Origin of the sequence: Ensifer sp. ZNC0028 (assembly GCF_000799055.1) — a bacterium.
GTDB lineage: Bacteria > Pseudomonadota > Alphaproteobacteria > Rhizobiales > Rhizobiaceae > Ensifer.
Map to the genome: position 1 here is coordinate 1 of NZ_JTLA01000071.1, position 84,107 is coordinate 84,107.

Annotated in this window: 75 protein-coding genes; 33 read left to right on the forward strand and 42 right to left on the reverse strand. The window is 63.6% G+C overall.

Annotation, left to right across the window (positions count from 1 at the left end):
• Window positions 1–238: 238 nt before the first annotated feature.
• The 4 genes from L981_RS16705 to L981_RS16720 all read right to left on the reverse strand — a co-directional run bounded on the left by L981_RS16705 (window position 239) and on the right by L981_RS16720 (window position 3,308).
• Window positions 239–646 carry a GFA family protein gene (locus L981_RS16705; protein ID WP_043618442.1) on the reverse strand — a complete coding sequence of 136 codons (408 nt, stop codon included), beginning with the start codon at window positions 644–646 and terminating at the stop codon, window positions 239–241.
• Between the two features lie 108 nt (window positions 647–754).
• Window positions 755–1,531: a MetQ/NlpA family ABC transporter substrate-binding protein gene (locus L981_RS16710; protein ID WP_043618444.1), complete on the reverse strand. Its 777-nt coding sequence runs from the start codon at window positions 1,529–1,531 to the stop codon at window positions 755–757.
• A gap of 39 nt (window positions 1,532–1,570) precedes the next feature.
• Window positions 1,571–2,236, reverse strand: coding sequence for a methionine ABC transporter permease (locus L981_RS16715; protein ID WP_043618446.1), 666 nt, complete (start codon window positions 2,234–2,236; stop codon window positions 1,571–1,573).
• Window positions 2,226–3,308 (reverse strand): methionine ABC transporter ATP-binding protein, encoded by a 1,083-nt coding sequence (locus L981_RS16720; RefSeq protein WP_043618448.1) that lies wholly within the window; start codon window positions 3,306–3,308, stop codon window positions 2,226–2,228. Before L981_RS16720 ends, L981_RS16715 begins: the two co-directional genes overlap by 11 nt.
• A gap of 414 nt (window positions 3,309–3,722) precedes the next feature.
• Here L981_RS16720 and L981_RS16725 point away from each other — a divergent pair, with 414 nt between their 5' ends.
• On the forward strand, window positions 3,723–4,595 hold the full coding sequence (locus L981_RS16725; RefSeq protein WP_043618451.1) for an NAD(P)-dependent oxidoreductase: 873 nt from the start codon (window positions 3,723–3,725) through the stop codon (window positions 4,593–4,595).
• Window positions 4,596–4,648: 53 nt separating this feature from the next.
• On the opposite strand, the gene L981_RS16730 is transcribed toward L981_RS16725, so the two are convergent.
• From L981_RS16730 to xylA, 5 genes are all read right to left on the reverse strand, one after another.
• Entirely contained in the window at window positions 4,649–6,016 is a 1,368-nt protein-coding gene (locus L981_RS16730) for a GH1 family beta-glucosidase (protein ID WP_043618454.1), read from the reverse strand.
• Between the two features lie 146 nt (window positions 6,017–6,162).
• Window positions 6,163–7,344 carry a Gfo/Idh/MocA family protein gene (locus L981_RS16735; protein WP_043618457.1) on the reverse strand — a complete coding sequence of 394 codons (1,182 nt, stop codon included), beginning with the start codon at window positions 7,342–7,344 and terminating at the stop codon, window positions 6,163–6,165.
• Window positions 7,345–7,626: 282 nt separating this feature from the next.
• Window positions 7,627–8,679, reverse strand: a complete 1,053-nt coding sequence (locus L981_RS16740) for a sugar phosphate isomerase/epimerase (protein WP_043618460.1) — start codon at window positions 8,677–8,679, stop codon at window positions 7,627–7,629.
• A 337-nt stretch (window positions 8,680–9,016) separates the two neighbouring features.
• Window positions 9,017–10,528, reverse strand: coding sequence for a globin-coupled sensor protein (locus L981_RS16745; RefSeq protein ID WP_052201834.1), 1,512 nt, complete (start codon window positions 10,526–10,528; stop codon window positions 9,017–9,019).
• Between the two features lie 379 nt (window positions 10,529–10,907).
• A complete protein-coding gene (xylA, locus tag L981_RS16750) occupies window positions 10,908–12,218 on the reverse strand; it encodes a xylose isomerase (protein WP_043618463.1) in 1,311 nt (436 codons plus the stop codon).
• Between the two features lie 142 nt (window positions 12,219–12,360).
• Here xylA and L981_RS16755 point away from each other — a divergent pair, with 142 nt between their 5' ends.
• Window positions 12,361–12,723: a nuclear transport factor 2 family protein gene (locus L981_RS16755; RefSeq protein WP_043618614.1), complete on the forward strand. Its 363-nt coding sequence runs from the start codon at window positions 12,361–12,363 to the stop codon at window positions 12,721–12,723.
• A gap of 35 nt (window positions 12,724–12,758) precedes the next feature.
• Here L981_RS16755 and xylB read toward each other — a convergent pair whose 3' ends face one another.
• The 5 genes from xylB to L981_RS16780 form a co-directional block, all read right to left on the reverse strand.
• Window positions 12,759–14,213 (reverse strand): xylulokinase, encoded by a 1,455-nt coding sequence (gene xylB / locus L981_RS16760; RefSeq protein WP_043618466.1) that lies wholly within the window; start codon window positions 14,211–14,213, stop codon window positions 12,759–12,761.
• Window positions 14,214–14,263: 50 nt separating this feature from the next.
• Entirely contained in the window at window positions 14,264–15,301 is a 1,038-nt protein-coding gene (locus L981_RS16765) for a LacI family DNA-binding transcriptional regulator (RefSeq protein ID WP_043618469.1), read from the reverse strand.
• Window positions 15,302–15,446: 145 nt separating this feature from the next.
• Window positions 15,447–16,562 (reverse strand): metallophosphoesterase, encoded by a 1,116-nt coding sequence (locus L981_RS16770; RefSeq protein ID WP_043618470.1) that lies wholly within the window; start codon window positions 16,560–16,562, stop codon window positions 15,447–15,449.
• An 84-nt stretch (window positions 16,563–16,646) separates the two neighbouring features.
• Window positions 16,647–18,236 (reverse strand): DHA2 family efflux MFS transporter permease subunit, encoded by a 1,590-nt coding sequence (locus tag L981_RS16775; RefSeq protein WP_156134123.1) that lies wholly within the window; start codon window positions 18,234–18,236, stop codon window positions 16,647–16,649.
• 151 nt (window positions 18,237–18,387) lie between these two features.
• Window positions 18,388–19,599, reverse strand: a complete 1,212-nt coding sequence (locus tag L981_RS16780; protein ID WP_043618475.1) for an HlyD family secretion protein — start codon at window positions 19,597–19,599, stop codon at window positions 18,388–18,390.
• A gap of 191 nt (window positions 19,600–19,790) precedes the next feature.
• On the opposite strand from L981_RS16780, the gene L981_RS16785 reads away from it, so the two are divergent.
• From L981_RS16785 to L981_RS16795, 3 genes are all read left to right on the forward strand, one after another.
• Window positions 19,791–20,471: a TetR/AcrR family transcriptional regulator gene (locus L981_RS16785; protein ID WP_245281652.1), complete on the forward strand. Its 681-nt coding sequence runs from the start codon at window positions 19,791–19,793 to the stop codon at window positions 20,469–20,471.
• A 95-nt stretch (window positions 20,472–20,566) separates the two neighbouring features.
• On the forward strand, window positions 20,567–21,406 hold the full coding sequence (locus L981_RS16790; RefSeq protein WP_043618617.1) for an AraC family transcriptional regulator: 840 nt from the start codon (window positions 20,567–20,569) through the stop codon (window positions 21,404–21,406).
• Window positions 21,407–21,577: 171 nt separating this feature from the next.
• Window positions 21,578–22,327 (forward strand): TerC family protein, encoded by a 750-nt coding sequence (locus tag L981_RS16795; RefSeq protein WP_043618480.1) that lies wholly within the window; start codon window positions 21,578–21,580, stop codon window positions 22,325–22,327.
• 237 nt (window positions 22,328–22,564) lie between these two features.
• On the opposite strand, the gene L981_RS16800 is transcribed toward L981_RS16795, so the two are convergent.
• Window positions 22,565–22,945 (reverse strand): VOC family protein, encoded by a 381-nt coding sequence (locus L981_RS16800; protein ID WP_043618485.1) that lies wholly within the window; start codon window positions 22,943–22,945, stop codon window positions 22,565–22,567.
• A 224-nt stretch (window positions 22,946–23,169) separates the two neighbouring features.
• Window positions 23,170–23,517 (reverse strand): helix-turn-helix transcriptional regulator, encoded by a 348-nt coding sequence (locus L981_RS16805; RefSeq protein ID WP_043618487.1) that lies wholly within the window; start codon window positions 23,515–23,517, stop codon window positions 23,170–23,172.
• Window positions 23,518–23,774: 257 nt separating this feature from the next.
• On the opposite strand from L981_RS16805, the gene gltX reads away from it, so the two are divergent.
• Complete coding sequence (gene gltX, locus L981_RS16810; protein ID WP_043618490.1) at window positions 23,775–25,232, forward strand: glutamate--tRNA ligase; 1,458 nt, start codon at window positions 23,775–23,777, stop codon at window positions 25,230–25,232.
• Between the two features lie 10 nt (window positions 25,233–25,242).
• Window positions 25,243–26,739 (forward strand): lysine--tRNA ligase, encoded by a 1,497-nt coding sequence (gene lysS / locus L981_RS16815; protein WP_043618493.1) that lies wholly within the window; start codon window positions 25,243–25,245, stop codon window positions 26,737–26,739.
• A 95-nt stretch (window positions 26,740–26,834) separates the two neighbouring features.
• On the opposite strand, the gene L981_RS16820 is transcribed toward lysS, so the two are convergent.
• Together L981_RS16820 and L981_RS16825 are read right to left on the reverse strand one after the other, a co-directional pair.
• Window positions 26,835–27,494, reverse strand: a complete 660-nt coding sequence (locus tag L981_RS16820) for a hypothetical protein (RefSeq protein WP_043618619.1) — start codon at window positions 27,492–27,494, stop codon at window positions 26,835–26,837.
• A gap of 198 nt (window positions 27,495–27,692) precedes the next feature.
• Window positions 27,693–28,016 carry a hypothetical protein gene (locus L981_RS16825; RefSeq protein ID WP_043618495.1) on the reverse strand — a complete coding sequence of 108 codons (324 nt, stop codon included), beginning with the start codon at window positions 28,014–28,016 and terminating at the stop codon, window positions 27,693–27,695.
• Window positions 28,017–28,221: 205 nt separating this feature from the next.
• Between L981_RS16825 and L981_RS16830 the strand changes: the two genes are divergently transcribed.
• The 11 genes from L981_RS16830 to mnhG all read left to right on the forward strand — a co-directional run bounded on the left by L981_RS16830 (window position 28,222) and on the right by mnhG (window position 41,240).
• Window positions 28,222–29,175 carry a nucleoside hydrolase gene (locus tag L981_RS16830; RefSeq protein ID WP_043618497.1) on the forward strand — a complete coding sequence of 318 codons (954 nt, stop codon included), beginning with the start codon at window positions 28,222–28,224 and terminating at the stop codon, window positions 29,173–29,175.
• Window positions 29,176–29,263: 88 nt separating this feature from the next.
• The gene (locus L981_RS16835; protein ID WP_043618500.1) at window positions 29,264–30,274 is read left to right on the forward strand and encodes a ligase-associated DNA damage response exonuclease; all 1,011 of its coding nucleotides are present in this window, start codon (window positions 29,264–29,266) and stop codon (window positions 30,272–30,274) included.
• Window positions 30,275–30,277: 3 nt separating this feature from the next.
• A complete protein-coding gene (locus tag L981_RS16840; protein ID WP_043618503.1) occupies window positions 30,278–31,897 on the forward strand; it encodes a cisplatin damage response ATP-dependent DNA ligase in 1,620 nt (539 codons plus the stop codon).
• A 63-nt stretch (window positions 31,898–31,960) separates the two neighbouring features.
• Window positions 31,961–32,146: a DUF3008 family protein gene (locus tag L981_RS16845; RefSeq protein WP_043618506.1), complete on the forward strand. Its 186-nt coding sequence runs from the start codon at window positions 31,961–31,963 to the stop codon at window positions 32,144–32,146.
• Between the two features lie 132 nt (window positions 32,147–32,278).
• Window positions 32,279–34,918: an EAL domain-containing protein gene (locus tag L981_RS16850; protein WP_043618509.1), complete on the forward strand. Its 2,640-nt coding sequence runs from the start codon at window positions 32,279–32,281 to the stop codon at window positions 34,916–34,918.
• A 285-nt stretch (window positions 34,919–35,203) separates the two neighbouring features.
• Complete coding sequence (locus L981_RS16855; protein ID WP_082006059.1) at window positions 35,204–38,149, forward strand: monovalent cation/H+ antiporter subunit A; 2,946 nt, start codon at window positions 35,204–35,206, stop codon at window positions 38,147–38,149.
• Entirely contained in the window at window positions 38,149–38,496 is a 348-nt protein-coding gene (locus L981_RS16860; protein ID WP_034787081.1) for a Na+/H+ antiporter subunit C, read from the forward strand. Before L981_RS16855 ends, L981_RS16860 begins: the two co-directional genes overlap by 1 nt.
• On the forward strand, window positions 38,489–40,105 hold the full coding sequence (locus tag L981_RS16865; RefSeq protein ID WP_043618513.1) for a monovalent cation/H+ antiporter subunit D: 1,617 nt from the start codon (window positions 38,489–38,491) through the stop codon (window positions 40,103–40,105). The genes L981_RS16860 and L981_RS16865 overlap by 8 nt, the downstream gene beginning before the upstream one ends.
• A gap of 3 nt (window positions 40,106–40,108) precedes the next feature.
• A complete protein-coding gene (locus L981_RS16870; protein ID WP_043618515.1) occupies window positions 40,109–40,594 on the forward strand; it encodes a Na+/H+ antiporter subunit E in 486 nt (161 codons plus the stop codon).
• Window positions 40,591–40,872 carry a K+/H+ antiporter subunit F gene (locus tag L981_RS16875; protein ID WP_034787089.1) on the forward strand — a complete coding sequence of 94 codons (282 nt, stop codon included), beginning with the start codon at window positions 40,591–40,593 and terminating at the stop codon, window positions 40,870–40,872. The genes L981_RS16870 and L981_RS16875 overlap by 4 nt, the downstream gene beginning before the upstream one ends.
• A complete protein-coding gene (gene mnhG / locus L981_RS16880; RefSeq protein WP_043618517.1) occupies window positions 40,869–41,240 on the forward strand; it encodes a monovalent cation/H(+) antiporter subunit G in 372 nt (123 codons plus the stop codon). Before L981_RS16875 ends, mnhG begins: the two co-directional genes overlap by 4 nt.
• 53 nt (window positions 41,241–41,293) lie before the next feature.
• On the opposite strand, the gene cobM is transcribed toward mnhG, so the two are convergent.
• Both cobM and L981_RS16890 read right to left on the reverse strand, forming a co-directional pair.
• Window positions 41,294–42,055 carry a precorrin-4 C(11)-methyltransferase gene (cobM, locus tag L981_RS16885; protein WP_043618520.1) on the reverse strand — a complete coding sequence of 254 codons (762 nt, stop codon included), beginning with the start codon at window positions 42,053–42,055 and terminating at the stop codon, window positions 41,294–41,296.
• 63 nt (window positions 42,056–42,118) lie between these two features.
• Window positions 42,119–43,360, reverse strand: a complete 1,242-nt coding sequence (locus tag L981_RS16890; protein WP_043618522.1) for a bifunctional cobalt-precorrin-7 (C(5))-methyltransferase/cobalt-precorrin-6B (C(15))-methyltransferase — start codon at window positions 43,358–43,360, stop codon at window positions 42,119–42,121.
• Between L981_RS16890 and L981_RS16895 the strand changes: the two genes are divergently transcribed.
• A complete protein-coding gene (locus L981_RS16895) occupies window positions 43,329–44,114 on the forward strand; it encodes a cobalt-precorrin-6A reductase (protein WP_043618625.1) in 786 nt (261 codons plus the stop codon). The genes L981_RS16890 and L981_RS16895 overlap by 32 nt on opposite strands.
• Here L981_RS16895 and L981_RS16900 read toward each other — a convergent pair.
• The 6 genes from L981_RS16900 to ung form a co-directional block, all read right to left on the reverse strand.
• The gene (locus L981_RS16900; protein WP_043618525.1) at window positions 44,093–44,857 is read right to left on the reverse strand and encodes a precorrin-3B C(17)-methyltransferase; all 765 of its coding nucleotides are present in this window, start codon (window positions 44,855–44,857) and stop codon (window positions 44,093–44,095) included. The genes L981_RS16895 and L981_RS16900 overlap by 22 nt on opposite strands.
• A complete protein-coding gene (locus L981_RS16905) occupies window positions 44,854–45,591 on the reverse strand; it encodes a precorrin-2 C(20)-methyltransferase (protein WP_043618528.1) in 738 nt (245 codons plus the stop codon). Before L981_RS16905 ends, L981_RS16900 begins: the two co-directional genes overlap by 4 nt.
• On the reverse strand, window positions 45,588–46,220 hold the full coding sequence (locus L981_RS16910) for a precorrin-8X methylmutase (RefSeq protein ID WP_043618531.1): 633 nt from the start codon (window positions 46,218–46,220) through the stop codon (window positions 45,588–45,590). The genes L981_RS16905 and L981_RS16910 overlap by 4 nt, the downstream gene beginning before the upstream one ends.
• Window positions 46,221–46,222: 2 nt before the next feature.
• Window positions 46,223–47,590, reverse strand: coding sequence for a precorrin-3B synthase (gene cobG / locus L981_RS16915; protein ID WP_043618627.1), 1,368 nt, complete (start codon window positions 47,588–47,590; stop codon window positions 46,223–46,225).
• A 110-nt stretch (window positions 47,591–47,700) separates the two neighbouring features.
• Complete coding sequence (gene cobF / locus L981_RS16920; RefSeq protein ID WP_043618630.1) at window positions 47,701–48,471, reverse strand: precorrin-6A synthase (deacetylating); 771 nt, start codon at window positions 48,469–48,471, stop codon at window positions 47,701–47,703.
• A gap of 97 nt (window positions 48,472–48,568) precedes the next feature.
• Window positions 48,569–49,273, reverse strand: a complete 705-nt coding sequence (gene ung, locus L981_RS16925; protein ID WP_043618534.1) for a uracil-DNA glycosylase — start codon at window positions 49,271–49,273, stop codon at window positions 48,569–48,571.
• A 235-nt stretch (window positions 49,274–49,508) separates the two neighbouring features.
• On the opposite strand from ung, the gene modA reads away from it, so the two are divergent.
• The 3 genes from modA to modC all read left to right on the forward strand — a co-directional run bounded on the left by modA (window position 49,509) and on the right by modC (window position 52,239).
• Window positions 49,509–50,300, forward strand: coding sequence for a molybdate ABC transporter substrate-binding protein (gene modA / locus L981_RS16930; RefSeq protein ID WP_043618537.1), 792 nt, complete (start codon window positions 49,509–49,511; stop codon window positions 50,298–50,300).
• Between the two features lie 167 nt (window positions 50,301–50,467).
• Complete coding sequence (modB, locus tag L981_RS16935) at window positions 50,468–51,169, forward strand: molybdate ABC transporter permease subunit (RefSeq protein ID WP_043618540.1); 702 nt, start codon at window positions 50,468–50,470, stop codon at window positions 51,167–51,169.
• Window positions 51,166–52,239, forward strand: a complete 1,074-nt coding sequence (modC, locus tag L981_RS16940) for a molybdenum ABC transporter ATP-binding protein (RefSeq protein ID WP_043618543.1) — start codon at window positions 51,166–51,168, stop codon at window positions 52,237–52,239. Before modB ends, modC begins: the two co-directional genes overlap by 4 nt.
• 36 nt (window positions 52,240–52,275) lie before the next feature.
• Here modC and L981_RS16945 read toward each other — a convergent pair whose 3' ends face one another.
• The gene (locus L981_RS16945) at window positions 52,276–52,677 is read right to left on the reverse strand and encodes a winged helix-turn-helix domain-containing protein (RefSeq protein WP_043618632.1); all 402 of its coding nucleotides are present in this window, start codon (window positions 52,675–52,677) and stop codon (window positions 52,276–52,278) included.
• Between the two features lie 185 nt (window positions 52,678–52,862).
• On the opposite strand from L981_RS16945, the gene L981_RS16950 reads away from it, so the two are divergent.
• The 6 genes from L981_RS16950 to L981_RS16975 all read left to right on the forward strand — a co-directional run bounded on the left by L981_RS16950 (window position 52,863) and on the right by L981_RS16975 (window position 60,877).
• Window positions 52,863–54,194, forward strand: a complete 1,332-nt coding sequence (locus L981_RS16950; RefSeq protein ID WP_043618546.1) for an FAD-binding oxidoreductase — start codon at window positions 52,863–52,865, stop codon at window positions 54,192–54,194.
• Window positions 54,195–54,614: 420 nt separating this feature from the next.
• Window positions 54,615–55,847: a 3-methyl-2-oxobutanoate dehydrogenase (2-methylpropanoyl-transferring) subunit alpha gene (locus L981_RS16955; protein WP_043618549.1), complete on the forward strand. Its 1,233-nt coding sequence runs from the start codon at window positions 54,615–54,617 to the stop codon at window positions 55,845–55,847.
• A 1-nt stretch (window position 55,848) separates the two neighbouring features.
• Window positions 55,849–56,862 carry an alpha-ketoacid dehydrogenase subunit beta gene (locus L981_RS16960; RefSeq protein WP_043618552.1) on the forward strand — a complete coding sequence of 338 codons (1,014 nt, stop codon included), beginning with the start codon at window positions 55,849–55,851 and terminating at the stop codon, window positions 56,860–56,862.
• A 1-nt stretch (window position 56,863) separates the two neighbouring features.
• Window positions 56,864–58,162 carry a dihydrolipoamide acetyltransferase family protein gene (locus L981_RS16965; protein ID WP_043618555.1) on the forward strand — a complete coding sequence of 433 codons (1,299 nt, stop codon included), beginning with the start codon at window positions 56,864–56,866 and terminating at the stop codon, window positions 58,160–58,162.
• Between the two features lie 7 nt (window positions 58,163–58,169).
• The gene (gene lpdA / locus L981_RS16970) at window positions 58,170–59,564 is read left to right on the forward strand and encodes a dihydrolipoyl dehydrogenase (RefSeq protein WP_043618558.1); all 1,395 of its coding nucleotides are present in this window, start codon (window positions 58,170–58,172) and stop codon (window positions 59,562–59,564) included.
• 131 nt (window positions 59,565–59,695) lie between these two features.
• Window positions 59,696–60,877 carry an acetyl-CoA C-acyltransferase gene (locus L981_RS16975; RefSeq protein WP_043618561.1) on the forward strand — a complete coding sequence of 394 codons (1,182 nt, stop codon included), beginning with the start codon at window positions 59,696–59,698 and terminating at the stop codon, window positions 60,875–60,877.
• Window positions 60,878–60,978: 101 nt separating this feature from the next.
• Here the strand turns inward: L981_RS16975 and purU are convergent, their stop codons facing one another.
• The 5 genes from purU to hmgA all read right to left on the reverse strand — a co-directional run bounded on the left by purU (window position 60,979) and on the right by hmgA (window position 66,033).
• Window positions 60,979–61,863: a formyltetrahydrofolate deformylase gene (purU, locus tag L981_RS16980; RefSeq protein ID WP_043618564.1), complete on the reverse strand. Its 885-nt coding sequence runs from the start codon at window positions 61,861–61,863 to the stop codon at window positions 60,979–60,981.
• 195 nt (window positions 61,864–62,058) lie between these two features.
• Complete coding sequence (gene maiA / locus L981_RS16985) at window positions 62,059–62,697, reverse strand: maleylacetoacetate isomerase (RefSeq protein ID WP_043618567.1); 639 nt, start codon at window positions 62,695–62,697, stop codon at window positions 62,059–62,061.
• 30 nt (window positions 62,698–62,727) lie between these two features.
• The gene (locus L981_RS16990) at window positions 62,728–63,744 is read right to left on the reverse strand and encodes a fumarylacetoacetate hydrolase family protein (protein ID WP_043618570.1); all 1,017 of its coding nucleotides are present in this window, start codon (window positions 63,742–63,744) and stop codon (window positions 62,728–62,730) included.
• Between the two features lie 55 nt (window positions 63,745–63,799).
• The gene (locus L981_RS16995) at window positions 63,800–64,669 is read right to left on the reverse strand and encodes an MBL fold metallo-hydrolase (RefSeq protein WP_043618573.1); all 870 of its coding nucleotides are present in this window, start codon (window positions 64,667–64,669) and stop codon (window positions 63,800–63,802) included.
• Entirely contained in the window at window positions 64,666–66,033 is a 1,368-nt protein-coding gene (gene hmgA / locus L981_RS17000) for a homogentisate 1,2-dioxygenase (protein ID WP_043618576.1), read from the reverse strand. Before hmgA ends, L981_RS16995 begins: the two co-directional genes overlap by 4 nt.
• A 174-nt stretch (window positions 66,034–66,207) precedes the next feature.
• Between hmgA and L981_RS17005 the strand changes: the two genes are divergently transcribed.
• Complete coding sequence (locus L981_RS17005) at window positions 66,208–66,672, forward strand: MarR family winged helix-turn-helix transcriptional regulator (RefSeq protein ID WP_043618579.1); 465 nt, start codon at window positions 66,208–66,210, stop codon at window positions 66,670–66,672.
• Window positions 66,673–66,676: 4 nt separating this feature from the next.
• Here L981_RS17005 and L981_RS17010 read toward each other — a convergent pair whose 3' ends face one another.
• Complete coding sequence (locus L981_RS17010) at window positions 66,677–67,156, reverse strand: Lrp/AsnC family transcriptional regulator (protein WP_034787199.1); 480 nt, start codon at window positions 67,154–67,156, stop codon at window positions 66,677–66,679.
• Window positions 67,157–67,287: 131 nt separating this feature from the next.
• Here L981_RS17010 and hppD point away from each other — a divergent pair, with 131 nt between their 5' ends.
• Window positions 67,288–68,400 (forward strand): 4-hydroxyphenylpyruvate dioxygenase, encoded by a 1,113-nt coding sequence (hppD, locus tag L981_RS17015; RefSeq protein ID WP_043618583.1) that lies wholly within the window; start codon window positions 67,288–67,290, stop codon window positions 68,398–68,400.
• Between the two features lie 171 nt (window positions 68,401–68,571).
• Here the strand turns inward: hppD and L981_RS17020 are convergent, their stop codons facing one another.
• The 7 genes from L981_RS17020 to L981_RS17050 form a co-directional block, all read right to left on the reverse strand.
• Entirely contained in the window at window positions 68,572–69,528 is a 957-nt protein-coding gene (locus L981_RS17020) for a glycoside hydrolase family 26 protein (RefSeq protein ID WP_043618586.1), read from the reverse strand.
• A 23-nt stretch (window positions 69,529–69,551) separates the two neighbouring features.
• Window positions 69,552–70,055 (reverse strand): DUF995 domain-containing protein, encoded by a 504-nt coding sequence (locus L981_RS17025; protein WP_245281651.1) that lies wholly within the window; start codon window positions 70,053–70,055, stop codon window positions 69,552–69,554.
• Between the two features lie 62 nt (window positions 70,056–70,117).
• Window positions 70,118–72,082, reverse strand: a complete 1,965-nt coding sequence (locus tag L981_RS17030) for a glycosyltransferase (protein WP_082006060.1) — start codon at window positions 72,080–72,082, stop codon at window positions 70,118–70,120.
• Complete coding sequence (gene galE, locus L981_RS17035) at window positions 72,079–73,062, reverse strand: UDP-glucose 4-epimerase GalE (RefSeq protein WP_043618596.1); 984 nt, start codon at window positions 73,060–73,062, stop codon at window positions 72,079–72,081. The genes L981_RS17030 and galE overlap by 4 nt, the downstream gene beginning before the upstream one ends.
• A 1-nt stretch (window position 73,063) precedes the next feature.
• Complete coding sequence (locus L981_RS17040; RefSeq protein WP_082006061.1) at window positions 73,064–74,104, reverse strand: UDP-glucuronic acid decarboxylase family protein; 1,041 nt, start codon at window positions 74,102–74,104, stop codon at window positions 73,064–73,066.
• Window positions 74,105–74,641: 537 nt separating this feature from the next.
• Entirely contained in the window at window positions 74,642–75,442 is an 801-nt protein-coding gene (locus tag L981_RS17045) for a response regulator transcription factor (protein ID WP_052201835.1), read from the reverse strand.
• Window positions 75,443–76,539: 1,097 nt separating this feature from the next.
• Window positions 76,540–77,469 (reverse strand): siderophore ABC transporter substrate-binding protein, encoded by a 930-nt coding sequence (locus tag L981_RS17050; RefSeq protein WP_052201836.1) that lies wholly within the window; start codon window positions 77,467–77,469, stop codon window positions 76,540–76,542.
• Window positions 77,470–77,722: 253 nt separating this feature from the next.
• On the opposite strand from L981_RS17050, the gene L981_RS17055 reads away from it, so the two are divergent.
• The 3 genes from L981_RS17055 to L981_RS17065 are packed head-to-tail and all read left to right on the forward strand — an operon-like array spanning window position 77,723 to window position 80,380.
• The gene (locus tag L981_RS17055; RefSeq protein WP_043618645.1) at window positions 77,723–78,667 is read left to right on the forward strand and encodes an ABC transporter permease; all 945 of its coding nucleotides are present in this window, start codon (window positions 77,723–77,725) and stop codon (window positions 78,665–78,667) included.
• Window positions 78,657–79,625 (forward strand): iron chelate uptake ABC transporter family permease subunit, encoded by a 969-nt coding sequence (locus tag L981_RS17060; protein ID WP_052201837.1) that lies wholly within the window; start codon window positions 78,657–78,659, stop codon window positions 79,623–79,625. The genes L981_RS17055 and L981_RS17060 overlap by 11 nt, the downstream gene beginning before the upstream one ends.
• On the forward strand, window positions 79,622–80,380 hold the full coding sequence (locus L981_RS17065; RefSeq protein WP_043618598.1) for an ABC transporter ATP-binding protein: 759 nt from the start codon (window positions 79,622–79,624) through the stop codon (window positions 80,378–80,380). Before L981_RS17060 ends, L981_RS17065 begins: the two co-directional genes overlap by 4 nt.
• 98 nt (window positions 80,381–80,478) lie before the next feature.
• Here L981_RS17065 and L981_RS17070 read toward each other — a convergent pair whose 3' ends face one another.
• Together L981_RS17070 and L981_RS17075 are read right to left on the reverse strand one after the other, a co-directional pair.
• Complete coding sequence (locus L981_RS17070; RefSeq protein WP_043618605.1) at window positions 80,479–83,577, reverse strand: efflux RND transporter permease subunit; 3,099 nt, start codon at window positions 83,575–83,577, stop codon at window positions 80,479–80,481.
• The coding region (locus L981_RS17075; protein WP_043618608.1) for an efflux RND transporter periplasmic adaptor subunit at window positions 83,574–84,107 on the reverse strand (534 nt) is incomplete at its 5' end. The genes L981_RS17075 and L981_RS17070, both read right to left, overlap by 4 nt.

The following is an 84,107-nucleotide window of genomic DNA, read 5'->3' on the forward strand; positions in this document are numbered from 1 at the left end:
TCATCCGCCTGCCGGCACCTTCTCCCCGCAAGCGGGGCGAAGGGACTTGCGGCACCGCCCCTGCTCACAAAGCTAACCCCAGCTTTCGGCTGCGACTTGCAGGCGGTCCCCGGGGTTCCCGGGTACAGAGAGCTCCGTGGCGCCCCAGCGCGGCACGTCCCCTCGCCCCGCTTGCGGGGAGAGGGTTAGTCCTCGGGTTTAACCCGAGGAGAGGGGCAGTTTCACTTAGCGAACGCAGTTAGCCCGGCAACGCCTCGCACTCCCCAAGCACCAGCGCGCTCCGGTCCCATTCATGCCGGCTGCGCGTGAAGATCGCATCGGTCGGCTGAAACACCGAGGGGTCATCGAGCGTGCCGGCATAGATCGACACACGCGGATCATCCGGCGGACCTGAGCCGTGCACCTGGCTACCGCAGGTCTCGCAGAAATAGCGAACGGATGGATTGCCGTTTTCGGCGCGCGTCTCATAACCGCGGCCCGCGCCCGACATCGACACATCGGCGCGGTCGAAGATCATATAGCAGCAATGGCCGGTTCCGGTCGTACGCTGGCAATCGCGGCAATGGCAGAAGCCGGAAAAGAGAGGCTGAGCCTTCAGCTCATACCGGATCGCACCGCAGAGACATCCGCCCGTCATCGCATCCATGTCCTACCCTCCTCAAGGCAGGCGGAGGATAACGCTGCGCGCGGTCCGGTCAAAGAAAAACCGCGCGCCAGGGTGCGGCGCGCGGTCGATAGCTCGCTTGGGCAGAGCTTACCAGCTTGGGATCAACGCGCCCTTGAAGGTGTCGTTGATGAAGGCACGCACCTTTTCGTCGTGGTAGGATTCGACCAGCGTCTTCACCCACGGCGCGTCCTTGTCGGCCTTGCGAACGGCAATGACGTTGGCGTAGGGCGACTTTTCGCCTTCAATCGCGATTGCGTCCTTCTTCGGATGCAGGCCGGCTTCCATCGCGTAGTTGGTGTTGATGACGGCCGCGTCAACGTCCTGCAGCGAGCGCGGCAGCTGGGCAGCGTCGAGCTCGGCAAAGGTGATGTTCTTCGGGTTCTCGGTGATGTCGGCCGGCGTGACCTTGAGGCCAGCCTCTTCCTTGACCTTGATCAGACCCTTGGACGCAAGAACGAGCAGCGCGCGGCCGCCATTGGTCGGGTCGTTCGGGATGGCGATCGTTGCGCCGTCCGTGAGTTCATCGAGGCTCTTCACCTTCTGCGAATAAACGCCCATCGGGGTGGTGATGGTGGTGCCGACGCTGACGATGTCGAAGCCGCGATCAGCGATCTGGTTGTCGAGATAGGGCTGGTGCTGGAACGAGTTGGCGTTGAGGTCGCCGTCAGCCAGAGCCTGGTTCGGAACGACGTAGTCGGAGAATTCGAGGATCTCGATGTCGAGGCCCTTGGGGGCTGCGACTTCCTTCACCTTCTCCATGATCTGGGCATGTTCGCCCGGCGTGACGCCGACCTTGATGGTCTCGGCAAGCGCCGTTCCGGCGGTGAGAGCGGCAATCGCTGCCGCGATGATGAGCTTCTTCATGGTCGTCTCCTTGTTCACGTTTAAGTCTTGGGAGGAAAATCAGGTCTTGCGGTTCTTCTTGTCGAAGCGCCGCGCGAGGCCATCGCCGGCGGTCTGGACGAGCTGCACCAGCACGATCAGCACGATGACGACGACGAGCATCACGTCGGGCATGAAGCGCTGGTAGCCGTAGCGGATGCCGAGGTCGCCGAGCCCGCCGCCGCCGACGGCGCCGACCATCGCCGAATAGCCGATAAGGCTGACGGCCGTCATGGTGAGCGCCAGCGTCAGCGCCGGCCGCGCTTCGGCAAGTAGCACCTTGAAGACGATCTGCATCGGGGTCGCCCCCATGGCACGCGCCGCCTCGATCAGCCCCTTGTCGATTTCACGGATCGCCGCCTCGACCAGACGCGCGACGAAGGGGATGGTGGCGATCGTCAGCGGTACGATCGCCGCCTTCGTACCGATGGAGGTGCCGGTGAGCAGTCGGGTAAACGGAATGATGGCGACGACGAGTATGATGAACGGCGTCGAGCGCGTGGCGTTCACAATCAGCCCGATGATCCGGTTGAGCGTCGGCGCCGGAAAGAGCTCGCCCTTACCGCTGGTGGCGAGGAAGATACCGATCGGCCCACCGATCAGCGAGCCGATGAGGCCGGCAATGGCGACCATGTAGATCGTGTCGACGGTGGCGCCGCCGATGCGCAGGAGAATATCAGGCGACATAACCGAGCACCTCCGTGACCAGACCGTTTTCGACAAAGAAGCGTTCGGCGCGGCCGGACGTCTCGGCATCCGCGCCATAGGCGACGACCAGCGAGCCATAGGGCGCGCCGCCAATTTCATCGATGGTGCCGGCAATGATGTTGACCTCGGCGCCGACGGACTTGATCAGCTGCGAGATCAGCGGCTTTTCGGCCGCAGCCCCGAAGAAGGTGAGCCGCACGACGGCGCGATCACCGGCCGCAGGCTCAGGCTTCAGGGCGCGGGCGACCGCGTCTGGAAGCTTTGAGCCTGGGAGGCCCGAAAGCAGCGCCCGCGTCGTCTCGTGCTTCGGATGAGTGAAGACATCGAAGGTGTGGCCACGCTCGACGATGCGGCCGTGATCGATGACGGCAACATCCGAAGTTACCGCCTTCACCACTTCCATCTCGTGGGTGATGAGCAGCACCGTCAGGCCGAGATCGGCATTGATGCGCTTCAACAACTCCAGGATCGACTGGGTCGTCTCCGGATCGAGCGCCGAGGTCGCCTCATCGGAAAGCAGGAGCTTCGGCTCGGTCGCAAGCGCCCGGGCAATGCCGATGCGCTGCTTCTGGCCACCCGAAAGCTCGGCCGGATAGCGCCCGTGCTTGTCGGCAAGGCCGACGAGATCGAGCAGCGGCAGCACGCGCTGTTCGATCGCGCGCTTGTCCATGCCCGCGATTTCAAGCGGCAGCGCGACGTTTCCGAACACGGTGCGCGAGGAGAGCAGGTTGAAGTGCTGGAAGATCATGCCGACGGAGCGGCGCAGGCTGCGCAGCGCCGCCTCGTCGAGCCCGCCGACATCGACGCCGTCGACCAGCACCTTGCCACCCGTCGGTTTTTCGAGCCCGTTGACCAGCCGGATCAGCGTCGACTTGCCGGCACCGGAACGGCCGATGATGCCAGTGATCGAGCCACGATCGACGGTCAACGAGACCTTGTCGAGCGCAGTGAAGGCGCCGCTGGTGCCGGACGCGGGGAAATGCTTGGAAACGCCGTCGAAGACGACGGCCGCGTCAGCCGATGGCGCGGTGTTTTGGGCGGAAACGCTCATCGTTCGGAAATCCCCGAATGAGGCGCAGTCGGAATGTGCGGGTACATAAGTGCTCTCGGATGTTCAAAACTCATGATCCCGGGCCTGGCCGGGATGGAACGCGCGTCTGGTCAGGCCGACATTCGACAACGCATTCGGAACAGGGAGCACTTCTCTAACATCAAGCAACCAGTCAGTTCAACTTTGGCGCCGCATGGCCCGCACGCGACATAATCTACGGCTCTTATGGAGAATTGCCACGCCCTTTCACAGGCATGATTTTCCTGATTATGGCAAACAGCGGCAAAACCATGCTCTTTTGCGTGGCAGGGCACCGTCATCCCGCAAATCGCCATCTTGGATATCCTTGTTCGGGCGGACTGTGCCCGACCGCATTTCATGCTAACGGGCAGGGACAGGATTACGAGGTGAGAAATGCGCATCGTCTTGACCGGAAGTTCCGGCCGCATCGGCAGAGCCATCTATAACGCACTCGCCGCTGACGACCATGACGTCATCGGCATCGACCGTGCCCCGTTCGGCACCACGGCCATCGTCGGCGACTTCGTCGATGGCGAGCTGCTCGAGCGCGCGATGGAAGGGGCGGACGCCGTGATCCATACGGCTGCCCTGCACGCGCCGCATGTGGATGCGGTCGCCGACCAGGAGTTCGAGCGCGTCAACGTGATGGGCACGCATCTGGTGATTGCCGCAGCCCAGGCCGCCGGCGTCGGCCGCATCGTCTTTACCAGCACGACGGCACTCTACGGCCATGCGGTCACGGAAGGCGGCTGCGCCTGGATCACCGAGGAGACGCCACCGAAGCCGCACACCATCTACCACCACACCAAGCTTGCGGCCGAAGCCCTGCTCGAAAACGCCGCCGATCGCGCTTTGCATGTGCGCGTGCTGCGCATGTCGCGCTGTTTCCCCGAGGCCGCCGATCGTATCGCAAGCTACCGCCTGCACCGCGGCATCGATGCGCGCGACGTGGCTGCCGCGCATGTGGCAGCACTCGACAATGGCGGCCCGGCCTTTCAGCGTTACATCATCTCGGGCGAAACGCCCTTCCTTCCAACGGATTGCCGCCGGCTGGCGGAGGACGCGACGGGACTCTTGCGCGAACGTGCGCCAAAACTGAGCCAAGCCTTTTCCGATCGCGACTGGTCGCTGCCCGCGACCATCGACAGGGTCTACGACCCGAGTGCTGCGATCGAAAAGCTCGACTGGAAGCCGCGTTACGGCTTCAAGGAAGTGCTGGCCCAGCTCGACCGGCAGAGCCTGGAAGTCCTGCCGGTCCGGCGGTGAAGTGACCGAGCCGCACGGAAACACCACGGGCGGGTGGGCCGCCCGCTTGAGCGTCAGACGTGGTTGCCCTTGGGAAACTGTTCGGCGAGCGCCTGGTACCACTGACCGCTCTTCTTGATGGTGCGGACCTGGTTGTCGTAGTCGACATGCACGATGCCGAAGCGCATCTTGTAGCCCTCGGCCCACTCGAAATTGTCCATCAGGCTCCAGGCGAAATAGCCGCGCATCGGATAACCCTCGGAGATCAGGTCCGCCGTCACCGACAGATGGTCGGCGATGTAGTCGAGCCGCGGCTGGTCGTCGACGATGCCGTTCTCGACGCCCATGTTGTAGCAGGCGCCGTTCTCGGTGATGTAGCAGGCGGGCAGCTGGTAGGTCGCGTTCAGCGTCTTGACCAAGCTGCCAAGCGCCGGGGCATAGACTTCCCAGCCGATATCCGTCTTTGTCTCGCTCACCGGCTTGGCATTGATGGTTGCCGGGTATTCTGCGCCATAGGCCGGATCGTCGCTCACCCGCATCGGCGTGTAGTAGTTCAGCCCCCACCAGTCGAGCGGCCGGGAGATCGTCTCCATGTCACCGTCTTCGATCGCAGGCATACGGTCACCGAGCGCACTCATGAAACTCTCGGGGTATTCTCCCTTGAAGATCGGGCCGAAGAAGACGCCGTTGTGGAAGTCGAAGGCACGGTCGGCGGCTTTCTTGTCGGCCGCGCTGTCGCTGCCCGGATAGACCGAATGCGCGTTGATGACGATGCCCGTGGGGAGGTTCGGCCGCTCGGAGCGGATGGCGTCGACGCCGAGCCCGTGCGCCAGATTGGTGAAGTGCAGCGCATGCAGGGCTGCATCCATGTTGCGCTCGCCCGGCGCATGGATGCCGTAGAGATGGCTGAGCCACACCGAGCACCAGGGCTCGTTGAAGGTCGCGACCGCATCGAGCCGGTCGCCGAGGCGAGCAATCACCGTCTTGGCGTAGCGCTGGAAGGCATAGGCCGTCGTGCGCGCCGTCCAGCCGCCATCGCCCATCAGCGCCAGCGGCAGGTCCCAATGGTAAAGTGTGGCGAAGGCCTTGATGTTGCGGGCCTTGAGGCCGTCGACGAGACGGTCGTAGAAATCGAGCCCCTTCTCGTTGATCGGACCGGTACCCTCAGGAATGATCCGCGGCCAGGCAACGGAAAACCGATAGGCATCGACGCCGAGACTCTTGATCAGGTCCAGATCTTCTTCCAGGCGATTGTAGTGGTCGCAGGCGACATCGCCGTTGTGACGCCCGAAGACACGGCCCGGCATATTCGAAAAGGCATCCCAGATCGACGGCTTGCGTCCATCGGCCTTGGTCGCGCCTTCGATCTGGAAGGAGGCGGTCGCCACCCCGAATACGAAATCGCCCGGAAAGCGCTCTGCCAGGATCTTGGGATCGGTCATCTCTTTGTCTCGTCTCGTTCCGCCCCCGCCGCCAGCGGGACCTTGTTTTTCGGTTTGTAGAGGGCCGACCTAAAACGATGCCGGCAAATGTCAACTCGCGAAAAAGGGCGGGAAAGCCCCGCCCCTGCGCCGGTATTAGCCTGTGGCTATACCTTTACCCACGCCCCATTTCGTTTGGATGACTGGACGCAGGCATCGACGAAGACCATGCCCTTCATGCCGTCGTCGATGGTCGGATAGGTGACGGCCGGATCGATCTTCTCGCCCTTGCGCTTGGCAAATATGGCGCGCGCCGCCTCGGTGTAGATGTTGGCGAAACCTTCGAGATAGCCTTCCGGATGGCCCGACGGAATGCGGCTGACGCGGTTTGCGGCCGCACCCGCGCCGGCGCCGGCGCGCGTGAGCAGGCGCTTCGGCTCGCCGAACGGCGTGTACCAGAGATAGTTCGGGTCCTTCTGCGTCCATTCGAGCCCGCCCTTGGTGCCGTAGACGCGCACCATCAGACCGTTCTCGTGGCCGGGCGCCACCTGGCTGCACCAGAGCAGACCCTTGGCGCGCTCGCCGTCCTTCGCCTTGAAGCGCATCATCACATGGGCATTGTCGTCGAGCTGGCGGCCGCCAACGAAGCTGTCGAGATCGGCAGCGAGTTCTTCCAGCTCGAGGCCGGAAACGAAGGCACCGAGATTATAGGCGTGCGTGCCGATATCACCGGTCGACCCGCCGGCGCCGGAGCGCGCCGGATCCGTGCGCCAGGCCGCCTGCTTCTGACCGGACTGTTCGATGTTTTCCGTCAGCCAGTCCTGCGGATACTCCATCTGCACCAACCGCACCGCACCGATCTCGCCATTGGCGACCATCTCGCGCGCCTGTCGCACCATCGGATAGCCGGTGTAGTTGTGCGTCAGCACGAACAGCGCATCGCTTTCGTCCGCCGCCTTCTTCAGCTTCTTCGCGTCGCCAAGCGTCGAGGTCAGCGGCTTGTCGCAGATCACGTGGATGCCGCGCTTCAGGAATTCCTTGGCCGCGGCATAGTGCACGTGGTTCGGGGTGACGATCGCCACCGCCTCGATGCCGTCCTTCAGCTTCGCCTCGCGGATCGCCATCTGCTTGAAGTCGGAATAGACGCGCGACGGATCGAGCCCAAGCTCGCGGCCGGAGCTTTCGGCCTTTTCCGGCGTCGACGACAGCGCGCCGGCCACCAGTTCATAGTGATCGTCGAGCCGGGCTGCGATGCGGTGCACCGCGCCGATGAAGGCGCCGGAGCCGCCCCCCACCATGCCGAGCCGGATGCGGCGCTCGCGCTTCTCGCTCGTACCTTCGATTGCCATAGTCTTCTCCCCTGTTTCCGTGTCGTACGTTTGTTCGTTTGTTTCGTGGGCTTTGGCCCTCATCCCGCGGCGAGGGTTCGCCCCTCATCCGCCTGCCGGCACCTTCTCCCCGCTCGCGGGGAGAAGGGAACTGCCGCACCCGCTCGCCACGAAAACCTCGGCAACGTGTCCGGAAGGGGCGACGGCCAACGGTCGTGCACGTCCCCTCTCCCCGCCCGCGGGGAGAGGGTTAGGGTGAGGGGCCACGGCGGCCCCTTGTGGGCGGCCGGGTCCGCAGCCGCCTCAGATCCCCAGCATCCGCCGGTTGGCCGCCTCGTCCGTGCCGCCATCGGCAAAGTCATCGAATGCCTTCTCGGTGACGCGGATGATGTGGTGCTTGACGAAATCGGCACCCTCGCGCGCGCCATCCTCCGGATGCTTCAGCGCGCATTCCCATTCGACCACGGCCCAGCCGGAAAAATCATTGGCCGCCATCTTCGAGAACACCGCGCCGAAATCCACCTGGCCGTCGCCGAGCGAACGGAAGCGGCCGGCCCGGTTGACCCAGCCTTGGTAACCCCCATAGACGCCCTGGCGTCCGGTCGGATTGAACTCCGCATCCTTGACGTGGAACATCCGGATGCGGTCCTTGTAGATGTCGATATTGTCGAGATAGTCGAGGCACTGCAGCACGTAGTGCGACGGGTCATAGAGCATGCAGGCGCGGGCATGGTTGCCGGTGCGCTCCAGGAACATCTCGTAGGTAATGCCGTCATGCAGGTCTTCGCCCGGATGGATCTCGTAGCAGACGTCGACGCCACAATCTTCGGCGTGGTCGAGGATCGGCTTCCAGCGCTTCGCCAGTTCATCGAAGGCGGTCTCGACGAGGCCGGCCGGCCGCTGCGGCCAGGGATAGACGAAGGGCCAGGCAAGCGCGCCGGAGAAACTGGCCATCGCGTTTAGCCCGAGGTTCTTCGAGGCCGTCAGCGCCAGCTTGACCTGCTCCACCGCCCAGGCCTGCCGCGCCTTCGGGTTGCCGCGCACTTCGGGTGCTGCAAAGCCCTCGAAAGCTTCGTCATAGGCCGGATGCACGGCGACGAGCTGGCCCTGCAGATGGGTCGAAAGCTCCGTTACCTCGACGCCGTTGTCGCGCGCCGTGCCGGCAAACTCGTCGCAATAGGCTTTCGAGGTCGCGGCCTTTTTCAGATCGATCAGCCGTGCGTCCCAGCTTGGCACCTGCACGCCCTTGTAGCCGCAATCGGCCGCCCATTTGGTGATCGCATCCCAGGAATTGAACGGCGCGGCATCGCCTGCGAATTGCGCAAGAAAGAGCCCTGGCCCCTTGATGGTCTTCATGCTGATTTTCCTCCCGATGGCACGGCCGAAGATCGCTCGATCCGTCCGAGCAATTGCCGGACGACGGCGCAAAGCTCGTCGCTTTTCCGGTACAAATGACAGGCCTGAAACGTTGCAGGCGCTGCACGCTACCAGATTTTTCCAAGGGGGCAACCGGCGAAGGCACAGATTCCCCGAACTTTTGTAATCGATTTCATTTCTTATGCCCGACAGGCCGCCGAACCGCGTTGCAAATGGAGCATCAGCGCTTGCGGTGCACGTCCGGCAGTCGGCCCGCAAAGAGAAAGGGCGCCATCATGGCGCCCCTTCCCCCTCGTCCGCCGCTCTCCTCAGACGATCATCCGTACCGCCGGTTGGCAGTTGCAGGCGTAGGCCTGCCTTGCCGCCCGGAGGATACGGTGAACTGATCGACCAGCCCCTTGAGCGTGGTGCTGACCTGCATGAGTGTGTGGGTCGCAGCGCTGGTCTCTTCCACCATCGCCGCATTCTGCTGGGTCATCTGGTCCATATTGGTGACGGCCGTATTGATCTCGGCCATGCCGGCCGACTGCTCGCGGGCGGAGCCTGCGATCGCATCGATATGGCCGTTGATGTGGATCACCTGGTCGCCGATGTGATGCAGCGCCTCGCCCGTCTTGTTGACCAGCGACACACCCATCAGCACGTCCTCCGCCGACTTGTCGATCAGCTCCTTGATCTCGCGTGCCGCTTCGGCCGATTTCTGCGCCAGCTCACGCACTTCCTGTGCGACGACGGCAAAACCCTTGCCGGCCTCGCCGGCACGCGCCGCCTCCACGCCTGCATTGAGAGCCAGAAGGTTGGTCTGGAAGGAAATCTGGTCGATGACACCGATGATCTGGGTGATCTTGCGCGAGGATTCCTCGATCGCGCTCATCGCCGCGACCGCCTGTTCGACGATCGCGCCGGATTTGCGCGCCTCTTCGGTCGCGTTTCCGACGACCCGCCGCGCCTCCTCGGCGCGTGATGCCGCCTCCTTGGAAATCGTGGTAATCTCTTCGAGCGCAGCGGCCGTCTCCTCGAGCGAAGCTGCCTGCTGCTCCGTGCGCCGCGCCATGTCGTCCGTCGCCGACACCAGTTCGCCGGCATTGTTGGCCGTCTCTTCGGAAGCCCCCACGATCGCGCCAAAAGTCTGGTCGAGCTTGCCGAGGGCCGCATTGAAGTTGGACCTGAGGCTTGCGAATTGCGGCGCGAGTTCATGGGCGATGACGGCGGTCAAATCGCCATCGGCTAGGCGCTTCAGACAGTTTTCGAGCGCGGAAAGCGCGTCTTCCTGCTGGCCGTTCAAGACCTCTCGCTCGGCTTCGGAGCGCTCGCGCTCTTCCTGAAGCGCTTCGAGATAGACCGAGATGGCATAGTCCATGTCGACCATCGCCGCCTTGACGACGGCGGCCACATCCGTTCCGATCTCCTTTGCCTTGTTGCGGTGAAGGAAGCCCGTCAGGTGGCTCTCGATGACGCTCTTGAGGATGGATTCGATGATCAGCGCATAACCGCCGATGTACCAGCGCGGCTCCAGGCCGAGGCGCGCATGGGTTTTGCCAATCGTGGTGACGGCATCGACATATTGCGCGTCGAACCGGGCCGATGCGATCAGTTCCCAGTGTTTTGCCTGTCGCGCCTTCGCCCCCTGCACATGCGCGTCGCTGGCAAAGAAGCGCGCCGTCTCGGGATTAGCCCGCGCCTTGGCGTAGAATTTGTTCAGCGCCGTATCCAGCGAGGCGGAAATGACGGGCAGCGAGCGCGCGAGCGCCGTCCGTTGCACCTCGTCGAGATCGACGAACTGAAGCCGCTCGGTCAGCAGTTTTGTTTTTGAATCGAAGCTGGTCATGCGAAAAGTTCCCCCGGAGCCGCGGCAGGACGCATGACAAGTCGCCGCTGCAGCTGAAGGTCCGGCGTACCCTGCACCCGACGTTTACCATATTATAAAGTAGAAATAACTGTAAATTGTATATGACAAATACTGCTATCATTGATTGAATATTGATAGCACGAAGCCCGCCTCCGCTGAAAGCACGAAGCTATCGACGGTTGCGCATGAACATAAGTATTTGCTGAATAAGATTTCCATGAAATCCGCGCTCCAGCAACAACCAGAAAGCGTCATGGATTTCCTGCTGTGAAAAAACACAAATCCAGAGTGGCAAATATGACAAAAATCAAAAGCGGCCGGAAAGATCCGGCCGCCCGTTGCATGTACCGCTCGCCGCTCAGACGTAGCGGTTGACGACGTTTTCCAGCAACTCCTGCTTGCCGGACTTCGGCTGCGGGTTGAGGTCGGATTTCAGCACCCAGGCCTCGATCTCCTCCAGCGAGAAGCCGCCGTCGAGCATCTTCTTGGCTTCCGGCACCTGCCAGCCGGCATAACGCTGGTCGAGCGGCTGCGAGAGCGCCTTGTCCTCGATCATCTTCGCCGCTGCCTTCAGGCCGCGGGCACAGCAATCCATGCCGCCGATATGGCCAATCAGCAGGTCTTCCGGGTCGATCGACTGGCGGCGCAGCTTGGCGTCGAAGTTCGTACCGCCGGTCGCAAAGCCGCCGCCGGCCAGAACCTGGTAATAGGCGAGCGCCATTTCCGGCACGTTGTTGGGGAACTGGTCGGTATCCCAGCCGGACTGATAGTCGTTCCGGTTCATGTCGATCGAGCCGAAGATGCCGAGCGCGTTGGCGAGTGCCAGTTCGTGCTCGAAGGAGTGGCCGGCAAGGATCGCATGGCCCTGCTCGATGTTGACCTTCACCTCGTTTTCCAGGCCGTAGTTCTTAAGGAAGCCGTAGACCGTCGCGACGTCGTAGTCGTACTGGTGCTTGGTCGGTTCCTGCGGCTTCGGCTCGATCAGGATCGCGCCCTTGAAGCCGATCTTGTGCTTGTACTCGACGACGAGGTTGACGAAGCGGCCGAGCTGATCGAGCTCGCGTTTCATGTCGGTGTTGAGCAGCGTCTCGTAGCCTTCGCGTCCGCCCCACAGCACGTAGTTCTGGCCGCCGAGACGCTTGGTGGCGTCAAGGCAGGTTTTCACCGTCGCTGCGGCAAAGGCAAAGACATCCGGGTCCGGATTGGTTGCCGCACCCGACATATAGCGGCGGTTGGAGAAGAGGTTGGCCGTGCCCCAGAGCAGGTTGACGCCGGTCTCGGCCTGCTTCTTTTCGAAGTAGTCGACGATCTCGTTGAGGTTCTTCGTGTTCTCGACGAAGCTTTTGCCTTCCGGGCGCACGTCAGCGTCGTGGAAGCAGTAGAAGGGCACGCCGAGCAGATCGAAGAATTCGAAGGCGACATCGGCCTTCAGCTTGGCCGCCGCCATGTCGTCCTTGAACCAGGGGCGCTCGAAGGTCTGTCCGCCGAAGGGGTCGCCGCCCGGCCAGACGAAGGTGTGCCAGTAGGCAACCGCGAAGCGCAGGTGGTCTTCCATGCGCTTGCCGAGCACGACCTCGTCCTTGTTGTAGTGACGGAAGGCGAGCGGATTGGTGCTCTCCGGCCCCTCATATTTGATCTTGGCGATATCGCCGAAAAAGCCAGTGCTCACGGGTCTTGCTCCTCTTTCAAGAGTGGTGTCGGCCGGCATCGCCATTGCGATAGGCGCGGCCATTACGTGGAAGGTAATTGGTTTCATTCCCTCGGCCGGCGATACCGGAAGCATCGAAACGCCAAACGAAAGGAACACTTCGATGCACGACTTCAACGCCATCGCTAGAACCTACATCACCGCCTGGAACGCCACCGACGCTGCTGAGCGCGCGGCCCTGATCGAGAAGACGTTCGCCGCCGACGTCGCCTACCGTGATCCGATCATGCAGGGCGACAGTCATGCCGGCATCGACGCGCTCATTGCCGGTGTGCAGGGGCAATTTCCCGGCTTCCGCTTCACGCTGAAGGGTGACGCCGACGGTTATGCCGACACGATCCGCTTTTCCTGGGCACTCGGTCCGGAGGGCGTTCCCTCTGTCATCGAAGGCACCGATGTCTGCCAGATCGAAGATGGCCGCCTGAAGACGGTCACCGGTTTCCTCGACAAGGTTCCGGCCCGCTGAGCACGCGGCAGCGGATCGAGACATAGGGCGCCGTATCACGACACGGCGCCCTTGATCGCCGGATAGAGCCGGCGGTAGCGCTGGTAGCTCTCCTCATAGGCCGAAACCAGCGACGCCTCCGGTGCGATGGTCTCGGCCGTGCGCGGCGCATAGCAGGTGGAGACCGGATCGGCGCCGGTCGCGGCAATGAGGCCGAGGCGGGCCGCCCCGAAGGCAGCACCGAAATCGCCGTCGGCGGGCAGATCGACCGGCAGGTTGAGCGCCGTCGCGATCGATTTCAGCCAGTAGCGTGAGCGCGAACCGCCACCGATCGCCGTCACCCGCGCGAGCGTCGTGCCGGCGGCACGCAAAGCTTCGAGGCTGTCGCGAATGGCGAAGGACACGCCCTCCATCACCGCCTGGGTCAGCACCACCCGGCTGCTCTCATGACCAAGCCCGACAAAGGCGCCGCGGATCGCCGCGTCGTTGTGCGGCGTGCGCTCGCCCGAGAGATAGGGGAGGAAGGTGACGCCCGAGGGCGCCTTCAGATTATCGCCAAGCTCGGCGCTCAGGTCGGCAGCACTGCGGCCGGCGATGCCGGAGTACCAGTTGAGCGCATCGGTCGCCGACAGGATCACGCCCATCTGGTGCCAGGTGTTCGGCAGCGCATGGCAGAAGGCATGCACGGCGCTTTCCGGGTTGGGCAGATAGCTGGCATTGGCCGCAAAGAGCACGCCCGAGGTTCCGAGCGAGACGAAGGCGTTGCCCTCGCCGACCGTGCCCATGCCGCAGGCCGAGGCCGCATTGTCGCCGGCGCCGCCGGCAACCACGACGTCACCGGAAATCCCCCAACGCGCCGCCAGTTCCGAACGCAGCTTCCCGGCTGCATCGGTTCCCTCGACCAGGCTCGGCATCTGCTTTTCGTCCATGCCGGTAGCGGCAAGCAGGCTTCCCGACCATTGCCTCTTGCCGGTGTCGAGCCAGGCGGTGCCGGCGCTGTCGGACATTTCCGACATGTGCTCGCCGGTCAGCCACAGGCGCAGATAATCCTTCGGCAGCAGCACCCAGCGCACCTTGGCGAAGATGTCTGGCTCGTTGGCCCGCACCCAGGCGAGCTTCGGCGCGGTGAAACCCGGGAAAACGATGTTGCCGGTGATCGCGCGGAACTGCGGGTCCGCGTCGAGCGCTGCCGCCTCGCGGAAGCTGCGGGTATCGTTCCAGAGGATGCAGGGCCGAAGCACGCGGTCGTCGGCGTCGAGCAGCGTCGCGCCGTGCATCTGGCCGGAGAGCCCGATACCGCGCACCGCCGCAAGCTCCGCCGGGTGTGCCGCCTTCAGCCCTGATATCGCCTCTTCGGTGGCTCGCACCCAATCGGCCGGATCCTGTTCCGACCAGCCGGGATGCGGCCGCGAAACGTCGAGCGCGCCGGAGGCGGAACCGACGATGCGCTGGTCACCATCGATCAACATTGCCTTGACGCCCGAGGTGCCGAGATCCAGTCCGAGATACATGCTTGCCTCCATTGTGCAATTCCTCGAAGGAACTGCGTAAATTCAAAGCACTACGCCGGATCGACCGGCAGGTTGTCCTTCAGGAAAATCTCGATGCGGATGCGCTCCTGCGCGCCGATCACCGCAAGCCCGTCGGCACGGGCCTTCAGCACCCGGATGGCGCTGCGCACCTCATGGCCGGCGTCCTGATTGAGGAGCGCGTCGAGCGTGCCGGAAAGAAGTGCCGCACGGCTATGCGGCGTCAGTTCATGGGCGATGGCGCAAACGGCCTTCTCCCGACCCGCCTTTTCCAATGCCGCGATCAGGCCGCGGTTGCCGGCGCCGAGACTGTAGATGCCGGCAAGCTCGGGGTGATCGGAGAGCAGGCTGGAAACGAGGCGATCGACCTCGGCCGGATCGTCGTGGCCCTCGACGACGGGCAGAAGCCGGCGACCGGGCGCGCTCTCCGCCATGGCTGCGCCAAAACCTTCGAGACGGTCGCGATGGTCGCGCACCAGCATCGAGCCGGCGACGATCGCGACCGGGCCGTTTCGGCCACCGAGGAAACGCCCCATCAGGGTGCCGGCGGTCCGGCCGGCTGCGACGTTGTCGACACCGGCAAAGTGATCTCGCGCAGATCCCGGCAGGTCGGACACCAGCGTCACGACGGCGATGCCGTCCTCACGCAGCGCGTCCACCGCGCTCACGACTTCGGGCGCATCGATCGCGACGACCGCAACGCCGGCCGGGTCAAGCGCCCGCGCTTTATGAAGTGCTTCAGCCAACGCTGCCGGGTCGAAGGCAGGCACGGACAAGACCGTGATCGCCGTGCGCTCGACGGCGGAGCGGACTTTCGCCGCCTCCACCTCGGCCGCAAGGCCGCGCATGAAGGTGTTGTCGCCCTCCGGCAGGATGAAGACCAGCGGATAGGTCCGGCTCTTGGCGAGGTTGGCGGCCGCCACATCGCGCACATAGCCGAGCGCTTCGATGGCGCGCTCGACCTTGTCGCGGGTGACGCTGCGCACGCCCGGGCGGTTGTTCAAGACCCGGTCGACGGTCGCGAGGCTGACCCCGGCTTTGGCAGCGATATCGTGAACTGTCGGGCGCATGTTTTCCTCCGGGTTCTGCCTTTAGAGGAATTTCTGATGTACGTAAATCAAAAATCCGCAAGACGTAGAAAGCGGAGCGCCGTGCCGCTGTCCGAAGAAGACGGAACAGACGCCTTAACGATTTGATTCAGCTCGTTTTTTCGATCTAGGAAAGACGTTTGCTGAAGGCATCGGTAAAGACGACCTCGCCATGGCTCTGTCCGGCCTCCGCCAGCGCCACGTCCATGAAACCATCGGTAACACGCACGAGGGCAAAGCCCCCCATGTAAGCGGCCTTCGGCTTGACGAGATCGAGCCCGCCCTGGCGGTAGATCATCGCCGTTTCGTGCTGGTGGCCGTGGAACAGGCCGATGACGTTGCTGCCCTTGACGGTCTCGAGCAGCGCCTGGCGCTGAGGCACGTTCCACCAATGCGCAGCGCCGTCGCCGTCGTCGTCGAAGGTTTTCGCCTTGGCATCCCAGACCTCGGTCGAAAAGGCGTCCCAGCCATAGTGCTGGAAGAGGATCACCGGCCGGCCATCGCCGGCATAGCTCGCAAGATCCTGTTTCAACCAGGGCAGCCCATTGGCGGCACCCTTGGTCTCGTCGCCACCGAAGCGCTGCAATTGCACCAGATGCAGCCCGCCCCAGTCCCAGGAGTAGCAATCCGAAAGCGGATCGTAATTGGTGACCGGCACCGGCGGCTTGTAGAACACCGACTGGCGGTGGTTGAGTTCGACATAGTCGCGCAGTTCGCGGCGATACCAGTCGACATGCGGCGGCGGCCCGTCCTGGTCGAGGTCGTGGTTGCCGAGGCCGACATAGACGGGCATGTGGACGTGGTCCGGCCCTGCCCCTTCCTGGTAGCGGCTTGAAAATTGCTGCAGCTGCCGGCCCTCGCGCGGCTGGCGCACCTGGCCGCCGCCGTCATCGGTGAGATCACCGCCAAGCACCAGGCCGAGCGGCTTGCCGATCTCCCGCCCGGCGCTTGCAAGTCCGCTCGGCTTGCCGGCAACCGTCTCCGGCCAGCGCATGGCGTGCACGGCGTTCAGCGCTGCCACATGGCGCAGCAGATTGGCGTCCGTCTTGCCTTCGGCCGCGCAGTTGGGAGCAAGCCCTTCGATCGAAACGAGGCAGGCATGGATGTCGTTGGAAAACAGGAACGTCGCGTCGATGGCCGGGACGGCAGCGCGGCTCCGGGAGGCCGCAAGCGCCGCCCCGAGACCGGCAAGGCCGGTCAGGAAAGACCGTCTTGAAAAAGACGCCAGAGCCGATCCGCGCATGCTTCCACCCCTCCGCTATCCGTGGAGAGGAGTGTGCCGCACGTCTTCGCTCGCGTAAACCGTGCGGGCAGCGTTATGCCGGTGTCAGTGACCGCCGCCGCTGGGGCCGACGCCCTCGGGCTTCTTGATCATCATCACACCGAGGATCAGCGACAGGAACAGCACCGTCAAAAGCATGAAGATATCGCCGAAGGACAGGATGATCGCCTGCTTCTGCGCCATGCCGGCAAGCTGCTTGATGGCGATCGTCGTGCCGTCGAGGCCATGGGCGTTGAAGTTGGCGGCCATGTTGTTGAACCGCTCCATCGCCTCCGGATTGCCCCACTGGATATGCTCGGCAAGCCGCGCATAGTGGAAGTCCTGGCGCTGCGTCAGGATCGTGTTGATCACCGCAAGCCCGACTGCACCGCCGAGGTTTCGGGTCAGGTTGAACAGGCCCGAGGCGCCGCGCATGCGCGCCGGCGGCATGGTGCCGAGCGCGATGTTGTTGATCGGCACCATGCACAGCATCAGCCCGACGCCGCGCAGGATCTGTGGGATGAACAGCTCGTAAAAGTCCCAGTCGGCCGTCAGGTGGCCCATGATCCAGGTGCCGCTGGCAAAGCTGGTGAAGCCGATCGTCATCAGCACGCGCGGGTCGAGCTTGCCCGAGAGAATGCCCGCGACCGGCGCCGTGAAGAACATGGCAAGGCCCGAGACGAACATGGTCTCGCCGATCATCAGCGAATCGTAGCCGCGGATACGGCCGAGATAGAGCGGATAGAGATAGGTGAGGCCGTAAAGGCCGATGCCCATGACGAAGGAGAACATCGAGCCGAAGGCGAAGTTTCGGTTGGCAAAAGCCCTGAGGTCGACGACTGGAAACTCCACCTTGAAGGCGCGGTAGAAGAACACGATGGCGGCAATCGCCGAAGCGACCGCACCCATGACGATGTGCTCGTCGTTGAACCAGTCGTTGGTATTGCCCTCTTCCAGCACGTATTCGAGCGCGCCGAGGAAGACCGCCATCGAGGCCAGGCCCCACCAGTCGAACTTCTTGAACAGGCTGAGCTCCGGCTTGTCGAAGTCGATGAAGGTCCAGGTAAGCGTCGCGACGATGATGCCGGGAATGACGTTGACGAGGAACAGCCAGTGCCAGGAGAAGGCGTGGCTGAGATAGCCGCCGACCGTCGGGCCGATCGTCGGCGCCAAGGTCGCGATCAGGCCGATGATCGGCGAGACGATGTTGCGCTTCGACGGCGGGAAGATGGTGAAGGCGGCCGCAAAGACCGACGGGATCATGCCGCCGCCGATGAAGCCCTGGATCGCACGGTAGACGATCATCTGGTCGATGTTCGTCGCGGTCGCCGCAAGCGCGCTTGCGGCGGTGAAGCCGGCCGCCGAGACAGAGAACAGCACACGCGTCGAGACGATGCGCGCAAGCGTGCCCGAGAGCGGGATCATGATGACTTCGGCAATGAGGTAGGAGGTCTGCACCCAGCCGATCTCGTCCGAACCGGCGGAAAGGCCGGCCTGGATTTCAGCAAGGGAGGCCGAGACGATCTGGATGTCGAGGATGGCCATGAACATGCCGACGACCATGGCGAAGAAGGCGATCAGCCTCTTCGGGTCCATGTGCTCCTCGACCTTCGGTGCGGCGGCCGCCACCGAGCCTGCAGTTGCCGTTGCGGCCATCTCAGCCACTCCTTGCATGGGCGCTCATGGGCGCCGGCGTTCTGGACATGCGCGTGTTTCGCCGCGCCGACGTTCCGGACTTCACCCGCGCTCCGTGGCGCCGGGGTCTCGGCAAAAGGCGCACCCAAGGGCGCGCCGGCATTGCGTCCGCTTACTTGGTCGCGGCAACCTTGGTCTGGTCCGGCGCCGTGCGCGTGTCGACATCGACGACGACGCTCAAGCCCGCGCGCAGGTGCCCTTCGGCCAGCACGTCAGCCGGCAGGGTGATGCGCACCGGCACGCGCTGGATCACCTTTGTGAAGTTGCCGGTGGCGTTTTCCGCCGGCAGCAGTGAGAAGACCGAACCGGAAGCCGGCGAGATCGAGGCGACCGTGCCTTCGATCGCGTGGTCCTCATAGGCGTCGACATGCACCTTCACCTTGGAGCCCGGCACCAGATGGGCGATCTGGGTCTCCTTGAAGTTGGCGTCGATATAGAGCTGATCGACCGGAACAAGGGCGGCAAGCCGCTGGCCGGCCGACACGAGATCGCCCACCTGCACCGCGACGTTGCCGACGATGCCGTCATAGGGCGCCTTCAGCACGGTGAAGCCGAGGTCGCGGTTGGCCTTGTCGCGCGCAAGCTCCAGCGAACGGATCTCGCTTTCGGCTTCCGTACGCTGCGCTTCGAGAACAGTGATGCTGGCATTGGCAGCGGCAATGTTGGCGTCCGCTCCGGCAAGGTTTGCCCGTGCCTGGTCGAGCGCTACATCGGCGTTGTCGAGCGAAGCGACGGTGCCAACGGCCTTGGACTGGAGGTCGCTCGCGCGCTTCTGCGCGAGTTCGGCGCCGCGCACCGTCGCTTCGAGAGCCTTCTTCTGCGCTTCGGTCTGGGCAAGGCTCGCCTTGGCGCCGGCAATCTGCGCATCGAAGCGGCTGAGCGCCAGCTTCTGGGTGGCGATCTTCGCCTCTGCCTGCTCGGCCGCGATGCGGTAGTCGCCGTCGTCGAGCGTCACCAGCGGATCGCCCGCCTTCACCTTCTGGTTGGCGACAGCGTCGACCTTGGCGACATAGCCGGAAACCTTCGGCGAGATCGTCGCGATGTCGCCTTCGATATAGGCGTCGTCGGTGGAGATCATGAAGCGGCCATTGGTCCACCAGTCGTAGCCATACCAGCCGCCGGCAGCCAGGAGCGCCAGGCCGAGCACCGGAAGGATGGGCTTGCGCGCCTTCTTCTGCGGCGCGGCGGCTTCCTTTGCCGGAGCCGGCGCGACCGCCTGCTCTGCAGCGGGGGCCTTCGCCTCGAGCGCGGTTTCCTGCTGCACTTCGAAAGTCTCGTCGACGGGACGGACGCGGGCAGCGCTGGACGTGTTGGATGCGGACATTGGGCACCGGCCTGGTTAAAGATTGCTGAACGAACTGAACCGTTCGGTTCGATTGGAACTTGACATAAGCCCTTTCTGGTCGCATATCAAGAGGAAATCGAACCGCGCGGTTCGATGACTAAAATTTAATATGAGCAGGACGGAAACAAGCGACCATCATGAGCGGGGCAAAGAGCGGAACCCAGGACATCATGCAGCCGGCAGTCGGCATGGATGAGGATCTCTGTTCGGGCGGCGGCCGACACGCTGCCGGCGAGGATCCGGCCAAGCGTGAGCAGATCCTCGAAGGCGCGCGACGCGCATTCCTGAGCCAGGGCTTCGACGCCGCCAGCATGAACGACATCACCCGCGAGGCCGGCGTCTCCAAGGGCACGCTCTACGTTTATTTTGAGAACAAGGAAGACCTTTTCAAGGCGCTGATCGTCAAGGGCAAGACCCGGGTGGTCCAGACCGCCAAACACGCGCTCAACGATCACGACGACGTGGAAGAGTCGCTCTACGATTTCGGTGTGACGCTGACGACCAGCATGACGGCGGAAGAGACGATCCGCTCCATGCGCATGGTGATCGGCGTGATCGACCGCATGCCGCATCTGGCCGAACGCTTCTTCAGCGAGGCGCCGGAAAACGGCTACACCGTTCTCAAATCCTATCTCGACCGCCAGATTTCCGCCGGCACCCTCGACATCGAAAATACCGAGATGGCCGCCCGGCAGTTCATCGAAATGGCGCAAGCCGGGCTCTTCAAGCATCGGCTGTTCGGCGGCATGTGCTCGGCACCGCCGAAGGAACAGATCGAGGCGACGGTCACCGCGGCTGTCCGCGTCTTCATGTCCGCCTACGGACCGAAGAAACAGGCCGAGCAAGGCTGAACTCTTCCGGCAGCCCGGCGTTACAATCCAGCAATTGCGATCAAGCGCGCCTTGCGGCAACACCCTATCACCGGGGCGTTGCCAAGGGAGTGATGATGAGTGCCATCGGACGGGCGGTCTGGTTCATCGAAAGCCATTTCGCCAAGGACATATCGCTGGAGGAAATCGCCGGAGCCGCAGGGCTCTCGCGCTACCACCTGTCGCGCGTCTTCGGGCTGGTCACCGGCCGCTCGATCAGCGCCTATATCCGCGGCCGGCGGCTGAGCGATGCCGCCCGGGCGCTTTCCGACGGTTCCATCAGCATTCTCTCGGTGGCGCTCGATGCGGGCTACGGTTCGCACGAGGCTTTCACCCGTGCCTTTCGCGATCAGTTCGGCGTCACACCCGAAACGGTGCGCAAGCAGAGGCACATTCGAAACATCGAACTGATGGAGCCTTTAAGGATGGACGATAACCGCCTCTTGAAAATCGACCCGCCGCGCTTCGAAGACAGCCCGCCGCTGCTCTTGGCCGGTCTTTCGGAAACCTACGCCTACGGCCGCACCGAGGGCATCCCGTCGCTCTGGCAGCGGTTCAATCGCCATTTTGGCGACATTCCCGGCCAGAAGGGCACCATCGCCTATGGCGTGTGCAGCGACAGCAACGGCGAGGCCGGCACCTTCCGCTACATGGCGGCGGCCGAAATCAGCGACGCCGACGACCTGGCCGAGGGCTTTTCGACAGTGAGGTTGCCGAAACAGCGCTACGCGGTCTTTCTGCATCGTGGCCACATCTCCGCGATCGCCAAAACCGCCGACTACGTCTTCGGAACATGGCTGCCGGAATCCGGGCTGCAGCACGGAGAAACACCTGACCTCATCGAACGCTATGACGAGCGCTTTGACCCGCATTCGGGCATGGGCGTCGTCGAAATGTGGATTCCGGTCAAATCGTAAACGGTAAAGCGCCGCCACAATAAGGCGGCGGCGCTTGTCTCTTCCGCAATGTTTCTTAAATACTTTCGGCGATTCTTGCGCGACGACGCGCCACCACTCGCAGCGCCGCACGTCCATCGGACGCGCTAGGCCGCTGCGAAACTTTGAAGTGCTGAAAGAGAAAGATCGCCGATGCAGGACCTCCTGTTGCTTGCCCAAGACCCCGCCGCCTGGGTCGCCCTCATCACCCTCGTCGTCATGGAGGTGGTTCTCGGCATCGACAACCTGATCTTCATCTCGATCCTCACCAACAAGCTGCCGCCCGAACACCGGGAAAAGGCCCGCCGCATCGGCATCGGCCTTGCGCTCGTCATGCGCCTGGCGCTGCTTGGCACCGTCGCCTGGATCGTCAAGCTGACGACGCCTGTGTTCGAGGCCTTCGGCCACGGCTTCTCCTGGAAGGACATGATCCTGATCGCCGGCGGCCTGTTCCTCGTCTGGAAGGCGACCAAGGAGATCCACCACAACGTCGATCCGAGCGATCACGGCGAGGACTTCATCGCCTCCTCGGCGATCAACAGCTTCGGCGCGGCGATCGGCCAGATCCTTCTGCTCGACCTCGTCTTCTCCGTCGACAGCATCATCACCGCGGTCGGCATGACCCCGCACCTGCCGATCATGGTCATTGCCGTGGTTGCCGCCGTCACCGTCATGCTCGTTGCCGCCAACCCGCTTGCCAACTTCATCGAGAAGAACCCGACGATCGTCATGCTGGCGCTCGCCTTCCTCCTGATGATCGGCACGACGCTGATCGCCGAAGGCATGGGCCTGCATGTGCCGAAGGGCTACATTTACGCCGCCATGGCCTTCTCGGCGCTGGTCGAAATCCTCAACATGGTGGCGCGCAATGCGCGCCTGAGGAAGGCCGGAAAGCTCGACTGACGAGCCGGCTGAAAAACAATCCCGTCATGAGAAAGGCCCGCATCCTAGATGCGGGCCTTCTGCTTGCGGGAGTTCTGGAAGACGCGGAGCCCGAAACCGGCCGTCAACCGCGAGCCATCGGCGGCAAGACAAACGGGGTCGTTTCCCCTTGCCGTCGAGCCTGCCGGGGCCGGTCTCCACGCCTTCTGGTTGGACAACGCATCTCTTCAGGAAACGTTCCGATCCGGTTTCAACCCGTCAAACATCCGGACGATGGCCGACCTCGACCAGGATGTTGCCAGGGATCGTTGCGTAAAAGACGTATGCGCCGTGCCGGTCGGCAGGCGGGATCACCTGGACACCGGCTTCGCGCACCCGCTGGTAGACGTCGTCGACCTCGGCCCGCACCGGCAGCAGAAAGCCGATGTGGTAGGTCTGGGCCCCGAGGCTGACCTGGTCGCCGCCGCCGAGCGCGGTGATCGGCGGGCTGACGACAAGCACCAGGCCGGAACCGTCCGTCAGGCGATAGAAGGCATCCTTGCCGCGTTTTTCGACCAGCGTCAGGCCGAAATGATCGATGAGGAAGGACGCCGTTTCGGCAACGACAGGGCTATGGAGGTCGATATGGTTCAGTCGCATGTTACAGTCTCCGTGTTCGAGAAACGCGGCGGACTGCGTCGATTGCATACACCCCGCCGCGGACCGATGCGATTGCATCGGAACCACGTCGTGGGTTCGAACGGGACGTTCGAGCAGAGCTTCGTTTAGAGAACCGAAGGGACCGGGCTTACCTTATCCGGTCCTGCCTTTTTCGACGTCCCCTGCTTAGCGCAGAATGGCCAGAGACGGAAGACGGGCGGCGATCAGTTCTTGCCGGCGCCGGGGTCGATGTGCTGGAGTTCCTGCAGATAGGCGTCGAGACGGTCGAACTTCTGCTCCCAGAAGCGGCGGTAGCCGTCGAGCCAGCTGTTGACGTCCTTCAGCGGAGCGGCTTCAAGCTTGCATGGCCGCCACTGCGCTTCGCGGCCGCGGCTGATCAGCCCGGCGCGCTCGAGAACCTTGAGATGCTTGGAGACTGCCGGCAGGCTCATTTCGAAGGGCTCCGCCAGCTCGCCGACCGAGGCCTCGCCAAGCGCGAGGCGGGCGAGAATGGCCCTTCGCGTTGGATCGGCCAGGGCTGAGAGCGTCGTCGACAAGCGATCTTCCGGCATTTTCTAAAAAACCTTTCAGTTAAATAACCTTTTGGTTCATTAACGCCCGCAGGCGGCAGTGTCAACAAAAACCGGCGTGATCGGGTTTCCGTTGACATGATCGGCGTTCTATGGTCTCACGCGAGCCTATTGGAATAGCCTGCCGATACCGTTGTTGCGGCACCCTTGCGGGCCTTTCCTTCCCATAAAATGCGCGCCCCCGGCGGCCGGTTTCTTCTCCGGCAAGGGGCGAAAAGCACGTCAGACGGGCAAAGACCATGGCAAATTCAGCAGTCCGGGTACGCATCGCACCCTCCCCCACCGGCGAGCCGCATGTCGGCACCGCCTACATCGCTCTGTTCAACTACCTCTTCGCAAAAAAGCATGGTGGCGAGTTCATCCTGCGCATCGAGGACACCGATGCCACCCGCTCGACGCCGGAGTTCGAACAGAAGGTGCTGGACGCGCTGAAATGGTGCGGGCTCGAATGGTCGGAAGGTCCTGATGTCGGTGGCCCTTACGGTCCCTACCGCCAGAGCGACCGCAAGGACATGTACCGCCCCTACGTCGAAAAGATCGTCGAGAACGGTCACGGCTTCCGTTGCTTCTGCACGCCCGAGCGGCTCGAGCAGATGCGCGAGAGCCAGCGCGCCGCCGGCAAGCCGTCGAAGTATGACGGCCTGTGTCTCCACCTGTCCGCCGAGGAAGTGACGTCGCGCGTTGCCGCCGGCGAACCGCACGTCGTGCGCATGAAGATCCCGACCGAGGGCTCGTGCAAGTTTACCGACGGCGTCTATGGCGACGTGGAAATTCCGTGGGATGCCGTCGACATGCAGGTCCTGCTCAAGGCCGACGGCATGCCGACCTACCACATGGCCAACGTCGTCGACGACCACCTGATGAAGATCACCCACGTCGCCCGTGGCGAGGAGTGGCTGGCCTCCGTGCCGAAGCACATCCTGATCTACCGCTATCTCGGCCTCGAACCGCCGGTCTTCATGCACCTGTCGCTGATGCGCAATGCCGACAAGTCGAAGCTGTCGAAGCGCAAGAACCCGACGTCGATCTCCTACTACACGGCGCTTGGCTACCTGCCGGAAGCGCTGATGAACTTCCTCGGCCTGTTCTTCATCCAGATCGCCGAAGGCGAGGAACTGCTGACGATCGAGGAACTGGCTGCAAAGTTCGACTCGGAGAACCTCTCCAAGGCCGGCGCGATCTTCGACATCCAGAAGCTCGACTGGCTGAACGCCCGCTGGATCCGCGAGAAGCTTTCGGAAGAAGAATTCGCCGCCCGCGTCCTTGCCTGGGCGATGGAAAACGACCGCCTGAAACAGGGCCTGAAGCTCAGCCAGTCGCGCATCTCGAAGCTCGGCGAGTTGCCCGATCTCGCAGGCTTCCTTCTGAAGTCGGACCTTGGCCTCAAGCCCGAAGCCTTCGCCGGCGTCAAGTCGACGCCCGAAGAGCTGCTCGAGATCCTCAACACGGTTCAGCCGGATCTGGAAAAGATCCTCGAATGGAACAAGGAATCGATCGAGGCCGAACTGCGTGCGATCGCCGAGCGCATGGGCAAGAAGTTGAAGGTGATCTTGGCGCCGCTATTCGTGTCCGTGTCCGGCTCGCAGCGCTCGCTGCCGCTGTTCGACAGCATGGAAATCCTCGGCCGCGCCGTGGTCCGCCAACGCCTCAAGGTCGCGTCCCAGGTGGTCGCCTCCATGGTCGGCAGCGGAAAGTAAGGAGAGCACGATGAACGACAAGACCGAGACCACTGGCCTCTCCTCCGACGCCACGGAAGTGCGCGCACAGAAGCTGAAGCTTTTGCGCGAGCAGATCGGCGACGTCTATCCGGCGCATTTCCACCGGACGATGAGCAATGCCGAGCTGACCGCCAAGTACGAGAGCCTGGAGCCGGATACCGAGACGCAGGATGTCGTGACCGTCGCCGGCCGCGTCTACTCCTCGCGCAACTCCGGCATGTTCATGGACATCCATGACGCGTCGGGCAAGATCCAGATCTTCAGCCACAAGGACGTGACGAGCGACGAAGCCCGCGGGGTGCTGCCGATGATCGACATCGGCGACATCATCGGCGTGACCGGCGTCGTGCGCCGCACCAAGCGTGGCGAGCTGACGATCAACGCGCAGGCGATCACGATGCTGACGAAGTCGCTGCTGCCGATGCCCGAGAAGTGGCACGGTCTCTCCGACATCGAGATCCGCTACCGCAAGCGCCACCTCGACATCATGACCAACGAGGAATCGAAGCTGCGCTTCCAGCAGCGCAGCAAGATCGTCTCGGGCATCCGTCGCTTCATGGAAAACGACGGCTTCATGGAAGTCGAGACGCCGATGCTGCATTCGGTCTATGGCGGCGCCACCGCCGAGCCGTTCAAGACGCATCACAACACGCTGAAGCTCGACATGTTCCTGCGCATCGCGCCGGAACTTTACCTGAAGCGCACGCTGGTCTCGGGTCTGACCGACAAGGTCTTCGAGATCAACCGCAACTTCCGCAACGAAGGCGTCTCCACCCGGCACAATCCGGAATTCACCATGATGGAGTGCTACTGGGCCTATGCCGACTACGAGGACATCATGGACCTCGTCGAGCGGCTGTTCGGTGAGCTTGCGATGGCGATCCACGGTTCGACCGAGTTTGCCTATGGCGACAAGGAAATCTCCTTCAAGGGTCCGTTCCGTCGCGTACCGATGCCTGACGCCGTCAAGGAAGCGACCGGTATCGACTTCCTGGCGATGAAGACCGACGAGGAAGCCCGCGCTGCCGCCAAGGCTGCCGGCTTCGAGGTCGAGAAGGACTGGACCTGGGGCGAGTGCCTCGCCTTCATCTTCGAAGAGAAGGTCGAAGGCACGCTGATCCAGCCGGCCCACGTCACGCATTTCCCGAAGGACATCTCGCCCTTTGCCAAGGAAGTGCCGGGCGAGCCGCGCCTCGTCGAGCGTTTCGAGACCTATTGCAACGCCTGGGAACTGGGCAACGCCTTCTCCGAACTGAACGACCCGGAAGAGCAGCGCGCCCGCATGGTCGAGCAGCTGGAGCAGGCGCATGCGCGCGGCGAAAAGGCCAAGCAGCTCGACGACGAATTCCTTGACGCGATCGACCAGGGCATGCCACCGGCCGGTGGCCTCGGCATCGGCGTCGACCGCCTGATCATGCTTTTGACCAACGCACCGTCGATCCGCGACGTCATCCTCTTCCCGGCCCGCCGGCAGAAGGCTGACTGATCAAGGTCGCATCGCCACGAACACGAAGGCCCGCCGCTCACGCGCCGGGCCTTTTTCAGTTTCAGAGGGATCGCATAGCCGGACGTGACCCGGGCCTAGTGGCCTGCGGGCGCCTCGGCGGTCTCGGCCGGCTTGGCCTCGTGTTCACCGGCGCCGCCCTCGGCGGTCGCGCCATCGGCCGGTGCGGCCGATGGATCGATGCATGGCGAATGGTCGTCCATGGCCGCCATCATCGTGCGGATGTCGTCCATCGAAAGGTCGATGGTCTTGCCATGGAAGACACCGACAGAATTGGCCGTGCCGTCATTGTAGAACGCTCGAAACGTCTCGCTCATGCCCGGAACGCTCTGCGGACCGGGAGCGAAGAGCACCTCCGCACCAATCGCGGCACCGCGCACATCGGCCCGGTTTTCAGGGCCGGCGGAATCGAGCACGACGACCTGATAGAGATCTGCCCGTTCGGCCTTGGCCAGGGCGCCGACGACGCGCAACGCCGTGCGCATGCGCGCCTGGCCGTCGGCGCGGTCGGTCTTGACGTGCATGCGGATCCAGCGTTGGCCGTTGTGGCTGAGCTTCAGCGTGCGAATGGTCGTGCATTCGAGGCCCGATACCTTCGGTTTGGAAAGTTCCGCCATCAGCGCGTCGCGGCTGACATAGACGGCAGCGCCGCCCGAAGCGGCGGAAACACCGAAGGCCGCCGTGAGAATGACGAGCAGTCTCTTCGATGGCCTGATCTTGCCGAGGATAGCCTTCACGAGGGTGGACTCCGCCGTCATATCCAGAAATTGCAAAAAGCCCGGAACGGGCAGCACAACATTAGGCGCGCGACCTTTCGGAAAGTTTAAATTGCGGTAGCGATCTGCCGGCAACCCGCAGGAGACCGGCGGCAGGGGATCAACAAAAAGGAAGGCGGGCGATTGCGCGCCCGCCTCCCTCTCAAAGCTCTACGTCGATCAGTCCACGGCGATATCGATGCGGTCGCGGCACTCGCGGTAAGGCGAAAAATGCGCCTTGCCCGAGGCGTCGACCCATCGGCGGTTTTCGACGCAATAGGCACCCGACTTCGTCAGGATGACCTTGGGGCGCCGCCGGTTGTAGCTGTCGTTGGAATGGGTGAAGGAACCGATGCCGGCATACCAGTCGCTGCTGTCGGAAGAACCGTTGCCGCCACCACCGCCGCCACGGCCCTTGCCGCCAGCGCTTTGGGCAAAGGAGGGAGCGGCAAACGACGTTGCCGCGGTGACGACGATCATGGAAACAAGAACCAGCCTATGCATGACATTACCTCCCGGTTGACTGGATGAGCCGTTCCCATCCACACGCGGAGCTTGCCATGCTCACCCGGTTGGCGATGTTCCCATGGAAACCGGCCAGGGCGCGGCCGGTCGCCCGCCAAAGCCTCCGGGAGGGTGATTGACATTCGTGGCCATCTTGCCTCCATTGCGAGCCGTCAAACACAAGAACAAGAAAAGAAGAACGAGAATGCATAAAGTTATCTTTGATACGGATCCGGGCATCGACGATGCAATGGCGCTGCTCTTCCTGCACCGTCACCCGGCCATCGACCTGATCGGCATCACCACCGTTTTCGGCAATGCCTCGGTCGAAACCACGACGCGCAACGCGCTGTTCCTGAAGCGTGAGTGGGGCATCGACGCGCCCGTGGCCAAGGGCCTCGACAAGACCTTCAATCCTGAGCGCCCGCATGTCGGCTGGCCGACCTTCATCCACGGTGACGACGGCCTCGGCAATATCGACGTGCCGGAGACGATCGACCTGCCGGTCGACCCGCGCCCGGCGCACCGCTTCATCATCGACACCGTTCGCGCCCATCCCGGCGAAGTGACGCTGATCGCCGTTGGCCGCATGACCAACCTGGCGCTGGCGCTGCGCGAGGATCCCGAGTTCGCAGCGCTCGTGCGCGAAGTCGTCATCATGGGCGGCGCCTTCGACGTCAACGGCAACATCACGCCGGCTGCCGAAGCCAATATCCACGGCGACCCGGAAGCCGCCGACGTTGTCATGACCGCGCCCTGGCCGGTCACCGTCGTCGGTCTCGACGTCACCACCCAGACCGTGATGACCAAGGCGATGATCGCCGATGTCGCCGAACGCGGCGGCGACGCCGGCAAGCTGCTCGCCGACATCTCGAAGTTCTACGTCACCTTCTACGAGCAGCACGTGCCCGATGGCATGGTCGTGCACGACAGCTGCGCCTGCGCCTATGTCGTGGCGCCTGACCTGTTCACCGTCAGAAGCGGCGCGATCCGCGTCGTCTGCGGCGGCATTGCCGATGGCCAGACGATCCAGAGCCCCGACACCAGGCTGTTCCCGCCGAGCCCCTGGGACGATCTGCCGAGCCAGAAGGCCTGCATCGACATCGATGCCGCCCGCACGCTGAAGCTGATCATCGACACGCTGGTTCTGCCGGGTTGAAGCTGAACGAGGCGCAGCAAATGTTGCGCCTCGAAAAACTTGAACAACACGGCTGGCGAATGTGCATTCGCCGGCTATCTTTCAGTCCATGAAACCGGACGCCCTGCTCTACCCCGCCCCCAAAGGCCTCTATTGCCCGATCGGTGACTTCTACATCGACCCGGTTCAACCGGTCGAAAGGGCGCTGATCACCCATGGTCATTCCGACCATGCCCGCGCCGGCCATGGCCAGGTGCTCGCCACCCGCGAGACCCTGGACATCATGCGCATCCGCTACGGCGACGACTTCTGCGGCACGAGCCAGCCGATCGCCCTTGGCGAAACGCTCACCGTCAATGGCGTCGAGGTGGGCTTTTATCCTGCCGGCCACGTGCTCGGCTCGGCGCAGATCTCCGTTCGCACAGACGGTACACGCATCGTCGTCTCAGGCGATTACAAGCGACGGCGGGACCCGACCTGCGCCGGCTTCGAGCCGGTCGCCTGCGATGTCTTCATCACCGAAGCGACCTTCGGCCTGCCAGTCTTCCACCACCCGGACGACCGCGCGGAAACGCGCAAATTACTGACGTCGCTCGCGCAATTCCCCGAGCGCACCCACGTGGTCGGCGCCTATGCGCTCGGCAAGGCGCAGCGGGTGATCGCGCTGCTGCGCGAAGAGGGGTATCACCAGCCGATCTTCATCCATGGCGCCCTGCAACGGCTGTGCGACTACTACCAGAGCCAGGGCATCGACCTTGGCGACCTGCACCCGGCAACGCTTGCAGCCGACGACAAGCAGGATTTCAGGGGCACGATCGTGATCGGCCCGCCCGCCGCCTTCGCCGATCGCTGGTCGCGGCGCTTCTCCGACCCGATCGCCAGCTTCGCTTCCGGCTGGATGCTGATCCGGCAAAGGGCGAAACAGCGCGGCGTCGAGCTGCCCTTGATCATCTCCGACCATTGCGATTGGGCCGAACTGACGGCGACGATCACCGAGATCGCACCGGCCGAAGTCTGGGTCACGCACGGGCGGGAGGAGGCACTGGTGCGCTGGTGCGAACTCAAGGGCATCGTCGCCCGTCCGCTGCATCTCGTCGGCTACGACGACGAGGGAGAGTGACGGATGCGCGCCTTCGCCGAACTGCTCGACCGTCTCGTCCTCAGCCCGCAGCGCAACGCCAAGATCCGCCTGCTTGTCGATTACTTCCGCACCGCGCCGGACCCCGATCGCGGCTATGCGCTTGCCGCGATCGCCGGCACGCTGTCGCTCAACACGGTCAAGCCGGCAATGATCCGCGACCTCCTGCTCGAACGCATGGACGCGGTGCTCTTCCAGTATTCCTACGATTATGTCGGCGACCTCGCCGAAACGGTTTCGCTCGTCTGGGAGCCGCCTGCCGGCACCGTGGAGGCGGACATTCCGCTTGGCGAGGCCATCGAGCGCCTGCAAAGGACCGGACGCGCCGATGTGCGCGGCGTCGTTCGCGACATGCTCGACCGATTGGATACCTCGGCGCGCTTCGCCTTCCTAAAACTTGTGACGGGCGGCCTTCGCATCGGCGTATCGGCGAAGCTCGCCAAGCAGGCGCTCGCGGACATGGGCGGCAAGGACGTCGCCGAAATCGAGACCCTCTGGCACGGCCTGTCGCCTCCTTACCTGCCGCTCTTCCGCTGGCTTTCGGGAGAGGCGGAAAAGCCCGCGCTTTCGACGCCGGCCGTCTTCCATTCGGTCATGCTCGCCAACCCCGTCGGCGACGGCGATCTCGACGGGCTCGACCCAAAGGATTTCGCCGCCGAATGGAAGTGGGACGGCATCCGCGTTCAGCTTGCCAACATCGGCGGTGTGCGCCGGCTCTATTCCCGCAGCGGCGACGAGATTTCCGGCGCCTTTCCCGATGTACTTGAAGCCGCCGACTTTACCGGAGTGATCGACGGCGAACTGCTCGTCGGCGGCACCGCGCGCACCAACCGCGCTACCCGAACTTTCGCCGACCTGCAGCAACGGTTGAACCGCAAAGCGGTCAGCCCTAAGCTCATCGAAACCTATCCGGCCTTCGTCCGCGCCTATGACATTCTCTTCTCAGGCGAAGAGGACGTTCGCCCACTGGGCTTCGTCGAACGACGCGCGCTGCTCGCCGACATCGTCGAGCGCGCCTCGCCGCAGCATTTCGACCTCTCGCCGCTGGTGCCCTTCTCGTCTTGGGAAGAACTCGACCGGCTGCGCGCCGATCCGCCGGATCCCGTCATCGAAGGCATCATGCTGAAACGGCTGGATTCGCCCTATACGCCGGGCCGCGCCAAAGGCCCGTGGTTCAAGTGGAAGCGCGCGCCCTTCAATATCGACGCGGTGCTGATGTATGCCCAGCGCGGCCACGGTAAGCGCTCGAGCTATTACTCCGACTACACCTTCGGCGTCTGGACCGACATCGAGGGCAAGGAAACGCTGGTGCCCGTCGGCAAGGCCTACTTCGGCTTCACCGATGCGGAACTCGAAATCCTCGACCGCTTCGTCCGGGACAACACGACCGAACGCTTCGGCCCGGTGCGGGCAGTCAGGGCGGAACCCGATTTCGGTTTCGTCGTCGAGGTCGCCTTCGAGGGCATCAACCGCTCGAGCCGGCACAAGTCGGGCGTCGCCATGCGTTTCCCGCGCATCGCGCGCCTGAGACAGGACAAGCTGCCGCGCGACGCCGACCGGCTGGAGACGCTGCAGGCGATGATCGAAGCGCGGGAGAATACCTAGCTTCGCGGAACATCCGTCGCTGCCTCGCGTTGGCCAGAGCAACCAACCGAAAGGCGATGTGCCATGCCAGCCAAATCGAAAGCCCAGCAGCGTGCAGCCGGCGCTGCCCTTGCCGCCAAGCGCGGCGACGTCAAGAAATCCAGCCTTAAGGGCGCGTCGCGCGAAATGGAAAAATCCATGAGCGAAGGTGAACTCGAAGAGCTTGCAGAAACCAAGCACAAGAAGCTGCCCGAGCGCAAAGGTGACTGAGACGCGAAGGAATAAAAGCGGCACCTAAAACAAGGTTTATTAAGACCCTTTTGGGATTATCCGGCTCAAGACATAGCCATTCGCGTGCCGCCGGGGTGTTTCGTGCCTGCCAGACATGCTTTCAACCTCGGAATGAAGAAGCTCTCCAGGGTTTTGACGCCGAGCTATCTTCCGGCGATCATCGCCGCCTTCGTGGTTCTGGTCGCCGGCATCCTTGCGGACAACCAGAACCAGGTGGTCGACGAGGCGCGCCAGCGCGCCCGCGTCGCCGAGGAACTCAACCCCATCCGCTCCAAGCTCGAGGCCAACGTCAATGGCAACATCCAGCTCGTTCGCGGGCTGATCGGCACCCTGGTCACCGAGCCGGCGATGGACCAGCAGCGTTTCGCCGCTCTGGCGCGCAGTGTCTTCACCGAGCGCTCACAATTGCGCAGCATCGCCGCTGCGCCCAATCTGATCGTCTCGCTCGTCTATCCGCTCGAACAAAATCGCCGCGCCCTCGGCCTCGACTATCGCAAGAACGAGGCGCAGCGCGCCGCCGTCATGCGCGTAAAGGACACCGGCCAGATGGTGCTTGCCGGGCCTGTCGATCTCGTCCAGGGCGGCAAGGGCCTGATCGGCCGCTTCCCCGTGTCGATCGATGCGGGCGGCGGCAGCAACCGCTTCTGGGGCATCGTCTCGGCCATCATCGACGTGGACCGGCTCTATCGCGACAGCGGCCTTTCTTCCGACGAACTCGGCATCGACGTCGCCATTGCCGGTCGGGACGGCACGGGCGCGCAGGGTCCGGTCTTTTACGGCGACGCGAACATTTTCCGCGATGCACCGGTCGAAATGACCGTGCTTCTGCCCGGCGGCTCCTGGCATATCGCCGCCGTTCCGAAGGGCGGCTGGCCGACGACGGCTGGCAATGCCTGGCTCATTCGCGGCCTCATCGTCATTGGCGGCCTGATGATTATCCTGCCGATGGTGTTGACCGGGCGCCTCCTGACCGAGCGGCAAGGCAACATTCGTGCCCTCAGGCACAGCAAGGCGCAGCTCCAGGAGCTCTCCCATCGGCTGAAGATCGCGCTCGACTCCTCCCAGATCGGCATCTGGGAACTCGACGTCGCCAGCAGGAAGCTGCTCTGGGACGATCGGACCAAGGAGCTCTATGGACGGACGGCATCGTTGCGCCAGGCCTATGACGACTGGAAGGACACGCTGCACCCGGACGATCTCGACCGCGCCGAACGGGAATTTGCCGAGGCGCTGGAATCCGGGCTCGCCTACAATTCCGATTTCCGCGTCCGCCTGCCCGACGGCGGCACGCGCCACATCCGGGCCAACGGTTCTTTCTACATCGGCGCCGACGGCCACCGGAAGATCGTCGGGGTCAACTGGGACGTGACCGCCGACTTCGAGACCCGCGAAACGCTTTTCGAAGCCAAACGCACGGCCGAGGCGCACAGCGTCGAACTCGAAGCGGCGCGTCATCGCATGGAGTTCAACGCGCTGCACGATCCGCTGACCGGCCTGCCGAACCGCCGCTTCCTCGACCAGGTCCTGGCTGAGCGCGACCGGCATTTCGCGCGCGAGGCGAAGCTCAGCATCTTCCACATGGATCTCGACCGGTTCAAGCAGATCAACGATACGCTCGGCCACGCGGCCGGCGACGAGATCCTCAGGCATGCCGCCGAATTGCTGCGCGGCAATGCCGACGAAAAGGACTTCGTCGCCCGCATCGGCGGCGACGAATTCGTCCTCGTCCGCCAGGATGGCGGCATGGAGCCGGACGCCCGGCTGGCGTCGCGCATCATCGAGGCGATGAGCGTGCCCGTCCGCTACAAGGACCAGGAGTGCCGCATCGGCGTCAGCATCGGCATCGCCGCCCAGAGCCAGGCGAACGAAGAGCTGTCGCACGTGCTCGTCAATGCCGACATCGCGCTCTATGAGGCCAAGCGCCGCGGCCGCAACCGGCACGAGATCTTCACCGGCGAACTGAAGACGGCAGTCTTCAAGACCAAGCAGACCGCCGACGAGATCCTGCGCGGGCTCGAGCACAACGAGTTCATCGCGCATTTCCAGCCGCAGTTCTGTCCGCGCTCGCTGGACATCATCGGTGTCGAGGCGCTGGCGCGCTGGGATCATCCGACCAAGGGCCTGCTTGGTCCGCACACGTTCCTGAAGACGGCCGAAGACATCAACGTCGTGGCCTCGATCGACCAGGCGATCCTGGAGCAGGCGCTGTTCCAGATCTACCGCTGGGAAGCGAGCGGCATTCATATCCCCAAGGTCTCGGTCAATCTCTCCTATGCGCGGCTTCACGACGAAAATCTGATCGAGCGCCTGGAGCAGCTGCAGATCCCGGCGGGCCGCCTGTCGTTCGAACTGTTGGAATCGATCTCCTTCGACGAGAGCGACGTGACGGTTCTGTCGAACATCCGTCGGATCAAGGAACTCGGCATCGACATCGAGATCGACGATTTCGGCACCGGCTATGCATCCATCGTCAGCCTCTTGAAGCTGACGCCGCGGCGCTTGAAGATCGACCGCCAGCTCGTCCTGCCGATCCTGAAGTCGCCGGCCGAAAAACGCCTGGTCGAGTCCATCATCGATATCGGCACATCGCTCGGCATCGAGGTGATCGCCGAAGGCGTCGAGACCCTCGAACACGCTGCTATCCTGAAGGAACTCGGCTGCCACGGGCTGCAGGGTTATGCCTTCGCGCGGCCCATGAGCGCCAACGACCTTGCGACCTTCGCCTTCGAGCGCCGGTGGCTGGCAGCCTGAGATAGGCTTCGGCGCCTGTTAAAAACGCAGGTGCGTGCATTTTTCGCAGGCTTGAGGCTTGGCAGCCCTGCCGCGAATCGCCATAAAAACAATTGCCTGCCTCCGCTTCATGGGAATGGCGGCATCACCTGCGGCAGTCGCTGATGCGACCGCCCTTTCGGGCCTCTAGAGTGTCCCGCTTCAAGTGGAACCACTGAAAGCGGAAAAGATGCTCTAGAATCAAAATCCTGGTGCGTTTCCTGTGCATTCTTTTCGGAAAGCACGGCGCTCGGGTGCCCGCTCTCCATGAACCCGAACGAAGGGAACGGTACGATCGAATACGCGGGAAAATTGCTTTCTGTCTTCATTCTCGCCCCATTTGCGGGAAGCCTTCTTGCAATCTTCTTTCCGCCCGATCAGCGCGGTGCGACGGCCTGGTTTGCAGGAGCGATTGCGCTCCTGTGTTTCCTCGTCGCCGCCGGTCTCTATCCCTTCGTCACTTCCGGCGGCGTCCTGCGCTACGACATCGCCTGGCTTCCGGAACTCGGCCTCAACTTCACGCTCCGGATGGACGGCTTCGCCTGGCTCTTCACGGTTCTGGTGACTGCGATCGGCGTGCTCGTGGTGCTTTACGCCCGCTACTACATGGCGGCGGAAGATCCCGTTCCACGCTTCCTGTCGCTGTTCCTTGCCTTCATGGGCTCGATGCTCGGTGTCGTGCTATCTGGCAATCTCATCCTGCTCGCCGTCTTCTGGGAACTGACGAGCATCGTCTCCTTCCTATTGATCGGCTACTGGCACCACAATGCGCACGCCCGTGACGGCGCACGCATGGCGCTAACGGTGACCGGCACCGGCGGCCTCTGCATGCTCGTCGGCCTGCTTCTGATGGGCCGCATCGTCGGCAGCTACGATCTCGACGTCGTGCTCGCCTCCGGCGACCTCATCCGCAACTCGCCGCTCTACATACCGGTCTTGATCCTGGTGCTGCTCGGTGCGTTGACGAAGAGCGCGCAGTTCCCGTTCCATTTCTGGCTGCCGCACGCCATGTCGGCGCCGACGCCGGTCTCGGCCTACCTGCACTCGGCAACCATGGTGAAGGCCGGCGTCTTCCTGCTGGCGCGCCTCTGGCCGGTGATGGCCGGCACCGAGGCCTGGTTCTGGATCGTCGGCCTCGCCGGTCTTTCGACGCTGCTGCTCGGCGCCTATTTCGCCATCTTCCAGCAGGACCTCAAAGGCCTGCTCGCCTATTCCACCATCAGCCATCTCGGCCTGATCACCGTGCTCCTGAGCCTCGGCAGCCCGCTGGCCGCGGTCGCCGCGGTGTTCCACATCGTCAACCACGCGACCTTCAAGGCGTCGCTGTTCATGGCGGCCGGCATCATCGACCACGAGACCGGAACGCGCGACATGCGCAAGCTCGGAGGGCTGATCAGGTATATGCCTGGAACGGCGGTGCTCGCCATGGTCGCGAGCGCGGCCATGGCCGGCGTGCCGCTCTTGAACGGCTTCATCTCCAAGGAAATGTTCTTCGCCGAAGCGATCGAAACGCACCAGGCCAACATTCTCGACACGATGACGCCCTATGTCGCGACGCTCGCCGGCATGTTCGCGGTCACCTATTCGCTGCGCTTCATCCACAGCGTCTTCTTCGGCAAGACGCCGGAGGACCTGCCGAAGGTGCCGCACGAGCCGCCGCGCTGGATGCGCGTGCCGATCGAGTTCCTGGTGCTTGCCTGCCTCGTCGTCGGCATCATCCCGGCGATCACCATCGGCCCGTTCCTGCACACGGCGGTCGTCTCCATTCTCGGCGCCAACACGCCCTATTACAGTCTTTCCGTCTGGCACGGCTGGAACCTGCCGCTGATCATGAGCTTCGTGGCGCTTCTCGGCGGCATTGGCCTCTACTTCCTGATGCGCAACTATCTCGCCACCAGCGTCGAAGGGCCGCCGGTCTTCCGCCTGCTGCATGGCCAGCGCATCTTCGAGCGCGTGCTGGTAACGCTCTCCTGGAAATGGGCGCGCTTTCTCGAGCAACGCCTCGGCACGCGGCGGCTGCAGCCGCAGATGCGCTTCCTCGTCTTCATCGCGATCGCCGCCGGCGCGCTGCCACTGCTTCTCAATCATTTCGAGCTGCCGCCGCTTCTCGTGCGCAGCATCGATCCGGCCTTCGCCCTGCTCTGGGCGATCGGCATCGCCTGCGCCATCGGTGCGGCGATCCTGGCAAAGTTCCACCGGCTGGCAGCGCTCGTGCTGCTCGGCGGCGCCGGGCTCACCACCTGCCTGACCTTCGTCTGGCTTTCCGCGCCCGATCTGGCGGTAACGCAGCTCCTCGTCGAGATCGTCACGACGGTGCTGATCCTGCTCGGCTTGCGGTGGCTGCCGAAGCGCATCGAGGACACCGAGGAAACCGAACTGTTGTCGCTGAAGGTCCGCTTCCGGCGCTTGCGTGACTTCCTGCTGGCGGTCGTCGCCGGCGGCGGTGTGGCGCTGATCGCCTATACGATGATGACCCGGCCCATGCCCGACACGATCGCAAGCTACTTCCTCGAGCGCGCCTACAAGGAAGGCGGCGGCACCAATGTCGTCAACGTCATCCTCGTCGACTTCCGCGGCTTCGATACGCTCGGCGAGATCGCGGTGTTGGCGATCGTCGCGCTCACCGTCTTCGCCTTGCTGCTGCGCTTCCGCCCGCAGGCCGACAGCCTGGAGGCGCCGGAACAGCAGCGCGTCCAGAACGCCTTCGACGACGATCATCCAGACCGCAACAAGGGTGACAGCGTCGCCGAATACCTGTTCGTGCCGTCGGTGATCATGCGCTGGATGTTCCCGGTCATCGGCATGCTCGCAGCCTACCTCTTCCTGCGTGGCCATGACCTGCCGGGCGGCGGCTTTGCTGCCGGCATCGCCATGTCGATCGGCTTCATCCTGCAATACATGTCCGGCGGAACCCGCTGGGTCGAGGAACGGCTGCGCATCCATCCGCTGCGCTGGATGAGCATCGGCCTTCTGGTGGCGGCCGCAACCGGCATCGGTTCCTGGTTCTTCGGCTATCCGTTCCTGACGTCCCATGCGCAATACGTGACGCTGCCGATCATCGGCAAGTTCCCGCTGGCGAGCGCCCTGTTCTTCGATCTCGGCGTGTTCTCGCTGGTGCTCGGCGCAACCGTGCTGATCCTGATCGCGCTTGCCCACCAGTCGATCCGCGCGCCGCGTGCCCATGCGCGCGCCATGCGAAAGGAGGCACGCTGATGGAGATCATTCTCTCTGCCGCAATCGGCGTCCTCACAGCTTCCGGCGTTTACCTGCTGCTGCGTCCGCGCACCTATCAGGTGATCATCGGCCTCTCGCTGCTCTCCTACGCCGTCAACCTCTTCATCTTCGGCATGGGGCGCCTTCGCGTGAACGCGCCACCGGTGCTGGAACCGGGTGGCGTCGGCGATCTCAGCCGTTTCACCGATCCGGTGCCGCAGGCCCTCGTCCTGACAGCCATCGTCATCGGCTTTGCCATGACCGCGCTCTTCCTCGTCGTGCTACTCGCCTCGCGCGGCTTCACCGGCACCGACCATGTCGACGGCAGGGAGCAGCGCCATGACTAACTGGATGCACCACCTGCTGATCCTGCCGATCCTGCTGCCGCTGATGGTCGGCGCAGCAATGATCCCGATCGACGAGCGCAACCGCTCGCTCAAGGGCGTGATGAGCTTCGTCTCGACGCTCGCGCTCTTCATCCTCTCGATCGTGCTGATGCGGATCGCCTCGATGGACGGAGCGCCCGCGGGCAATGGCGTCTATCAGCTCGGCAACTGGCCCGCCCCCTTCGGCATCGTGCTCGTTCTCGACCGTCTGTCGGCGCTGATGCTGTGCCTGACGAGCGGACTGGCGCTAGCCGCCCAGGCCTATTCGATCGCGCGCTGGCACACCGCCGGCCACCACTTCCATTCGCTGTTCCAGTTGCTGATCGCCGGCCTCAACGGCTCGTTCCTAACCGGCGACCTCTTCAACCTCTTCGTCTTCTTCGAGATCATGCTGGCGGCGTCCTACGGGCTGCTGCTGCACGGCTCCGGGCCGCTGCGCGTCAAGGCGGGACTGCACTATGTCGCGATCAACCTTGCGGCGTCGTCGCTGTTCCTGATCGGCGTCAGCCTGATCTACGGCGCGACCGGCACGCTCAACATGGCCGATCTCTCGATGAAGCTGGCAACGCTCTCGCCGGAGGATCGCCAGATGGTCGAGGTCGGCGCCGGCGTGCTCGGTGTCGCCTTCCTGGTGAAGGCCGGCATGTGGCCCTTGAGCTTCTGGCTGCCGACGGCCTATTCGGCCGCGACGCCGCCGGTCGCCGCGGTCTTTGCGATCCTCACCAAGGTCGGCATCTATGTCATTCTCAGGTTTTCCCTGCTGGTCTTCGGTGCGAGCGCCGGCGCGTCTGCCGGTTTCGGCCAGCCGGTCCTGCTTGCAGGCGGCCTGCTGACGATCGCGTTTGGTGCCATCGGCGTGCTCGCGTCGCAGGCCATGGGGCGCCTCGCCGCCTATTCGGTGCTGGTCTCCTCCGGCACGCTGCTCGGCGCCATCGGCCTCGGCCATCCGAGCATGATCGCCGGTGCGCTCTTCTATCTTGTCAGCTCGACGCTGACGATCGCCGCTTTCTTCCTGCTGATTGAACTGGTCGAGCGCGGCCGTGACGCCGGCGCCGACGTTCTGGCGGTGACGATGGAAGCCTATGGCGACGCCGACGAGGACGAAGAGGAAGAAGAAGTCGGAGCCGCGATTCCCGGCACAATGGCGATCCTCGGCCTTTGCTTCTGCCTTTGCGCCCTCCTGCTTGCGGGCCTGCCGCCGCTCTCCGGCTTTGTCGCCAAGTTCGCCATCCTCGGCGGTCTCTTCGGCCTGTCGGGAGCAGAAGCCGCGCCGACGATTTCCGCCGCCGACTGGACCTATGTCACGCTGCTGATCCTTTCCGGTCTCGCCGCGATGATCGCGATGAACCGCGTCGGCATCCGTACCTTCTGGGCCTCGATCGAAAACACCGTGCCACGCGTCGTCGTCATCGAGATCACCCCCGTGGTCGTGCTGCTCGCGGCCTGCATCTTCTTGAGCGTGCAGGCCGGGCCGGCCATGCGCTACATGCAGGCAACGGCGGATTCGCTGTTCGATCCCACGGGTTACACGGAACGGGTGCTCACGGCGCCCCGGGCGGGAGGGCAGTAGACGATGCGCACCTGGCTCCCCTATCCGCTTCTCTCCGTCGGGCTGCTCGTCATCTGGCTCCTGCTCAATCAGTCGGTCGCACCCGGCACCTTCCTCATGGGGACGATATTGGCAACCGGTCTCGGCTGGGTGACGCTGAAGCTCGGCCTCATGCGATCGCATCCGCGTCGGATCCTGTTGATCGTGCGCTTCGGCTTTGCCGTCGCCCTCGATGTGATCCGCTCGAACATCGCGGTCATCGCCGTCATCCTGCGTGGCCAGCGCCGCCCACCGAACTCGGGCTTCCTGACCATCGATCTCGATCTGGAAGACGAAAACGCCCTGGCGCTGCTTGCCTGTGTCATGACCGCGACGCCGGGAACGGCCTGGCTCGAATACGATCGCGGCCGCAAGTCGCTGCTCTTCCACGTGCTCGACATGGAAAACGAGGACATCTGGCTCGATACGGTCAGGCGCTACGAGACCGCCCTGAAGGAGATATTCGGATGATGGAACTTTCAATCATCTGGTCGATCCTGATTGCCCAGATCATGCTCGGCCTGGCGATGGCCTTTGCCTTCTATCGCATGGTGCGAGGACCGCGCGCCCAGGACCGCATCCTCGGCCTCGACACGCTCTACATCAACGCCATGCTCATGCTCTTGACCTTCGGCATCCGCACGGCCAACTCGCTCTATTTCGAGTCCGCACTGATCGTGGCTTTGATCGGCTTCGTCTCGTCGATCGCCTTCGGCAAGTTCCTGATGCGCGGGGAGATCATCGAATGAGCCACCTCACCGATCTTCCCGTCTGGGCCGCCGTGCTCGTCTGCGGGCTGACCGTTCTCGGCGCCGCGGTGGCGCTGATCGGCTCCGTCGGCCTGCTCCGGTTTACGAGCTTCTACGAGCGCCTGCACGCGCCGACGCTCGCGACCAGCGGCGGCGTGCTGATGATCTGCACCGCCTCGATCATCTGCTTTGCCGTGCTGCAGAGCCGCTGGGTGTTCCACGAGATCCTGATCATCGTCTTCGTCGTCGTTACCACGCCGGTGACGCTGATGCTGCTCGGCCAGGCGGCGCTCTACCGCGACCGCGTCGAGGAAAAGCGCGGCGTCCCGCTCAAGCAGCGACCGCCCCGCGAAGAACCGGCAGAATAGATTTCAAGACGCGTTCAGGCTGGAAGCTTGGGTTGCTCCCATGGGAGCGTGGCCTATTCGCCACGCCCTCTGAAACGCCGCTGATAAGCGGGATCGTAGAGCGAGCTTTCGCGGAAATCGGAGGCTTCTAGCCCCGGACCAACGAAGATCAGCGCCGTGCGCTCGATCGGCTCTTCCGCCACCTTGGCGGCGATATCACCGAGCTTGCCGCGCACCACCCGCTCGTCCGGCCAGGAGGCCTTGACGACGATGGCGACCGGGCAGTCGGCACCGTAGAGCGGTGTCAATTCCTCGACCACCTGCTGCAGCGCATGGATCGCAAGGTGGATCGCCAACGTCGAGCCGGTGGCACCGAAGGCGGCAAGCGTTTCGCTGTTCGGCATCGGTGAAGCGCGGCCGGAAACGCGGGTCAGCACCAGGCTCTGGGCCACCGCCGGAATGGTCAGTTCACGCCCAAGCGCTGCGGCAGCCGCGGCAAAAGAGGGAACTCCCGGCGTCATCGTATAGCCGATGCCGTGCTTTTCCAGCCGGCGGATCTGCTCGGCCACCGCGCTCCAGACCGAGAGGTCGCCGGAATGCAGACGGGCCACGTCCAGACCATCAGCTTCGGCTCTGAGATACTCCGCCTCGATTTCGTCGAGCGACATTGGTGCCGTATCGATTATGCGCGCGCCCGGCGGGCAATATTGCAGCAGTTCCGGCGAGACGATCGAGCCGGCATAGAGGCAGACCGGGCAGCGCCCGATCAGATCGCGACCGCGCACCGTGATCAGGTCTGCAGCTCCCGGGCCGGCGCCGATGAAATGTACCGTCATAGGTTGCTCTTTCTTTTTCTTACGCAGTCCTGACGCAAGACCGCGTCATGCTTTTTCTGGGCTTTAGCCCTTCGTCCAAGACCACTGGGTGACCGGCATGGCCGGCTTCCAGCCGATCATGGCACCGATCGGTCCCGCCCGTGCGATGTCGATACGGATCAGCGAACCGCCGAGCCGCGCATGATGTTCGAGCAGCACCGCCTCCATGTCCGTCGTCACCGCATTGGCAACCAGCCGTCCGCCTGACTTGAGCGCGTCGATCGCCGCTTCCATCACGCCGTCTTCGCTGCCACCGCCACCGATGAAGATCGCGTCCGGCTGCGGCAGGCCGGCAAGCGCCGCCGGCGCCTCGCCTTCGACCACGGTCAGCCCGGGCACGCCGAACATCGTCGCGTTGCGGCCGATACGCGCTGCCCGCTCCGGCTCCACCTCGATGGTGATCGCCTGCATGGTCGGGTCGGCCAGCATCCATTCGATACCGATCGACCCGGAGCCGCCGCCGATATCCCAGAGCAACTCGCCCTTGCGCGGCGCAAGCGCCGAGAGCGTCAGCGCCCGCACTTCCCGCTTGGTGATCTGCCCGTCATGTTCGAACAGCGCGTCGTCGCGGCCAGCGGCAAGCGGCAAGACGCGCGCGCCCTCGTCGGCCGTCACCTCGATGGCGCAAACGTTCAAAGGATGCACGAGGCCGAGCATGAAGCGCGAGGCAATCTGCGTCGTCACCCGTTCGCCGGCGCCACCAAGCGCCTCCAGAACCGTCAGCCGCGACTGACCGAAGCCGCTTGAAACCAGCAGTTCGGCCAGGTCCCTCGGACCCGCACCGTCCGACGTCAGCGTCAACACCTTGGCGCCGGGATGCAGGTGCGGCCGCACCAGATCGAGCGGTCGGCCATGCACGGAAACGAGCGTCGCATCCTGCAGCGCCCAGCCGAGGCGCGAGGCGGCAAGGCTGATCGAGGAAGGGGCCGGCAGCGTGCGGATTTCGGCGGACGCGATCCGGCGCGCCAGCGTCACGCCGACGCCGAAGAAGAACGGGTCGCCCGAGGCGAGTACCACCACCGGGCTGCCGCGGCGCGCGACGATCTCGACGACCGAGCGCTCCAGCGGGCTTTGCCAATTGTGCGCTTCGCCGGCGATGAGGGAGGCCGCAAGTTCCAGATGGCGGTGGCCGCCGTAGACAACCGGTGCCTCGGCGATCAGCCGCTTGGCCTCGTCGCCGAGACCCGCTACACCATCCTCACCGATACCGATGACGGTCAGCCAGGGGGAGACGATGGCGGATTCGCTGTTCGACACGTCAGCCATGGAAAAACCTCGTATTCTGATATTGGGTGGCACCACCGAGGCACGCGAACTCGCACGCCGTCTGGCCGAAGATATCCGTTTTGATACCGCCATCTCGCTCGCCGGCCGCACCGCGGACCCGCGGCCGCAACCGGTCAGGACCCGCATCGGCGGCTTCGGCGGCGCCGAAGGGCTGGCGCATTTCCTGCACGACAAGAAGATCGCGCTGCTGGTCGATGCGACGCACCCCTTTGCCGCGCGCATTTCGCACAATGCCGCCGAGGCGGCGCAAAGAACGGGCGTGCCGCTGCTCGCCCTCCGCCGACCGGAATGGTTGCCCCTGCCCGGCGATCGCTGGACCCTGGTCGATAGCGTTGTCGAGGCGGTCAGTGCGCTTGGCGATCGAAGGCGCCGCGTCTTCCTCGCCATCGGCCGGCAGGAAGCCTTCCATTTCGAAGTCGCGCCTCAGCACAACTACGTCATCCGCAGCGTCGATCCGGTCACGCCGCCGCTCGATCTTCCCGACCAGGAGGCGATTCTTGCAACCGGTCCTTTCAAGGAAGCCGACGAAGCCGAGCTGCTCAAGAGCCGGAAGATCGACGTTATCGTCGCCAAGAACAGCGGCGGCAGCGCCACCTACGGCAAGATCGCCGCAGCGCGCCGGCTCGGCATCGAGGTGATCATGGTCGAGCGGCGCAAGCCCGCGGACGTGCCGACGGTGGGCAATTGCGACGAGGCGCTCGACCGCATCGCTCACTGGCTCGCCCCTGCATAGAAGCGCGGCGTGTAGACGAGGTCCGGCTGGCCGTCGCGCTCGACGATGCGCGTCTCGGGCGAACCGATGATGACGCAGGTCGCCATGTCGGCGCGGTTGGCATCGGCCTCGCCGAGCGGCATCACGGCGATCCGCTCGTCCGGCCGCCCGGCCGCGCGGCCGAAGATCACCGGAACCGTTGCCGGCAAGACGCCGCGCAGAAGCTCGAAGGCTTCGCCCAGTTGCCACGGCCGCGCCTTGCTGATCGGATTGTAGAGCGCAATGACGAAGCCCGCTTCCGCCGCCAGCCTGAGCCGCCTTGTGATGACTTCCCAGGGCTTCAGATTGTCGGAAAGCGAGATCGCGCAGAAATCATGGCCGAGCGGCGCCCCGATACGGGCGGCAACGGCAAGCATCGCTGTGACGCCGGGCGTGATTACCAGTTCGACCGACTTCCATTCCTCTGGGCCCTTGTCGATCGCCTCGCAAACGGCCGCCGCCATCGCAAAGACGCCGGGATCGCCACCGGAGACCATACAGACCTTCACGCCTGCCGCCGCCCGCGTCAGCGCGACCTGCGCCCGATCGAGTTCCTCACGGTTGTCGGAGGCGACGCGCACCTGATCGGGTCGGAGGTTCAGCCGGTCGAGATAGGGAAAGTAGCCGTAGAACTCCTGAGCGGCGGCAACGGCTTCCGCCGTTTCCGGCGTCATCTGCTTGGCGCTGCCCGGTCCGGTGCCGACGACATAGAGCGTGCCGGTCATGGCCGGTCCTTCCAGCCGGGAACGAGCACCAGCGAGAAATAGGGCGCATCGTCGTCTGCCTTCTCGGCGAGCGCCGTCATCGCCGCGTTCTTCATCGTGCCGCGCTCGACATAGACGGCCTGGGCGAGGCGGCCGGAGGCGGCAAGCGCGCGGCGGATCTTCGGCAGGTTGCGCCCCACCTTCATGATCACGGCCGCTTCGGTATCCTTCAGCCTGCGGCCAAGCTCGGCTTCGGCCATGGTGCCCGGAAGCACGGAGAGCACGTCATCGCCCTGTACCAGCGGCAGGCCGGCAAGCGACCAGCAACCGGACATGGCGGTAATGCCGGGGATCACCTCGACCGGGAACCGGTTTGCGAGCCGCACATGCAGGTGCATGTAGGAGCCATAAAACAGCGGATCGCCTTCGCTGAGCACGGCGACCGTACGACCGGCGAGAAGATGTGCCGCCACGGCTTCGGCCGACGCATTGTAGAAATCGGTGATCTGGCTCTTGTAGGCGCCGTCGTCCTTGTCGATCTCGGTCGTCACCGGATAGTAGAGCGGCAGTTCCACGAGATCCGGCTTCAGCAGTCCCTCGACCACGGCGCGACCGTTGCCGCTGCGCCCGGCCTTGGCGAAATAGGCAAGCACATCGGCTTGCCCCAGCGCTTTGACCGCCTTGACCGTCAGAAGCTCCGGATCGCCGGGGCCGGTTCCAACGCCGATCAGGCGTCCCACACCTGCGCCGCTCACAGGCCCGGCCTCGCGAGGGAGTTGAGCGCCGCTGCCGTCATGGCGCTGCCACCGAGGCGGCCGCGCACGATGGCGAAGGGAACGCCGTACGAATTCTCGGCGAGCGCATCCTTCGATTCCGCCGCACCGACGAAACCGACGGGCATGCCGAGGATCGCTGCCGGCTTCGGCGCGCCGTCACGCAGCATTTCCAAGAGGAAGAACAGCGCCGTCGGTGCGTTGCCGATGGCGACCACCGAACCGGCAAGACGCTCGCTCCAGAGCTTCAGGGCTGCGGCGGAGCGCGTGTTGCCGATCTCGGCGGCGATCTCGGGCGTGCGCGGATCGCGCAGCGTGCAGATCACCTCGTTGCCGGCCGGAAGACGTGCGCGGGTCACACCATGCGCAACCATCTCGGCATCGCAGAGGATCGGCGCACCGGCCTTCAACGCGGTACGGGCGGAGCTTACGAAATCGGGAGAAAACACGAACTGCCTGGTCGCCTCGACGGAGCCGCAGGCATGCACCATGCGCACCGCCAGATCCGCTTCGTCCTCGGAGAAGCGCGAAAGATCGGCCTCGGCGCGAATGATGGCGAAGGAACGCTCGTAGATGGCGTTGCCATCGCGAATGTAATCATACTCAGGCATGTCTATCCCTGTTCGAACGCTGCCGAGACGCGCGCAGCTCCGAGCCGTGTAAGACAGGACTGCGCCGATTCGCCAGCGTCTTTGTTTTGCCGCACCAGCCGGCCGAGCCGGGCAAGTGCGGATCCCATTCCATTCTCATCGGTGTAGGCGCTTGGCAAGCCATTGGCAGCCCCATTTACGACAAGCCCGTATCCTGATGGCGCACCGACGAACGTCAGTTCGGACGGCTTCGGCCGGGCGCAGCCCTTGGCGCAGCCGGAGAGATGCACGGTCAGCGACCCGTCGAGCAGCTCCGGCGCCGCCTCGACGAGCCGCTCAGCCATGCCCTTGGTCTCCATCCGCGCCGACGCGCAACCCTTGCTGCCGGCGCAGGTGGCGATCGCGTTGCGCGGATCCTCTTCGGCAATGCGAAAACCGTGTGCCTTCGCCAGGCTCTGCGCCATCGTCGCCGCCTCGGGGCGAAGGCCGAGCACGAAGAAGGCGTGCCCCGGCGCAAGCCGGATCGCGCACGCACCAAGGTCCTGGACCTGCTGGAGGTAGGATGCCAGCGCGGCGGCCTCCACTTGAGCAAAGGCCAGACCGAGGCCAAGAACGGTGCCGGCGCTACCCAGCGTGTGAATGCCGGGTATGGCGGCCGAACGCGGAACGACCGGGCGTACGCTCGATGTTTCACAACGACAGAGCGCGCGAATGTCCGCCGGGTCCAGATCACGCCCGCGCGCCGCCGTGCCCAGGCTCGCCAGTTTCTCGAGAACGGTGAGCAGCGCCGGTACGACCGCGTCGCCGGCAAACGTCCCGACGATCGATGCCTTCGCCGCCGTGCCGCCAAGCGACAGAACCCAGGCTGCACCCTCGACAGTCGAAACCGCCTGAAGGCGAATGTCGGCAACCACGGCGCCAAGACCGAAGCGGCCGCCACTATCGATGACGACGGATAGTTTGGGCGCAAGCTTCAACGGCACCTGGCGCGCGAGAAGCGCGTCACGAAGCTCGCAGGCAATCGTCTGGGGGTCGGCGATCTCGTCCGGGTCGATGCCGGCGAGAGGCGGCACCTCGATCGCGAGGCCCTCGGCTATCGTGATCTCCGCATCGCCGATCGCCTGCGCCAGCATCGGCACCGAAGCCGCGCTCAAGCCGCGAAGCTGCAGGTTTCCGCGCGCGGTGATCTCGATGATGCCGTTGCCGAAGCGCTCGGCAGCAGCGGCAAGTGCAATGACCTTCGGCAGTGTCAGACTGTCGTCCGTCGGCCTCAGCCTGACAAGCAGGCCGTCGCCGGTCTGCATCGGCTCTGCCAAAGACGGGCAGGCACCGCGGCGCATCGAAGCGGCGGTACCGGCATCTCCGGTCGATGGAAGGGCGCAGCTGGTCATCAAATCCGTCATCACGTGAGGCTCTCCTCCCTGAAGAAGCCTCTTAAGACGCTATAACACAGCCGCAAACCTTGAGTGAGATCAAACACGACGCGGATCGGTCCTTGCCGTCACTCGTCGAAGTCGGCGCCCTTGCGCAGGAGATAGATGTCCATGATCCATCCCATCTTCGCGCGCGCCGCGGCCCGCGTTTCAAGGATCCGGTCCTTCACCGCAGCCACGCGGCCGGAAATGACGATCTCATCTGGCGTGCCGAGATAGGCGCCCCAGAAGATCTCAGCGTCCGGATCGTCGATCCGTTGGAACGCCTGTTCGCCATCGAGCATGACGACCGAGGTCTGGCTCTTCTGCGGAAAACTCTCGTGCAGCCGGCGCCCGGTGGTGATCTCCACCGGCTTGCCGACGAGGTTCAGCGGAATGCGGTGGCTGGCGCACAGCGCCTGCAGGCTGGTGATCCCGGGAATGACGTCGTAATCGAAGGCGACCTGCCCCCGCGCCTTGACCCGCTCGACGATGCGAATGGTGCTGTCATAGAGCATCGGGTCGCCCCAGACGAGAAACGCGCCGGTTCCCTCGTCGCCCAATTCCTTTGACAGAAGCCCTTCATAGATCGCGGCGATCTGGGCGTGCCAGTCGTCGACGCTGCCGTCGTAACTGACGCCCTCGGTGCGCCGCACCGGCACCGCGAACTCGACGGTGCGGCTGTCCTTGCGCGTGACGTAGCGGGCGCAGATGTCGCGGCGTACCTCGGCAAGCTCGGTTTTCTTGGCGCCCTTGGTCGGGATGAAGAGCACGTCGGCCCGGTTCAGCGCATTGATCGCCTGCACGGTCATATGTTCCGGATTTCCCGAACCGATGCCGATGATCAGAATTTTGCGCATGCCCGCCTCCGCCATTTCGTTCGGGCGTCTTAGGCGGATCGCCGCCGCCATGGCAAGACCTCAGGGCGACGACGAAGCCGTCAATCACGCCAAGCCGTCAGTTGATGTCCGCAGCCGGATTCTCGGGCAGCCGCCAGTCGATCGGATCGAAGCCCTTGCTTTCAAGGAAGGCATTGGCCTGGGAAAAATGGCGGCAGCCAAGAAAGCCGGAATGGGCCGAAAGCGGCGACGGATGCGGCGCCCTCAAGACCAGATGGCGTGAGCGGTCGACGAAGGCCGCCTTCTTCTGCGCATAGGAGCCCCAGAGCATGAAGACGACGGGATGCTCGGCCTCGTTGACCGCGCGGATGATCGCATCCGTGAACTTTTCCCAGCCGCGACCCTGGTGCGACGCCGCATTGCCGCGCTCCACCGTCAGCACGCTGTTCAAAAGCAGCACGCCCTGTTTCGCCCAGCTTTCGAGAAAACCGTGACGCGCCGGCGGAATGCCGAGATCGGAATTCAGTTCCTTGTAGATGTTGACCAGCGACGGCGGCGTCCGGACACCGGGGCGAACGCTGAAGCAGAGCCCGTGCGCCTGGCCGTCCCCGTGATAGGGATCCTGGCCGAGGATGACGACACGGACCTTGTCGAGCGGCGTCAGGTCGAGCGCGCGAAAATACTCAGGTCCCCGAGGGAAAATCTGCCGGCCCTCGTTCTTCTGGGCCACGAGGAACTGCTTGAGGTCGGCCATATAGGTGCTGGCGAACTCCGGTGCCAACGCTTCCTTCCAGCTTTCTTCAAGCTTCACTGCCGTTTCCATTGCACGTCCGCTCCATGTCAGGGGATCGAGGCCGCAATTTAGGCCGCCCGGACATCACCGCAAGCCCAATCGCGCCCACCGCAGGAATGCTGCACCGGTTTTGCCGGGCGGCCACAAGCTCACGGGTATTACGCTAGCCCTTTTGAGGAGCATTGTATTTCAACAGATACAACGGTAATCAGGAGGCGATATCGTTGTATCCTAAGAGATATCACGCATCGTTGGAGGGAAATCGATGATCAAGAGAAGAGACTGGCTGAAGGGCCTGGTGCTGACGCTCGGCCTCGCCTGGGTCGGCGCAAACGTTCTGCCGGCGTCCGCGCAGGCCGAAGAGAAGGTGACGGTCTTTGCGGCTGCGAGCCTGAAGAACGCGCTCGATGCGATCAATGCCGAGTGGCAGAAGGAAAGCGGCAAGGAAACGACCGTTTCCTACGCGGCAAGCTCCGCGCTTGCCAAGCAGGTGGAACAGGGCGCGCCCGCCGACGTCTTCATCTCTGCCGACCTCGCCTGGATGGACTATCTCACTGAAAAGAAGCTGATCAAGGACGACACCCGCGCAAACCTGCTCGGCAACCGCATCGTGCTCGTGTCCGGCAAAAAGGACGCTGGCCCGGTCGAGATCAAGCAAGGATTCGATCTCGCCGCCATTCTCGGTGACGGTCGCCTGGCCATGGGTGCGGTCGATTCCGTTCCGGCCGGCAAGTACGGCAAGGCAGCACTCGAAAAGCTCGACGCCTGGAAGGCCGTAGAGCCGAAGGTCGCCGGCGCCGAAAGCGTGCGTGCCGCCCTCCTGCTCGTCTCGCGCGGCGAAGCACCCTACGGCATCGTCTACCAGACCGACGCCGCAGCAGACCCAGGCGTCAAGGTCGTCGGCACCTTCCCGGAAGACAGCCATCCGCCGATCATCTACCCGATCGCCATCACGGCCGAGAGCAAGAGCCCCGATGCCGCTGCCTATGTCGACTTCGTCAAGTCGGCCAAGGCTGCAGAACTCTTCGAGAAGCAGGGCTTCACGGTCCTGAAGTAACCGACCTGAAATCGCGTCGGATCTCGGCTGTCCAGAGGCAGGCGAAGCATCTATCGTGACACGTCGCCCGCGCCCAAACGCGGGCGACGTTATCGTGTTTGAGAGGCAGCGGCGGCCTGAAGCGTAAAGCTAAGTCTGACCGGCCTGGCATCGGGGAGCGACATCTGTTGGACTGGCTTGCAGTGAGCGAAGCGGAGTGGACGGCGATCCTCTTGAGCCTGCGCGTCGCAACCGTCGCGATGATCTGCAGCCTGCCTTTCGCCCTCGCTGTCGCCATGCTGCTTGCCCGCGGCCGCTTCTGGGGCAAGACGCTGCTGAACGGCCTTGTCCATCTGCCGCTGATCCTGCCGCCTGTCGTCACCGGCTTCCTGCTGCTTCTGCTCTTCGGCCGCCGTGGCCCGCTCGGCGCCTTCTTCGCCGAGTATTTCGGCTTGGTCTTTTCCTTCCGCTGGACCGGCGCGGCGCTCGCCTGCGCCGTCATGGCCTTTCCGCTGATGGTGCGCAGCATCCGCCTGTCGATCGAGGCGGTCGACCGCAAGCTCGAGGACGCGGCCACGACACTCGGCGCGAGCCCGCTCTGGGTCTTTGCCACCATCACCCTGCCGCTGATCATCCCCGGCATCATCGCTGGCATGATCATCGCCTTTGCCAAGGCGATGGGCGAATTCGGTGCAACGATCACCTTCGTCTCCAACATTCCCGGCGAGACGCAGACGCTCTCGGCCGCCATCTACACCTTCACCCAGGTGCCGGGTGGTGACGCCGGCGCCATGCGGCTGACGATCATTTCGGTGATCATTTCCATGGCCGCGCTGATCTTCTCCGAACTGCTGGCGACCTTCGCCGCGCGCCGGGTGGCGGCCCAATGAGCCTCACCGTCGAAGCCCGCCACCAGCTCGGCAATTTCGCGCTCGATGCCGCCTTTACTTCGGATGGCGGCGTGACCGCATTGTTCGGCCGGTCCGGCTCGGGCAAGACCTCGCTGATCAACATCATCGCCGGGCTCTTGAAGCCGGAAAGCGGCCGCGTGTTGCTTGACGGCGACGTCATCGCCGACAGCGAGAACAGGATCTTCACGCCCGTCCATCGCCGCCGCTTCGGCTATGTCTTCCAGGAGGCGCGGCTCTTCCCGCACTTGAGCGTGCGCCGCAACCTCGCCTATGGCCGCTGGTTTGCGGGCAAAGGCGGCTCAGGCGGAGATTTCACCCGCATCGTCGAGATGCTTGGCATCGGCCATCTGCTCGAACGCAACCCCTCGGCCCTATCCGGCGGCGAAAGGCAGCGCGTGGCGATCGGCCGGGCCTTGCTTGCCGCCCCGCGGCTGCTGCTGATGGACGAACCGCTCGCCGCCCTCGACGAGGCGCGCAAGGCCGAGATCCTGCCCTATCTCGAACGGCTGCGCGATGATGCCGGCATCCCGATCGTCTATGTCAGCCACTCCGTTGGCGAAGTCGCGCGCCTGGCAAGGCGTGTCGTCGTGCTTGAAAATGGACAGGTGACGGCATCCGGTGCGGCGGCCGAAGTGCTGAGCGCCCCCGCCACCACGCTAGCCACCGGCCGGCGTGAGGCCGGCGTCCTCTTGGAGGGCGAGGTCGAGGGAACCGATCCGGCCCACGAGCTGACGACGGTGCGCGTCGGACGGGAACGGCTGCGCATCGCCGGTGTCAGCGCCACGCCGGGAGGCAGGCTCCGCCTGCACATCGCCGCCCGCGACGTCATGCTGGCGACGTCGAGACCAGTGGAGATCAGCGCGCTCAATGTGCTCGAAGGACGCATTCTGACGCTGACATCGGAGGACGATGGCAGCGTCGATGTCCGGGTGACTTGCGGCGATGCGACCATTGCCGCCCGCATCACCCGCTTTTCGCGGGACGTGCTGCAGCTTGTTCCCGGCAAGACCGTCTATGCCGTCATCAAGTCAGTGGCGATCGATCACTAGAGCGTGGTGCGTTCATGGGAACGCACGAAAAACGCCCTAGGCTTTTTGGGAAACAACAGGTGCCGTATTGGACGGTGGTGTATCGCTGCTCCGAACACTGTCGAGCCAGGCGAGATCATCGGCAATCACCGCCTGCGCCTTCTCTTCCATTTCGCGGTAGCGACGGATGAGCTCTTCGCCGAACGGCGTCAGCGCCGCCCCGCCACCTTGCTTGCCGCCTCGCTGCGATTCCACCGAAGGCTCGCGGAACATCCGGTTCAAGGCATCGACCAGCAGCCAGGCGCGACGGTACGACATGTCCATCGCCCGCCCGGCAGCGGAGATGGAGCCGGTCTCGCGGATCAGTTCGAGCAACAGGATCTTGCCGCGGCCGAGCCGGTCGGCGGGCGGAAAATCGATGCGCAGGACGGTGCGAAGATCGGGGCGGCTCTCACTCATGCGGGCGAGCATAGAAGCTCCAGGCGGAAACCGGAAGTCCACCCGGTGGCGAGGCGAACCGGCTTTCCCAAACAAAGTGAGCCGGCAAACCACGCGCTTCGATCATTAGCCAGATCGCAGGTCTTGATCTCGCGACGACGGCATGCACCGATGACCACGATACCTCTCTGCCCGAAAGTACCCCCATGCCTGGTCCGACGCTCGATCCCATTGCCGCCGATACCACCCTCCCCGCCAAGGCCGACGTCGTCATCGTCGGTGGCGGCATCATCGGCGTCAGCACCGCCCTATTCCTTGCCGAGCGCGGCATCGATGTCGTGCTCTGCGAGAAAGGCACGCCCGGTGCCGAGCAGTCCAGTCGCAACTGGGGCTGGGTGCGGGTGATGGGGCGCGACGAGCGCGAAATCCCGCTGGCGATCGAGGCGCTGAAGATCTGGGATACGCTCGACGCCCGCATCAGCGGCGAGACCGGCTTTCGCCGCAGCGGCATTCTTTACATCTCCGAGAACGAGCGCGACGTCGCCAACCGAGACGCCTGGCTTGCCATGGCAAGGCCCTACGGTGTCGATAGCGTGCAACTTAGCTCCGACACGACAGAAGCGATGATGCCGGGTGCAGCGATCCGCTACCCAGGCGGGCTCTTCACGCCGAGCGACGGCCGGGCCGAACCGCAAAAGGCCGTGCCCGCCATCGTCGCTGGCGCCCGCCGCGCCGGTGCCAAAGTTCTTACCGGCTGCGCGGTGCGCGGCGTCGAGAAGTCGGCCGGGCGGATTTCCGCCGTCGTGACCGAGAGGGGCCGCATCAAGACGTCGACCGTCATCGTCGCCGGTGGCGCCTGGTCCAGGCTGTTCCTCAAAGGCCTCGGCATAAGATTGCCGCAGCTGAAAGTTCGCAACACGGTGTTGAGAACCGGCCCGGTCTCAGGCGGTCCGGAAGGGGCCGGCGCAACCGCGACCTATGCCTATCGCAAGCGCCTCGACGGCGGCTACACGATTGCCGATGGCGCCGCCAATCTGCACGCGATCGTGCCCGACAGCTTTGCCTTCTTCCGCGATTTCCAGCCGGCACGAAAAGCCGAGGGCGACGCCGTGCAGGTGGGCCTGAGCGCCCAGAGCTGGAACGAACTGTTCGAGATCGGCGCCGTGCCCCTCGACCGGCCCGGCGCCTTCGAGCGTCACCGCGTGCTCGATCCCAATCCGGATTCGCGCCGCGCCCTGCATGCGCTCGATGCGGCCGCCAGGGCCTTGCCCTTGCTGCGCGAAACCAAGGTGCAGCAGATCTGGGCCGGCCTGATCGACGTGACGCCCGATGCCGTGCCCGTCATCTCGCCCGTCGAAACCGTTCCGGGCCTCATCATCGCGACGGGTTTTTCCGGCCACGGCTTTGGCATTGGCCCCGGCGCCGGCCACCTCGTCGCCGACCTCGTGACCGGAGCAAAACCGATCGTTGATCCGACGCCGTTCCGGCTCTCGCGCTTCCTCGACGGCACGCCGATCACCATCGCCCCGCCGGTCTGACCGCCGTCGCCGGCGGAGAGCCGCGAAAGAAAATTACCGGCAATGGCCGGCGGGAAGATGTCCGACACAACGCGTGGGCGCACTCCCGGCAGGATTCTATCTTTCTTCGCCTGCCCCTGCCCCGCGACACGGAAAGACCTTCATAAGCCCCGGAACTCGTGGCAGTCTGTGAGCATTCCCGTCGGGAGAGCGGGGGCTTTTAGGAGGAGTCTGTGCAGACCTTAGGCGGAGGAGCCTTGCCGGTCACATTGCACGTCCTCGTACACCTCAGGCCCATCGTTGTCCCGACCCAGAGCATTTCCAGCAAGGGTCCTAGCGCCCCTGCGTCCGGAAATGCGTGAGAACAGAAATGAAGAGCGGTTCGACTGGAACCGATCTTGATTTGGTGCACTGCGCACTCCGGAGGAGGCCGGAAACCGCATGAGCGATCTCGATCGACTTAGCCTGCATGTCCCCGAACCCGCCGTTCGGCCCGGTGGCCAGCCGGATTTCTCCAACGTCAAGATCCCGAAGGCCGGCTCCGTGCCGCGCCCGGAGGTGGACGTCGCGCCGGAAGAAATGCGCGACCTCGCCTATTCGATCATCCGCGTCTTGAACCGCGATGGCGAAGCGGTCGGTCCCTGGGCCGGGCTTCTCTCCGACGAGGAACTGCTCGCAGGCCTCAGGCACATGATGCTGCTGCGCGCCTTCGATGCGCGCATGGTCATGGCGCAGCGCCAGGGCAAGACCTCCTTCTACATGCAGCACCTGGGCGAAGAGGCCGTCAGCTGCGCCTTCCGCAAGGCGCTGGTGAAGGGCGACATGAACTTCCCGACCTATCGACAGGCCGGTCTTCTGATCGCCGACGGCTACCCGATGGTCGAGATGATGAACCAGATCTTCTCGAACGAGAGCGACCCCTTGCGCGGCCGGCAGCTGCCGATCATGTATTCCTCCAAGGAGCATGGCTTCTTCACCATCTCCGGCAACCTCGCCACCCAATATGTCCAGGCGGTCGGCTGGGCGATGGCGTCGGCGATCAAGCGCGACACCAAGATCGCTGCTGCCTGGATCGGCGACGGCTCCACGGCGGAATCGGACTTCCACTCGGCGCTCGTCTTTGCCTCCACCTACAAGGCGCCCGTTATCCTCAACATCGTCAACAATCAGTGGGCGATCTCCACCTTCCAGGGCATTGCCCGCGGCGGCTCCGGCACCTTTGCCGCCCGCGGTCTCGGCTTCGGCATCCCGGCACTGCGCGTCGACGGCAACGACTATCTCGCCGTCTACGCCGTCGCCAAATGGGCGGCCGAGCGCGCCCGTCGCAACCTCGGCCCGACGCTGATCGAATACGTGACCTACCGCGTCGGCGCCCATTCGACCTCCGACGATCCGAGCGCCTACCGCCCGAAGACGGAATCCGAAGCCTGGCCGCTCGGCGATCCGGTCCTCAGGTTGAAGAAGCACCTGATCCTGCGCGGCGCCTGGTCGGAGGAGCGCCACACCCAGGCGGAAGCCGAGATCCTCGACGAAGTGATCCAGGCGCAGAAACAGGCCGAGGGCCACGGCACGCTGCATGCCGGCGGCAAGCCCTCGGTGCGCGATATCTTCGAGGGCGTCTATGCCGAAATGCCGCCGCACATTCGCCGCCAGCGGCAGAAGGCAGGATACTGATATGGCCAGAATGACAATGATCGAAGCCGTGCGCAGCGCCATGGACGTGTCCATGGAGCGCGACGATAATGTCGTCGTCTTCGGCGAGGACGTCGGCTATTTCGGCGGCGTCTTCCGCTGCACGCAAGGCCTCCAGGCGAAATACGGCAAGACCCGCTGTTTCGACGCGCCTATCAGCGAAAGCGGCATCGTCGGCACGGCGATCGGCATGGCCGCCTATGGGCTCAAACCCTGCGTCGAGATCCAGTTCGCCGACTACATGTATCCGGCCTACGACCAGATCACCCAGGAAGCCGCCCGCATCCGCTACCGCTCCAACGGCGACTTCACCTGCCCGATCGTGCTGCGCATGCCGACCGGCGGCGGCATCTTCGGCGGCCAGACCCACAGCCAGAGCCCGGAAGCGCTGTTTACCCATGTCTGCGGCCTGAAAGTCGTGGTGCCCTCCAATCCCTATGACGCCAAGGGCCTGTTGATCGCCTCGATCGAGGATCCGGACCCGGTGATGTTCCTGGAGCCGAAGCGGCTCTATAACGGCCCCTTCGACGGCCACCACGACCGGCCGGTCATTCCCTGGTCCAAGCACGATCTCGGCGAAGTGCCGGAAGGCCACTACACCGTTCCGATCGGCAAGGCGGAAGTCCGCCGAGAGGGCTCCGCCGTCACCGTCGTTGCCTATGGCACCATGGTGCATGTGGCGCTGGCAGCTGCCGAAGAGACCGGCATCGACGCCGAGGTGATCGATCTGCGCAGCCTGTTGCCGCTCGATCTCGACACGATCGTCAAGTCGGTGGAAAAGACCGGCCGCTGCGTCGTCGTGCACGAGGCGACGCTGACCTCCGGCTTCGGCGGCGAAGTGGCGTCTCTCGTCCAGGAGCATTGCTTCTACCATCTCGAAGCGCCCGTCGTGCGCGTCGCCGGCTGGGATACGCCCTACCCGCACGCCCAGGAATGGGATTATTTCCCCGGCCCCGCGCGCGTCGGACGCGCGCTCGTCGAAGTGATGGAGGCCTGAGATGGGCGAATTCGTAATCAAGATGCCCGATGTCGGCGAAGGCGTGGCCGAGGCGGAACTCGTCGAATGGCATGTGAAGCCGGGTGACCCCGTGCGCGAGGACATGGTGCTCGCCGCGGTGATGACCGACAAGGCAACCGTCGAAATCCCCTCGCCCGTTACCGGCACGGTGCTCTGGCTCGGCGCCGAGGTGGGCGATACCGTCGCGGTGAAGGCGCCGCTTGTGCGCATCGAAATCGCAGGCGAAGGCGGAGCCGCTGCTCCCGCGGAAGAAAAGCCGGCCGCCAAGGCGGAGGAAGTGCCCGCAGCAAAGGTCGAGGCGCCCGCCCCGGTCGCCAAGCCGGCCCAGCCCGTGAAGGTGGAGGTCAAGGCACCGGCCGCAAACGGCGTCCACGCCAACGGCGCACATGCCGCCGGTGAACGGCTGGAGAAAGCGCTGGCCTCGCCGGCCGTGCGCCTGCGCGCCAAGGAAAGCGGCGTCGATCTGCGCCAGGTGACCGGCACAGGCCCCGCCGGCCGCATCACCCACGACGATCTCGACCAGTTCATCGCCCGCGGCGCCCAGCCGGCGCTGGCGCCCGCAGGCCTGCAGCGCAAGACCGCCGTCGACGAAATCAAGGTGACCGGCCTTCGCCGTCGCATCGCCGAGAAGATGTCGCTGTCGACCTCGCGCATTCCCCACATCACCTATGTGGAGGAGGTCGACATGACCGCGCTTGAGGACCTGCGGACGACGATGAATCGCGACCGCAAGCCCGACCAGCCGAAGCTGACGATCCTGCCCTATCTGATGCGCGCGCTGGTGCGCACCATCGCCGATCAGCCCGCCGTCAATGCCACGTTCGACGACGGCCCCGGCATCATCAGCCGCCACCACGCGGTCCATATCGGCATCGCCACGCAGACGCCGGCCGGTCTTACCGTTCCAGTCGTGCGCCACGCCGAAGCGCGCGGGATCTGGGATTGCGCCAACGAGCTCAACCGTCTGGCGGAAGCCGCCCGCACCGGTACGGCGACCCGCGACGAGCTGACCGGCTCGACGATCACGATTTCTTCACTCGGCGCGCTCGGAGGCATTGTCTCGACGCCCGTCATCAACCATCCGGAAGTGGCGATCGTCGGCGTCAACAAACTCGCGGTCCGGCCGGTCTGGGACGGCACGCAGTTCGTGCCGCGCAAGATCATGAACCTGTCTTCGAGTTTCGATCACCGCGTCATCGACGGCTGGGATGCGGCGGTGTTCGTGCAGCGGCTGAAGACGCTACTCGAAACGCCGGCACTGATTTTCGTGGAGGCCTGAGGCGATCATGAAGGAAATTTCCTGCAAGCTGCTCGTGATCGGCGCCGGCCCCGGTGGTTATATTTGCGCCATCCGCGCCGGCCAGCTCGGCATCGACACGGTCATCGTCGAAAAGGCGAAAGCCGGCGGCACCTGCCTCAATGTCGGCTGCATACCCTCGAAGGCGCTCATCCATGCGGCCGAAGAGTTTCACAAGCTGCGGAGCGCCGCTTCCGGGCGCAGCCCGCTCGGCCTGTCGCTCGCCAACCCGACGATCGACCTCGCCCGCACCATCGCCTGGAAAGACGGCATCGTCGGCCGGCTGAACGGCGGCGTCATCGGGCTTTTGAAGAAGGCCGGCGTCAAGGCGGTGATCGGCACCGCCCGTTTCGTCGACGGCAAGACCGTCGATGTCGAGACCGAGATCGGACTGCAGCGCATCCGCGCCGAGGCGATCGTCATTGCCACCGGCTCCGCACCGGTCGAGCTTCCGGACCTGCCCTTCGGCGGGCCGATCATTTCCTCGACCGAGGCTCTGTCCTTGAAGAGCGTGCCAAAGAGCCTCGCCGTCATCGGCGGCGGCTATATCGGCCTCGAACTCGGCACCGCCTTTGCCAAGCTCGGCAGCCATGTCACCGTGCTTGAGGCGCAAGCCCGCATCCTGCCGCTCTATGATGCCGATCTGACGAAACCGATCGCCAAGCGCCTCGGCGAACTCGGCATCGAGGTCTTCACCCAGACGGTCGCCAAGAGCTACTCCGCCGAAACCGGCAGCCTGCAAGCCGAACACAACGGCCGCGCCATCAATGTCGCCGCCGAAAAGGTGTTGGTCACCGTCGGGCGCAAGCCGGTGACTGAAGGCTTCGGCCTGGAAGAAATCGACCTCGACCGCACCGGCCGCTTCATCCGCGCCGACGACCAGTGCCGCACCTCCATGCGCGGCATCTATGCGATCGGCGATGTCACCGGCGAGCCGATGCTGGCGCACCGCGCCATGGCGCAAGGGGAAATGGTGGCAGAAATCGTCGCCGGCCATAAGCGCAGCTGGGACAAGCGCTGCATCCCGGCCGTCTGCTTCACCGATCCGGAGATCGTTACCGCCGGCTTGTCGCCCGACGAGGCGCGTGCGAGCGGCATCGAAATCAAGATCGGCCAGTTCCCCTTCCAGGCGAACGGCCGCGCCATGACGACGCTGGCCGAAGACGGTTTCGTGCGCATCGTCGCGCGCGCCGACAACCATCTGGTGCTCGGCATCCAGGCGGTTGGCCACGGCGTCTCGGAACTCTCGGCAAGCTTCAGCCTTGCGATCGAAATGGGCGCGCGGCTGGAAGATATCGCCGGCACGATCCATGCGCATCCGACGCAGTCCGAGGCCTTCCAGGAGTCGGCGCTGAAGGCGCTGGGACACGCGCTGCATATTTGAGGCTGAGGGACGGTTGCGCGCGGAACCGCCCTTCATCCGTCCTGCCGGCCACCTTCTCCCCGCACGCGGGGAGAAGGACACACGCGGCACCTGCCCGCGCAACATTGCCTCTTGCCGTATGGGAGAATGACATGAGCAGAACGGATCCGATCGTCATCGTTTCGGCGGCACGCACCCCGATGGGTGCTTTTCAGGGCAGCCTCAAGGATCTGGCCGCCCCGGAAATCGGCGCCATCGCGCTCAAGGCCGCGCTCGAACGCGCCGGTCTTGATGCGGTGGATGAAGTGTTGATGGGCAATGTGCTGCCGGCCGGCATCGGCCAGAACCCGGCACGCCAGGCAGCCCTTGGCGCAGGCCTTGGCAAGGAAACCCCGTCGACGACCGTCTCCAAGGTCTGCGGTTCCGGCATGAAGGCGCTGATGCTCGGCCATGATGCGTTGTTGTCAGGCAGCGCCTCGGTGCTTGCGGTCGGCGGCATGGAGTCGATGACCAACGCTCCCTATCTGCTGCCAAAGGCGCGCGGTGGTTTCCGCCTGGGTCATGGCGAGGTCAAGGACCACATGTTCCTCGACGGCCTCGAAGACGCCTATTCCGGCCGGCTGATGGGCACCTATGCCGAGGACACGGCCGAGCACTACCAGTTCTCGCGTGCCGATCAGGACGGCTTCGCTTTGCGTTCCCTGGAGCGCGCCAACCGGGCGGCCGAAGATGGTTCCTTTGCCGCGGAAATCGTGGCGGTCGCTGACGCGGGCAAGCGTCAGACCGCCAATCTCGACCGCGACGAGCAGCCGACCAAATCCGATCCGGCCAAGATCCCGAAGCTGAAACCCGCCTTCCGCGACGGCGGCAGCGTGACCGCCGCCAATTCCTCGTCGATATCCGACGGCGCTGCCGCACTGATCCTGATGCGGGCAAGCGAGGCGGAAAAGCGCGGGCTGACGCCGCTTGCAATCGTCGCGGGGCATGCGGGCCATGCGCAGGAGCCGGCCTGGTTTACGACAGCCCCGATCGGCGCGATGGACAAGCTGATGGCGAAGCTTGCCTGGGAGAAGGGCAGCGTCGGCCTCTACGAAATCAACGAGGCCTTCGCCGTGGTGGCGATGGCGGCGATCCGCGACCTCGGTCTGTCGGACGATATCGTCAACATCAACGGCGGCGCCTGCGCACTCGGCCACCCGATCGGCGCATCCGGCGCCCGCATCATCGTGACCCTGCTGCACGCCATGCGCGCCAAAGGTGTCAAGCGCGGCATTGCCTCGCTCTGCATTGGCGGCGGTGAGGCAACTGCGGTCGGGCTGGAGCTGTTGCAATAACTTAGCGCGGTCGTCCGGCCGTCTCCAACTCCAACAAATGAAAAACGCCGCCGGTCGAACCGGCGGCGTTTCTGTTTTTCGCAGGCGATTGCCCTCGCTCCTCAGCCCATGCGCTCGGAAGCGTAGGAGCCCGGGCTCGGCGGGAAGACGACGACGCGGTTGCCGTTGATGAAGCAGCGGTTGTGGATATGGGCGTGCACGGCACGGGCCAGCACCTGGCTTTCCACGTCGCGGCCGATCGACACGTAGTCCTCGGCGCTCTGGGCGTGGGTGATGCGGGCGATGTCCTGCTCGATGATCGGGCCTTCGTCGAGGTCGGCGGTGACATAGTGCGCCGTCGCACCAATCAGCTTCACGCCACGCTCATAGGCCTGCTTGTAGGGGTTGGCGCCCTTGAACGACGGCAGGAACGAGTGGTGGATGTTGATGATCCGGCCCGACATCTTCTTGCAGAGCGCGTCCGAAAGCACCTGCATGTAGCGGGCGAGTACGATCAGCTCGGCGCCGGTCTGGTCGACGAGCTCGAGCAGTTGGGCCTCGGCCTTCGGCTTGTTCTCCTTCGTCACCTTGATGCAGTGGAAGGGGATATCGTGGTTGACCACCACCTTCTGGTAGTCGAAGTGGTTGGAGACGACACCGACGATGTCGATCGGCAGTGCGCCAATCTTCCAGCGATAAAGCAGGTCGTTGAGGCAATGGCCGAAACGCGACACCATCAGCAGCACCTTCATGCGCTCCTCGCTGTCGCGGATCTCGGCGTTCATGTCGAAGCGCTTTACCACCGCTTCGAAGCCGGCCTTCAACTCGTCGAGCGTGGCGCCTTCCTGGCTGATGAAGCTGAGACGCATGAAGAACAGGCCGGTTTCGAGGTCGTCGAACTGCGAACTGTCGGAGATGTAACAGCCTTTTTCGGCGAGATAGCCGGTGATCGCGGCGACGATGCCACGGGTGGTCTTGCAGCTGACGTTCAGCACATAGCTTTTCATCGGTAGGTCTCTCGCTCCAGAGGTTTTTCCGGCCCCCCTTATACGGCCAGTCACACAAAAACTAGCGCGGCCTTTTCGCCGCCGTCGATCCATTCGCGACATTCGCTTGACGGAACCGGCCAGACGAGGCGGCCGCATCACGCAGGCTCGCCCGAAGGTGCAAGGAGAAGGGATCGAACGGCAAGCTGCTTGGCCTCAGCGCGGCGTGCGGTCCGGGTGCGCGCGGGCGAAAGCCTCGATCTCCGCGCAGTTCTGGTCGATCGCGACGAGCCGCGGACAGGCCGAGAGATCGACGTCCCATCGACGGGCATTGTAGACCTGCGGCACCAGGCAGAAATCCGCCATGGTCGGACTGTCGCCATGGCAGAAGCGCCCGGTCGCGGGATGGTCGAGCAAGCGCTCGATAGCGGCAAGCCCCTCGCCGATGAACTTGCGCATCCAGTTCCGCCGCGCCGCCTCGCCATCCTCGGCATTGGCCATGACGTGGGACACGACGCTTAGATTGCAGACGGGGTGGATGTCCATGGCGATCGCGTAGGACAGCGTGCGCACCCGCTGCCGTCCTACGGCGTCGGATGGCAGGAAGCCGGAATTGGTCCGCGTCTCCGAGAGATATTCGATGATGGCGAGCGATTGTGTGAAGCGCTCGCCATCGATCTCAAGCACAGGCACCAGCCCTTGTGGGTTGCGGGCCAGATGCTCCGGCGCCTTGTGCGCCTTGGCGAGCAAATCGACCGGCACCGAACGATAGCTCTCGCCGAGACTGTTGAGCGCGATGCGCACCCGATAGCTCGCCGACGATCGCCAGTAGTCGTAAAGGACGGTCTCGCTCATGCTGTTACCCGTATCTGTCGTCCGGCCGCTTCAGGCCCGGTCGTAGGCTTCGACGGTCTGTTCGATCGCGCCGAAGATCGAGTGGCCGGTCTTGTCCTTCATCTCGATGCGAACGACGTCGCCGGCCCTCAAGAAATGCGTCTTCGGCGCACCGCCGACGATCGTCTCGATCATCCGGAGTTCGGCGATGCAGGAATAGCCGGCGCCACCCTCTGCGACCGGCTTGCCGGGGCCGCCGTCGAGCTTGTTGGACACCGTACCCGAGCCGATGATCGTGCCGGCGGAAAGCGGCCGGGTCTTGGCCGCATGGGCCACCAGCTGCGCGAAATCGAAGGTCATGTCGATGCCGGCATTGGCGCGACCAAAAGGCTTGCCGTTGAGATCGACGTGAAGCTGCAGGTGCAGCTTGCCGCCGTCCCAGGCATCGCCGAGTTCATCCGGGGAAACGGCGACCGGGGAGAAGGCCGACGACGGCTTCGACTGAAAGAAGCCGAAACCCTTGGCAAGCTCGGCCGGGATCAAGCCGCGCAGCGACACGTCGTTGACCAGCATGACGAGCTGGATCGCCGCCCGCGCTTCTTCGATTGTCGCGCCCATCGGCACGTCGTCAACGATGACGGCAACCTCGCCCTCCATGTCGACGCCAAAGCTCTCGTCGGCAAGCGGGATCGGATCGCGCGGCGCGAGGAAGCTGTCGGAGCCGCCCTGGTACATCAGCGGATCGGTCCAGAAGCTTGCGGGCATGTCTGCGTTTCGCGCCTTGCGCACCAGCTCGACGTGATTGACGTAGGCCGAGCCGTCGGCCCATTGGTAAGCGCGCGGCAACGGCGACAGCGCGTCATGTTCATGGAACCGGATCGTCGGCTGCGAGCCGGTCTCGATCCCTTCAGCCACACGCGCAAGCCGCGGACCGGCATGCGCCCAATCGTCGAGCGCTGCCTGCAACGAGCGGGCGATGTGCCCGACTTCCGAGCAGCGGGTGAGATCGCGAGAGACGACCACGAGCTTTCCGTCGCGCGTACTGTCCTTGAGTGTCGCCAGTTTCATGCAGTCCTCCCTCTCAATCTTTTCATTGTTCACGCAATTTCGGACGAAACCGCGCTTAGACGGACGAATCGTCCGTTATCTTCACAACAAGGCCGTCGGTGGCGATCGTCAAGGCGCCCGCCCAGTTTTTGCGAGCCGCCGTAGTCCAATGGTTTTCCGTAATTTCCGGATCGTCGGCCGGGATCAGATGATGCAGCACCAGCCGCCCGACGCCGGCGGCGGTTGCGATCGCTGCCGCCTCTCCGGCGAAACTGTGGCTTGCCAGCAGATGCTCTTTCAGCCGCGCGCCATTGCCGGTGCGCGCCACCAACCGGTCGACGCCTTCGGCAAGCATCGCCTCGTGCACGAGAATGTCGGCCCCTTTGGCGAAATCGGCAAGCGGCGGGAAATAGGCGGTATCGGACGAAAATACGACCGAGCCTTCCGCATGGTCGAAGCGGAGCGCAAAACAGTCAGTCACCGGCGGATGATCGACGCGCAGCGCCGAAAGCGTCAGGCCGTTCTCGGAGAAGATTTCGCCTTCGGCGAACTCGATGACCTCGACCAGTGCGCGCAGGTCCGGCCGGCCTTCGTCGACGATGCGGATGTCGATGTCGAAGGCCATCGACTGCAGGAAACCGTGCCAATAGGCATGGGTGCCTGCAGGTCCGAAGACCCGCACCGGCTGTGATAACCCGGCGGTCCAGGCCGTGTGAATGAGCGGGCCAAGTTCCAGCACATGATCCGAATGCAGGTGGGTAATGACGATCAGGTCCAGCGTCTTCAGTGTGACACCGGCATCGGTCAAACCTCGGGTGACGCCGAGGCCGCAATCGACGACGACAGTCCGGCCGCCGATTTCAAGCAGCGACGAGGTCGGCCACGGGCCGCCCGGCCGGATCGCCGGACCACCCTTGCTGCCGAGCAAAACCAGGCGTGAACTCAAGACCAATCGCCTTCCGGCGTCCCGTTGAACCGCTTCTTGAGATCCGTCCAGCAGTCGATGTAGTTGTCCTGCAACGTCTCCAGTTCGGCGGCGTAGCGGGTCAGCTGCTGCGGGAAGCGGGTCTCGAACATGAAGGCCATCGTATGGTCGAGCTTCACCGGTTTCAACTCGCTATTCGTCGCTTTGTCGTAGCCCGAGGCATCCGGACCGTGCGCCAGCATCATGTTGTGCAGGCTCATGCCGCCGGGCACGAAGCCCTCTTCCTTGGCGTCGTAGCGGCCGTAGATCAGCCCCATGAATTCGCTCATGATGTTGCGGTGGTACCAGGGCGGCCGGAAGGTGTGCTCGGCCACCATCCAGCGCGGCGGGAAGATGACGAAATCGATGTTCGCCGTGCCCTCTTCGCCCGAGGGCGCGGTCAGCACCGTGAAGATCGACGGGTCCGGATGGTCAAACAGGATCGCGCCAACAGGCGAATAGGTCTTGAGGTCGTACTTGTAGGGCGCGTAATTGCCGTGCCAGGCGACGACATCGAGCGGCGAGTGGCCGATCTCGGTCACGTGGAAGCCACCGCACCACTTCACATGCACGCGGCAAGGCGTCTCCTTCTCTTCGAAGGCGGCGACCGGCGTCTTGAAATCGCGCGGGTTGGCGAGGCAATTGGCGCCGATCGGGCCGCGGTCGGGCAGCGTGAACTTGGCACCGTAATTCTCGCAGATATAGCCGCGCCAGACCTTCTCTTCGCCAAGCCGTGTGACCTTGAACATGGTGCCGCGCGGCACAATGCAGATCTCGGATGGTTCGACGTCCATCTTGCCGAGCTCGGTAAAGACCTGGATCGCGCCCATTTCCGGAACGATCAGCAGCTCGCCGTCGGCATCGAAGAAATAGTCGTCGACCATGTCGTCGTTGAAGGCATAGGCATGCGCCGCCATGCCCGAATGCGTCGGCGCGTCACCCGCCGTCGTCATCGTGCGGATGCCCTGAAGAAAGTTCAGCTTTTCCGTCGGCGCCGGCAGTGGATTCCAGCGCAGCTGGCCGAGCGCCAGCGAATGGTCGGCGACATGCGGTGCCGTCTTCCAGTGCGGATAATCGATCTTGCTGAAGCGACCGGTGTGGCGGACGCTCGGGCGGATGCGATAGAGCCACGAGCGCTCGTTGGTGCCGCGCGGCGCGGTAAAGGGCGAGCCCGAAAGCTGCTCGGCATAGAGGCCATAGGCGCATTTCTGCGGGCTGTTCTGACCCTGCGGCAGCGCGCCGGGCAGGCTCTCGGTCTCGAAATCATTGCCGAAGCCGGGCATGTAGTTGAGCGCTTCGTTGGCCTTCACCTGTGCCTCGGCCTGTTTTCCTGCCTTGTCCAGCATCGTCGATCCTCCTCCTCTTGGCCGCCCTGCTTCGGTTTCGCGAAGCGACCTTGAAAGGTCCGGCGCAATCCCAAATACCGCGGCGACGACGGTTCCCAGGGTGGACGCAGGCGTGGCCTTCGGCATATTAGTTGCAATCGTAACTATCGATTTTGTAACTATCAAGGATGCGCGATGGCCGCCGATGGCTTCGAACTCAATACCTTCCTGCCCTATCGTCTGAACCGCGCCGCCGAGTTCGTCGCGCTGCGCTTTGCCGCCCAGTACAAGGCGCGCTACCAGCTTACCCGCCCGGAATGGCGCACGCTCGCAGCCCTTGGCAGTACTGGCCGCGCGATGACCGCCACCGAAGTCGGCACCCACTCGGCCATGCACAAGACGAAAGTGAGCCGCGCCGTCGCCTTGCTCGAAAAGCGCCGCTGGCTGACACGGCGCGAAGACGAAAACGACCGCCGCATCGAGCACCTGGAACTGACGAAGACGGGCATCCGGGCCTATGGCGAACTGACGGAACTTGCCGCCCGCTATCAGGCGGAACTCGATATGCTGATCGGTGCGGCCGGCATGCAGGCGCTCGCTATCGGGCTGGAAGCAGTGGAACGCGCCATCGGCAGGTTCGAACCTCCGCCGTCTGCCTGAGGCTTCAGCCCTTCATCCGCTCCGGGATCGGCACGCCCTCGAAGCTCTTCAAGGTTTCGAGCACGATCGACGTCTTCACATGCTGTACGCTGTCATGCGGCAGAAGCACGTCGTTGACGAAGCGCGACAGTCCCGCGAGATCCGGCGTCACCACCCGCATGTGGTAGTCCATCTCGCCGGTGAGCGCATAGGCCTCCAGCACCTCGGGCAGCCCTGAAATGAGCTTGCCGAAACGCTTGGCATTGTCGCGATTGTGGGTGGCGAGTGTGACAGAGATCACCACCATCAGATCGAGGCCGAGCTTCTGCCGGTCGATCTGTGCCTGGTAGCCGGTGATGTAGCCTTCCGCCTCAAGCCGGGTGCGCCGGCGCGAGCATTGCGACGGCGAAAGCGCGATGCGTTCCGACAGCTCATTGTTGGTCAAATGCCCGTCGCGCTGCAATTCGCTGAGGATCTTGAGATCGAACCCGTCAAGCTGCTCCATTCGTGCATCCTAATTGAGTATTTCGCATGTTTCGTGCGCCATCTGGTCTAAACCGCGCAAGAATACAAGCATCATGCATGGGAATTGCGTCATACTCCAGCAAAGTTTGGAAGAACAAGAGGAGACTTCCGATGGGCCCCTTCCCGCATGACGCCCCGCCGGCAACGATTACCGCTGACAACCCAGCCGGCACCGACGGCTTCGAGTTCGTCGAATTCGCCCATCCGGAACCGGAAAAGCTGGCCGAGCTCTTTACGCGCATGGGCTACAGCCCGGTCGCCAAGCACAAAAGCAAGAACATTACCGTCTGGCGCCAGGGCGACATCAACTACATCCTGAACGCCGAACCCGGATCGCACGCCATGCGTTTCGTCGACGAACACGGCCCCTGCGCCCCGTCGATGGCCTGGCGCGTCGTCGATGCCAAGCACGCCTTTGACCATGCAGTCTCGAAGGGCGCGATCCCCTATGAAGGCACGGACAAGTGTCTCGATGTGCCGGCGATCGTCGGCATCGGCGGTTCGCTGCTCTATTTCGTCGAGACCTACGGCGCCAAGGGCTCAGCCTATGAGGCGGAATTCGAGTGGACCGGCGAGCGCAATCCGAAGCCCGAGGGCGTCGGCTTCTATTATCTCGACCACCTGACCCACAACGTCTATCGCGGCAACATGGACAAGTGGTGGGCGTTCTACCGCGAACTCTTCAACTTCACCCAGATCCATTTCTTCGACATCGACGGTCGCATCACCGGCCTCGTCAGCCGTGCGATCACCTCGCCCTGCGGCAAGATCCGTATCCCCTTGAACGAATCCAAGGACGATACGAGCCAGATCGAGGAATATCTGCGCAAGTACAAGGGCGAAGGCATCCAGCACATCGCCGTCGGCACGGAAGGCATCTATGACGCCACCGACAAGCTGTCGGACAATGGCCTGAAGTTCATGCCGGGCCCGCCGGACACCTACTACGACATGTCGCATGACCGCGTGCACGGCCATGACGAGCCGATCGAGCGGATGAAGAAACACGGCATCCTGATCGACGGCGAAGGCGTCGTGAACGGTGGCATGACGAAGATCCTCTTACAGATCTTCTCGAAAACCGTGATCGGCCCGATCTTCTTCGAGTTCATCCAGCGCAAGGGCGACGAAGGTTTTGGCGAGGGCAACTTCCGCGCCCTGTTCGAATCGATCGAGGCCGACCAGATCCGTCGCGGCGAACTGGGACCGCAGGCAGCCGAATAAGCAAGGGGCCGACATCGGCCGGACGGCAGGACCCGACCACTACAGCCTCTCGCCTCAAGCGAGGGGCTTTTTACTTTGGAGACCTTGCGGCGGCTGCAAGGCAGCCACGTCAGCGCCCCCCAAACGCCCGCGCCCAACGTGCCCCAAAAAGGGCACGCATCGGCGAGCGCCTCAGTTCGTGGCGTCGTTGACCACCCGCCAGTTCGGCCGGCCAAGGTCGTGCGGCCAATCGATGACGTCGCGGTCGTTGAAGTAGACGACCTCGGCGAGATTGGGGAACTGCGCATCCGCTTGCGTTGCGGCGTTCATCCAGGGCTGCATATAGGCCTGGCTGCCTTCCCATCCGAGCTCGGCCACCCAGATCGGCTTGTTGTATTTGGAGACCAGGTCGTAGCCGGGCTTCAAAGCTTCGGCGAAGGTTTTCGGCGCGCCGTATTCGATCTTGTCGAACGGCTCGAGCCCGAAGACCGAGAGGCCGACGAGATCGACGTAGTCATCGCCCGGGTAGTAGTCGACGAGGTTCGGCAGCCCCTTGGGCGACCACATGATCTGCGCCTTCGGCGCTTTCGCCCGCACGATGTCCATCGCGTGCCGGTAGGCCTTGATCCAGTCCTGAGGCTCCCAGCCGGCCCAGGAGAAGCGCCCGGACGTATCTTCCATTTCCTGGCCCCAGCGCACGATGACCGGGCTCTTTAGCTCGGCGATCGTGTTGGCGATCGCTTCCATGTTGGCGTCATATTCGCCTCTGAGCATGCGGTCGCGCAGCTGCGTCGGCGTCAGTTTCCAGTCGAGCGACCAGGACCAGGGCTCGATGGTGATCAGCAGGTTGCGGTTGCGCTGGAGCGCGTATTCGTCGGCGGCCTGCAGCGAGGCGAGGTCCACGTCTTCCCAAGGCAGGAACAGGGCCTCGGTCGAGACATCGTTCTGTGCGCCGAAATCACCGTGGGGGTCATAGGCGCCGAATTTCGTTCCGCCCGGGTGAATGACCGGACGTTTATCGCTCATCGTCTGCTCTGCACTGGTCGCAGGATTGGCTTGTTCCTGCGCCAACGCGGATACCAAGCTTGCACTGAGATCCAGCTGGAGAGCCAGAGCCGTGCATAGCGCGAATGCCAATTTGCGTTTCATTTCATCCTCCTGCGGCAGAACGTCTATTTCTTGGCCAGGAACTGTTCCTTCAGCCGGAGTGCCTTGGCCGTAATGTTGTCGTGGGCGACGAAGCGCTTGTACTCGTCGCCGGCGCGGGGCTTGGCATGGCTGAAGACGTACCACTTTCCATTGGGCACCTTGCGTTGATAGACCGTGTCGCCGATCCGGGCGTGACCGAAGCAGCTGCGGGCGTTGCCGGCATTGGCCGACGTCGTCCAGGTAGCCTGCATGCACATCATGCCGAGGTCGCTGACGTACCAGTTGCCTTCGGCAAAGGAGCGATCGCCCTTGCCCTTGTCGACGAACGCGACAAGCTTGCGCCCATGGGCTTCGAACCGGGCACCGCCCGTCGACCATTCCCAGGTCTTGTTGCGGTAGAGCGAATAGACCTCATAGGCGCTGAGCGGCGTCGGCTTGACTTCCATCTTCGCCTTGACCGGCTCGGCGCCGAAATAGACCGCGGCCGCTGCCAAAGGCACCAGCAGCGGAAGAGCTACAACTTTCAACGACCCTTTCATTGCACTTCTCCTCGCATTGGAGACCACACACACTCGACTGCTTGCCGTCGTCATGACGGCACATGAAACCGACCGACCTTCCTGGTCGTTATCGTTTCCCTGTTCCTTGGTTGGCTGACATTCGATGCACTGATTTCGCCGCGCGCGGGCCCGTCGGAGGGCTGTGAAAACCCTCTCCATTTCAGGCGGAAGCGAACGGTTTTGAGATTGGTGCCGCTGCCGGCACCAGCAACCGTGTATCTCGTTTCGGTGAAGCTCACGAATTGCAGGCCGTGTGACAACGCCTGCGTGGCCTCGGCCCCATGGCGCACGGCCGATTGGGCAGAGAGCACCGAGACCAGCACCAGGCACCCGGCCGTCGCCGCCGTCATCGTCGAGCGCGGGATCAGGCCCAGCCGGTTTTCACGTGCGTGGCAAATGAGGATTACCGCCACCAGCCCCGCATAGATCAGCGCGTTGATGCCGGCAAAGACGTAAAACCCGCGTGCCGTGCCGGCATCGGAGATGCCCCAGGCGACCAGTGCCGACGCCAAGGCGAGCACGAGATAGGGCATCAGCACCCGCAGCGGCAAGGGCGCGGCGGCACCGCCGCCCTTCGGCGTGATGCGGAAGTCGACGAAGTTGCCGGTCAGGTGATCGCGCACTGCCGCAAGGCAACCGAGCAGCGACCAGGGCCAGCGCGCAAACAGGAACAGCGTGCCTTCCCAACTCAGGACGCGCGCGTCATAGGGCCGGAACGTGCCCGTCGAGCGCCAGAAATAGGCAAGCGCGATCAAGACCAGCGAGAGCGGCACAAAGTGCAGCAGGAAGTCCGGATAGGTGACGGCGACGAAGGTTCGCCCGGCGGCGAGCGCCACGATCGGCATCAGGAACATCAGCGCCATGAAGGACGAAAACAGCGGATACCAGAGCTGCGAGAACAGGAACTGGAACTTCAGCCGCGGCGACAGCTTCGGCACGTAGACCGGCGAATATTTCAGCAGGATGGTGACGAGGCTTCGCGACCATTGAAACTCCTGGACCACCAGATCGGCGAAGTTGGCCGGTCCGTCGCCGTGGGCGATCGCGTTCAGCGCATGGACGCCGCGCCAGCCATGGGCATTCATGATCAACGTCGTCGAATGGTCTTCGGCAAGTTCGGGCCCCAGTCCGCCGATCTGCTTCAGGGCCTTGGTCCGCACGGCATAGTGCGAGCCGATGCACAACGGCGCCCAACCGTTGTTGTAGCCGGCCTGCAGCGAGCCGTGCATGCTGGCTTCCGCATGGAGCCGCCCGCGCGCCGCCCAGCTGGTGGCGGCGTTGGCGTCGCAAATGCTCGGCGCTGAGACATAGCCGACCGACGGGTCGTTGAACGGACGCAGCACCTCGACGAGATAGGTCGTCTCCGGCACATGGTCGGCATCGAACTGGGCGACGAAATCATAGCGCTCGTAGCCATAGTGATCGTAGAAATAGGCAAGGTTTCCCTCCTTGCACCGGGTCCGGCGCGGCCAGGTGGAGCGGTGGTAGTCCGCGACACCCTTTCGCGTCGAGATCAGCACCCCGCGCGCCGCGCACCAGGCAATCGTATCCGGCGACGGATCTTCGTCGGCGAGCCACACGTCGAATTCGCAGCCGGTCTGATCGAGCATGGCGAGCAGCGTCTTGCGCACCACGGAAAAGGGTTCGGAAGGCGCCTTGGTCACCACCATCGCAACCCGCCCCCGCGGCACCGGGGCGGCGCTTGCCGCCATCACCTTCGCGCCGGAAAAGATCACGATGAAATAGACCGGCAGCAGGGTAATCCACCCGACGACGACCGTGATCAGCACATAGGACGGCCAGTCGACGACGTGGGCCGGATCAAGCCACCACTGCCAGAAATACAGGAGGGCGCCAAACCATGCGGCAATGCCGAGGACATGGAGCAGCTGCAGCCGGCCCGAAAACAGGGCGGTCGGCGCGAAAGCCGCCTTCCGGCTCTTCTCGAGGGCGACGGTCTCATTCGGTTTCGCAGTTGCCGGCGACCAGCTCATGAGCGTACCTCCAGGCCGAAGCTCGGCGCGGCGGTGGCGATGATCGTGTCGATGTCCGAGAGCTGTGGGCTGAAGCCCAGCCTCTGGCGCGCCCAGTTCGTGTCGGCATAGAGAACCGGCGGGTCTCCGGGCCGGCGCGGCAGCATCTGCACCGGCACCGGCCGCCCGGTCACCCGGTCGATGGCCGACAGCACCTGCCGGATCGACGTACCGTGGCCAGAACCGAGATTGGCGTGCAGCACCTCGCCGCCGTCGCGCAGGTAATTCACGGAAGCCACATGCGCATCGGCAAGGTCGGTCACGTGGATGTAATCGCGGATGCAGGTACCATCCGGTGTCGCATAGTCGTCGCCGAAGACGTCGAGCCTGTCGATGCGGCCGGCCGCCGCCATCAGCGCACGGGGAATGAGATGCGTTTCCGGATCGTGCTTTTCGGTCAGCTGCCCTTCCGGATCGGCGCCTGCCGCATTGAAGTAGCGCAGCGCCACCGAGCGGATGCCGTAGGCGCGGACATAGTCGCCAAGCATCAGTTCGATCATCAACTTGGTGCGACCATACGGATTGATCGGCAGCTGAGCCATGTCCTCGGTAATCGGCAGCTGCGGCGGGATGCCGTAGGTGGCGCAGGAGCTGGAAAAGACGATACGTCCCAGTCCGGTCGCCCGGCAGGCTTCCAGAAGCGCGATGCTGCCCGCGACATTGTTGGTGTAGTATTTTCCGGGATCCTCGACCGATTCCCCGACATAGGCGGACGCTGCAAAATGAATGAGGCATTCGGGCGAATGGGTCCGAATTGCCGCCGCCAGCCGTTCCTTGTCCTCGATCGCTCCCTCCACGAGGGGGCCCCATTTCACGTTGGCCCGATGCCCCGTCGACAGATTGTCGTAGACGACGGGCAGGATACCCTGCTCAGCCAGGCGCTTGCAGGTGTGGCTGCCTATGAAGCCGGCTCCGCCGGTGACCAGTGCGACGCGAGACATGTCATACCGCCTCTCCGGCCACTGCGCGGTCGGCCGCACTGAGGCGCTCGTCGAAATGGGCGATCGTGCGCTCGAGGCCTTCGCGCAGCATCACCTTCGGTTCCCATGCGAGCTCGCCACGCGCCTGCGTGATATCGGGCCGCCGCTGGCGGGGATCGTCGGTGGCTGCCGCCAGATGCACGATGCGCGAGCGCGAGCCCGTCATCGAAATCACCATCTGCGCGAGCTCGAGAACCGTGAACTCTCCGGGATTGCCGAGATTGATCGGCCCGGTGCACGGGTCGGCCGAGACCGAAAGGCGGAGGAAGCCGTCGATCAGGTCGTCGACATAGCAGAAGGACCGGGTCTGGTAGCCGTCGCCATAGATCGTCAGATCGTTGCCGCGGAGAGCCTGGACGACAAAGTTGGATATTACCCGCCCGTCGTCGGGGCGCATGCGCGGACCATAGGTGTTGAAGATACGCGCGACCTTGATCTTCACGCCGTGGGTCCGGTGGTAATCGAAGAACAGCGTCTCGGCCGACCGTTTGCCTTCGTCATAGCAGGCCCGCGGACCGATCGTGTTGACGTTGCCGAAATAGGTTTCCCGCTGCGGACTGGTCAGCGGATCACCATAGACCTCCGATGTCGAGGACTGGATGACCGTGGCGCCGGTGGCCTTGGCGTTTTCGAGCGCATGCAGCGCGCCGAGAACGTTCGTCATCAGGGTTCCGACCGGGTCGGCCTGATAGTCCGGAGGGGATGCTGGAGAGGCAAAGTTGAAGATGACATCCGCATCGATCAGGTAAGGCTTTCGAACGTCGTGATCGATGATGTGGAGATGGGGGTCCTGCGCCAGATGAGAGAGATTTTCGCGCCGGCCGGTCGAAAAGTTGTCAAGACAGATGACCGTATGCCCCAGGGAAATAAGTCTTTCGCATATATGAGACCCAAGAAAACCGCTTCCACCCGTTACTAGTATTCTCTTCGGTATTCCTGCGATCTTCTTAAGAAACTCCCGCTGTCCGACCACGGACAGCGGTCCCGTGACGACCTTTCGCATGCGCACCTCCAATTATTAAGCTCACCATTTTCGTTGGTGATTTGGAGACGGGATGCGAGCGCAATAGATAATAAAAATATTCTCTTTATTACAATGACACGCACAACCCGACAAAAAATAAACTATTCAATGGCAATCAATATTTTTCAGTTTTTCAATTTCAATATTAGCTAATTATCAAATACGAGGCGTTCAGTCAATATGTATGGAATTTATTTCCAGTAAATAATCCAAAATTACAACAAACTACTATTGACATAATCATATTTGATTACTTTTCGGCCAATCTAGGTCAAAAGTAACGAAATATTTACCGGTATGTTCTAGGATAAATTACGGTTTGATCTTCGGGGTTTCACATACCTGTCGCGGAGACATGCGGCAGCCGGACCGCCCGGCCATTCGCCGGGCAGGTTCCAACGCAGCATTTGATTTTGAGAGCAGCCCCAGGAGAGTTCACCTGGGGCCGAAGGAACCTGGCATGTCTTCGATGACACCCAGACCCTCAAGCGGACAAACGCCCGCCTTGCGTCGCGCCTAGTTCTTCCAACGCGACAGGATGACGTCGCCGTTGCGCTCCGTCGCCGCATCGTTGGTGAAGTAGCGAGACGCAGCTTCCGTACGGTTGCGAACGTTCATCTTCTTGTAGATGTTGCGGACGTGAACCTTGACGGTGTTTTCCGACAGCCCGAGCCGGTCCGCGATGATCTTGTTCTGCGTGCCCTTGCAGATCAGATCGAGGATCTGGACCTCGCGTGTCGTCAGGCCGTCCGGGCCGGCATCGCGCTTGCGCCGCCCCGTTCCCGAGACGGCCGTCTGGCCCGGGGCCTCCCCGCGCCGGCCGTAAAGGCTGTTTGCCGCGAAAGGCTCGGGAGAAAGCCGCCGCAACAAAGCCGCCGGGAAATGTTCGCCGCCCTTCATCAGTAAATCGATGGCGGCAAGGCAGACGTCGAGATTGAGGTTCAACGGCAGGACGCCATGGATGAGGCGCTCTTCGACGAAGCCGGCAATCGACGGATCGAGTTCCTCGGCATTCTCCACCACCAGGCCGATCGATGCCCGCGGGTGGAACTCGTGAATGGTCCGCAAGATAGCCGGAAAGGACTTGGGAGGCATCCGGTACAGCATGATCAGCGTGACATCGACGAGATTGCCGTCGAGCAGATTGTCGGGATCGGAGAAGCTGACGATATCGTGCCCTTGAAACCTGGACCCGACGGCCTGCATCAGGCATTCGGCGAACAGATCGATCTTGGCGAGCATTACGATTTTTTTCTTTTGTGACAAAGCCTTGTTGTTATCTTCAAAATCACCCACTTTGGAGCTTCCAGGATACATTACGCCCTCCTAGGATTTTTCCATTTATTTTTATGGGTGCCCCGGTCTGGCCGTCGGCACGCCCCACTTTCAAAAAATTTATTCGGAACCACTTATGCGTCACGTTTTTTCCTGCGCGATAAAATTCGCGATAGCTAATGTAACGTAAAGATCTCCGCAACGAAACAGCCCAAAAGGATTAGAGAAGCGCCGGAAGGGCACTTAAATCGTTATAAATCGAACCATCTTTGGGTTATATTGTAAACGTTCTGTTTACCAAGGCGCGGAACGCCCTCAAAAACAAGGCTCTAGAATACCTCCGCAAGAGCCGATGTCCTATGCATTTCTGCCAAGGCGCGGCCGGTGAGACGCGATAATAGGATTAGTTAAGCAGGCCCGTACGGCCGTTCTTAATCCCCTCTTCCGCTCCGAAATACGCAGGAATACTTAGTCCGGACTAGGACATCCTTCCTTTACTACCGGCGATCGCCCGCATCCCGGCGCAAACGGCCTAGAGTGGCAGGGCACCGCTGGATGGATGCCTCTGAAAAAGCTTGGGATTTCATCGCTTCGCCAAGGGTTTGCCACCGATGGTTAGACGGGAAAGTGTCAGTAATTACAAACCACTAACTAGAATTGGTATCTTCCGCGTCGCGCCGTTTGGAGTCAAATTGGACTTTCGTTCCGGAAGATCAAACGGGTCCGGCCGAGCGCCACCAAGCGCTTGTAGCCAATAAGAAACCCTGCCTTTCGGAGAGTTGCGTCCGCGTTCCATCGAGTAAGCGTAAAGCAAGTCAACATATAGCTCGGGCCCAATCCGGGCGGACATTATATAAAAAAGTAAAAACTAAAATAAATTTAGCAAAAAAGCGAAAATCTCTAAATCAAGATATTATGTATCCCTCCAAAAGGAGCCAACACCGGATAAATACCGTAAGAGTTAAGGGTATTTGGTGTTGGCTTCCCTTTGTCCCGAAATCCGCCCGGCGACGAAAAAAGTTCCCCTATGGACTAGTTGTGACAGGCGACCGCGAAAGCTGCGCTTTGAAACACGCCTGCACGCAACGCAGCAATCGGGTGGTAAACAACGACGCCGCAATGCGGCGTCGTTGTTGCAATCACTTCTTGCTCAGTGCCTGCGTCAGCTGATCGACAATGTCCTGCTGCGACTTCAGGCCCGATGCCGTGAGGTAAAGCTTGGCGGAGTCGAGATAGACGACATGTCCGTCCTTCCAGGCTTTCGTCTGCCGGACGATCTCGTTGTCGAGCAGAGCCGCTGCCGGCTGCGCCTGCTGGCCGATGGCCGCATCGCGATCGACGACGAAGATCCAGTCGGGGTTGGTTTCGAGAATATATTCGTAGGAAACCGCCTGGCCGTGGGTCGCGACCTGCAGCTCGGGATCGGCCGGCTTGATCCCGAAGACGTCGTGCAACGCGCCGAAACGCGATCCCTTGCCATAGGCGCTGATCTTTCCGCCGGTCGTTAGCAGGATGAGACCCGTTCCACTTTCGCCAGCAAGCCCACGCAGCGCCTCGATCGAGGAATCGAGCTTGGCGATGCTTGCCTTGATCTCGGCTTCCTTGCCGAAGATCTCGCCGAGGATCTCCGCGTTCTTCTTGACGCTGCCGATCAGGTCCTTGTCGTCCGAGGTCAGGTCGATCGTCGGCGCCAGTTTGGCGACTTCGGCGTATTTCGCCTGCGACCGCCCGCCGACGATGACAAGGTTGGGCTCTGCCGCGTTGATGGCTTCGAAGTCGGGCTCAAACAGCGTGCCGATCTTTGCATAGCTATCGGCCTTGTATTTTTCGAGCGACGGCGGGACCGCCGATCCGGGAACGCCAGCGACGGGAATACCGAGCATGTCCAGTGTTTCCAGCATGCCGAAATCATAGACCAGCACCGTCTTCGGGTTTTTCTCCACCTCGCTGACGCCGCTGCTGTGCTCGATCTTCAGTGTTTCGGCGAGCGCCGTCGATGCGCCGCCAGCCGTCATCACGGCCGCAACGAGCAGGCTGCGCAGACCATTAGAGAAGGGAGATGTATTCATGACTATTTACCTCATGTTTTCTCTTCCTCCCTAGCGCGATTTTGCGGGGAGGGCAATGCGCGCATTGCGCGTCATTCTCACCTCACAAAACTTGACGAAGCCGATCATATATAAGACTAAGGCGAGCCTTCGATCGAGCACCCCTGGCGGCGACAACCTCAGGAGTTCCGTTGCGGCGGTCGATGGAAAGAATGCAGCCACGGGATACGAGAGCGGTGGTCACCACGAAATGCAGCTGGAGCGTGACGGAACCATGAGGGCGGTCCTGTTTGCCATCCCGGTCGTCCTGCTGCTTGCCGCCGTCAGCGTCTTTACCGGTGTCGGCAGTCTTGCGGCCAGCGAGGACGGCCGCGGCTGGCTTCTGGTGGTCGAGAGCCGCCTGCCGCGCACGCTGGCGCTGATGCTCGCAGGCGCCGGCCTGGCCGTATCCGGCACGATCATGCAGATGCTGGCGCGCAACCGCTTCGTCGAGCCGTCGACCGCCGGCACTGCCGAATCCGCCGCACTCGGAATGCTTTTGGCCATGCTGATTGCGCCGAACCTTCCGGTCGCCGGCAAGATGGCGTTTGCCGCCCTGACCGCGCTTGCCGGAACCGCCCTGTTCCTGCAGATCCTGCGGCGCGTTCCGTTGCGCTCGGCACTGATGGTGCCGCTGATCGGTCTGATGCTCGGCGGCGTCGTCAACGCCATCACCACCTTCATCGCCTATCGCTACGACCTGATGCAGTCGATGGGCGCCTGGATGTCCGGCGATTTCTCGGTCGTGCTGCGTGGACGCTACGAGCTGCTGTGGATCGGTTTCGCGCTGACGCTGGTCGCCTACGCCACCGCCGCGCGCTTCACCGTCATCGGCATGGGCGAGGCGATCGCGCGCAATGTCGGGCTCGACTACGACAAGGTGGTCACCCTCGGGCTTGCCATCGTTTCCATGGTCACGGCAACGGTGGTTGCGACCGTCGGCATGATCCCGTTCCTCGGCCTCGTCGTTCCCAACATCGTCAGCCTGATCCTCGGCGACAACCTGAGGCGTACATTGCCGGTGATCGCCATTGCCGGCGCCGGGCTGGTGCTCGCCTGCGACATCGTCGGACGGATGGTGATTGCGCCGTATGAGGTCCCCGTCGGCACGGTCATGGGCGTGATCGGCAGCCTCGTCTTCCTTCATCTCCTGGTATCGAGGCGGTCCCATGCAGGCTGATGCCAAGCGGATCTCTCCGTCGACCGTCCTACTTGCATCCGCTGCGCTTGCGCTGCTATCGATGATCGCCTTCATGACCATCGGCGCCAAGGGAAGCTGGAGCTTCATCCTCTCCTTCCGCGGCACGAAGCTGCTCGGCATGGTGCTGGTCGCCTACGCGATCGCCGTCTCGACGGTGCTGTTCCAGACGATTTCCGGCAACCGCGTCCTGACGCCGTCGATCATCGGTTTCGACGCCATGTACACGCTGCTGCAGACGGTCATGGTGTTCTTCCTCGGTGCCGCCGGCGCGGCAAGCATCAACCCGCAGATGCAGTTCACGCTCGAAACGACCGTGATGGTCGGCCTGTCGCTGCTCCTGTTCCGCGCCCTCTTTTCCGGCGGCAGCCGCAGCCTGCATCTCCTGATGCTGGTCGGCGTCATTCTCGGCGGCCTGTTCCGCAGCCTCTCCTCCTTCCTGCAGCGCGTTCTCGACCCCAACGATTTCATCGTGCTGCAGGACCGCCTGTTTGCGAGCTTCAACAGCATCGATGCCAGCCTGCTCGGCATTGCCGCTGCAGCCACCCTCGGCGTGACCTTCGTCCTGTGGCGGCTGTCGCCCACCTTCGATGTGCTCTCGCTCGGGCGCGAGGCGGCGATCGGGCTCGGCGTCGACCATCAGCGTGTCGTGACGCTTCTCCTGATGCTGATCGCCGTTCTGGTGTCGGTCTCCACCGCGCTCGTCGGGCCGGTGACCTTTTTCGGCCTGCTCGTCGCAAGTCTCGCCTGGCAGCTGACGCCCACCGCCAGCCACCGCTTCGTGCTGCCTGTCGCCGTCTTTATCGCGATCGCGACGCTCGTCGGCGGCCAGGTCGTCCTGGAGCGGCTGTTTTCCTTCAACACGGCGCTCAGCATCGTCATCGAATTCTTCGGTGGCCTAGTCTTCATCTTCCTGCTCGTCCGAGGCTCCGCGCGATGATCGAGATCCAAGAGGTAACGAAATCCTATGGCGGCACCGCGGTCGTCGACCGAGTGTCGCTGACCCTGCCCACGGGCGGCCTGACCTCGATCATCGGCCCCAACGGCGCCGGCAAGTCGACGCTCTTGTCGATCGTCAGCCGGCTGATGCCGATGGATACGGGCAAGGTGCTGGTCGATGGCCTCGACGTCAGCCGCGCCGCCGGCGACGTGCTTGCCCGACGGCTGTCGATCATGCGCCAGGACAACCACATCACCGCACGCCTCAGCGTGCGCGACCTCGTCGCCTTCGGACGCTACCCCTATTCCAAGGGACGGGTGACGGCAGCCGATGCGGAACACATCGATCGCTCGATCGCCTACCTCGGGCTCGAACCCTACCAGAACCGCTTTCTCGACGAACTCTCCGGCGGCCAGCGCCAGCGCGCCTTCATCGCCATGGTGCTGTGCCAGGACACCGACTACATGCTGTTCGACGAGCCGCTGAACAATCTCGACATCAAGCATGCGGTCGAGACGATGAAGCTGTTGCGGCGCCTCGCCGACGATTTCGCCAAGACGGTGGTCGTCGTGCTGCACGACATCAATTTCGCCTCCGCCTATTCCGACCGCATCGTCGCTATGCAGGGCGGACGCCTCGCCTTCGAGGGCCCGCCGCAAGACATGATCGTGCCCGCGCGGCTGCAGGCGATCTTCGATGTCGACTGCCGCGTCCACGCCGTGGGCGACACGCGCCTCGTCAACTATTTCGACTAGAACCCAGAAACAACGCTGGGCCCGAATGCGCGAAGCGCGCTGCACGGAGATCCATGCAGCGCGCTTCGACAACGCTTATGCCGCGATTAGGCGGTGCGCTACCCGGCCGCGCCGGATGCGCCCTCCTTGCCGATCCGGGCCGCATCCGCCGCATGGTCCTCGTCAGTCACCGAGGAGAAGCGCTTCAGCCAGCGGCCCATCTTGGTGTTGATGTCATCCATCACGGTGAACATCACAGGCACGAAGACGAGGCTCAGCATCGTCGAGGTGATCAGGCCGCCGATCACTGCAACCGCCATCGGCGCGCGGAAGGCCGCACCGGCGCCGACGCCGATGACAGCCGGAACCATGCCCGCCACCATGGCGATCGTCGTCATGATGATCGGCCGCGCGCGGGTGACGCCCGCCGTCAGCAGCGCCGTACGCCGGTCCGCACCCTCGTTGCGGCACTCGATCGCATAGTCGACCAGCAGGATCGAGTTCTTGCAGACGATACCCATCAGCATCAGGATGCCGATCATCGACGAAAGGTCGAGTGCCGCGCCGAACAGGATCAGGGCCATCGCGGCGCCGCCGATCGACAACGGCAGAGCCACGAGGATGGTCACCGGCTGCAAGAAATCCTTGAAGAGCAGGATCAGAACCGCCACGACCATCAGGATGCCGGCAAGCAACGCCAGGGCGAAGTTACGGAACATCTCCGACATGTATTCCGCATCGCCGTAATTCGCCTGCGACACGCCCGCCGGCAGCTCCTTCATGGCCGGCAAGGCCGAAATCGCCTCGAAGGCCGTGCCGAGCGTCATGCCGTTGAGGTTGGCTTCGACGGAGATCAGCCGCTTGCGATCGAGACGCTCGACGCTGCTTTCCTCGGCGCCGAAGGAGACGTCGGCGACCGAAGTCAACGGCACCAGGGCACCCGCATTCGTGCCCACCCGCAGATTGCGCAGCGTGTCGAAATCGCCGCGCGCCGACCGGTCGAGCATCACCCGGATCGGCACCTGGCGGTTGCCGAGGTTGAAGCGCGCGGAATTGCTCTCGCTGTCGCCCATCGTCGCGATGCGGGCGACGGTGCCGATCGACGTCACCGACACGCCGAGCCTTGCCGCCTCGTCGAAGCGCGGCTTGACCAGAAGCTCTGGCGAAAGCAACGGCTCGGTCGACCGCACGCTGACCAGACCCGGGAGCGCGCGCATCTCGTTTTCCAGACGCCGCACCGACGCCATCAGCGTTTCCGGATCGTCGCCCGTCAGGTAGATGGAGAGGTCCTTCGCGCCCTCGGTCGAAGAGAACGTCGCCTGGATGTCGGGCGTCTCGGCCAGCAAGGGCCGCAGCGACAGCTCGAAGGACTTGCGGTCGAGTTCACGCTCCTTGCGCGGCTTGAGCTTGATGCGCAGCGATACCTCGTTGAGACTGTCGGTCGTCGCCAGGACGTTCTCGACTTCCTTTCGCTCCTTGAGCTTGGCCACCAGATCGTCGGAAATGTGCGCCGTTTCCTGGAGCCGCGTACCGGGCGGCAGGGTGATCTTGAGCTGCGAGACGTTGCTGTCGCTCGTCGGCATGAAACCCGTCGGCAGCATGGTCAGAAGCGCGATCGAGCCGGCGAAGATCAAAGCGACCATCGAGAGCGCGGTCTTGCGGTGATCGAGGGTCCAGCCGAGCATGCTGCGATAGGCGTCGGCGATGCGCGACGGCTTGGCGGCATGGCCGTGACCGGGCTTCGGCCGCAGCAGATAGGCCGCCATCAGCGGCGTCAGCAGGCGTGCGACCAGCAGGGAGAACAGTACGGCGATCGCGACGGTCAGGCCGAACTGCTTGAAATACTGCCCGACCGCGCCACCGATGAAGCTGACCGGCGCAAAGACAGCGACGATCGTCAGCGTCGTTGCGACGATCGCAAGGCCGATCGCATCGGCCGCGTCGATCGCCGCGATGAACGGCCGCTTGCCCATGTCGACATGCCGCTCGATGTTCTCGATCTCGACGATCGCGTCGTCGACGAGAATGCCGATGACCAGCGTCAGGGCGAGAAGGCTGATGCCGTTGAGGGTGAAGCCGAGCAGGTCCATCACCGCAAAGGTCGGCAGGATCGAGAGCGGCATGGCAAGCGCCGAGATCAGCGTCGCCCGCCAGTTGCGCAGGAACACGAAGACGACGACGATGGTCAAAAGCGCGCCTTCGATCAGCGCCGTGACGGCCGCATCGTAGCTCTCCTGCGTATACTCGACGAGCGAGATCAGTTCGGTCATCTCGACGCCGGGGGTGCGCGCCTGGATCTCCTTCAGCCGCTCGATGACGCGCTCGGCAACGACCGTGTCGCTCGCGCCCTTGCTGCGCGAAACCGAGAAGCTGACGATCGGCTCGCCATCGAAATGGGCAAAGCTGCGCGGCTCGGACGAGGTGTCCTCGATCGTCGCAATGTCGGAGAGCTGCAGCCAGCGGCCGCCTGCAAGCGGGATCGAAAGCTGCCGGAGCTCGTCCACCGAGCCGGCACTGCCGACGGTGCGGATCGACTGCTCGCGCCCGCCGATTTCTCCGCGGCCGCTCGGGATGTTGATGTTGATTTCGCGGAGTGCCGTGTTCACCTGGTCGGCCGTCACTCCAAGCGCCAGCAACCGCTCGGGATTGAGCGAAACCCGCACTTCGCGGCTGACGCCGCCGAGGCGCTGCACCTTCTGCACACCGGGCAGCGTCAGCAATTCGCTGGTGATCGTGTCATCGACGAACCAGGACAGCTCCACTTCCGACATGTGCGGCGCCCGCACGGCGTAATAGACGATGGCGCTGCCATCGACGTCGAGACGCGAGACGATCGGTTCCTGAATGGATTGCGGCAGGTCGGCGCGGATCTGCGCCACGGCCTCGCGCACGTCGTTTGCCGCCCGGTCCGGATCGGTGCCGATCTTGAATTCGACCGTGGTCGTGGAGACGCCGTCGGTAATGGTCGAGCGGATGTGACTGACCCCGACGAGGCCGGAGGCGACCCCTTCGACGCGGCGCGTCACCTGCGTTTCCATTTCACCGGGCTGCGCGCTCGGCTGCGTGATTGTCACCGTCACGATCGGGAAGGATACGCTCGGATTGGCGTTGACCGGCAGCCGCAGAAACGAGGCGATCCCGATCAGCGTCAGCACGACGAAGAGAACGATCGTCGGAACGGGCTTTCGGATCGCCCAGGCAGAAATGTTGCTCGTCATCGCTGGTCGCCCGTCTGCGTCGGCTGGACGTCTTTCGTTGCGACCGCTTCGCCTTCGCGCAGCGACGCCCCGGATTTAAGGACGACCCGTTCGCCGGTCGAAAGGCCCGAGGTGATCTCCACCTTGCCACCCTGGCGCATACCCGCCTTGACCGGTTTGCGCACGACCTGGCCGCGATCGACGACGAAGACCGAGACGGCGCCATCCGGCGCACCGAACAGCAGAGCGGAATCGTCGACCATGATCGCCTTGCGTTCAGCCACGACGATCTCCGCCCGGCCGAACGTGCCCGCGAAAGGCGGGCGCTCGGTCGACAGCGTGACCTGCGCGGTGCCGAGCCGGGTCTCGCGGTCGATCTTCGGGTTGATCACCCGCACGTGCCCCTCGATCCAGTCGTTGCGCCCCGAAAGCTTGACCTTCACCGTCTGGCCGACCGCCAGCAACGGCAGCTCGGTTTCCGGCACTTCGGCCGCAAACTCGATTTCGCCGCCGCGAATGAGCTTGAGCAGCGGCTCCGAGCCCGCAAGCGC

Excerpts from the sequence above, each read along its gene's own strand:
- L981_RS16705 (WP_043618442.1), bottom strand. The coding sequence starts at position 646 with ATGGATGCGATGACGGGCGGATGTCTCTGCGGTGCGATCCGGTATGAG.
- L981_RS16710 (WP_043618444.1), bottom strand. The coding sequence starts at position 1,531 with ATGAAGAAGCTCATCATCGCGGCAGCGATTGCCGCTCTCACCGCCGGA.
- L981_RS16715 (WP_043618446.1), bottom strand. The coding sequence starts at position 2,236 with ATGTCGCCTGATATTCTCCTGCGCATCGGCGGCGCCACCGTCGACACG.
- L981_RS16720 (WP_043618448.1), bottom strand. The coding sequence starts at position 3,308 with ATGAGCGTTTCCGCCCAAAACACCGCGCCATCGGCTGACGCGGCCGTC.
- L981_RS16725 (WP_043618451.1), top strand. The coding sequence starts at position 3,723 with ATGCGCATCGTCTTGACCGGAAGTTCCGGCCGCATCGGCAGAGCCATC.
- L981_RS16730 (WP_043618454.1), bottom strand. The coding sequence starts at position 6,016 with ATGACCGATCCCAAGATCCTGGCAGAGCGCTTTCCGGGCGATTTCGTA.
- L981_RS16735 (WP_043618457.1), bottom strand. The coding sequence starts at position 7,344 with ATGGCAATCGAAGGTACGAGCGAGAAGCGCGAGCGCCGCATCCGGCTC.
- L981_RS16740 (WP_043618460.1), bottom strand. The coding sequence starts at position 8,679 with ATGAAGACCATCAAGGGGCCAGGGCTCTTTCTTGCGCAATTCGCAGGC.
- L981_RS16745 (WP_052201834.1), bottom strand. The coding sequence starts at position 10,528 with ATGACCAGCTTCGATTCAAAAACAAAACTGCTGACCGAGCGGCTTCAG.
- L981_RS16755 (WP_043618614.1), top strand. The coding sequence starts at position 12,361 with ATGCACGACTTCAACGCCATCGCTAGAACCTACATCACCGCCTGGAAC.
- xylB (WP_043618466.1), bottom strand. The coding sequence starts at position 14,213 with ATGTATCTCGGACTGGATCTCGGCACCTCGGGCGTCAAGGCAATGTTG.
- L981_RS16765 (WP_043618469.1), bottom strand. The coding sequence starts at position 15,301 with ATGCGCCCGACAGTTCACGATATCGCTGCCAAAGCCGGGGTCAGCCTC.
- L981_RS16770 (WP_043618470.1), bottom strand. The coding sequence starts at position 16,562 with ATGCGCGGATCGGCTCTGGCGTCTTTTTCAAGACGGTCTTTCCTGACC.
- L981_RS16775 (WP_156134123.1), bottom strand. The coding sequence starts at position 18,236 with ATGGCCGCAACGGCAACTGCAGGCTCGGTGGCGGCCGCCGCACCGAAG.
- L981_RS16780 (WP_043618475.1), bottom strand. The coding sequence starts at position 19,599 with ATGTCCGCATCCAACACGTCCAGCGCTGCCCGCGTCCGTCCCGTCGAC.
- L981_RS16785 (WP_245281652.1), top strand. The coding sequence starts at position 19,791 with ATGCAGCCGGCAGTCGGCATGGATGAGGATCTCTGTTCGGGCGGCGGC.
- L981_RS16790 (WP_043618617.1), top strand. The coding sequence starts at position 20,567 with ATGAGTGCCATCGGACGGGCGGTCTGGTTCATCGAAAGCCATTTCGCC.
- L981_RS16795 (WP_043618480.1), top strand. The coding sequence starts at position 21,578 with ATGCAGGACCTCCTGTTGCTTGCCCAAGACCCCGCCGCCTGGGTCGCC.
- L981_RS16800 (WP_043618485.1), bottom strand. The coding sequence starts at position 22,945 with ATGCGACTGAACCATATCGACCTCCATAGCCCTGTCGTTGCCGAAACG.
- L981_RS16805 (WP_043618487.1), bottom strand. The coding sequence starts at position 23,517 with ATGCCGGAAGATCGCTTGTCGACGACGCTCTCAGCCCTGGCCGATCCA.
- gltX (WP_043618490.1), top strand. The coding sequence starts at position 23,775 with ATGGCAAATTCAGCAGTCCGGGTACGCATCGCACCCTCCCCCACCGGC.
- lysS (WP_043618493.1), top strand. The coding sequence starts at position 25,243 with ATGAACGACAAGACCGAGACCACTGGCCTCTCCTCCGACGCCACGGAA.
- L981_RS16825 (WP_043618495.1), bottom strand. The coding sequence starts at position 28,016 with ATGCATAGGCTGGTTCTTGTTTCCATGATCGTCGTCACCGCGGCAACG.
- L981_RS16830 (WP_043618497.1), top strand. The coding sequence starts at position 28,222 with ATGCATAAAGTTATCTTTGATACGGATCCGGGCATCGACGATGCAATG.
- L981_RS16835 (WP_043618500.1), top strand. The coding sequence starts at position 29,264 with ATGAAACCGGACGCCCTGCTCTACCCCGCCCCCAAAGGCCTCTATTGC.
- L981_RS16840 (WP_043618503.1), top strand. The coding sequence starts at position 30,278 with ATGCGCGCCTTCGCCGAACTGCTCGACCGTCTCGTCCTCAGCCCGCAG.
- L981_RS16845 (WP_043618506.1), top strand. The coding sequence starts at position 31,961 with ATGCCAGCCAAATCGAAAGCCCAGCAGCGTGCAGCCGGCGCTGCCCTT.
- L981_RS16850 (WP_043618509.1), top strand. The coding sequence starts at position 32,279 with ATGAAGAAGCTCTCCAGGGTTTTGACGCCGAGCTATCTTCCGGCGATC.
- L981_RS16855 (WP_082006059.1), top strand. The coding sequence starts at position 35,204 with ATGAACCCGAACGAAGGGAACGGTACGATCGAATACGCGGGAAAATTG.
- L981_RS16860 (WP_034787081.1), top strand. The coding sequence starts at position 38,149 with ATGGAGATCATTCTCTCTGCCGCAATCGGCGTCCTCACAGCTTCCGGC.
- L981_RS16865 (WP_043618513.1), top strand. The coding sequence starts at position 38,489 with ATGACTAACTGGATGCACCACCTGCTGATCCTGCCGATCCTGCTGCCG.
- L981_RS16870 (WP_043618515.1), top strand. The coding sequence starts at position 40,109 with ATGCGCACCTGGCTCCCCTATCCGCTTCTCTCCGTCGGGCTGCTCGTC.
- L981_RS16875 (WP_034787089.1), top strand. The coding sequence starts at position 40,591 with ATGATGGAACTTTCAATCATCTGGTCGATCCTGATTGCCCAGATCATG.
- mnhG (WP_043618517.1), top strand. The coding sequence starts at position 40,869 with ATGAGCCACCTCACCGATCTTCCCGTCTGGGCCGCCGTGCTCGTCTGC.
- cobM (WP_043618520.1), bottom strand. The coding sequence starts at position 42,055 with ATGACGGTACATTTCATCGGCGCCGGCCCGGGAGCTGCAGACCTGATC.
- L981_RS16895 (WP_043618625.1), top strand. The coding sequence starts at position 43,329 with ATGGCGGATTCGCTGTTCGACACGTCAGCCATGGAAAAACCTCGTATT.
- L981_RS16890 (WP_043618522.1), bottom strand. The coding sequence starts at position 43,360 with ATGGCTGACGTGTCGAACAGCGAATCCGCCATCGTCTCCCCCTGGCTG.
- L981_RS16900 (WP_043618525.1), bottom strand. The coding sequence starts at position 44,857 with ATGACCGGCACGCTCTATGTCGTCGGCACCGGACCGGGCAGCGCCAAG.
- L981_RS16910 (WP_043618531.1), bottom strand. The coding sequence starts at position 46,220 with ATGCCTGAGTATGATTACATTCGCGATGGCAACGCCATCTACGAGCGT.
- cobG (WP_043618627.1), bottom strand. The coding sequence starts at position 47,590 with ATGACCAGCTGCGCCCTTCCATCGACCGGAGATGCCGGTACCGCCGCT.
- cobF (WP_043618630.1), bottom strand. The coding sequence starts at position 48,471 with ATGCGCAAAATTCTGATCATCGGCATCGGTTCGGGAAATCCGGAACAT.
- ung (WP_043618534.1), bottom strand. The coding sequence starts at position 49,273 with ATGGAAACGGCAGTGAAGCTTGAAGAAAGCTGGAAGGAAGCGTTGGCA.
- modA (WP_043618537.1), top strand. The coding sequence starts at position 49,509 with ATGATCAAGAGAAGAGACTGGCTGAAGGGCCTGGTGCTGACGCTCGGC.
- modC (WP_043618543.1), top strand. The coding sequence starts at position 51,166 with ATGAGCCTCACCGTCGAAGCCCGCCACCAGCTCGGCAATTTCGCGCTC.
- L981_RS16945 (WP_043618632.1), bottom strand. The coding sequence starts at position 52,677 with ATGAGTGAGAGCCGCCCCGATCTTCGCACCGTCCTGCGCATCGATTTT.
- L981_RS16950 (WP_043618546.1), top strand. The coding sequence starts at position 52,863 with ATGCCTGGTCCGACGCTCGATCCCATTGCCGCCGATACCACCCTCCCC.
- L981_RS16955 (WP_043618549.1), top strand. The coding sequence starts at position 54,615 with ATGAGCGATCTCGATCGACTTAGCCTGCATGTCCCCGAACCCGCCGTT.
- L981_RS16960 (WP_043618552.1), top strand. The coding sequence starts at position 55,849 with ATGGCCAGAATGACAATGATCGAAGCCGTGCGCAGCGCCATGGACGTG.
- L981_RS16965 (WP_043618555.1), top strand. The coding sequence starts at position 56,864 with ATGGGCGAATTCGTAATCAAGATGCCCGATGTCGGCGAAGGCGTGGCC.
- lpdA (WP_043618558.1), top strand. The coding sequence starts at position 58,170 with ATGAAGGAAATTTCCTGCAAGCTGCTCGTGATCGGCGCCGGCCCCGGT.
- L981_RS16975 (WP_043618561.1), top strand. The coding sequence starts at position 59,696 with ATGAGCAGAACGGATCCGATCGTCATCGTTTCGGCGGCACGCACCCCG.
- purU (WP_043618564.1), bottom strand. The coding sequence starts at position 61,863 with ATGAAAAGCTATGTGCTGAACGTCAGCTGCAAGACCACCCGTGGCATC.
- maiA (WP_043618567.1), bottom strand. The coding sequence starts at position 62,697 with ATGAGCGAGACCGTCCTTTACGACTACTGGCGATCGTCGGCGAGCTAT.
- L981_RS16990 (WP_043618570.1), bottom strand. The coding sequence starts at position 63,744 with ATGAAACTGGCGACACTCAAGGACAGTACGCGCGACGGAAAGCTCGTG.
- hmgA (WP_043618576.1), bottom strand. The coding sequence starts at position 66,033 with ATGCTGGACAAGGCAGGAAAACAGGCCGAGGCACAGGTGAAGGCCAAC.
- L981_RS17005 (WP_043618579.1), top strand. The coding sequence starts at position 66,208 with ATGGCCGCCGATGGCTTCGAACTCAATACCTTCCTGCCCTATCGTCTG.
- L981_RS17010 (WP_034787199.1), bottom strand. The coding sequence starts at position 67,156 with ATGGAGCAGCTTGACGGGTTCGATCTCAAGATCCTCAGCGAATTGCAG.
- hppD (WP_043618583.1), top strand. The coding sequence starts at position 67,288 with ATGGGCCCCTTCCCGCATGACGCCCCGCCGGCAACGATTACCGCTGAC.
- L981_RS17020 (WP_043618586.1), bottom strand. The coding sequence starts at position 69,528 with ATGAAACGCAAATTGGCATTCGCGCTATGCACGGCTCTGGCTCTCCAG.
- L981_RS17030 (WP_082006060.1), bottom strand. The coding sequence starts at position 72,082 with ATGAGCTGGTCGCCGGCAACTGCGAAACCGAATGAGACCGTCGCCCTC.
- galE (WP_043618596.1), bottom strand. The coding sequence starts at position 73,062 with ATGTCTCGCGTCGCACTGGTCACCGGCGGAGCCGGCTTCATAGGCAGC.
- L981_RS17040 (WP_082006061.1), bottom strand. The coding sequence starts at position 74,104 with ATGCGAAAGGTCGTCACGGGACCGCTGTCCGTGGTCGGACAGCGGGAG.
- L981_RS17045 (WP_052201835.1), bottom strand. The coding sequence starts at position 75,442 with ATGTATCCTGGAAGCTCCAAAGTGGGTGATTTTGAAGATAACAACAAG.
- L981_RS17050 (WP_052201836.1), bottom strand. The coding sequence starts at position 77,469 with ATGAATACATCTCCCTTCTCTAATGGTCTGCGCAGCCTGCTCGTTGCG.
- L981_RS17055 (WP_043618645.1), top strand. The coding sequence starts at position 77,723 with ATGAGGGCGGTCCTGTTTGCCATCCCGGTCGTCCTGCTGCTTGCCGCC.
- L981_RS17060 (WP_052201837.1), top strand. The coding sequence starts at position 78,657 with ATGCAGGCTGATGCCAAGCGGATCTCTCCGTCGACCGTCCTACTTGCA.
- L981_RS17065 (WP_043618598.1), top strand. The coding sequence starts at position 79,622 with ATGATCGAGATCCAAGAGGTAACGAAATCCTATGGCGGCACCGCGGTC.
- L981_RS17070 (WP_043618605.1), bottom strand. The coding sequence starts at position 83,577 with ATGACGAGCAACATTTCTGCCTGGGCGATCCGAAAGCCCGTTCCGACG.